General features: G+C 71.0%; 103 protein-coding genes and 1 riboswitch (1 of these 104 running past the window's edge). Of the genes, 32 read left to right on the forward strand and 71 right to left on the reverse strand.

Annotated elements, in window-relative coordinates; genetic code table 11:
* Positions 1–405: 405 nt before the first annotated feature.
* Positions 406–1,710, reverse strand: coding sequence for a tyrosine--tRNA ligase (gene tyrS / locus IH26_RS0132180; protein WP_051808901.1), 1,305 nt, complete (start codon positions 1,708–1,710; stop codon positions 406–408).
* A gap of 9 nt (positions 1,711–1,719) precedes the next feature.
* Here tyrS and IH26_RS0132185 point away from each other — a divergent pair, with 9 nt between their 5' ends.
* Positions 1,720–2,469: a polyphosphate kinase 2 family protein gene (locus tag IH26_RS0132185; RefSeq protein WP_030440017.1), complete on the forward strand. Its 750-nt coding sequence runs from the start codon at positions 1,720–1,722 to the stop codon at positions 2,467–2,469.
* A gap of 5 nt (positions 2,470–2,474) precedes the next feature.
* Here IH26_RS0132185 and IH26_RS63305 read toward each other — a convergent pair whose 3' ends face one another.
* From IH26_RS63305 to IH26_RS0132220, 7 genes are all read right to left on the reverse strand, one after another.
* Positions 2,475–2,726 carry a Uma2 family endonuclease gene (locus IH26_RS63305; protein WP_245665720.1) on the reverse strand — a complete coding sequence of 84 codons (252 nt, stop codon included), beginning with the start codon at positions 2,724–2,726 and terminating at the stop codon, positions 2,475–2,477.
* 447 nt (positions 2,727–3,173) lie between these two features.
* Positions 3,174–3,830: an adenylate kinase family protein gene (locus IH26_RS0132195; protein ID WP_030440018.1), complete on the reverse strand. Its 657-nt coding sequence runs from the start codon at positions 3,828–3,830 to the stop codon at positions 3,174–3,176.
* On the reverse strand, positions 3,830–4,399 hold the full coding sequence (locus IH26_RS0132200) for a hypothetical protein (RefSeq protein ID WP_030440019.1): 570 nt from the start codon (positions 4,397–4,399) through the stop codon (positions 3,830–3,832). The genes IH26_RS0132195 and IH26_RS0132200 overlap by 1 nt, the downstream gene beginning before the upstream one ends.
* A gap of 21 nt (positions 4,400–4,420) precedes the next feature.
* Positions 4,421–4,873, reverse strand: coding sequence for a type II toxin-antitoxin system PemK/MazF family toxin (locus IH26_RS0132205; protein WP_084599225.1), 453 nt, complete (start codon positions 4,871–4,873; stop codon positions 4,421–4,423).
* 18 nt (positions 4,874–4,891) lie between these two features.
* Positions 4,892–5,632 (reverse strand): CAP domain-containing protein, encoded by a 741-nt coding sequence (locus tag IH26_RS0132210; RefSeq protein WP_245665744.1) that lies wholly within the window; start codon positions 5,630–5,632, stop codon positions 4,892–4,894.
* Positions 5,633–5,748: 116 nt separating this feature from the next.
* Positions 5,749–5,958, reverse strand: coding sequence for a DUF397 domain-containing protein (locus tag IH26_RS0132215; RefSeq protein ID WP_030440022.1), 210 nt, complete (start codon positions 5,956–5,958; stop codon positions 5,749–5,751).
* Entirely contained in the window at positions 5,951–6,826 is an 876-nt protein-coding gene (locus IH26_RS0132220) for a helix-turn-helix domain-containing protein (RefSeq protein WP_030440023.1), read from the reverse strand. Before IH26_RS0132220 ends, IH26_RS0132215 begins: the two co-directional genes overlap by 8 nt.
* 113 nt (positions 6,827–6,939) lie before the next feature.
* Here IH26_RS0132220 and IH26_RS0132225 point away from each other — a divergent pair, with 113 nt between their 5' ends.
* Genes IH26_RS0132225 through IH26_RS0132235 form a run of 3 tightly spaced genes read left to right on the forward strand, consistent with a single transcriptional unit; the run spans position 6,940 to position 8,924 of the window.
* On the forward strand, positions 6,940–7,731 hold the full coding sequence (locus IH26_RS0132225) for an SAM-dependent methyltransferase (RefSeq protein ID WP_030440024.1): 792 nt from the start codon (positions 6,940–6,942) through the stop codon (positions 7,729–7,731).
* A 3-nt stretch (positions 7,732–7,734) separates the two neighbouring features.
* Positions 7,735–8,358, forward strand: a complete 624-nt coding sequence (locus tag IH26_RS0132230) for a DNA-3-methyladenine glycosylase (protein WP_030440025.1) — start codon at positions 7,735–7,737, stop codon at positions 8,356–8,358.
* Positions 8,359–8,369: 11 nt separating this feature from the next.
* Positions 8,370–8,924: a hypothetical protein gene (locus tag IH26_RS0132235; protein WP_051808903.1), complete on the forward strand. Its 555-nt coding sequence runs from the start codon at positions 8,370–8,372 to the stop codon at positions 8,922–8,924.
* On the opposite strand, the gene IH26_RS0132240 is transcribed toward IH26_RS0132235, so the two are convergent.
* Positions 8,863–9,477, reverse strand: coding sequence for a TetR/AcrR family transcriptional regulator (locus IH26_RS0132240; protein ID WP_051808905.1), 615 nt, complete (start codon positions 9,475–9,477; stop codon positions 8,863–8,865). The genes IH26_RS0132235 and IH26_RS0132240 overlap by 62 nt on opposite strands.
* 56 nt (positions 9,478–9,533) lie before the next feature.
* Here IH26_RS0132240 and IH26_RS58550 point away from each other — a divergent pair, with 56 nt between their 5' ends.
* Positions 9,534–10,472, forward strand: a complete 939-nt coding sequence (locus IH26_RS58550; RefSeq protein WP_034216435.1) for an SDR family oxidoreductase — start codon at positions 9,534–9,536, stop codon at positions 10,470–10,472.
* A 335-nt stretch (positions 10,473–10,807) separates the two neighbouring features.
* On the opposite strand, the gene IH26_RS0132250 is transcribed toward IH26_RS58550, so the two are convergent.
* From IH26_RS0132250 to IH26_RS0132270, 5 genes are read right to left on the reverse strand one after another with little or no spacing between them, the layout of a single operon-like run.
* On the reverse strand, positions 10,808–11,623 hold the full coding sequence (locus tag IH26_RS0132250) for an ABC transporter permease (protein ID WP_030440029.1): 816 nt from the start codon (positions 11,621–11,623) through the stop codon (positions 10,808–10,810).
* Positions 11,620–12,474 carry an ABC transporter permease gene (locus IH26_RS0132255; protein ID WP_030440030.1) on the reverse strand — a complete coding sequence of 285 codons (855 nt, stop codon included), beginning with the start codon at positions 12,472–12,474 and terminating at the stop codon, positions 11,620–11,622. Before IH26_RS0132255 ends, IH26_RS0132250 begins: the two co-directional genes overlap by 4 nt.
* Positions 12,471–13,673 (reverse strand): ABC transporter substrate-binding protein, encoded by a 1,203-nt coding sequence (locus tag IH26_RS0132260; RefSeq protein ID WP_030440031.1) that lies wholly within the window; start codon positions 13,671–13,673, stop codon positions 12,471–12,473. Before IH26_RS0132260 ends, IH26_RS0132255 begins: the two co-directional genes overlap by 4 nt.
* Complete coding sequence (locus IH26_RS0132265; RefSeq protein ID WP_030440032.1) at positions 13,663–14,688, reverse strand: ABC transporter ATP-binding protein; 1,026 nt, start codon at positions 14,686–14,688, stop codon at positions 13,663–13,665. The genes IH26_RS0132260 and IH26_RS0132265 overlap by 11 nt, the downstream gene beginning before the upstream one ends.
* A complete protein-coding gene (locus IH26_RS0132270) occupies positions 14,685–16,076 on the reverse strand; it encodes an aldehyde dehydrogenase family protein (RefSeq protein ID WP_030440033.1) in 1,392 nt (463 codons plus the stop codon). Before IH26_RS0132270 ends, IH26_RS0132265 begins: the two co-directional genes overlap by 4 nt.
* A 123-nt stretch (positions 16,077–16,199) precedes the next feature.
* Between IH26_RS0132270 and IH26_RS0132275 the strand changes: the two genes are divergently transcribed.
* Positions 16,200–17,660, forward strand: coding sequence for a PucR family transcriptional regulator (locus IH26_RS0132275; RefSeq protein WP_030440034.1), 1,461 nt, complete (start codon positions 16,200–16,202; stop codon positions 17,658–17,660).
* Here the strand turns inward: IH26_RS0132275 and IH26_RS0132280 are convergent.
* Positions 17,649–19,553 (reverse strand): ATP-binding protein, encoded by a 1,905-nt coding sequence (locus IH26_RS0132280; protein ID WP_169789856.1) that lies wholly within the window; start codon positions 19,551–19,553, stop codon positions 17,649–17,651. The two genes, IH26_RS0132275 and IH26_RS0132280, sit on opposite strands and share 12 nt — an antisense overlap.
* Before the next feature lie 68 nt (positions 19,554–19,621).
* Here IH26_RS0132280 and IH26_RS0132285 point away from each other — a divergent pair, with 68 nt between their 5' ends.
* Positions 19,622–21,049: an MFS transporter gene (locus IH26_RS0132285; RefSeq protein ID WP_211268791.1), complete on the forward strand. Its 1,428-nt coding sequence runs from the start codon at positions 19,622–19,624 to the stop codon at positions 21,047–21,049.
* 7 nt (positions 21,050–21,056) lie between these two features.
* On the opposite strand, the gene IH26_RS56330 is transcribed toward IH26_RS0132285, so the two are convergent.
* The 4 genes from IH26_RS56330 to IH26_RS0132310 form a co-directional block, all read right to left on the reverse strand.
* Complete coding sequence (locus IH26_RS56330; protein WP_051808910.1) at positions 21,057–21,992, reverse strand: hypothetical protein; 936 nt, start codon at positions 21,990–21,992, stop codon at positions 21,057–21,059.
* Positions 21,993–22,019: 27 nt separating this feature from the next.
* Positions 22,020–22,844: a hypothetical protein gene (locus IH26_RS0132300; protein ID WP_157437501.1), complete on the reverse strand. Its 825-nt coding sequence runs from the start codon at positions 22,842–22,844 to the stop codon at positions 22,020–22,022.
* Positions 22,845–22,945: 101 nt separating this feature from the next.
* On the reverse strand, positions 22,946–24,457 hold the full coding sequence (locus IH26_RS0132305) for an MFS transporter (protein ID WP_245665722.1): 1,512 nt from the start codon (positions 24,455–24,457) through the stop codon (positions 22,946–22,948).
* A gap of 63 nt (positions 24,458–24,520) precedes the next feature.
* Entirely contained in the window at positions 24,521–25,117 is a 597-nt protein-coding gene (locus IH26_RS0132310) for a TetR/AcrR family transcriptional regulator (RefSeq protein ID WP_030440040.1), read from the reverse strand.
* 195 nt (positions 25,118–25,312) lie between these two features.
* Here IH26_RS0132310 and IH26_RS0132315 point away from each other — a divergent pair, with 195 nt between their 5' ends.
* The 3 genes from IH26_RS0132315 to IH26_RS0132325 all read left to right on the forward strand — a co-directional run bounded on the left by IH26_RS0132315 (position 25,313) and on the right by IH26_RS0132325 (position 29,973).
* The gene (locus IH26_RS0132315) at positions 25,313–27,661 is read left to right on the forward strand and encodes a putative bifunctional diguanylate cyclase/phosphodiesterase (RefSeq protein ID WP_051808914.1); all 2,349 of its coding nucleotides are present in this window, start codon (positions 25,313–25,315) and stop codon (positions 27,659–27,661) included.
* 36 nt (positions 27,662–27,697) lie between these two features.
* Entirely contained in the window at positions 27,698–28,603 is a 906-nt protein-coding gene (locus IH26_RS0132320) for a sulfite exporter TauE/SafE family protein (protein ID WP_051808958.1), read from the forward strand.
* 437 nt (positions 28,604–29,040) lie between these two features.
* Positions 29,041–29,973: an extracellular catalytic domain type 1 short-chain-length polyhydroxyalkanoate depolymerase gene (locus IH26_RS0132325; RefSeq protein ID WP_030440043.1), complete on the forward strand. Its 933-nt coding sequence runs from the start codon at positions 29,041–29,043 to the stop codon at positions 29,971–29,973.
* A 728-nt stretch (positions 29,974–30,701) separates the two neighbouring features.
* Here the strand turns inward: IH26_RS0132325 and IH26_RS0132330 are convergent.
* Positions 30,702–31,523, reverse strand: a complete 822-nt coding sequence (locus tag IH26_RS0132330) for a LacI family DNA-binding transcriptional regulator (RefSeq protein ID WP_030440044.1) — start codon at positions 31,521–31,523, stop codon at positions 30,702–30,704.
* 100 nt (positions 31,524–31,623) lie between these two features.
* Here IH26_RS0132330 and IH26_RS0132335 point away from each other — a divergent pair, with 100 nt between their 5' ends.
* Complete coding sequence (locus IH26_RS0132335) at positions 31,624–32,790, forward strand: ROK family transcriptional regulator (RefSeq protein WP_030440045.1); 1,167 nt, start codon at positions 31,624–31,626, stop codon at positions 32,788–32,790.
* Positions 32,791–33,764: 974 nt separating this feature from the next.
* Here the strand turns inward: IH26_RS0132335 and IH26_RS0132340 are convergent.
* Both IH26_RS0132340 and IH26_RS0132345 read right to left on the reverse strand, forming a co-directional pair.
* Positions 33,765–35,096, reverse strand: a complete 1,332-nt coding sequence (locus IH26_RS0132340; protein ID WP_030440046.1) for an FAD-binding oxidoreductase — start codon at positions 35,094–35,096, stop codon at positions 33,765–33,767.
* A 55-nt stretch (positions 35,097–35,151) separates the two neighbouring features.
* Positions 35,152–35,811, reverse strand: coding sequence for a TMEM175 family protein (locus tag IH26_RS0132345; protein WP_063763776.1), 660 nt, complete (start codon positions 35,809–35,811; stop codon positions 35,152–35,154).
* Between IH26_RS0132345 and IH26_RS0132350 the strand changes: the two genes are divergently transcribed.
* On the forward strand, positions 35,810–36,787 hold the full coding sequence (locus tag IH26_RS0132350) for a hypothetical protein (RefSeq protein WP_030440048.1): 978 nt from the start codon (positions 35,810–35,812) through the stop codon (positions 36,785–36,787). The genes IH26_RS0132345 and IH26_RS0132350 overlap by 2 nt on opposite strands.
* 48 nt (positions 36,788–36,835) lie before the next feature.
* Entirely contained in the window at positions 36,836–39,253 is a 2,418-nt protein-coding gene (locus IH26_RS0132355) for an EAL domain-containing protein (protein ID WP_030440049.1), read from the forward strand.
* Here the strand turns inward: IH26_RS0132355 and pulA are convergent.
* From pulA to IH26_RS0132380, 5 genes are read right to left on the reverse strand one after another with little or no spacing between them, the layout of a single operon-like run.
* On the reverse strand, positions 39,187–44,544 hold the full coding sequence (pulA, locus tag IH26_RS0132360; RefSeq protein ID WP_030440050.1) for a pullulanase-type alpha-1,6-glucosidase: 5,358 nt from the start codon (positions 44,542–44,544) through the stop codon (positions 39,187–39,189). The genes IH26_RS0132355 and pulA overlap by 67 nt on opposite strands.
* Before the next feature lie 29 nt (positions 44,545–44,573).
* Positions 44,574–45,017, reverse strand: a complete 444-nt coding sequence (locus IH26_RS62320; RefSeq protein ID WP_030440051.1) for an early set domain-containing protein — start codon at positions 45,015–45,017, stop codon at positions 44,574–44,576.
* A complete protein-coding gene (locus IH26_RS0132370; protein ID WP_030440052.1) occupies positions 45,014–45,859 on the reverse strand; it encodes a sugar ABC transporter permease in 846 nt (281 codons plus the stop codon). The genes IH26_RS62320 and IH26_RS0132370 overlap by 4 nt, the downstream gene beginning before the upstream one ends.
* Entirely contained in the window at positions 45,856–47,469 is a 1,614-nt protein-coding gene (locus IH26_RS0132375) for an ABC transporter permease subunit (RefSeq protein WP_030440053.1), read from the reverse strand. The genes IH26_RS0132370 and IH26_RS0132375 overlap by 4 nt, the downstream gene beginning before the upstream one ends.
* Entirely contained in the window at positions 47,470–48,738 is a 1,269-nt protein-coding gene (locus IH26_RS0132380; protein ID WP_030440054.1) for a sugar ABC transporter substrate-binding protein, read from the reverse strand.
* Between the two features lie 159 nt (positions 48,739–48,897).
* Between IH26_RS0132380 and IH26_RS0132385 the strand changes: the two genes are divergently transcribed.
* On the forward strand, positions 48,898–49,923 hold the full coding sequence (locus IH26_RS0132385; protein ID WP_030440055.1) for a LacI family DNA-binding transcriptional regulator: 1,026 nt from the start codon (positions 48,898–48,900) through the stop codon (positions 49,921–49,923).
* A 69-nt stretch (positions 49,924–49,992) separates the two neighbouring features.
* Here IH26_RS0132385 and IH26_RS56335 read toward each other — a convergent pair whose 3' ends face one another.
* A complete protein-coding gene (locus IH26_RS56335; protein ID WP_051808916.1) occupies positions 49,993–50,547 on the reverse strand; it encodes a DUF5134 domain-containing protein in 555 nt (184 codons plus the stop codon).
* Between the two features lie 99 nt (positions 50,548–50,646).
* Positions 50,647–50,997 carry a YciI family protein gene (locus IH26_RS0132395; RefSeq protein WP_169789857.1) on the reverse strand — a complete coding sequence of 117 codons (351 nt, stop codon included), beginning with the start codon at positions 50,995–50,997 and terminating at the stop codon, positions 50,647–50,649.
* 214 nt (positions 50,998–51,211) lie between these two features.
* On the opposite strand from IH26_RS0132395, the gene IH26_RS0132400 reads away from it, so the two are divergent.
* Entirely contained in the window at positions 51,212–52,117 is a 906-nt protein-coding gene (locus tag IH26_RS0132400; RefSeq protein WP_030440058.1) for a helix-turn-helix transcriptional regulator, read from the forward strand.
* A 296-nt stretch (positions 52,118–52,413) separates the two neighbouring features.
* The gene (locus IH26_RS0132405; protein WP_030440059.1) at positions 52,414–54,687 is read left to right on the forward strand and encodes a hypothetical protein; all 2,274 of its coding nucleotides are present in this window, start codon (positions 52,414–52,416) and stop codon (positions 54,685–54,687) included.
* 238 nt (positions 54,688–54,925) lie between these two features.
* Here IH26_RS0132405 and IH26_RS0132410 read toward each other — a convergent pair whose 3' ends face one another.
* The 11 genes from IH26_RS0132410 to IH26_RS0132460 form a co-directional block, all read right to left on the reverse strand.
* Positions 54,926–55,561 (reverse strand): hypothetical protein, encoded by a 636-nt coding sequence (locus IH26_RS0132410; protein ID WP_030440060.1) that lies wholly within the window; start codon positions 55,559–55,561, stop codon positions 54,926–54,928.
* Between the two features lie 495 nt (positions 55,562–56,056).
* Entirely contained in the window at positions 56,057–56,869 is an 813-nt protein-coding gene (locus tag IH26_RS0132415; protein ID WP_169789858.1) for an alpha/beta fold hydrolase, read from the reverse strand.
* The gene (locus tag IH26_RS61540; protein WP_030440062.1) at positions 56,854–57,114 is read right to left on the reverse strand and encodes a hypothetical protein; all 261 of its coding nucleotides are present in this window, start codon (positions 57,112–57,114) and stop codon (positions 56,854–56,856) included. Before IH26_RS61540 ends, IH26_RS0132415 begins: the two co-directional genes overlap by 16 nt.
* A 161-nt stretch (positions 57,115–57,275) precedes the next feature.
* Positions 57,276–58,697 carry an argininosuccinate lyase gene (gene argH, locus IH26_RS0132425; RefSeq protein ID WP_030440063.1) on the reverse strand — a complete coding sequence of 474 codons (1,422 nt, stop codon included), beginning with the start codon at positions 58,695–58,697 and terminating at the stop codon, positions 57,276–57,278.
* 14 nt (positions 58,698–58,711) lie between these two features.
* Entirely contained in the window at positions 58,712–59,203 is a 492-nt protein-coding gene (locus IH26_RS0132430; protein ID WP_030440064.1) for an arginine repressor, read from the reverse strand.
* Entirely contained in the window at positions 59,200–60,138 is a 939-nt protein-coding gene (argF, locus tag IH26_RS0132435) for an ornithine carbamoyltransferase (protein ID WP_030440065.1), read from the reverse strand. The genes IH26_RS0132430 and argF overlap by 4 nt, the downstream gene beginning before the upstream one ends.
* On the reverse strand, positions 60,135–61,283 hold the full coding sequence (locus IH26_RS0132440; protein ID WP_030440066.1) for an acetylornithine transaminase: 1,149 nt from the start codon (positions 61,281–61,283) through the stop codon (positions 60,135–60,137). The genes argF and IH26_RS0132440 overlap by 4 nt, the downstream gene beginning before the upstream one ends.
* Positions 61,280–62,149 carry an acetylglutamate kinase gene (argB, locus tag IH26_RS0132445; RefSeq protein WP_034216440.1) on the reverse strand — a complete coding sequence of 290 codons (870 nt, stop codon included), beginning with the start codon at positions 62,147–62,149 and terminating at the stop codon, positions 61,280–61,282. The genes IH26_RS0132440 and argB overlap by 4 nt, the downstream gene beginning before the upstream one ends.
* Entirely contained in the window at positions 62,146–63,318 is a 1,173-nt protein-coding gene (gene argJ, locus IH26_RS0132450; protein ID WP_030440068.1) for a bifunctional glutamate N-acetyltransferase/amino-acid acetyltransferase ArgJ, read from the reverse strand. Before argJ ends, argB begins: the two co-directional genes overlap by 4 nt.
* Complete coding sequence (gene argC, locus IH26_RS0132455) at positions 63,315–64,316, reverse strand: N-acetyl-gamma-glutamyl-phosphate reductase (protein ID WP_030440069.1); 1,002 nt, start codon at positions 64,314–64,316, stop codon at positions 63,315–63,317. Before argC ends, argJ begins: the two co-directional genes overlap by 4 nt.
* A 113-nt stretch (positions 64,317–64,429) precedes the next feature.
* On the reverse strand, positions 64,430–65,689 hold the full coding sequence (locus IH26_RS0132460; RefSeq protein ID WP_030440070.1) for an MFS transporter: 1,260 nt from the start codon (positions 65,687–65,689) through the stop codon (positions 64,430–64,432).
* A gap of 207 nt (positions 65,690–65,896) precedes the next feature.
* On the opposite strand from IH26_RS0132460, the gene IH26_RS0132465 reads away from it, so the two are divergent.
* Complete coding sequence (locus tag IH26_RS0132465; protein ID WP_169789859.1) at positions 65,897–67,186, forward strand: M48 family metalloprotease; 1,290 nt, start codon at positions 65,897–65,899, stop codon at positions 67,184–67,186.
* Positions 67,187–67,276: 90 nt separating this feature from the next.
* Here the strand turns inward: IH26_RS0132465 and IH26_RS0132470 are convergent, their stop codons facing one another.
* Both IH26_RS0132470 and IH26_RS0132475 read right to left on the reverse strand, forming a co-directional pair.
* Positions 67,277–68,182: an LLM class flavin-dependent oxidoreductase gene (locus tag IH26_RS0132470; protein ID WP_030440072.1), complete on the reverse strand. Its 906-nt coding sequence runs from the start codon at positions 68,180–68,182 to the stop codon at positions 67,277–67,279.
* A gap of 168 nt (positions 68,183–68,350) precedes the next feature.
* Positions 68,351–68,854, reverse strand: a complete 504-nt coding sequence (locus tag IH26_RS0132475; RefSeq protein ID WP_051808920.1) for a GH12 family glycosyl hydrolase domain-containing protein — start codon at positions 68,852–68,854, stop codon at positions 68,351–68,353.
* Positions 68,855–69,229: 375 nt separating this feature from the next.
* Here IH26_RS0132475 and IH26_RS0132480 point away from each other — a divergent pair, with 375 nt between their 5' ends.
* From IH26_RS0132480 to IH26_RS0132495, 4 genes are all read left to right on the forward strand, one after another.
* On the forward strand, positions 69,230–71,032 hold the full coding sequence (locus tag IH26_RS0132480) for a cellulose-binding protein (protein WP_030440074.1): 1,803 nt from the start codon (positions 69,230–69,232) through the stop codon (positions 71,030–71,032).
* A 148-nt stretch (positions 71,033–71,180) separates the two neighbouring features.
* Positions 71,181–72,767: a methyl-accepting chemotaxis protein gene (locus tag IH26_RS0132485; protein ID WP_030440075.1), complete on the forward strand. Its 1,587-nt coding sequence runs from the start codon at positions 71,181–71,183 to the stop codon at positions 72,765–72,767.
* A 35-nt stretch (positions 72,768–72,802) separates the two neighbouring features.
* Positions 72,803–73,036 (forward strand): hypothetical protein, encoded by a 234-nt coding sequence (locus IH26_RS0132490; protein ID WP_034216444.1) that lies wholly within the window; start codon positions 72,803–72,805, stop codon positions 73,034–73,036.
* Between the two features lie 99 nt (positions 73,037–73,135).
* Positions 73,136–75,379, forward strand: coding sequence for an exo-beta-d-1,3/1,6-glucosidase (locus IH26_RS0132495; RefSeq protein WP_030440077.1), 2,244 nt, complete (start codon positions 73,136–73,138; stop codon positions 75,377–75,379).
* Here IH26_RS0132495 and IH26_RS0132500 read toward each other — a convergent pair.
* A complete protein-coding gene (locus tag IH26_RS0132500) occupies positions 75,372–76,028 on the reverse strand; it encodes a GNAT family N-acetyltransferase (RefSeq protein WP_245665724.1) in 657 nt (218 codons plus the stop codon). The genes IH26_RS0132495 and IH26_RS0132500 overlap by 8 nt on opposite strands.
* A 34-nt stretch (positions 76,029–76,062) precedes the next feature.
* Here IH26_RS0132500 and IH26_RS0132505 point away from each other — a divergent pair, with 34 nt between their 5' ends.
* The 3 genes from IH26_RS0132505 (at position 76,063) to IH26_RS0132515 (ending at position 78,834) form a co-directional block, all read left to right on the forward strand.
* Complete coding sequence (locus IH26_RS0132505; RefSeq protein WP_034216445.1) at positions 76,063–76,761, forward strand: SanA/YdcF family protein; 699 nt, start codon at positions 76,063–76,065, stop codon at positions 76,759–76,761.
* 104 nt (positions 76,762–76,865) lie between these two features.
* Positions 76,866–77,396 carry a hypothetical protein gene (locus tag IH26_RS0132510; RefSeq protein WP_030440080.1) on the forward strand — a complete coding sequence of 177 codons (531 nt, stop codon included), beginning with the start codon at positions 76,866–76,868 and terminating at the stop codon, positions 77,394–77,396.
* Between the two features lie 55 nt (positions 77,397–77,451).
* The gene (locus tag IH26_RS0132515) at positions 77,452–78,834 is read left to right on the forward strand and encodes a M20/M25/M40 family metallo-hydrolase (RefSeq protein ID WP_030440081.1); all 1,383 of its coding nucleotides are present in this window, start codon (positions 77,452–77,454) and stop codon (positions 78,832–78,834) included.
* Positions 78,835–78,978: 144 nt separating this feature from the next.
* Here the strand turns inward: IH26_RS0132515 and IH26_RS0132520 are convergent, their stop codons facing one another.
* On the reverse strand, positions 78,979–79,884 hold the full coding sequence (locus tag IH26_RS0132520; protein ID WP_030440082.1) for a helix-turn-helix domain-containing protein: 906 nt from the start codon (positions 79,882–79,884) through the stop codon (positions 78,979–78,981).
* Positions 79,885–79,980: 96 nt separating this feature from the next.
* A complete protein-coding gene (locus IH26_RS0132525; protein ID WP_157437506.1) occupies positions 79,981–80,451 on the reverse strand; it encodes a hypothetical protein in 471 nt (156 codons plus the stop codon).
* An 89-nt stretch (positions 80,452–80,540) separates the two neighbouring features.
* On the opposite strand from IH26_RS0132525, the gene IH26_RS0132530 reads away from it, so the two are divergent.
* From IH26_RS0132530 to IH26_RS54275, 3 genes are all read left to right on the forward strand, one after another.
* Complete coding sequence (locus IH26_RS0132530) at positions 80,541–81,293, forward strand: ABC transporter ATP-binding protein (protein WP_030440084.1); 753 nt, start codon at positions 80,541–80,543, stop codon at positions 81,291–81,293.
* A 5-nt stretch (positions 81,294–81,298) separates the two neighbouring features.
* The gene (locus IH26_RS0132535; protein ID WP_051808934.1) at positions 81,299–83,227 is read left to right on the forward strand and encodes an FtsX-like permease family protein; all 1,929 of its coding nucleotides are present in this window, start codon (positions 81,299–81,301) and stop codon (positions 83,225–83,227) included.
* Positions 83,228–84,044: 817 nt separating this feature from the next.
* Positions 84,045–84,716 carry a DUF559 domain-containing protein gene (locus IH26_RS54275; protein ID WP_245665726.1) on the forward strand — a complete coding sequence of 224 codons (672 nt, stop codon included), beginning with the start codon at positions 84,045–84,047 and terminating at the stop codon, positions 84,714–84,716.
* Between the two features lie 437 nt (positions 84,717–85,153).
* Here the strand turns inward: IH26_RS54275 and IH26_RS56340 are convergent, their stop codons facing one another.
* The 3 genes from IH26_RS56340 to IH26_RS0132555 are packed head-to-tail and all read right to left on the reverse strand — an operon-like array spanning position 85,154 to position 87,166.
* Positions 85,154–85,450 carry a putative quinol monooxygenase gene (locus tag IH26_RS56340; protein WP_051808935.1) on the reverse strand — a complete coding sequence of 99 codons (297 nt, stop codon included), beginning with the start codon at positions 85,448–85,450 and terminating at the stop codon, positions 85,154–85,156.
* A 10-nt stretch (positions 85,451–85,460) separates the two neighbouring features.
* Positions 85,461–86,465 carry an LLM class flavin-dependent oxidoreductase gene (locus IH26_RS0132550; RefSeq protein WP_030440087.1) on the reverse strand — a complete coding sequence of 335 codons (1,005 nt, stop codon included), beginning with the start codon at positions 86,463–86,465 and terminating at the stop codon, positions 85,461–85,463.
* Positions 86,466–86,476: 11 nt separating this feature from the next.
* The gene (locus IH26_RS0132555) at positions 86,477–87,166 is read right to left on the reverse strand and encodes a class I SAM-dependent methyltransferase (protein ID WP_030440088.1); all 690 of its coding nucleotides are present in this window, start codon (positions 87,164–87,166) and stop codon (positions 86,477–86,479) included.
* A 41-nt stretch (positions 87,167–87,207) separates the two neighbouring features.
* On the opposite strand from IH26_RS0132555, the gene IH26_RS0132560 reads away from it, so the two are divergent.
* Positions 87,208–87,573 carry a MerR family transcriptional regulator gene (locus IH26_RS0132560; RefSeq protein ID WP_030440089.1) on the forward strand — a complete coding sequence of 122 codons (366 nt, stop codon included), beginning with the start codon at positions 87,208–87,210 and terminating at the stop codon, positions 87,571–87,573.
* Between the two features lie 19 nt (positions 87,574–87,592).
* Here the strand turns inward: IH26_RS0132560 and pheT are convergent, their stop codons facing one another.
* The 10 genes from pheT to IH26_RS0132610 form a co-directional block, all read right to left on the reverse strand.
* A complete protein-coding gene (pheT, locus tag IH26_RS0132565; RefSeq protein ID WP_030440090.1) occupies positions 87,593–90,070 on the reverse strand; it encodes a phenylalanine--tRNA ligase subunit beta in 2,478 nt (825 codons plus the stop codon).
* Positions 90,071–90,075: 5 nt separating this feature from the next.
* Positions 90,076–91,137 carry a phenylalanine--tRNA ligase subunit alpha gene (locus IH26_RS0132570; RefSeq protein ID WP_030440091.1) on the reverse strand — a complete coding sequence of 354 codons (1,062 nt, stop codon included), beginning with the start codon at positions 91,135–91,137 and terminating at the stop codon, positions 90,076–90,078.
* A gap of 121 nt (positions 91,138–91,258) precedes the next feature.
* Positions 91,259–92,221, reverse strand: a complete 963-nt coding sequence (locus IH26_RS0132575; protein WP_245665727.1) for an alcohol dehydrogenase catalytic domain-containing protein — start codon at positions 92,219–92,221, stop codon at positions 91,259–91,261.
* A gap of 47 nt (positions 92,222–92,268) precedes the next feature.
* Entirely contained in the window at positions 92,269–93,045 is a 777-nt protein-coding gene (locus IH26_RS0132580; protein WP_084599230.1) for a TrmH family RNA methyltransferase, read from the reverse strand.
* Between the two features lie 91 nt (positions 93,046–93,136).
* Positions 93,137–93,529, reverse strand: coding sequence for a 50S ribosomal protein L20 (rplT, locus tag IH26_RS0132585; protein WP_030440094.1), 393 nt, complete (start codon positions 93,527–93,529; stop codon positions 93,137–93,139).
* A gap of 39 nt (positions 93,530–93,568) precedes the next feature.
* Positions 93,569–93,763: a 50S ribosomal protein L35 gene (gene rpmI, locus IH26_RS0132590; RefSeq protein WP_030440095.1), complete on the reverse strand. Its 195-nt coding sequence runs from the start codon at positions 93,761–93,763 to the stop codon at positions 93,569–93,571.
* Between the two features lie 55 nt (positions 93,764–93,818).
* Positions 93,819–94,436 carry a translation initiation factor IF-3 gene (infC, locus tag IH26_RS0132595; RefSeq protein WP_030440096.1) on the reverse strand — a complete coding sequence of 206 codons (618 nt, stop codon included), beginning with the start codon at positions 94,434–94,436 and terminating at the stop codon, positions 93,819–93,821.
* Positions 94,437–94,765: 329 nt separating this feature from the next.
* Positions 94,766–95,203, reverse strand: coding sequence for a PH domain-containing protein (locus IH26_RS0132600; RefSeq protein ID WP_030440097.1), 438 nt, complete (start codon positions 95,201–95,203; stop codon positions 94,766–94,768).
* A 14-nt stretch (positions 95,204–95,217) separates the two neighbouring features.
* On the reverse strand, positions 95,218–96,060 hold the full coding sequence (hisG, locus tag IH26_RS0132605; RefSeq protein WP_030440098.1) for an ATP phosphoribosyltransferase: 843 nt from the start codon (positions 96,058–96,060) through the stop codon (positions 95,218–95,220).
* A gap of 47 nt (positions 96,061–96,107) precedes the next feature.
* Positions 96,108–96,371, reverse strand: a complete 264-nt coding sequence (locus IH26_RS0132610) for a phosphoribosyl-ATP diphosphatase (RefSeq protein WP_030440099.1) — start codon at positions 96,369–96,371, stop codon at positions 96,108–96,110.
* Between the two features lie 77 nt (positions 96,372–96,448).
* On the opposite strand from IH26_RS0132610, the gene IH26_RS0132615 reads away from it, so the two are divergent.
* Genes IH26_RS0132615 through IH26_RS0132625 form a run of 3 tightly spaced genes read left to right on the forward strand, consistent with a single transcriptional unit; the run spans position 96,449 to position 98,955 of the window.
* Positions 96,449–97,321 carry an ABC transporter substrate-binding protein gene (locus IH26_RS0132615; RefSeq protein ID WP_030440100.1) on the forward strand — a complete coding sequence of 291 codons (873 nt, stop codon included), beginning with the start codon at positions 96,449–96,451 and terminating at the stop codon, positions 97,319–97,321.
* Positions 97,322–97,357: 36 nt separating this feature from the next.
* Positions 97,358–98,215: an amino acid ABC transporter permease gene (locus IH26_RS0132620; protein ID WP_030440101.1), complete on the forward strand. Its 858-nt coding sequence runs from the start codon at positions 97,358–97,360 to the stop codon at positions 98,213–98,215.
* Complete coding sequence (locus IH26_RS0132625; RefSeq protein ID WP_030440102.1) at positions 98,215–98,955, forward strand: amino acid ABC transporter ATP-binding protein; 741 nt, start codon at positions 98,215–98,217, stop codon at positions 98,953–98,955. Before IH26_RS0132620 ends, IH26_RS0132625 begins: the two co-directional genes overlap by 1 nt.
* Before the next feature lie 355 nt (positions 98,956–99,310).
* Here the strand turns inward: IH26_RS0132625 and ribH are convergent, their stop codons facing one another.
* The 6 genes from ribH to rpe form a co-directional block, all read right to left on the reverse strand.
* Entirely contained in the window at positions 99,311–99,787 is a 477-nt protein-coding gene (gene ribH / locus IH26_RS0132630; RefSeq protein WP_030440103.1) for a 6,7-dimethyl-8-ribityllumazine synthase, read from the reverse strand.
* 33 nt (positions 99,788–99,820) lie between these two features.
* On the reverse strand, positions 99,821–101,026 hold the full coding sequence (locus IH26_RS0132635) for a bifunctional 3,4-dihydroxy-2-butanone-4-phosphate synthase/GTP cyclohydrolase II (protein ID WP_030440104.1): 1,206 nt from the start codon (positions 101,024–101,026) through the stop codon (positions 99,821–99,823).
* The gene (locus tag IH26_RS0132640) at positions 101,026–101,619 is read right to left on the reverse strand and encodes a riboflavin synthase (protein WP_030440105.1); all 594 of its coding nucleotides are present in this window, start codon (positions 101,617–101,619) and stop codon (positions 101,026–101,028) included. Before IH26_RS0132640 ends, IH26_RS0132635 begins: the two co-directional genes overlap by 1 nt.
* Complete coding sequence (gene ribD, locus IH26_RS0132645; RefSeq protein ID WP_051808940.1) at positions 101,620–102,717, reverse strand: bifunctional diaminohydroxyphosphoribosylaminopyrimidine deaminase/5-amino-6-(5-phosphoribosylamino)uracil reductase RibD; 1,098 nt, start codon at positions 102,715–102,717, stop codon at positions 101,620–101,622.
* A 130-nt stretch (positions 102,718–102,847) separates the two neighbouring features.
* A riboswitch (FMN riboswitch) is annotated at positions 102,848–103,016 on the reverse strand.
* A gap of 75 nt (positions 103,017–103,091) precedes the next feature.
* On the reverse strand, positions 103,092–104,099 hold the full coding sequence (locus tag IH26_RS0132650; RefSeq protein WP_030440107.1) for a response regulator: 1,008 nt from the start codon (positions 104,097–104,099) through the stop codon (positions 103,092–103,094).
* 28 nt (positions 104,100–104,127) lie between these two features.
* On the reverse strand, positions 104,128–104,805 hold the full coding sequence (gene rpe, locus IH26_RS0132655) for a ribulose-phosphate 3-epimerase (protein ID WP_030440108.1): 678 nt from the start codon (positions 104,803–104,805) through the stop codon (positions 104,128–104,130).
* 73 nt (positions 104,806–104,878) lie between these two features.
* Between rpe and IH26_RS0132660 the strand changes: the two genes are divergently transcribed.
* Complete coding sequence (locus IH26_RS0132660; RefSeq protein WP_030440109.1) at positions 104,879–105,739, forward strand: septum formation family protein; 861 nt, start codon at positions 104,879–104,881, stop codon at positions 105,737–105,739.
* Here the strand turns inward: IH26_RS0132660 and IH26_RS0132665 are convergent.
* The 7 genes from IH26_RS0132665 to metK form a co-directional block, all read right to left on the reverse strand.
* Positions 105,724–106,365 carry a sulfotransferase family protein gene (locus tag IH26_RS0132665; RefSeq protein ID WP_030440110.1) on the reverse strand — a complete coding sequence of 214 codons (642 nt, stop codon included), beginning with the start codon at positions 106,363–106,365 and terminating at the stop codon, positions 105,724–105,726. The two genes, IH26_RS0132660 and IH26_RS0132665, sit on opposite strands and share 16 nt — an antisense overlap.
* Positions 106,366–106,425: 60 nt before the next feature.
* A complete protein-coding gene (locus IH26_RS0132670) occupies positions 106,426–107,901 on the reverse strand; it encodes an RsmB/NOP family class I SAM-dependent RNA methyltransferase (RefSeq protein WP_030440111.1) in 1,476 nt (491 codons plus the stop codon).
* Positions 107,898–108,824, reverse strand: coding sequence for a methionyl-tRNA formyltransferase (fmt, locus tag IH26_RS0132675; protein WP_030440112.1), 927 nt, complete (start codon positions 108,822–108,824; stop codon positions 107,898–107,900). Before fmt ends, IH26_RS0132670 begins: the two co-directional genes overlap by 4 nt.
* Before the next feature lie 5 nt (positions 108,825–108,829).
* Positions 108,830–109,387 (reverse strand): peptide deformylase, encoded by a 558-nt coding sequence (def, locus tag IH26_RS0132680; RefSeq protein ID WP_030440113.1) that lies wholly within the window; start codon positions 109,385–109,387, stop codon positions 108,830–108,832.
* A 29-nt stretch (positions 109,388–109,416) separates the two neighbouring features.
* Positions 109,417–110,601 (reverse strand): cytochrome P450, encoded by a 1,185-nt coding sequence (locus IH26_RS0132685; protein WP_425394416.1) that lies wholly within the window; start codon positions 110,599–110,601, stop codon positions 109,417–109,419.
* Positions 110,489–113,005, reverse strand: a complete 2,517-nt coding sequence (locus IH26_RS0132690; protein ID WP_425394417.1) for a primosomal protein N' — start codon at positions 113,003–113,005, stop codon at positions 110,489–110,491. The genes IH26_RS0132685 and IH26_RS0132690 overlap by 113 nt, the downstream gene beginning before the upstream one ends.
* 428 nt (positions 113,006–113,433) lie before the next feature.
* Positions 113,434–114,521, reverse strand: partial view of a methionine adenosyltransferase gene (gene metK, locus IH26_RS0132695; RefSeq protein ID WP_030440116.1) — the 3' portion only. The gene runs 103 nt beyond the window's last position; 1,088 of the gene's 1,191 nt are visible here — the last part of the coding sequence; its start codon lies off the right edge, out of view; the stop codon is at positions 113,434–113,436.

Below are 114,521 nucleotides of genomic sequence, written 5' to 3' on the forward strand. Positions count from 1 at the left end.
CCAAAGGAATCCAAGCCGGACCAAACCGGCCAGGGAAAAAACAAATTGGCACTGGCTTTACAAGCACCCTGTTGAGTTCTCAAAGAACAACCGCACCCGGGCCATCCCGCCCCGGAGCACTCGCTCAACTTTACTCTCGCTTTACCGCTCCGTCAAATCCCGGAAATTTCCCGGAAATGCGGAGCAAAAAGCTCAAGTCCCGCGAAACGACTCCGCGAACCATACACGATGATCCGCCGAGCGAATTCTTGGGGTTTCCGTCAGGACGGCCGCTGCGGCGACCCCGGAGGGCCCCTCGCGCTCGCCCGTCTCCCTGGCGGCTCGGAGAACGTTACAGGGTCCCCGGCTCCAGAACCAAATCGGCCCGCTGCGAGTCACCTCACAGCGGGCCGATCATGGAAAACCCTAAGAGACCTCGACGCCGGCGAACGACTTCTTGCCGCGGCGCAGCACCAGGAACCGGCCGTGGAGCAGGGCCGACGCGGGCGGCACCGCCTCCCCGTCGGTGATCCGCTCGTTGTTCAGGTACGCGCCGCCCTCGGCGATCGTCCGCCGGGCCTCGTTGGCGCTCGCCACGAGACCCGTCTCCTTCAGCAGGGCCGCCACGGGCGGGAGCTCACCCCGTACGGCAAGCAAGCCTGTCTCTGCCAACGCGGCGCGCAAGGTGGCCGCCGAGAGCGACTCCAGCGAACCTCGCCCGAAGAGCGCCTGGCTCGCCGTGATCGCCTGCTGCGCCTCCTCGGCGCCGTGCACCAGCGTGGTGACCTCCTCGGCCAGGGCGCGCTGGGCGAGCCGGGCCTGCGGGCGCTCCGCCGTCGCCTTCTCCAGCTCTTCCAACTCCTCGCGGGGCTTGAAGCTGAAGTAGCGCAGGTACTGGGCGACGTCGCGGTCGTCCGAGTTGATCCAGAACTGGTAGAACGCGTACGGGGAGGTCATCGTGGGGTCGAGCCAGACGGCGCCGCCCTCGCTCTTGCCGAACTTGGTGCCGTCCGCCTTGAGCACCAGCGGGGTGGTGAACGCGTGCACCGGGCCGGCCCCGCGGCGCCGCACGAAGTCGACGCCGGCGGTGATGTTGCCCCACTGGTCGGAGCCGCCGTACTGCAGGGCGCAGCCGTGGCGTACGTGCAGCTGGTAGAAGTCGTTCGCCTGCAGGAGCTGGTAGCTGAACTCGGTGAAGCTGATGCCGGTCTCGAGGCGGTTGCGCACCACGTCGCGGGCCAGCATCTTGTTGACCGGGAAGTGCTTGCCGACGTCCCGGAGGAACTCGATCACCGAGGTCGGGCCGGTCCAGTCCAGGTTGTTGACCAGCTCCGCGCCATTTGCCCCGTCGTAGGTGACAAATGGCGACAACTGCCCACGAATCCGGTCGACCCACCCTTCGATGACCTCCGGCGGATTCAGCGTCCGCTCGCTCGACTCCCGCGGATCGCCGATCTGGCCGGTGGCGCCGCCGACGAGCAGCAGCGGCTTGTGGCCGGCCTGCTGGAGCCGGCGAGCCGTCATCACCTGCATCAGGTGGCCGACGTGCAGCGAGGCGGCGGTGGGGTCGAAGCCCACATAGAAGGTGATCCCGGAGCCGTTGAGAGCTTCGGTGAGCGAAGCCAAATCGGTCGAATCCTGGATCAAGCCCCGCCACTGCAGGTCGTCTACGAGAGTCACACCCGCGATTCTCCCGCACCCGCCGGTGCGGCTCACACCGGGTTTCGCCATGCTGTAGGGATGAGTCGCCTGGGTAGCGCCACGTCGCCCGTCGAGATCTCGAAGAAGAAGGCCGAGGTCCGCCTCGAGGAGGCGCAGAAGCGCCTGCTCCGGCTGCGCCTGATTCTCGGCGGGCAGATCGGCGAGAAGCGCATCGGGCCGCCGCTCACCTGCGTCTTCGAGGGGTGGGACGCGTCCGGCAAGGGCGGGGCGATCAAGCGGCTGGTGACCCCGCTGGACCCGCGGCACGTGCGGGTGTCGCAGTTCGCGGCGCCCACCTACGACGAGAAGCGGCACCATTTCCTCTGGCGGTTCTGGCCGAAGCTGCCCGGCTGGGGTGGTATGTCGGTGTTCGACCGGTCCTGGTACGGCCGGGTGCTGGTCGAGCGGGTCGAGGGGTTCGCCACCGAGGAGCAGTGGAAGCGCGCGTACAACGAGATCGTCGAGTTCGAGCGGACCCTGGTCGCCGAGGGCATGATCATGGTCAAGTTCTGGATGCACGTGTCGCCGGAGGAGCAGTTGCGGCGCTTCGAGGACCGGGCGCACGACCCGCTGCGCACCTGGAAGCTGACCGACGAGGACTGGCGCAACCGGGACAAGCGCCCGCAATACGAGGCGGCCGTCGAGGAGATGCTGGAGCGCTGCGACCCGACCTGGGCCCCGTGGCACGTCATTCCCGGCGACGACAAGCATTACGCCCGCTTCGCCGTGGTCGAGGCGGTCTGCGACGCGGTCGAGGAGGAACTGACCAAGCGCGGCTTTCAGATCTGAGTCGCTCAGCCGAGGTCGTGCTCGGCCGGGTCGGTGTTGAGCACCCACGCCAGCGGCATGGTCGCCTGGACGGCGTATTTGTCGCCATCGAGGCGGTGCATGGTCACAGTCTGAGCCGAGTCTTGGTCGATCATCCAGTACTGCGGGATGCCTGCGGCGGCGTTTTCCTTGCGTTTGGTGACCGTGTCCACGCCCTCGGAGCCCGGGGAGACGATCTCGACCACGAGAAGGACATCGTCGACTGGAAGCCAGACCACGTCGGCCTGCGCCTTGCTCCAGACAACCAGGTCCGGAATGCGGCCACCGACACCGTTCGGTCGGGAATGCGTAGACCGACCGCCTGCGTGACCCGCTCAGCAGGGATCCCGGCTGCTAGCAGCCATGCCATCAGCCGCGTCGCGATGATGGCATGGACATACCCCGGGGGCGGCATGACCGAGAGCACTCCCTCGGGGCTTATCTCGTATCGGTGATGCTCGTCGGCGGCCATCATCGCCGTCAGGTCATCGAGCGTCACGACCGCAGGCATGTACCTGCCGACAGCCTCTGAGCTCATGAGCTCATCCTACCGATTCCGCCCCCCGCTTTCGTTGCAGGACAGCCCGGCGGCCCGGGACGGCCTGGAGTTGCTACGGTCCGGTCGGGTGCGGCGGGGGCGGTCGTTGTGCGGTTGGGGCGGCTCAGCCTCGTACGATATCGGCTTTTTATGGTCTTTGGGCTTGGTACGGCGGGAGGTTGAGGGCGGCTCGGATTTTGGACTGGACCTCTTCGGCCTCGGGGCGGGCGTCGATGTCGTGGACGAACTCCTTGCGGCGGAAGAGTTCGAGGACCGGGCGGGTCTTTTCGTTGTAGTCGCGGAGGCGGGCGTCCAGGGCGTCGGGGGTGTCGTCGGCGCGGGTGATCAGCTGGTGGCCGCAGATGTCGCAGCGGCCCTCCTCCTTGGGGCGGTCGGCGATCAGGTTGTAGTCCATGCCGCAGTTGGGGCACAGGCGGCGGCTGAGCACGCGGCGGCGGACCTCCTCCTCGGGCAGCTCCAGGTGGATGACGCCGTCGATGTCGTAGGACTCCATGAAGAACTCCGCCTGGCGGCCGTTGCGGGGGAAGCCGTCGATGACGAAGCCGTAGTTCCAGTCGTGCTGTTCGAGGCGATCGCGGACGACCGACTCGACCATGTCGTCGCCGACCAGCTCGCCGGCGTTCATCACGCGGCGGACCTGGGCGCCGAGCTTGGTGTGGTTCTGCACGTGCCAGCGGAAGATGTCGCCGACGGCGATGTGCACCAGGTCGAGGTCGTCGCAGAGCAGCTCGCTCTGGGTGCCCTTGCCGCTGCCCTGAACCCCCATGATCACGTACTTGCGCATCAGATCGCTCCGAGTCGTAGGGGGCCGGTCGCCGGCCGCCCGGTCAGCGTCGTCGGGTCAATGCTCCAGGCATCGGCCACCTTGAGCACGTCCATTTCGCCAACGAGAACTGTCGTTTCCTCGTCCAGTTCCGCGGGCAGGCCGGCGGCGCGCTCGGCCGGGCCGGGCTCGCCGTGCCAGGAGGTGATGTCGCCGGTCTGGCCGACGTAGCCGAACGCGCGGACCAGCTCGCCCTTGACCGCGCGCTGCCAGCGGTGCAGCTCGGTGACCCGATGGGTGGCGAAGAACTGCACCTCGGTGCCGAGCGCCTCGGACAGGGCGAGCACGTCATTGTTCTGCTGGAAGAAAATCCGCCCGGTGGCCAGGATCCAGTGGGTGTCGCGGGCGCCGGGCAGCGGCGGGGTCACCGCCACCCGGTCATCGGTCAGATAGGCCAGGTCGATGCCCTCGCGCCACGGGACCGGGCCCAGGTCGCGCAGGCCGAGGGCCTCGAGCACCGCGGCCGGGTCGTCGCCGGCGACCGCCAGCCACGCCTGCTTGCTGCCGAAACCCACCATGGCGTCGCTCATGGCATCAACGCTATCCGGCGGTCACGCCCAGCCGTACTCGGCGCGCAGTTTCGCGGCTACCTGGTCGAACCGGGGCCGGTCGAGGATCGCGCCCTCCCGGCGGATGCCGTTGCCGTCGATGTCGAGCACCCGGTCGAGGCGGATCCACGAGGGCCGCTGCTCGCGGTCCCAGGTGCCGGGGCCGAGCGCCATCCAGTTGTGCTGGCCGTCGCGCTGGTTCTGGCTGGAGAGCATGAGGCCGTAGACGTCGCGGCCGTGCCGGCCGACCACCAGCACCGGGCGGTCCTTGCCCTTGGAGGGGTCGTCCTCGTAGGGCACCCAGGTCCAGACGATCTCACCGGGGTCGGCGTCGCCGTCGAGCTTCGGGCAGTACTCCAGGTGGCGGCCGCTGCGGGGGCGGGGCAGGTGCCGGGGCGGGCGGGGTGAGCGCGGTTTCGCGGATCGGCGGAACAGCGAGCTGAGAATCTTGACCACGCAGGCACTCTAGGCGGATCAGTCGACGAAGTCCTGGGTCATCCAGGTGATGCCCCTGGCGTCGCGGACGATGCTCAGGCCGATCCGCTTGAAGCCGGTGTTCAGCAGGTTCTTGCGGTGGCCGTCGTTCGGCGGCTTCTCGGCGAGCATGCTGTCGGTCAGGCCGTTCGCGGCCGCGATGATGTCGGCGTCGCTGGAGCCGCTGGAGCCGTAGCCGATGTTCTCGCCGGCCGAGGTCCACTGGACGCCCTGGGCAGTGAAGCGCTCGCCGAGGCCGCTCTCGCCAGGGCACTGGTGCTCGAGGCCGCAGCCGTTGATCATCAGCTGGTTGTGCTTGGCGGAGGCCTTGGCGAGGCTGGTGTCCAGGGTCAGCGCGGAGAGGCCGGCGTCGGCGCGGGCGGCGTTGATGTGCTGGAGGACCGCGTCGAGGATCGCATCGCCGGTCTTCGGGACCGAGCTGGTGGCGGGCGGCTTGGTCGTCGGCTTGGTCGTCTTTCTCGGCGTGGTGGTCGTTTTGCGGGGAGCCGGGGCCTTTGTCGTGGACGGGGAAGGGGATGGGGAGGACGGGACGGGCGACTCGGCGACGGCCGGCGCCGACTCGCCCGGGGCGGGGGCGGTCGTCTGCAAGGCGGCTGCGGGCTTCGTCTCGGCCGTCGCGGAGGCGTGCCGGCTCAGGCCGATGACCGTGAACCCCGTCCCGATCACCACGGCGGTGGCGCCGGCCACCATCGTGTAGCGGAGACGGACGGCGGCGGACATCGACACGGGTGGACACCTTCGGCTCGCGGGCAGGGGACAGCGCCCGTCCACTATGGGTGCCGTCCCGGCCGCGTACCGGGCAGCTAAAGAGCCCTTAAGAGAACGATCAGGGAGATCTAACGAAGGCGGTCGAACTCCCCGTCGCGTACGCCCGCGAGGAAGGCCCGCCACGCGCCGGGAGCAAAGGTCAGCGTGGCGCCGTCGCGGTCCTTGCTGTCTCGTACGGCCACGACGCCCGGAAGGTTCACCGCGACCTCGACGCAGTCGCCACCGTTGCCGCCGCTGCGGGCGCTCTTGTGCCAGACCGCACCGGTCAGGTCACTCATCACTCTCCTTGATCACCGCGTGGATCAGGGCGTCCGACTCGTCCTCGCTCAGGGCGACGTCCGAAAGATCTACCCAGATGGACTCGTAGGTATTCACCTCGGTAACTTTGTCGAGGTAGAGGGCGCCGGTGAGGCTCTCGCAGTAGATCGTGGTGGGCTCCGGCGGCGCGGCACCGACGGCCGGGAAGTCGAGGATGGTGAATTGGCCGGAACTGGCCGCACGATGCGGACCGGCCGCGAACGGAATCACCCGGACCCGCACGTTCGGCCGGGTGGAGACGTTGACCAGGTGGGCCAACTGCTTGCGCATGCCGAGCCGGTCGGGAATGGCGCGGCGCAGCACGCCCTCGTCGAGCATGACCTCGAGCCGCGGCGGCTCCGGCAACTCGCGGGTGAGCAGGGACTGCCGTTCCAGCCGGACGGCGACCGCGTTGTGCACGCCGGTCGCGTCCTTGCCGAGCCACTTCGCGAAGACGAACTCGGCGTACTCCCGGCACTGCAACAGACCAGGGACCAGATTCGGGGCGTACGCGCGAAGCCGGCCGGCCGCCTGCTCCATGCCGACGTACAGCTCGAACCAGTCGGGCACCACGTCGCCGTACGCGTGCCACCAGCCCTTCGCCTTGGACTCCTGAGCCAGCGCGATCAGCACCTCGGTCATCTGCCGGTCGGCCTGATAGACGCCGCACATCGCGATCACGTCGTGCTTGCGGACCGGAACCTCGCCGTTCTCGATCCGGTACATCCGGGCCCGGGAGAACTCGAGCTCCTCGGCGGCGGCCATCAGCGAGATGCCGGCCTGTTCGCGCAACTGCCGCATGAGCCGGCCCACCTGACGGCGCGGAACGGTCGACCCGGTGTCGGGCATGCTCTGTCCCTTCCGAGAATCCCTGCGCGGGAATCCCAGTGGGACACAGAGTAGTTGCTTGATCGCTCCTCGTGAAATCCCATCGGGGCCATGATCCTCATAGGATGGTCCTCATGACGGACAGGTTCGACTCGGGAGTCGCGCACCCGGCCCGGCGCTACAACTACTGGCTGGGCGGCAAGGACAACTTCGCGGCCGACCGGGAGTCGGGTGACCTGCTCGCCAAGGCGTACCCGGCGGCCCGGATCGCGGCCCGCGCCAACCGGGCCTTCCTCCGGCGGGCCGTGCACCACCTGGCCGCCGACGCCGGCATCCGCCAGTTCCTCGACATCGGCACCGGCCTGCCGACCGCCGACAACACGCACGAGGTCGCGCAGCGGGTCGCCCCGGCGGCGCGGATCGTCTATGTCGACAACGACCCGATGGTGATGGCGCATGCCCGCGCGCTGCTGACCAGCACCCCCACCGGCGAGACCCGGTACGTCGAGCAGGACCTGCGCAACCCGGAGAAGATCCTGGCCGAGGCGTCGATCCTGGACCTCGCCCGGCCGGTCGGGCTGATCCTGGTGGCGGTCGTGCACTTCCTGCCGTCCCAGGAGCAGGCGCGGCAGATCGTGCACACCCTGCTCGACGCCCTGCCCTCGGGCAGTCGCCTGGTGATGTCCTGCGCCACCACCGAGTTCCTGACCCCGGAGCTCAGGGCGAACTGGGACGAGTCGCTGCGCACCGGCCGGTCGGACGTCCACCCGCGGACGCGGGCCGAGTTCGAGGAGTTCTTCGCCGGGCTGGAGATCGTCGACCCGGGCGTGGTGGCGGTCAGCGAGTGGCGCCCCTCCTCCGCGGAGAACGAGGAGCGCGCCACCCCGGTCGAGGCGTCGATCTTCGGTGCGGTCGGGGTAAAGTAGCCGGTGGATTACGCCTGGCTGGACCTGCCCGCGACCGAGGTCGACTCCGCCGCCCGGCTCCTGCTCGGCTGGCGGCTGACCGCCCACGGCGTCACCGTGCGGCTGACCGAGGTCGAGGCGTACAGCGGGCTCGGTGCGGATCCCGCGAGCCACGCCCATCGCGGGCTGACTGCTCGGAACGCGGTCATGTTCGGGCCGGCCGGCCGGTTGTACGTCTACCAGATCTACGGCATGCACTTCTGCGCGAACGTGGTCTGCGGCGAAGTGGGCCGGGCGGCCGCGGTCCTGCTGCGGGCCGGCGAGGTCGTCGACGGCCTCGAAACGGCCAGGCAACGCCGCCCGGCGGCTCGCAACGATCGCGATCTGGCGGCCGGCCCGGCGAAGTTGATGCAGGTCCTGGCCCTGGACCGATCGGCCAACGACACCTCGGTGATCGACGGGACGGGGCCGGCTTTGTTGACCGCGCCGCCGGCGCCCCCCTTGAAGATCAACAGCGGACCGAGGGTCGGCGTCACCTCGGCGCACGACGTGCCCTGGCGGTTCTGGATCGACGGCGACCCCACGGTCAGCGCATATCGGCGGCATGCGCCCCGGAAAGTGTCAACGCCGAGGCCCCCGGGCGGTTAGCGTCGGGGGTGATGATCCCGCAACGGCTGCTGGTGGTTTGCAGCGCGATGTGCTCCGCCGGGATGCTGTGGTCGGCGGCGCTGATCGCGGGCTTGCTCGCGGGCGTACGCCTGATGCCCAGCCCTGTGGCGGTCGGCATCGCTGCCGTGCTGACCGTGCCCGGCGCGATCGCCGGCGTGCTCGGCAACCGCTGGTACTACCGGACCACCCGCCCGCGCCGCGCCTGGAGCCTGACCTCGTGGGTGCCGCCGAACGTGCCGCACTGGGCGTCGATGCTGGCCGGCGCGGTGTTCTTCGGCTTCTGGCTGGCCGTGGTGGTGGCCTTCGCCGGCCTGGACGGCAACGCCGAGATGCGCGACGGCCAGTACGTCACCTCGCACAACGGCCGCCGCACGGTGATCGACCAGGCCGACTACGACCGCCAACTGGCCCAGGAACAGCAGATCTCCCTCGGCGTCCTGGGCGCGATCGCGGTCGGCGGGACGTTCCTGACGGGCGCGGTCCTCACCCACCACGCGGCGCCGGAGCCGACCCACACCCAGTCGGCGGGGCTGCCGCTCGCGTGAGGGCCCGGGCCGCCTCGATCACCGTGGCTCGGCGGCGAGCGAAGGCGGCCTCCTCGGTGGGTTCGTCCAGCACCAGCCGACAGGTGCGGGGCACCGCGAAGTTCCACGAGACCAGGCCCATGATCGTGAAGAGCAGGTCCTGGGCGGCGCGGACCCGGGTCTCGCCGCCGGCGAACCTGCGGGCCTTGGCGCGGAACGTGTCGCGGCGCTCGGCGTCGGTCTCGTCCGGCTCGTCGTAGGTCTCGAGGGCCTCCCAGAGCAGCAGGCGGATCAGCTCGGGGTGCTCGCGATGCCAGTCGAACAGCCGGCCGACCGACTCGCCGACCGCGTCCGGATCCACGTCGACGATGTCGCCGACCTCCGCCAGTTTCGCCCGCACGACCGCCGCGAACAGCTTTTCCTTGCTGCCGTAGTACAGGTAGATGGCCTGCTTGTTGGCCCGGGCGGCGGCCGCGATCCGGTCGACGCGGGCGCCGGCCAGGCCGCGCTCGGCGAACTCGTCGGCCGCGGCCAGGAAGATGCGGCGCCGGGTGTCTTCCGCGTCATAGGGCATGCGCCAATTAAACCAGCCGGTTGACATCGGTCGCAGGAGCGCGATAAAACAACTAGATGGTTTATTCTCCTGGCAAACCCGTCCCTTCCCGTACGCCGTTGCCGAGCGCCCTGGCCGGCTCCACCGCGTTGCTGATCGGCGGCAGCTCCGGCATCGGTCTGGCGGCCGGCGTGCTGTTGCGCTCGGTCGCGGCTCGCGTGGTGCTGGTCGGGCGCGATCCCGCCCGGCTGGCGGCCGCCGTTTCCCAGCTCCGCGCCGAGCGGCCCGCCATGGCGGCGGGCGACGGTTCCGCTCCGGGCCTTGCGGGCGACGGTCCCGCTTCGAACCTTCCGGGCGACGGTCCCGCGTCGGGCCTTGCGGGCGACGGTCCCGCGTCGGGCCTTGCGGGCGACGGCTCCGCGTCGGGCCTTGCGGGCGACGAGGCTGTCCTCGGCGTGGTGGGCGACGGTGGTGACGAGGCGACGATCGCCGCGGCCTTCGAGCGGGCCGGCCACGTGGATCACGTGTTGGTGACCGCCGGTGGATTCAGTGGCGCCGGGCCGCTCACCGAGCTGTCCGCCGACGACATCCGCGGCACCGTCGACTCTCGTCTCTGGCCGGCATTCGCCGTGGCCCGCGCCGCCGCGACCCGGCTGCCCGCCGGGGGATCGCTGACCTTCTCCTCCGGCATTCTCGTGCTGCGCCCGGGGCCCGGGATGACGGCGCCGCTCTCCCTCATCGGCGCGGTGGAGACCCTGACCCGGGCCCTGGCCGTCGAACTGGCCCCGGCACGTCTGCGGGTCAACGCCGTCCGCTACGGCCGGATCGACACCCCCCTGCTGCGCTCGCTGCCCGGTCACGGCTCCGACGACGAGATAGCCACGGCCGGCGCCACCACCCCGCTCGGCCGCTTCGGGAGCGCTTCGGAGGCCGCCGCGGGCGCGCTGTTCCTGATGGCCAACAACTACGTGACCGGCCAGATCATCACGGTCGACGGCGGCGAAACCCTCAACTAGGGCGGCAGTCGGCGCGTCCGCGGGCAGTCGGCGAATCGGCGGCCGGCGGACAGCCGGCGCGGCCACGGACGGCCGGCGGGCAGTGGACGGAAAGCGGGCAGTCCGCTGGGCACGGGCAGTCCGCTGGGCACGGGCAGTCCGCTGGGCACGGGCAGTCCGCTGGGCACGGGCAGTCCGCTGGGCACGGGCGGGCGCGGGGCAGTCCGCTGGGCGCGGGGCACTCCGCTGGGCACGGGCAATCGGCTGGGCGCGGGCGGCTGGCGGGCAGCGCGCAGCGCGCAGCGAAGCCCGGCGTGGTGGCACGGCGGGGCCGGGCTCGCCGCGTACCGGAAAGGTCAGGTTCGGCTGGCGCCTGCTTCGGGGCCGGCCAGGCGTTGGGCGAACCAGACGGGGAGGACCGACAGGACGATCAGGATGGCGGCTACCACGTTGACGACCGGGGCCTGGTTGGGGCGGAACAGGTTGTTGAAGATCCAGATGGGGAGGGTGGTGATGCCGGGGCCGGCGGTGAAGGTGGTGACGATGATTTCGTCGAAGGACAGGGCGAAGGCGAGCAGGCCGCCCGCCAGCAGGGCCGAGCGGATCAGCGGGAACGTCACGTAGCGGAACGTCTGGCCGGGGACGGCGCCCAGGTCGGCCGACGCCTCCTCGAGGTTGGTGCCGGTGCGGCGGAGGCGGGCCAGCACGTTGTTGTAGACCGTGACCACGCAGAAGGTGGCGTGGCCGACGATCACCGAGAACAGGCCCTTTCCCACTCCCAGCGGCTCGACCACCGAGCGCCACGCCGAGTCCAGGGCGATGCCGGTGACGATGCCGGGCAGGGCGATCGGGAGCACGATCAGCAGGGACAGGGTGTCGCGGCCGAAGAACTTGAAGCGCTGGACGGCGAACGCGACCATCGTGCCGAGCACCAGGGCGATCGCGGTGGCGCCGAGGCCGGCCTCGACCGAGGTCCACAGGGCGTCGCGGGCGCCGGAGTTGTCCCAGGCCGAGGACCACCAGCGCAGGGTGAAGTCGTGCGGGGGCCAGCCGAACGTACGGTCGCCGTTGAAGCTGTTGATCAGAACCAGCATCAGCGGGGCGTAGATGAACCCAAGGCCGGCGCCCATGAAGACGCGCATCGCCCAGCGGGCCCATGGCGACAGCGTCACAGCTCCTCCAGGGCGCCCGAGCGGCGGACCGCGATCAGATAGATGACCATGATGACGACCGGGACGGTGGCCAGCGCGGCGGCGAAGGGCAAGTTGTTCGCGGCGCCGATGTTGGCGTAGACCACGTTGCCGATCATCTGGGTCTTGCCGCCGACGATCTGGACGGTGATGTAGTCGCCCAGCGAGAGCGAGAACGTGAAGATCGAGCCGGCGAAGATCGACGGGATCAGGATGGGCAGCACGATCGCCCGGAATGTGCGCCAGGCGCGGGCGCCCAGGTCGGCCGACGCCTCCAGCATCGAGTCGGGGAGCCGTTCCAGGCCCGCGTAGATCGGCAGGATCATGTACGGCAACCACAGGTAGGACAGCACCAGGATCACCGCGAACAGCCCGTAGCCGGGGCCGTGCCCCGGGCCGCCCAGCACCCAGTCGATCGGGCCGCCGTTGGCCAGCAGGACCCGCCACGCGTACGCCTTGACCAGGTAGCTCGCCCACAGCGGGGTGAGGATCGCGATCACCAGCCAGTGCCGCGACCGCGGCGAGGCGACCTTGGCCATGAAGAACGCCATCGGCACGGCCAGCACCACGCAGATCGCCGTCACCGCGGCGGCCACCCCGACGCTGCGCAGCGTGACGTTGCGGTAGACCGCCTCGGCGAACAGCGTCCGGAAGTTGTCGAGGCTGACCACCTTGACCAGGTCGCCGGTGAAGCCGTTGACGCTCCAGAACGCGGAGACCAGCAGGACGGCGAGCGCCCCCAGGTAGGCGACCACGAGCCACAGCACGGGGGCCGAGAGCAGCGCGGTCAACCGTACCCGGGGGTGCCGGTGGAGAAAGGACCCGAGGCTCATCCCTTGATCGTCGTCCAGGCCTGGGTCCAGGCCGAGTAGTCCTTGCAGGTCACGTCCTTGCGACCGTCGAGGCACTGGGCGATCGGGGTGGTCCAGTACCAGACCTTCGAGAAGTAGTCCTCGTCCTGGGCGTGGAACGTGGTGCAGAAGTTCTTGTCCGAGGTCTGGTCGCAGGCCAGCTTGTTGGCCGGCGCCTCGCCGAACCACTCGGCGACCGCGGCGTTGGCCTTCGGCGAGATGATGTGGTTCATCCACAGGTAGCCGCAGTTCGGGTGCTTGGCCTTCGACGAGATCATCCAGGTGTCCGACCAGCCGGTCGCGCCCTCGCTCGGCAGGATCGCCTGGACCGGCGCCTTGTCGGCCTGGGCTAGGTTGGTGATGATCTGCCAGGTGGTGCCGAGGACCGAGTTGCCGGCCTTGAACGCCTGGACCTCCTTGGTGTAGTCCGACCAGTACTCGCCGATGTTCTTGTTCTGCGCGGTGAGCAGGTCGGTGGCCGCCTTGAACTGGGTGTCGTCCAGCGCGTACGGGTTCTTGATGCCCAGTTCCGGCTTGGTCTTCATCAGGTAGAGCGCCGCGTCGGCGAGGTAGATCGGCGAGTCGTACGCGGTGATCTTTCCCTTGTACGGGGACGCCGGGTCGAACACCGAGCCCCACGAGGTCGGCGCCGGCTTGACCACGTCGGTCCGGTACATCAGCAGGTTGGCGCCGCGGCCGTGCGGGATGCCGTAGGGCACGCCGTCGACCGAGTTCCACTGCTTCATCTTCAGCCCGTCGAAGACGTCCTGGTAATTCGGGACCAAAGAAGTGTTCACCGGAGCCACGTCACCGCCGTAGATCAGCCGCAACGAGGCGTCGCCGGAGGCCGAGACCACGTCGTAGTCGCCGGTCTTCATCAGCGTGACCATCTCGTCCGAGGTGGCCGCGACCTTGTTGTTGACCTTGCAGCCGGTCTCCTTCTCGAAGTCGTGCACCCAGTCGACCTTGGGGTCGTTGGAGCCGTCCTCGACGTACCCGGCCCAGGAGATGATGTTGACCTGGCCCTCGCCGGCGCCGAGCGACGCCAGCTTGTCGATCTTCGGGACCGAGATGCCGCCCGGGCCGCTGCCCTTGCTGCTGCTACTGCCGCCCCCGCAGCCGGCGAGCACCAGCATGCCCGCCGCCAGCGCCGCCGTAAGGATTCTTCCGCTATGGCGCATCCGTATTCTCCTTTGCACCGGGGATCTCGATGACGTGCTCCTCGAGCCAGGTCAAATGGACCGGCTTCCCCCGCAGTTCGGCCAGCGCCGCGGTCCCGGTGCGCTGGTTCTGCTCGACGACCGTCATCCGGGCGCCGGCATCAAGATCGACGACGTAGCGCGTGACCGGCCCGGCGTAGATCACCTCGGCGACGATGCCCGGAATACCGGTTTCGCTGAGCGAGATCTTTTCCGGCCGTACGGAATATGTCCCTCTTTTTCCGACAAGCGCGACTGCCACCTCGCCGGTTAAAAGGTTGGAAGTCCCGACAAATCCGGCAACGAAGGGTGTGGCCGGCTGCTCGTACACCTGCTCCGGGGTGCCGACCTGAGCGATCCGACCGGCGTCGAACACCGCGACCCGATCGCTCATCGTCAGCGCCTCGTCCTGATCGTGCGTCACGAAGACGAAGGTGATCCCCACATCGCGCTGGATCTGCTTGAGCTCCACCTGCATCTGCTCCCGCAGCTTGAGGTCGAGCGCCCCGAGCGGCTCGTCGAGCAACAGCACCTTGGGCCGGTTCACCAGCGCCCGCGCGAGCGCCACCCGCTGACGCTGACCCCCCGACATCTCGCTGGGCTTGCGGGATTCAAAACCTTCCAGCCGTACGGACGCCAGCGCATCGACCGCACGCGCGCGCCGGTCCTTGCGCCCGACCTTGCGCACCTTGAGCCCGTACTCGACGTTCTCCAGCACGGTCATGTGCGGGAACAGCGCATAGTCCTGGAAGACCGTGTTCACGTCGCGCTCGAACGGCGCCAACCGGGTCACGTCCCGGCCGGAGAGCGCCACCGTCCCCGCGGTCGGCAACTCGAAGCCGGCGATCATCCGCAGCACCGTGGTCTTGCCGGAACCGGACGGCCCGAGCATCGAGAAGAACTCGCCGTCGGCGATCTCCAGGTCGATCCCGGCGACGGCCTCGACCGCCCCGAACGACTTCCGCAACCCGGTCAGCTCGATAGCGGGGGTGGTCATGCGCTCACCATCACGAATCGCAGCTCGGTCATCTCCTGTACGGCGTACGCCGGACCCTCCCGGGTGTTCCCGGCGTCGCGCAGGCCGCCGTACGGCTGCTGGTCGGCCCGGAACGTCGGCACCTGGTTGATCAGCACCCCGCCGAACTCCAGCTCGCGCGCGGCCCGCAGCGCGGCGCCGATGTCGGTGGTGAAGATCCCGGCCTGCAGCCCGAAGTCGCTGTCGTTGGCGAGCGCGATTGCCTCGTCCAGATCGGCGTACGGCGTCACGGTGATCACCGGGCCGAACACCTCCTGACGGTAGGCGTCCAGGTGGCGGGGCGGATCGGCGACCACGGCCGGGGTCACCATGGTTCCGCACCGCTCGCCGCCGGTCACCTCGGCGCCCGCCTTTCGCGCGTCGTCCAGCCACCGCTCGACCCGCGCGGCCGCCTCCTCGTTGATGAGCGGCCCGACCTCGGTCTCCTCGGCGAGCGGGTCTCCGACGTGGAGGGTCGCCACCGCGGCGCGCAGCCCATCCAACACTTTGTCGTAAATTTCGTGACTTGCCAGGACGCGCTGCGTGGAGATGCAGCTCTGCCCGGCGTACGAGAATCCTCCGGTTTTGATCGCCTTGATCACCCGGCCGAGGTCGGCGGACGGCTCGATGATCACGGGGGCGTTGGAGCCCAGTTCCAGCAGCACCCGCTTGTGCGGCGCGGCCTCCTGGATCCGGCGCCCGACCGGGACGCTGCCGGTGAAGGTGACCAGCGCCGGGCCCGGATGGGAGACCAGCGGCCCGCCGGCCGCCGCGCCGGTCCCGGTCACCACCGAGATCCAGTCGGCCGGCAGCCCCGCCTCGACCAGCAGATCGACCAGCCGGATCGCGGACAGCGGGGTCAGCTCGGCCGGCTTGAGCACCACCGGGCAGCCGGCCGCGATCGCCGGGCCGAGCTTGTGCGCCACCAGGTTGAGCGGGAAGTTGAACGGCGAGATCGCGGCGACCACCCCGATCGGGTACCGCAGCGCGAAGGCGAGCCCGTCCATCGGGATCACCTCGCCGCCGAGCTTGCGGGCCTCCACCGCGGAGTACCGGAAGGTGGCGACGCAGCGGGCCGCCTCGCCGCGGGCGTCCCGGATCGGCTTGCCGGCCTCCCGGGCGATCGTCACCGCGAACTCCTCGGTGCGCTCGGCCAGCAGCTCCGCCGCCCGCTCGAGCACCTCGGCCCGCCGCATCTGCGGGAAATCCCCGCGAGCCAGCGCCGCCTCGGCGGCCGCCACCGCCTCGGCGACGTGGTCGGCGCCCAGGGCCGGTACCCGGGCCACGGGCGCCCCGTCGAAGGGGCTGAGCACCTCGATCCACTCGTCGGCGCTCACCGCACGCCCACCGATCCGGGCCGGAATCTGCATCACGGAGACCTCCCGATCAGTCACGGCGTGTTGCAGCACACCGTAGGGGCACCGGCCGACGGTCGTAAATGGATGCCCGTCCAGTCCTTACCGGCTTTGGTTGTGCGGAAGTACAGTCCGCGGGTGACCCTGCGCCTCGCCGACGTGCTCGCCGACGCCGAGCTGAGCCTGCGCCTGGCCGACGGCGACCCGGCCGCGCTCAACCAGCCGGTGCGCTGGTGCGCGGTCACCGAGCTGGCCGACCCGCGCCCGTTCCTCACCGGCGGCGAGCTGATCCTGACCACCGGGCTGAGTCAGCTGGACGAGGCGGCCCAGCGACAGTTCGTGTCCCGGGTCGCCGACGGTCGGGCGGTGGGGCTCGGCTTCGGCATCGGGCTCACCCACGAGCGGATCCCGCCCGCCACCCTCGCCGAGGCCCGCGAGCACCGGCTGCCGGTGCTGGAGATCCCGTACTCGACGCCGTTCATCGCGGTTGACCGGTTCGTCGCCGACCGGGTGCTCGAGGAGCAGTACGGCCGGTTCGCCGACCTGCTCGACGAGCACGACACGCTGGCCCGGGCGCTGCTGTCCGGGCGCGGGCTGGGCGCGCTGATCGGCTCGCTGCACCAGATCCTCGGCGCCCCGGCCATGGTCGTCGACGTGTACGGGCGGGTGCTCGCCACCGCCCCGGCGAGCGCGGCCTGGCCGGTCGAGCAGATCCTGTTCGCCGCCCGGAACGGCCACTCCGGCGACACCCCGCTGGCGATCCCGGTGAGCGTGGAGGACACCGTCGTGGCGTACCTCTGCTGCCGGCGGCCCCGGCGGTCGGCGGACGTCCTCCCGTACGCCGTCTCGCTGGTGGGTCTTGAACTTGCCCGCCGTCAGGCGGAACTCGCCGGCAAGCGCCGGCTGGCCGGGCAGGTCCTGGAGGATCTGGTACGCGGGACGATCGGCGGCGCGGAGGCCGAGCGGCGCCTCGCCCCGTTCGGGATCCGCCCGGACGACGAGCACGCGCTGCTGGTCGCCACCGCCGAGAGCGCCCTGCGCAAACGCCTGGTCGCGAGCCCGCCGATGAGCGGCGCCACCACCGCGGTGCTGGAGGACTGCCTGATCGCGGTGCTCGAGCCCGGCCAGTCCACCCGGGAGGCCGCCCTGCTGCTGCAGGATTACCTGAACCGGCACGGCTCGGCGGTAAGGGTCGGCATCGGCGGCTGGTACGCGGGCATGACCGGGCTGCGGTGGAGCTACTACGAGGCGCACGAGGCGATGAACCGCGGGCCGGGCATCAACGAGCGCGCGCAGATGAGCCTCTCCGGGCTGCTGGTGGCCAGCGAGGACGTGCCGCTGCGCGATCTCGCCCACGAAGTGCTGCGGCCGCTGCGCGACTTCGACGCGGCGCACTCGGGGGCGCTGGTCGCGACGCTGCGCGCCTACCTGGACGCGGACGGCTCGGTGGCCGCGGTGGCGACCCGGCTGATCGTGCACCGCAACACGGTCCGCTACCGGCTGGAGCAGATCGAGCGGCTGACCGGCCGCTCGCTGGGCCGCACGGCCGACCGGGTGCAGCTGTGGCTCGCGCTCTCCGCCTCGGATCTACTGCGGTAGCCGTACGGTGACGGTCGTGCCGGTCGCCTCGTGCGAGCTGAGCGCGATGCTGCCGCGGTGCCGCTCGACCACCACCCGGCACAGCGCCAGCCCGAGACCCGAGCCGGGGATGCCGGTGTGCCGGGCGTTGCCGCCCCGGTACAGCCGGTGGAACAGCTTCGCCTGCTCGGCCGCCGGGACGCCGACGCCGGTGTCGGCGATGGTGAGCACCGCGGTCTCGCCGGCGTCGGCCAGCGAGACGGTCACCGCCGCGTCCGACGGCGAGAACTTGATCGCATTGCTGAGCAGCGCGTCCACCACCTGGCGCAGCCGGTCCCGGTCGCCGGGCACGGTCAGCTCGTCCAGCCGGTCGGCCGCCAGCGTGACGCCGCGCTCGGCCCGCGCCTCCCGGACCGCCGCGCCGACGAGCGCGGTCAGGTCCACCGGCGCCGAAGCCATCGGCAGGTGCCCGGACTCCAGCGCGGCGACGTCCAGCAGCTTGTCGACCAGGTCGCGCAGCCGGGAGCTGTTCCGGTGCACCACCTCGAACAGGTCGCGCACCTGGCCGAACGGGGTGTCGTCCGGGGTCTCCGCGATCAGGTCGACGTACGAGCCGATCGAGGTTAGCGGGGTGCGCAGCTCGTGCCCGGCCAGGGCCATGTATTCGTCGGTCACCACGGCCAGGTGCCGGGACAGCCCCTCGGCCCGCCGGTGCGCGAGGACCACGCCCATCATCGCGGCCAGCGCGGTCAGCAGCACGCCCAGCGCCGAGTCGGCCTCCTGGCGCGCCCGGGAGAGGAAGGTGATCGACCCGATCACGCGGTCGCCGCTGCGTACCGGGACCGCGCCGGCCGACCGGTAACCTTCGGCGGCCGAGATCGGCGGCAGGATCGGCACGTCCGAATTGCCCAGGTCGGGCACCCAGATCAGCTCGCCGTTCTGCCAGCAGCGGCCGACCAGGCCCTCGCCGGGGCCGAAGCTGGCCGGCAGCGACAACGGCGGATACCCGGCCTCGGCGTGCGTGGCGACCGGGTGCAGCCGCCCGGTGAGCTCGTCGACGAGCCAGAGCCACAGGTAGGACCAGCCGAGCGCGGTGCCGATCGCGGACAGGACGCGGTCGGTGACGTCGGCCGCGTCGGGGTCGGTGGCCAGTTCCCGCAGCACCGCGTTCTTGCAGTCCTCGTACTGCCGGGTGCGGCGGTGGGCGGAGATGTCCCGCGCGGCGCTGACCGCGGCGACGATCGCGCCGGTCTCGTCGCGTACCGGCCGGGCGGTGACGGTGTAGCAGCACTCCCGGCCGTCCGGGTCGGTCGCGAGCAGCGGCACGCCGTCGACGCTCTCGCCGCGCAGCGCCAGGCTCACCGGCGCGCTCACCGGCGCGCGCAGCGGCGCGCCCGGCTCGGCCACGCCCAGCGCGTCGCGCATCGCCCGGTTCGACAGGATCGTCCGGTTCGACAGGATCGTCCGGCCGGCCGGGTCGACCGCGATCACGCCGGTGTCCAGGCAGTCCAGCACGGCCTCGAGCAGCGCGCCGCTGGGCGGCGGCGGGGCGAGCGCGGCCAGGTGACCGCGCAGCGACTCGGTGAGCGCGGGCACGCTGAACGGCTTGGCCACCACGCCGACCGCGCCGGTCGAGGCCAGCCGCGGATCGCCGGGCAGCAGGTACGCCGTGATCAGCACCACCGGCGTGCCGGCCAGCTCGGGGTCGTCCCGGATCTTCGCGCACAGCTCGACGCCGTTGCGGTGCGGCATGTCGACGTCGGCGATGAGCAGGTCCGGACGGTATTTCCGGACCGCTTCCAGGCCCTGCACGCCGTCGCCGGCCACGATCACGTCGTGCCCGAGCCGGCGGACGACCTCCGCGATGACCTTCTGGTGATCGAGGTTGTCCTCGGCCAGTACTACTTGTGCCACGGCAACCATGGTAATCCGGACTAAACGGTCATTGGGAAAGTTGATAGATCATGGGTAGGTTGGCCGGAGTGACAGCCAACTCCCTCGGGCTGCGGTCCGAACGAGGTCCCGTCCTGGCCGCCGTCATGCTCTCCACCGCGCTGGTCGCCATCGACGCGACGATCATCGCGACCGCGGTCCCCTCGATCGTCAAGGACATCGGCGGCTTCGCCGAGTTCCCCTGGCTGTTCTCGATCTATCTGCTCGCCCAGGCCGTGTCGGTGCCGATCTACGGCAAGCTCAACGACCTGTTCGGCCGCAAGCCGGTGATCCTCTGGGGCATCGGGCTCTTCCTGCTCGGCTCGATCATGTGCGGGGTGGCCTGGGCGATCTGGCCGCTGATCGCCTTCCGCGCGGTGCAGGGGCTGGGCGCGGGCGCGATCATGCCGACCACCATCACGATCGTCGGAGATCTTTATTCCGTACGGGAACGGGCCAAGGTCCAGGGCTACGTCGCGAGCGTCTGGGGCATCGCGTCGGTGGTCGGGCCGACCCTCGGTGGCGTCTTCAGCGAGTACGTCTCGTGGCGGTGGATCTTCTTCGTCAACATCCCGCTCTGCCTGCTCGCCGCCGCGATGATCGGCCGGCGCTTCCACGAGAAGGTCGAGCGCGGCCACCCGGTGATCGACTACGCCGGGGCGGGGCTGCTCGCGGCCGGGCTGGCGCTGGTCATCCTCGGCGCGCTCGAGGGCGGGCAGGCGTGGGCGTGGACCTCCCCGGCCGGGATCGCGATCCTCGCCCTCGGTTTCGCCCTCCTGGCCGGGTTCGTGCTGGTGGAGCGCCGGGCCACCGCGCCGGTGCTGCCGCTGTGGGTGTTCCGGCGCCGGCTGCTGGTCACCAGCGGGCTGATCGCGGTCGGCGTCGGCGCGATCCTCTACGGCCTCAGTTCGTACGTGCCGACCTACGCGCAGGACGTGCTCGGCGCCGGGCCGCTGCTGGCCGGTTTCGCCCTCGCCACGCTGACCCTGGGCTGGCCGGTCGCCGCCAGTCAGGCCGGGAAGATCTACCTGCGCCTGGGCTTCCGCCGGTGCTCGCTGATCGGCACCGCGCTGGTCCTCGGCGGCTGCGCCCTGCTCCTGCTGCTCGGCCGCACCTCCGGGGTGGCGGTGGTGGCCACCGACTGCCTGATCGTCGGGCTGGGCATGGGCCTGACCGCGTCGCCGACGCTGATCGCCGCGCAGTCCAGCGTCGGCTGGGGCGTGGTCACCGCGAGCAACATCTTCCTGCGGTCGCTGGGCAGCGCGGTCGGCGTGGCGGTCTTCGGCGCGATCGCCAACGCCACGATCGGCGGCGGCCCGGTCGACCCGGCCACCCTGACCACGGCCGTGCACCGGATCTTCGTCGGGATCGCGCTGACCGCGGCCGTGCTGATCGCGCTGGCGCTGCTGATTCCGCGCTCGGCCGACAACGCGATCGCCGAGGGCACGCCGGCCGTGCGGGAGGTCGCCGCGGACTGACGGCGGCTCAGCAGTCGTCGGTGATCTCGAGGGAGTGATCCGCCTTGAGCAGCGCCATCGGATCCTCCGAGTCGCTCGGCTGCGGGGCCGCCTCCGGGCGGGTCGGAGCCAGCAGGCCCCGCTTGGCGGCGGCGCAGTCGACCCACGCCGAATAGTGCGTCGAGTTCCCGACCCACATGCCCCGGTCGCCGGCCCGCAGGTTCGCCGTCGCCGGGAACTCCCACGCGATCTGGTCGTGCACGGCGGCGAGCGGCCGGTCGGCGGCGGTGCCGGTGAACGCGTACACCCAGATGAAGTTGGTCGTCACCCGCAGCGTGCGCAGGCCGCCCGCGACGATCGACGAATAGGTCACCCGGCCGCTGACCCGCGGCTGCTGGTGCGGGTCCAGCTTGACCGACGGATCGATCCAGGTGGCGAACCGCGTGAACGACACCTCGTGGAACCACCGGGTCGCCTCGGCCCGCTGATCGGGCGCGAGCATCGCGATCAGCCGCGCGGGGTCGTGCCCGGTCAGCATCCGGTCGTCGAGCCGTCCCGCGATCATCGCGGCGCGCACCTGCATGAGGTCGGCGCCGACCTGCGCCGCGGTGAAGCCGGTGACCGCCGAGGCCACCGGCAGCGTGATACCGGCGGCGCCCCTCGGGTAGGTGGCGGCCGGCGTCCCGGCGAACGGATCCGTGGGGGCGGCGCTCTGCGTGCTGGTCGCGCCGATGCCGCCGGGCACGGTCGCGGTCGGATACGCCCCGACGTCCGTGCCGCGCCGCTTCGCGAGCATCGGCGGCACCGCCAGCGCGAGCAGCCCCGCCACCAGCACTCCGGTCAGGATCCACGGCAGTTTCCGGGCCACACCGCGCCAGCCCTGCGTGCGACGGACCCGCCGCTCGGTCTGCTCGGCCCAGTCGGCCAGCTGCGCAAACGGATCCGGTGTTTCCTGCTCTGCCATGACCCCCCTATGTCGACGGAGATCATTTCAGCACCGCTTCGCAACGTCCATACCGTGATCGGGACGCAGCAATTCGGCCGGGCCGGTCGGCCGGTCGAGGCCCTCGACGCGGACCGGGGCCAGCAGACCCCGCTCCGCCGCCGCGCAGTCCGTCCAGGCCAGATAGGACCGGGTGGTGCCGACCCACATGCCGGTGGGTGGGAAGTCCCAGGACACCTCGTCGTGGACGGCCGCCACCGGATGGTCGGGGCCCGCGAACGCGTACACCCACACGAAGTTCGTCGTCACGCGGAGGGTGAGCCGGCCGCCGGCCCGGACCGACGCGTAGGTCACCCGGCCGCTGACCCGGGGCTGCTCGCGCGGGTCGAGCTTGACCGCCGGATCGATCCAGGTGGCGATGCCGGTGAACGCGGCGTCCTTGAACCACGCCGTCGCGGTGGCGCGCTGGCCGGGCGCGAGCAGCGCGATCAGCCGGGCCGGGTCGTGGCCGGTCAGCATCATGTCGTCGAGGCGGCCGGCGATCAGGGCCTTGCGCACCCGCTGGAGATCGGCGGCGACCTCGGTGGGGCGAAAACCGTCGACGGCCAGCGGCTTGGGCAGGGCGATCCCGGCGGCGCCCGCCGGGAAGGCATCCGCCGGGGTGCCGGCGAAGGGGTCCGCCGGGGTTGCGCTGAGCGTCGCGGTCACGGTGATCCCGCTGGTGACAACCGCTTGCCCGTACGCGTGGGAAGTCACCGACGATCTCCCGGCGAGCAGCCGGGGCACGGCCAGCGCCAGGACGACCGCCCCGGCCAGCCCGGCCACCATCCAGGCGGTCACGCGCTTCTGGCGTCTCGTCTCGCCCCAGGCCATGCCCTACAGTCTGATGTGGACCCATGGTTCCGGCGAAGCGTTTTGTCGGCGAAAGGGCGACGCGACCGGGGAGAGTCGCGCCGCCCCTCGGGGGTGGCGGATCAGGCCGCCACGTGGACGCCCTCGCTGGACGTCGACGCGACCTGCGCCCGGCTGGCCTTGATCAAGGCCAGCGCGATGAACGCCGCCACCCCGATCACCGCGGCGCTCACCCAGAACGCCACCGTGTAGCCGTGCACCACCGCGACCCCCTGCAGCGCCGGGATCTGCGCCTGCGACGTGGCGTGGTCCGTGAGGTAGCCCGCCACCGCCGACGTGAAGATCGTGTTCAGCAGGGCCGTGCCGAGCGAGCCGCCGATCTGCTGGGTCGTGTTGATCAGGGCGCTCGCCACGCCCGCGTCGTGGTCGGCCACCCCGACCAGTGCCGTGTTCGACATCGGGCCGAAGACCACGCCCATGCCGAAGCTGATGATGAGCTCGGCCGGGAACACGTGGCTCCAGAAGCCGGTGTCCAGCCCGATCCGGGTCAGCATGACCATGCCCGCGGCGGCCATCAGCATGCCGGCGAACATCAGGACGCGGGGGCCGACCCGGGTGAGCATCTGGGCCGAGAAGCCGGCGCCGAGGATGATGCCGACGGTGAACGGCAGGAACGCGACGCCGGTCTCCATCGCCGAGTAGCCCAGCGTGAGCTGCAGGTAGTAGGTGAGGAACAGGAACACGCCGAACATGCCGGCGCCGACCAGCAGGGCCGACAGGTACGAGCCGCCGCGGTTCCGGTCGAGGACGACGCGCATCGGCAGCAGCGGGTGCGACGAGCGCAGTTCGATGACGACGAACGAGACGAGCAGAACGCCGGCGGCGATCAGGAAGCCGATCGTGGTGGCCGAGCCCCAGCCGTCGCTGGCCGCCTTGGTGAAGCCGTAGACCAGCGCGACCAGGCCGGCCGACGAGGTCAGCGCGCCGGGCAGGTCGTAGCGGGTGTTGCCCTCGGCGCGGCTCTCGCCGACGAAGCGGACGGCGGCCAGCGCCGCGATGATCGCGATGGGGGTGCTGACCAGCAGCGTCCAGCGCCAGGAGGCGTACTCGGTGAGGACGCCGCCCATCAGCAGGCCGATCGCCCCGCCGCCGCCGGCGATGGCGCCGTAGACGCCGAACGCGCGGGCCCGCTCCTTGGCCTCGGTGAAGGTGACCGTGAGCAGCGACAACGCGGCCGGCGCCATGAGCGCGCCGAACGCCCCCTGCAGCGCTCGCGCGGCGAACAGGGTGCCGGCGTTCTGGGCGAGACCGCCGAGCGCGGAGGCCGCGGCGAAGCCGAGCAGGCCGATGATGAAGGCCCGCTTGCGGCCGGTGAAGTCGGCGATCCGGCCGCCGAGCAACAACAAACCCCCAAAGGCCAGGGTGTACGCGGTGACCATCCACTGCCGGTTCGCGTCGCTGATGTGCAGCGCCGTCTGGGCCGTGGGCAGCGCGATGTTGACGATGGTGGCGTCCAGCACGATGAGCAGCTGAGAGACGCCGATGACCGCGAGCGCCAGCCACCGCGAACCCGATTTTTCCGGTATATCGGGCGTAACGTGGGCGTCGCGGGACGACGAGGTGGAAATAGACACAGAGATCTCCCTAAAAGGGCACGAGGGCATCGCCGGTTGGCGCCGGCAAAGGGTGCGTACGGACTAGCGGGTCAGCAGCGGAAGGATGATGTCGTCGACGAGATGCGTGATGAAGGGCTCGTCGAGCGGTTTGCCGAGGGCGAAGCAGTGCATGAACAGCAGCGCGGGCACGATCTCGTCGATCAGCCGGGGGTCGTACCCCGGCCGGAGCTCGCCCCGCTCGGCGGCCCGCGCGCAGATGGCTTCCGCGAACGGCACCTTGGAATCCCGCATGCCGCGCAGCTCGGCGGCCAGCTCCGGATCGGTCTGCATGGCCATGAACAGACCGGCCAGGATCGGGCCCTCGCGACCGGTGATGGTCTCGCCGATCTGCCAGAACCACTGCGTCAGGTCGCCGCGCAGAGTGCCGGTGTCGCCGGGCGGCGGCTCGACCTCCTTGCAACAGTTGACCGCGTCGACGACCAGGCCGGCCTTGGTGGGCCAGTGCCGGTACAGGGTCGCCTTGCTGGCCTGGGCCCGCGCGGCGACGGCGTCGACGCGGAGCCCCTGGTAGCCCATCTCGCCGAGCAGCTCGTAGGTGGCCCGCAGGATCGCCTGCGCACGCTCCTCGTCGAGCTTGCGGGCACGCACGGCCGCGGCGACGGTGGTCTGCTCAGTCATGACATCCCCCCAACCGTGCGGCCATGCGAAACGAAACTGTTTCGTACACTAGCGCTCCTGCCTCCCCATGGCGATCTCCCGAGGCGATTGTGACCCAGCCGACGATGCGCCATACGTCTGACCTATCCGGTTCGGCACCCGAACCGCACCCCGCACACTCCTCATTCCGGCGACCGCGGCACCGAACTGACCGTCATGCCCGCCGCCGTCGCCGTACGAAGGCCGGCCGGCGTGATCGCGCTCGCGGTCGCGCTGGTCGCCTTCGAGGCCGTCTGGCTGCTGGCCGGATGGCGGCACCGGCCGCACCACCCGGTGATCGGGTGGCTGCCGGTGATGGCGGCGGCGACGCTTTCCACGTACGCCAGCCTGCGTGCCGCCCGCCGCCCGGACATGGCCGCCACCACCCGGCGTTTCTGGCGCACCGTCGCGCTGGCCAACGGCGTGCTGGCGATCGCCGAGCTCGCCAACACGCACGACGCGCTCACCGGCCCCTCGGCGCCCGGCCCATCCATCGGCCCGGTCACCATGACCCTGCTGCTGGCGGTCGTGCTGCTGATGGTCTGGGCGCTGCTGCGGCTGCCGGCCTGGCGGCATACCCGCGGCGACTGGGCCCGGTTCGCGCTGGACGCGGGCGTCCTGGTGATCACCTGCGGCGGTTTCCTCTGGCGGTACTGGCTCGGTACCGGCGCCGAGTGGACCGCCCAGAACGGCGCGATGCTGGCGATCTGCGCCCTCGCTCTGATCGTCATGATCGCCATCGTCAAGATCGCCTTCGCCGGCACCGGCGAGATCGACCGGCGCGCGCTGCACATCCTGTCGGCCGGCATCGCGCTCTCCGCGGGCAGCGGCGCGCTGGCCCCCGCGTTCGTCGAGCGGCCCTGGCTCACCACCTCGTTCCTGGCCGGCCCGATCGCCTCGATGTTCACCGTGTTCGCCGCCGAGCGGCAGCGGCACACCACCTGTCCCCCGCCCACCGACCGGCGGACAGCGCGAATCAGCGTTCTGCCGTACGTGGCGGTCGCCGCGATGACCGCCCTGCTGCTGGCCGGCGAGGCCCGGGACAGCAGCGCCCACCTGGGCACCGCGATCTGCGTCGCGGCGCTCACCGCGCTGGTGGTGACCCGGCAGGTCAGCGCCTTGCGCGACAACCGGCGCCTGCTCGAGACGGTCGACGCCAACCTCGGCCGGCTGCGGGAGTACCAGGCCGAGCTCGACCACCAGATCGGCCACGACGCGCTCACCGGCATCGCGAACCGATCGCTCTTCGCCGAGCAGGTCACGTCGCGGCTGGGCGCTCCGCTGCACGTGGCGCTGCTCGACCTGGACGACTTCAAGGTGATCAACGACCGGATGGGGCACGGCATGGGCGACGCCCTGCTCCGGGCGGTCAGCGAGCGGCTGCACGAGCGGCTGCGGCCCTCGGATTTCATCGCGCGGCAGGGCGGCGACGAGTTCACGCTGCTGCTGTCCGGCCCCTCCTCGGCAGGCGAGATCACCGAGCTGCTGCGGGACGTGCTCGACCGGGTGCAGCAGCCGCTCTCGCTCGGCGGCCAGGATCTCGCGCCCCGGGTCAGCATCGGCGTCACCGCGGCCCGCCCCGGCGACACGCCCGAGGAGCTGATCCGCCGGGCCGACGTGGCGATGTACGCCGCCAAGAACAATGGCGGCGGCCGCTGCATGTGGTTCGACCCGGTCATGGACCAGATCGCCGACGCCGACGCCCGGCTCGCGGCCGACCTGCGCCAGGCGATCGCCCGCGACGAGCTGTTCGTGCTCTACCAGCCGATCGTCGAGCTGCCGCACGGGCGGCTCGCCGGGGTGGAGGCGCTGATCCGCTGGCGGCACCCCGTACACGGTCTGGTTTCGCCCGCGGTTTTCATCCCGCTGGCCGAGCGCAACGGCTACATCGTCGAGCTGGGTCGCTGGGTGCTGCGCGAGGTGGTGCGGCAGGCCCGCGAGTGGGAGCTGACCTACGGCGACGCCGCCCCGGAGAAGGTGAGCGTCAACATCTCGGCCCGCCAGCTGCGCGAGCCGGACTTCCCGGCCGAGGTCGACGAGCTGCTGCGCAGCTCGGGACTGACGCCCCACCGCCTGGTCGCGGAGGTCACCGAGACCGCGGTGCTGGGCACGGGAGAGGCCTTGGACGCCGTACGCGCGTTGCACGCCCTCGGCCTTCGCGTCGCGCTGGACGACTTCGGCACCGGCCAGTCCTCGCTGAGCCTGCTGGTGGACTGCCCGGTCAAGATCCTGAAGGTGGACAAGTCGTTCGTCGACGGGGTGACCGGCGCGTCCGCCCAGGCGGTGATCGTCGACGGCCTGATCGGCATCACCGAGGGCCTGCGGATCGAGGCGGTGGCCGAGGGCGTCGAGACGGCCGACCAGGCGTACCGGCTGCACAAGATGGGCTACCGGTTCGCCCAGGGCTTCCACTTCGCCCGCCCGATGCCCGGCGCCGACATCGCCCTGCTCCTGGAGGTCGTCCCGGCGTCCGTTCCCAGCTTCCGTTCCAGCCTTCGGGAAAGTCGACAATCTCCACTGATTTAGTGGACAAGGTGGGTGTTCCTCGGCGAGGATCGCCGCATGGATCTCACCTTGGCGCTCGCCGGCCTGGGCGTCGGCGTCATCGTCGGCCTCACCGGCATGGGCGGCGGCGCCCTGATGACCCCCATCCTGGTGCTGGTGTTCGGCGTGCCCCCGATCGCTGCCGTCTCCAGCGACCTGGCCGCGAGCGCCGTGATGAAGCCCTTCGGCGGTTTCGTCCACGCCCGCCGCGGCACGGTCAACTGGCCGATGGTCCGCTGGCTGTGCGTCGGCAGCGTCCCCAGCGCCTTCCTCGGCGTGCTGCTGCTCCGCCTGATCGGCGACGACGACAGCGTCCAGCAGACCATCCGCATCGCCCTGGGCGTGGCCCTGGTCCTGGCGGCCGGCGGCCTGCTGGTCAAGGCCTGGACGGCACGCCGCCGCCCGCCGCTGGACGGCCCCGCCCCGAAGGTCGAGGTCAAGCCCCTCCCGACCGCCCTGCTGGGCGCCGTCGGCGGCCTGATCGTCGGCCTGACCTCGGTCGGCTCCGGCTCCCTGATCATCGTGGTCCTGCTGGCGATGTACCCGAAACTGCGCGCGAACGACCTGGTCGGCACCGACCTGATCCAGGCCATCCCGCTGGTCACGTCGGCCGCGCTGGGCCACGCCCTGTTCGGCGACCTGAAGCTCGACCTGGCGGCGGCCGTCCTGATCGGCTCGGTCCCCGGCGTGCTGATCGGCTCGCGCATCTCCTCCCGCGCGCCCGGCGGCCTGGTCCGCGCGGCCCTGGTCATCGTCCTGCTGGCCAGCGCCCTGAAGCTCTTCAACGTACCGACGGCCGCGGTCGGCATCATCACCGGCGCGGCAGTCCTGATCGCCGTCGCGCTGGGCGTCACCAACAAGCTGCGCCCCGCCCGCCGCCTCACCGACTCCCCCACCCGAACCGAACTATCCGCCGCGGCCTGACCACTCACCGCCACAGCCCGCCTGCCCCAGCGCCACCGCAGGCCGCCCACCCCGAGCACCGCGCGCAGGCCGCCCACCCCGAGCACCGCGCGCAGGCCGCCCGCCCCGAGCACCGCATGCAGGCCGCCCACCCCGAGCACCGCGCGCAGGCCGCCCACCCCAGCACCGCGCGCAGGCCGCCCACCCCGAGCACCGCGTGCAGCCGCCCGCAGCCGGCCCACACCGCCGCACCGCAGCCGGCCCACACCGCCGCACCGCAGCCGGCCCACACCGCCGCACCGCAGCCGGCCCACACCGCCGCACCCGCAGCCGGCCCGCACCACCGCACCGCATCGCCGACCGCACGCTGCGCCTCATCGCGGACCGGCCCACACTCCGTGATCCGATCCGCACGGCGGGCTTACCGAATGCTTACCCGCCCGCCCGACACTTCCGGCATGACCGCCGCCCGACGCCTGATCGCCATCGCGCTGACCCTCGCCGCGGTGGTCGCGGCCTGCGCCGCCTGCCGCACCCGCACCGAAACCGGCCCCACATCAGTCCCCGCGGCCACCGGCTCCTCAACCCGGACCATATCGATCGGCGGCCGGGACCGCACCTACATCCTCTATCGACCGGCTGGACTGCCCGCGTCGCGAGTGCCGCTCGTGGTCATGCTGCACGGCGGCTTCGGCAGCGCCGGCCAGGCCCAGTCCTACTACGGCTGGAACGCCGAGGCCGACGCCAACCACTTCGTGGTCGCCTACCCCGACGGCGTCCGCGCGGCCTGGAACGCGGGCGGCGGCTGCTGCGGCGTGCCCGCCGATTCGAACATCGACGACGTAGCCTTCATCACCCAGGTGGTCCACGAGGTGTCCGCCACGCTGCCGATCGACCCGAACCGGATCTACGCCACCGGCATCTCCAACGGCGGCCTCATGGCCTACCGCCTGGCCTGCGACACCACCCTCTTCGCGGCGATCGGCCCCGACTCGGCCACCCTGCTCGGCGACTGCGCGTCCCCACATCCCGTCTCAGTGCTGCACATCCACGGCACGGCCGACACCCGAATCCCCTACCAGGGCGGCCAGGGCGACGGCTTCGCCAAAATCAACGGCCCCGCGGTCCCCGACCTAGTGGCCCGCTGGCGCACCGTAGACGGCTGCAAGCCACCCGCAACGACCACCTCGGGCCCGGTGACGACCTCCCTCGCCAACTGCCCAACCGGCAGATCCGTCGAACTCATCACCATCACCGGCGCCGGTCACCAGTGGCCCGGCAGCGCCGACAAACCGCTCCTGGAACGCGTCGCCCGTATCGACACACCCTCCGCCGCCCTGAACGCCACCGACGCCTTCTGGCACTTCTTCGCCTCCCACCCCCGTCGCTAGTCCCCCGTGCGGCCGGCGACCACCAAGCCGCGCCACGCTGGAAGCCGCGAAGCCCAGCCATCGGTAGCCACCATGCGCACCACCCGGCGACTGCCAAGCCGCACAGCCGGGTGACGCTTGATCGAGTCGAGCCGCACCGCCGGGTGACGCTTCATCGAGTCAAGCCGCACCGCCGGGTGACGCTTCATCGAGTCAAGCCGCACCGCCCACGCGGCCGAATCCTCGGCTGCCCGGCAATCGCTTTCTCGTTCTTGCCAAGGAACGGGCCGATCGGCCGGGCAGCCGCCTTGATGCGATCGGCGGACCCACCGCCATGAGGTCAGTGTGGACACGCCCAGGCACGGTCGCCGGGGCGGCGTCAGCGGCCGGCCCGTCGAAGACGCCGGACCTGGGCGGCCCAGCGATTGCGCCGGATGCGCTCGACGCGCCGTCGCTGACGGGTCCGCTCGATGCGCCGGGCGCGCGTGGCCCTCTCGCGGGACTGATCCCGTTGGGGTTGGCCGGAACGCCGAGGCTCGTTGCCGTTGGCAGCGTCCATCGACCAGCGAGGTCTTCCGCCGTGATCATCGAGGATTCCTTTCACTCTCTGTCCGTCTCTGCCTCGGCTCCGCTTGAGGCGCCCAGCATGCGTCTGCCGCCGCCTCGCTGTCAAGGTTAGATTAATAAATTAATTGGTTGTAGGATGCGGAGCCATGGGCGTTGACCTGGTAATTGTCGATCTCGCGCGGTTAGTTCGTGCTCTCGCGCACCACGATGTGCGCGTCCGGCGCCTCGTAGACGACGGCCTCCGGGCCGGTCATCGCGTCGAGGATGGCAGCGGCGGCCAGCTCGCCGATGCGCTCTGCGTCGTGGCTCAGCGCCGAGAGGGCCGGGACGGCAAGCTGGCACTGTGCCGAGTCGTCCCAGGCGATGACCGAGACGTCGGCCGGCACGGTCCGGCCGGCCTCACGGGCCGCCTCGAGACCGGCGATGGCCATCACGTCGTTGTCGAAGACGATCGCCGTCGCCGCGGTCCGCAGCAGCGTCTCCGCCGCGGCCTTGCCCGACTCGTACGAAAAATCGCCCTCGGCCTTCAGCACCGTCATGCCGCGCACCGCTGCCTCCGCCTCGAAGCCGTCGCGGCGCAGCTGCGTCTGGGCGAAACCCATCGGCCCGCTGACGTGCCCGATCGTGCGGTGCCCCCGCTCGGCCAGGAATCGCGTGGCCTCCCGGGCACCGCCGGCGTCATCGGTCCGCACGGCCGGCAGCCCCGGCGCGGTCGACGGGTCACCGATCACCGCAGCCGCCAGCTCCAGGCGTTCGACCAGCTGGGCCCGCTCGTCGCCGGGCGCCAGGTCGACGAGGAGCACGCCGCTGACCTGCCGGTCGGCCGCCCACCGCTGGTAGGTCGCCGTCTCGGCCGCCCGATCGGTGACCACCTTCAGCAGCACCGAAACGCCCATCGGGGTCAGCATGCGCTCGAGGCCCTCGATGAATTCGTGGTAGTAGGGCTCTTCACCGAGCACCCGGGCGGGGCGGGTCAGCACGAGGCCGACTCGTCGCGGCTGCATCACGTCGCTCCTCCCGATCACCAACGGTCCCGGCCGGTACCGTATCGCCTAGTACAGGCCCCGCACCGTAAGAGATCGCCGTTCGGACCGGAGAGGACAGATGGCACGTCGGGAAGCGCCCGCGGCCGGCCCGGGCAGCCGGGCCCTCGTCGTGGACGTGATCCGCTCGGCCGTGGCGATCAGTCGGGTCGAGCTGGCCGACCTGACCGGCCTCACAGCGCCGTCGATCTCGAATATCGTCCGCGACCTGATCGCCGACGGCATCATCCACGAGGTGGGGTCGGCCGACTCGCTGCGCGGCAAGCCGCGGAAGCTCATCGCGATCAACCCGCAGAACCGTTTCGGTGTCGGCTTCCACCTGGGTCCGGAAACGGTGACGTGCGTGGCGATCGACCTCACCGGCGGCCTGATCGGCCGGGAGATGGTGCCGCGCGTCGCGGGCGCGTTGCCGGAACAGCTGACCGAGCGGTTCGACGACTTCACGGCCGCGCTCGACCTGCCCCGCGACCGCATCGAGGGCTTGGCGGTGGTGGCCCCCGCGTCCTGTCCTGGCGATGCCGGGCCGTCCTTCGATCGTGCGGCGCTGTCCTCGCGGCTGGGCCTGCCGGTGATCGCGGAGAACGATGCGGCCGCGGCGGCGCTGGGCGAGTTCTGGAGCCGCCGGGTCTCCCGGGAGCAGTCCTTCGGCAGCATCTACGTCTCGACCGGAATCGGCGCCGGGTTCGTCTTCGGTGGCGCGCTCTTCCGGGGCGCCAGCTTCGACGCCGGCGAGCTCGGGCATGTCTCGATCGACTACGCCGGGCGGCTCTGCCCTTGTGGCAACCGCGGCTGTGTCGAGCGGTACGCGTCGATGGCGGCCACCGCCGCGGCGGCCCGGGAGATCCCCGCCCTGCGTCCGGTGATCGGGGCCGCGACAACCGACTCGATCGCGTACGACCAGGTGGCCCGCGCCGCGGTGAACGGCAACCGGACCGCCTTCGAGGTGATCGACCGCGCGGCCGCGCTGTTGGCGGTCGCCGTGACCTCGATGGTCAACCTGCTAGACCTCAGCCGCCTGGTGCTCACCGGCCCGGGCGTTGCGTTAGCCGGCTCGATCTACGCCCGCCGTCTGCGCGAGCACCTCGAGCGGACCGCGCACGCCCGCCTCCGGCACCCGGTCGCGGTCGAGTTGTCCGCTCAGCCACGGGACGCAGCCGGCATCGGCGCCGCCGCGCTGGTAGTGCAGGCCTCGATAGCGCCCGGCCACACCCCGGGCCCGGCCACCTGAGGCGGGCGACCCGCACGGCCCGAGTCCGGCAGACCCCCGCCACGCGAGACGGGCGGGCCAGCCACCCGCGACCCGGCGGCCACCTGAACAGGCAGGCCCGCCACATGAGACGGCAGTCCCGCCGCCTGAAGCGGGGGCGGGCCCGGCCACCCGAGACTGGAAGGCCTCCGCCCCCGGAGAGCGGCGGGCGCGGCCATCCAGGACGGGACACGGGCAGAGACGCCGTGTGTCCCTTCGGGGTGACCCATCCGCCCGGCCCCTGACAGGCGGGTCGACCGGTGAGCCGGCCACCTGCCGAGCAAGCGCGGGCCAGCGGGCGAGCCGCCGAGTGCCCTCGGGCGTCAGCTGACGTGCGCGGTCACGGGGCCGCGCGGGCCGGTCACACGGGCCGGTCACACGGGCCGGTCACACGGGCCGGTCACACGGGCGGGTCACACGGGCGCCCGAGCTGGTCGCAAGCACGCGCCAGCCGGGAGCACGCACGCGCGAGCCGGCCACACCGCGCGGCCACACGCGCCGGCGAGCGGTCGCGCGGGGCACGCAGGCCGGGCGAGCGGGCGCGCGAGCCGGTCGCACATGCCCGAGCCGGTCGCACATGCCCGAGCCGGTCGCACATGCCCGAGCCGGTCGCACGGGCACCGGTCGCACGCACCGCGGGGGCTCACACGGGCACGCAGGTCGGTCGCGCGCACCGCGAGCGGTTGCACGGGCACGCGAGCCGGGCGCCAGTGCACAGCACGCGAGCCGGGCCAACGCGCCCGCGAGCGGTCGCGCGGGCACGCGAGTCAGCCGCAGCACACAGCACGCGCGCGCCGGACGCCCGCACCCGCGAACGGTCGCACGGGCCGTGGGCCGGCCATACCCACGCGTGAGCGACCGCACTGCCGCACTGCCGCACGAGCGCACTGCCGCACGAGCGCACTGCCGCACGAGCGCACGGCCGCACGAGCGCACGAGCGCACGAGCGCACCGGTCTACTGTGGGCGGACGTTGTGGTTGGCGGCGAACAGGTTTGACGGGTCGTATTGGCGCTTGGCCGTTGCCAACCGGCGGTAGGTGTTGGGTGGGTAGACGGCGGCGACGTCCACTTCGGTCGATGAGCTGAGGAAGTTTGCGTAGGCGCCCATCGTGTGCGGGGCCAGGCGGTGCCAGAAGGCGTTCAGCGCGGGAGTGGCCGCCGCGATGACCGGGTCGGGGCCCAGCGTTGTGGCGACTACCAGCAGTTCGGCCTTGCGGTGAGGGTAGGCCGTGGCGTCGTCGGCTACCCGGGAGACCGCGCCGCCGACGGTGCGGATGGCCAGGAACGGGGATTTGCCGGAGGCCGCCGCCTCGACCAGGTGCGCCAGGGCGGCCGATACCGACGCTGGGGCGATGAAGGCGCTGCGGGTGACCAGGCGGATGCCGGGCGGTGGGGTCATTCCGGCTTCCAGTACCGAGCCGTACGGCTTCAGGGTCACGTCGTCGGTCAGCAGCGGGGCCAGCCGGCGGATCGGGTCGATGGCGGTGGCGGCTGCGGAGGGGTCGTCTCCGTCGAACATGAGATGGATCTCGACGGGGGCGTCGGGGCCGCCGGCGAAGGGGTTGGCCAGGGTGGCGATCGCGGTCAGCTCCTCGGGGGCGCCGCGCATGTAGGTCGCCCACCCCTGCAGGACCGCCGCGGCCGACGTCGCCGGGAAGCTGAGCTTTCCGTGGTGGACTGCCGTGGTGGGCTGGGCCTCGAACTCGAATGCCGTCACCACCCCGAAGTTGCCGCCGCCGCCGCGCAGGGCCCAGAACAGTGATGGGTTCTCGGTCGCGTCGGCGCGCAGCACCGAGCCGTCGGCGGTGACCACCTCGGCTCCGACCAGGCTGTCCAGGGCCAGGCCGTGCTTGCGGACCTTCCAGCCGATGCCCCCGCTCAAGGTGAGTCCGCCGACGCCCACGCTCCGGGTGTCGCCGGACGAGATGGCCAGGCCGTGCGGGTCCAGCGCGTCGGCCACGGCACCCCACGTGGCGCCACCCCCGACCCGCACGAGAGACCCGCCGCCAAGGGAAACGGCCGACAGGCGGGACAGATCGATCACCAAGCCGCCGTCGTTGGTGGCGAAGCCCGGAAAGCTGTGCCCGCCGCCGCGAACCGCCAGCGGCAAGCCGGACGACGCCGCGAAGCGGACGGCCGCCCGCACGTCGCCCACGCCGGCCGGTCGCAGCACGTACGCCGGACTGCCGACGGTCAGAACCGCGCGCCGGGCCGACTCGTAGTCCGCCGCGCCCGGCTCGACGATGTCGCCTTCGAAGTTGTCGAGGGTGTCCAGAACAGAAGTCATGTTCACCCGACGCCGCCGCCCTGCACGATGTGACGCCATGTGACCGGCGACACGGTCACCCGCTCCCCGGGCGACGGAGGGACGGCCGAATCTGCTGGAAGCAGTAGTACAGCGCGATCACGAAGTGCGCGACCAGACACAACGGCGCACTGAACAACGCCACCACCATCGTCGTCAGATACAGCACCGTCCCGATCGCGCTGAACCGGACGATCGAGCCGCGCACCCCGGCCGGGTCCACCCCGTCCGCCAGCAGCGCCGGATGCCGCGCCACATGGGTGTACAACGCCGCGAAGGACATCGACATCGCCAGCATGACAAACGAATAAACCAAGGCTGCCGTACGCGCGTCAGCTCCTCCGTCGCGCAGGTACTCGGACATCAGCGCGGTCGTGAACGGGATCGCCACCACCGTCATCAACAGCAGAAGGTTGAGGAACAAGGTCACCCGGTCGACCCGCCCGACCAGCTGGAACACCCCGTGATGGTTGACCCAGATGATCCCGATGATCAGAAAGCTGGTCAAATAGGCGGCATACGCCGGCCACTCGTGCGCCAGGTCCCGCGCAAGCGTCCCGTGGCTCACCGGCACCCGCAGATCCAGAACCAGCAACGTGATGGCGATGGCGAGCACGCCATCGCTGAAGGCCTCGGTCCGTCCCGTGTCGCTCACCGGATCATTATCCGGGCATCGATCTGCCACGATAGCGGGCATGCGCCGCCGATTCCGGCTCTCCTACCTGTACGTGCTGATCGGCGTGTTGCTGCTGCTCGCCTGCTTCCTGCTGCTCTACCCGGCGCGGGACACCCCGGCCTTCGGCACCCAGCTGCGCATCAACGTCGGCTCCAACCTGCTCGACCTGGTGCTCGCGGTGCTGGTGTTGCAGCCGTTGGTGCTGTCGCTCAACCGCAACGCGGTGCGCTGGCGCGGCCGCCTCGACTACCGCGGCGTGATCCGCCGGATCGAGCGGGCCACCGACCACGTCGACGTCTGGAAGTACTGGACCGGCCTGCTTGAGCCGCGCTTCGAGCCGGCCTTCACCGCCGCGGTCCGGGCCGCGCTGGACCGCGGCGTACGGTTCCGGCTCCTGCTCACCGACCCGTCGTCGCCGGATGCCGCCGAGCGTGCCCGGCAGGTCGCCCCGACCGACGCGCTCGCGCTGATCCGGCAGAACATCGAGCGGCTCGACGACCTGGTCCGGCAGCTGCCCGAGCGGCACGCCCAGCTCTTCCAGGTACGGATCAGCCCGGTCGGCCCGGCGCACGCCTGCTACCGGGTCGACGACTGGCTCTCCTACGGCCTGTTCCGCAACCGGCGGGTCAGCGAGAGCGACCAGCGCGAGGTCCGGGTCCGCGGCGACCTCGGCGCGCTGGCCCTGGAGGCGTTCGAGAACCGGTGGAACGCGCCCGGCCTGCTGCGCATCGGCGACCACTACCGGGTCCGGCTGCGGCTGACCGTCGGCGACACGGTCGTCGAGCAGGACCTGCGGTACGTGATCCACGACGGCGAGCACTGGGTCAACGTGCACCCGGTCGCCAAATACGCCTTCCACCCCGACCACGAGGCGGCCGTCGACGGCTCCCGGTACGTGCTGGCCGACGGCCCGGCCGGCGCCGCCGGGGACCGGTACGCCGCCAAGTACGGCCCGGACCCGGGCGTGGTCCTCCTGAGGCTGACCAGCCCCTCATGATCTGCCGCCCGCCGCCGAAAGGAACGGTGGAAGACGGGACGGATGGGGATGAACGTACGGCGGAAGCTGCTGGGTGCGTTTCTGGCAGCGGCGGCCCTGGTCGCCGTGACCGGTGGCGTCGTGCTGCGCGCCGACCGGGTCGCGGCCCGCCAGGCGGCGGTCACCGAGGCCGAGCAGGTCGCCCGCGGCATCGCCAAGGACGTCGCGTTCGGCCTGGCCGCCGACAGCGACGGCGAGCAGCCCACGTCGCTGATGTACAACGCGCGCGGCCTCGCCGCATACCTCAAGCGCCTGCACGACCTGCAGGACCGCGACATCGTCGTGGTCGACCAGAACGAACGGATCCTGGCCGACGCGAAACTGAGCAGCGCGGGCCTGCCCTTCACCGAGGACGACGACCACCAGGTACACGACACCATCGCCGACGGGAAGTCGCGCGTGTTCGTCGAGGTCAGCGTCGACTACCCGGAGGGCATCCAGCAGGTCGTCGTGCCGCTGATCGGGCCGGGGAAGGCGATCAAGGGCGCCGTCGTGCTCGAGTACACCCCGATCTACCGGCAGATGCTGGCGGACACCGCGAAGACCCGGCGCAGCATCGTCGTCGCCATGGTGGTCTGCATCCTGCTGATCCTGCTGCTCGGCCTGGTGATCTCCGGGTCGATCACCAAGCGGATCAACTCGCTGACCCGGGCCGTGCAGGTCATCCGGGACGGCGACTACTCGGGCCGGGTGGCGCTCAAGGGGCGGGACGAGATCAGCCGGCTCGGGCGGACCTTCGACGACATGGCCGAGCGGCTCGAACGCTCGGCCCGGGAGATCCTGGCCAAGGAGTACACCGACAGCATCCTCGCGAACGCCGGCGAGGGCATCTGCGGGGTGGACGCCGGCGGCCGGATCACCTTCGCCAACCGGGCGGCCGGCCGGATCACCGGGCTCGGCGTGGACGGGCTGCTCGGCTCGGAGGCGCGACTCATCCTGCCGGACGACGAGCTCGCCGGGGGCGACGGCGACCGGGAGGGGACGCTGCCCCGGCCGGACGGATCGACGGTGCGGGTCGCGTACACCATCAACACCATCGCCAAGGACGGCGCGCGACTCGGCGCGGTGGTCGTGCTGCGCGACGTCAGTCGCCAGCGCGCGCTCGAGCACGACCTGCGCCACCAGGCCCTGCACGACGGCCTGACCGGGCTGCCCAACCGCAAGCTGTTCCTCGACCGGCTCGAGCACGCGATGACCCGCACCCGGGAGACCGCCGTACTGTACCTGGACCTGGACGGCTTCAAGAAGGTCAACGACTCGCTCGGGCACAACGCCGGCGACCTGCTGCTGCGCACCGCCGCGGACCGGCTGGTCGCGGCGCTGCGCCCGCGAGACACGGTGGCCCGGCTCGGCGGCGACGAGTTCGCGGTGCTGATCGAGGACGCCGGCGGACCGGCGGTGGAGGCGCTGGCCCAGGCCTGCCTGGAAACGCTGAACCAGCCGTTCCTGCTGCACGGCCGCAAGGCGGTGATCTCGGTGAGCATCGGCGTGGTGCTGAGCAGCACCGGCGACGCCGACGAGGTGATCCGCAACGCGGACGTGGCGATGTACGCGGCGAAGGCCCGCGGCAAGGGCTGCTACCAGATCTTCGAGAACCGCATGCACGAGCAGTTGCTGGACCGGCTGGACAGCGAGTCGCGGCTGCGCGACGCGGTGCACCAGGGCGAGCTGCGCCTGCACCTGCAGCCGGTGGTCGACCTGGGCAGCCGCAAGCTCTCCGGGGTGGAGGCCCTGGTCCGCTGGCAGGACCCCGTGCGAGGGCTGCAGCAGCCGGGGGCGTTCATCCCGCTGGCCGAGGAGACCGGGCTGATCACCGAGATCGACCGGTGGGTGCTGTTCGAGGCCTGCCAGGCGGTCAAGCAGTGGCAGGACCGGGACCCGGACGGTGCGCCGGGCTGGGTGAGCGTGAACCTGTCGGCGGCCAACCTGGACGTGCCCGACCTGACCGACCGGGTGGCGTACGCGCTGGCCACGACCGGGCTCTCGCCGCACTCGCTGGTGCTGGAGCTGACCGAGACGGTGCTGATGCGCGACGTCGCGGTCACCTCGGCCCGGCTCGACGAGCTGCGCGAGCTGGGCGTGCGGGTGGCGATCGACGACTTCGGGACCGGGTACTCGTCGCTGGGCTACCTGCGGGACATCCCGGTGGACGTGCTCAAGGTGGACCGGTCGTTCATCGACGGGATGGAGGGCAACCGGCCGCAGCAGGAGCTGGTCAGCGCCGTGATCCAGCTCGGGCACACGCTCGGCCTGAAGGTGGTGGCCGAGGGGGTGGAGACCGAGGACCAGCTCGAGCTGCTGGGCCGGATGGGGGCCCGGTACGCCCAGGGGTATTACCTGGGACGCCCGGGCCCCGCCGATCAACTTTCCACGAACACCGCGACCGTACGGGCGGGGACCGTGAACGTCCCGGAGGACCGCTCGTAGGACGCCGTCCGGACCGCCGGGTCGGCCGAGGCCCGCTGGACGGGATGCAGACTGATCCGCTTCCCGGCCAGCGCGGCCACGGTCTGGGAGGTGGCCGCCGGGGTACCGTTGAACACCACGGTCACCGACTTCCAGGTCGGGTCGAGGCCCCGTCCGTCCAGAGTCATCGTGATGACCCCCGGGGTCTCGGCCGTGCCGGAGAGCGGGAACGTGAGGCGCTTCTGCACCTCGGCGGCGGTCGGCAGGCCGAAGACCGGCGAGGAGCGGCGGATCCGCAGCAGCTCCTGGTAGGTCTGGTCGGCCTGGTTGATCTCAGAACAGCCCGGCACCAGCGACGGGTCGGCCAGCAACGGCCGAGCATATTGCCATTTGTCCGAGTTGTCGGAAGCGGGCGGCAGGCCGCGGCCGAACCCGTTGCCGTCGGCACAATCCCAAATGATCTGGTTGAACCAATCGCCCGAGTTGAACGAGTTGCGATCCAAGGACTTGGACCGAAGACGCTCACTCCCCGAGGCGACAAATCCGACACCCTGCCCGAGGGCCGTGGCGGCGAGCGCCAGCGTCTGCATCCGCGCCCGATTTGCCCCAGACGTCCCTTGCGGCAGCTTGTAGGCGAGCGCGTCGTACAGAATCTCGTTGTCGTGCGCGTCCACATAGGTGATCGCATCCGACGGTTGTGCCGTGTATCCCGCCGGCGACCCGTTGTAGTCCACCTGCGAACCGGTCACGGCATTCCCGGCAGAGTCGACAAAACGGTAAGAAGCGAGATTTCCGGAAAGGCCCACTTTGATGAGGTCCTGGTCGTGCAGCAGGCGGGCCTTCTGCTCGGCCGGCGACCCGTTGACCGTGTCCCCGTTCGGGTCGGTATAGAGACCGGACGCAAAGCCCTGAGCCCGCGGATCCGAGTCGAACGGCCCACCACCCCGCACGGCATCGCGCAGCCGGTCGTTGAACGTCCCGATCCCGGTCCCCGCCATGTTCGCCTGGGTCGCCTGCACGAACCGGGCGTTCCCGGCGACCTCCCCGAAGTCCCAGCCCTCGCCGTACAGGTAAATGCTCTTGCCGTCGACGCCGTCCTTCGCGAGCGTGAGCCGGTCGAGGGCGGCCCGCACCGCCAGGATGTTGGCCTTCGGGTGATGACCCATCAAGTCGAAGCGGAAACCATCGATTTTGTACGCCTTGGCCCAGGTCACGATCGAGTCCACGACGAGCTTGCCCATCATCGCGTTCTCCGGCGCGGTGTTGGCGCAGCAGGTCGAGTTGGCGACCGTCCCGTCGGCGAGCAGCCGCTGGTAGTAGCCCGGCACGATCTGGTCGAGCACCGAGTTGGGGTCGGTGCCCGCCGCCGATGTGTGGTTGTAGACGACGTCCATCACCACGCGCAGCCCGGCCTTGTTGATCCCCTGGACCATCTGCCGGAACTCGAGCGTCCGATCGTCGGGGTCGACCGCGTACCCGCCCTCGGGCGTCGTGTAGTGCAGCGGGTCGTACCCCCAGTTGTAGCCGTCCTGGGCGGCCACCGCGGCGACGCACGCCTGCTGTTTGTCCGAGTCGGGCGGCAGCGACGCCAGGTCACACGCCGGCACCTGCTGGTCGGCCCGGTTCTCCGGGATCGTCGCGAAGTCGAAGACCGGCAGCAGATGAAGATGGGTCACGCCGGATTTCGCCAGCGCCGCGAGATGCCGCATGCCGGCCGTGTTCGGATCGGTGAACGCCTCGTACGTGCCCCGCGACGCGGCCGGGACGCTCGCATCCGCCATCGAGAAATCGCGTACCGAAAGCTCGGAGATCTGGATCTTGGCAGGCGCGGTGGCGGCCGGCTTGCGCAGACCCGACCAGCCCGCCGGCGCGAGCGCCGGATCGGCCAGGTCGACGATCCGGCTCAGCTTCGAGTCGGTCGACAGACCTAGGGAGTACGGGTCGGTGACCGTCGCCGTGACGATCTTCTGGGCAGCCGGTTGCCAGGCCGCGACCCGGTAGGCGTAATACTTCCCCTTCCAACTCGCCGGGCCGTGCACCGACCAGACACCGGTCCGGTCGTCCCGCTTCATCGCCACGGTCTGCGCGGCCGCGGTCGGGGTGTCGTACAGCTGCAGGTCGACGGTGTGCGCGGTCGGCGCCCAGACCGACAGCGTCGTCCCCACCGGCCCGAGGCTCGCCCCGGTCGCCGCCGGGTAGAGGTCGTCGAGCACTCCCGCGGTCTGCACCCCGGTCGCGGAGAGCAGGTTGCCCGCCGCGTCCCGCTCGGTCACCACGACCTGTCCCCGCAGCATGCCCGAAATATCGCCATTTCCCACGTTAAAGGCGTCGTACTGCCAAAGGTGCGGGAACTTCGTACGCTCGGCCTCGGTCAGGCCGTCCCGGCGCGCGCTGAGCGGAACCGTCTTGTACGAACCGGTGAGTTCCCCGTTCGCGACGCCGATCCCGCCATCGGATGCGGATACCAGCGCATACTGCTTGCCGTCGGTGGAATCGCCGGGCTTCCAGGCGATCGTCCCCCGGTCGATCCACACCGCCGACGACTTGGACGGGTCGATCACGCCGCCGGTGCCGGCCTTCTTCACCACCGGCAGCAGGCGGTCGGTGACCCCGGACAGCAGCCACACCTCCCGCCCCGCGGTGGCGAAGTCGAGCCGTTGGTCGTCCGGCAGATCCTTGGTGTCGCCCTTGTGCACGATGTAGCTGAGCCCGGTCGCCCCGGCCGCCAGCGGCACCTTGAAGGTCACACCGTACGAGTCGGTCGCGGCCGGCGGCAGCGGCGAGCCCCAGTCGGTGCCGGTGGCCGCGCCGTCCCAGACGTGCAGCCCCCAGCCGCTGTAATCGCCGTCCGCCCGGTGGTAGTGGATGATCGCCGTGTTCTGGTCCTGCGCCGGGTAGTCGTGACTGGTGTAGACCGCCGGATCGCCCTGCTTGAGCCACGCCTCCGGGTTCTTGGACGGGTCCAGGGAGCGGTCGCTCTCCACGTCCTTGACCCCGTCCTTGCCGACCACGATGAAGCCCATGTTCTTGGCGCCGGGCTTCAACTTCACAAAGGCGAATTTCCCGTACGCGTCCTCGCCCACGAACGGCTGCCCGTTGGGCCAGGTGGTGGACATCGAGTCGTCGACGTCGCCCCAGACGTACAGGCCGTAGTTGTCGTAGTCGCCGGCCGGCCGCTGGTAGTGCACGACCGCGTAGCCGGGGCTGGTCGGGACGACCGGCGTGCCGACGGTGATCGCGCTGGTGGTCGAGCCGAGGCGGCCCCTGCTGTCCCGCACCACCGCCTTGTACCGCACCGTGGTGCCGCCCGACAGCCCAGCGAGGTCGTGGTAGATCGTGTACGGCGCCCTGGTCGCGGTCCCGACCAACTTCCACGGCCTGTCGCCCACCTGCGCGGCGAGCGTGACGGTGGCCAGCGGGTCGCCGGTGACCTGGGCGGTCACGGCGGCCCGGGTGGGCACGAGCGCGCCGGTCGCCGGCGAGGTGATGGTCACGCTCGGCGCCCCGCTCGGCACCGCCAAGGGGGTGCCGGCCCGCAACACCAGAGTGGACAGCGGCGGCACCGCGACAGTGACCTTCCCGTTTTGAACGGAAATATCGCTACTTCCACCGTAGATGCCGTGGAAAGCGCCCGTCGAGGAGACGTCGAAGCTGGCAGTCTGGGCGGTGGTGGCGTTGTTGGCCGCGACGACGTATTCCGTGCGGCTCGCGGGGTCGATCCGGGACACCGCGAAGATGCCGGGGCCCGACGCGGCGTACCGGGTGATCTGCTCGCCGTCGGCCAGGCCCGGGTTGGCCTTGCGCAGCGCGGCCAGCGACGCGATCGTCCGGTAGAGCGGGTGCTGCGTGTCGTAGTTGTCGACCGCGTGCGTGCGGTCGGTGCCGATCAGGTCGTCCTTGAGGTAGTCGGCGGTCTTCGAGGCGAACATGTCCTGCCGGGCGTCCTTGTCGCCGCCCGGGCCGGTGAAGCCCTGCTCGTCGCCGGAGTAGACGACCGGCTGCCCGCGGGTCAGGAACATCAGCTCGTGGGCGAGCTCGTCCCGCTTGAGGTAGGAGTCGGCCGGGTCGCCGCTGGACTCGATGAACGAGCCGATCCGGCCCATGTCGTGGTTGCCGAGGAAGGTCGGCAGGCGGTCGGCGTCGGTGTCGCGGGCCGTGTAGAGCGGGTCCTTGGCGTACACGTCGGCCAGCGCCTGCCCGGAGCCGGAGCCGGTGATGAAGTTCTTCGCCGCGTCCTGGAAGGAGAAGTCGAGGGTGGCCGGCAGGCCGCCGTCGCGCACGTAGGTCGACTCGATCTCCTGGTCGGCGCTGTAGACCTCGCCGAACACGAAGAAGCCGGGCTTGCCGGCCTTCCTGGCGGCGGCGTTGATGCCGGCCGTGAACTGCGGCCAGAAGTCGAGGTCGGCGTGCTTGACGGTGTCCAGGCGGTAGCCGTCGATGCCGGTCGCGCCGATCCAGTCCGAGTAGATCTTCGTCATGCCCCGGACCACCTCGGGACGCTCCGTCCACAGGTCGTCGAGGCCGTAGAAGTCGCCGTACTCCGCGTTCTCCCCGACAAAGGTCGAGTTACCGCGGTTGTGGTACATCGTCGGGTCGTTCAGCCATTTTGGCACTTTGACCGTTTTATCGGCCTGCGTCGCGAAAATCGGCGTATAGGGGAACGAGCCGGCGTTCACGGAGGGGAAGCCGTTCTTGCCGTCCGCGTAGTTCCGGTCCTCGAACGAGTTGCCGTTCGCATCCCGGTAGGGCGCGGTTGCCTTGTCGATGTAGTCGTACTTGTTCTGCGCGTACTGGATCACGTCGGCGGTGTGGTTGACGATGATGTCCAGGTAGATCTTCATGCCGCGCTGGTGTGCGAGCCTGACCAGCCGCTTCAGGTCGGCGTTCGTGCCGAAATGCGGGTCGACCTGGGTGAAGTCGGTGATCCAGTAGCCGTGGTAGCCGGCCGAGATGTCGCTGCCGCTGCCCTGCACCGGCCGGTTCTTGAAGACCGGCGCCAGCCAGATCGCGGTCGTGCCGAGCCCCTGGATGTAGTCCAGCTTGTCGATCACGCCCTGCAGGTCCCCGCCGTGGTAGAAGCCCTTGTCGGTCGGGTCGTAGCCGGTCTTCAGCCGATCCCCGGTGAGCCCGCCCCTGTCGTTGGCCTTGTTCCCGTTGGCGAACCGGTCCGGCAGGACGAAATAGTACTGCTCGGACGTGCCGAGCCGATCGCTCCCCCATTGAGCGATCGTCCGGTCACTCGGCGGCTGCGCGGCCGCCTGAGCAGGCGTGGCTATCAGGAACGGTAAGAACAGGCACAGGACGGCCAACATCCGTTTTGCGACCACAGTGTCCCCTCGGTTTATTCAGCCGCCCAGACCTGGAAGGCCGGGCCGTAGCCATCGATGACGGTGGAACCATCTGCTTCGGTGTACAGCGACTGAGCGCCGCCGTAAAGGTTCGTCCAGGTTGTCTTGCCGGGCAGCCCGGTGAGCGCCACCGGCTCCCCCGGCCGCCGCCGGGCCAGCACCAGCAGCGTCTGCCCGGTCGATTCCCGCACCAGGAAGCGGTACGGCGGGACCGGGTTGCGCGCCGGGATCTCCGCCCGCCACCAGACGTCCCCGTGCCGGTCGGTGCGGTCCACGACGGCCGAGGTGAAGACCGGTTCGCCGGCGGAGAGCCGGCGCAGGTGGATCCGGCTCGCCCGGACCTCGGCCGGCACCCGGACGAACACGCCGACCGTCTGGCCGAGCGCCGGGCCCGGCGACGAGACGTACAGCTCGGAACCGTCGTGGTGGACCCTCATCCCTTGACCGCTCCCGCCGTCAGCCCCTCCACGATGTACCGCTGGAGCAGCTGGAACACGAGCACGGTCGGGATCGCGGTGAGCAGCGTGCCGGCGCAGAACATGCCGAAGTTGGTGTTGCGCTGCTCGGCGGCGACCAGGCCCCACAGTCCGACCGAGAGGGTCTTGGCGCTGGAGTCGGTGAGGAAGATGTTCGCGAAGATGAACTCGTTGATCGTGCTGATGAACGCGAGCAGCCCGGTCACCGCGAGCACCGGCGCGACCAGCGGCAGCAGGATCCGGAAGAACACCTGCGCGTGCCCGGCGCCGTCCACGGTGGCCGATTCGTCCAGCTCGCGCGGCACGGTGTCGAAGAAGCCCTTCATCAGCCAGGTGCCCACGCCGAGCGCCCCGCCGAGATACAGCAGCACCAGGCCCCACCAGGTGTTGAAGCCGATCGCCGGCCAGTAGTCGGTGATCGCCCCGAACATCAGGAAGATCGCGACGACGGCCAGGAACTGCGGGAACATCTGGATCAGCAGCAGCGACAGCAGGCCGGTGCGCCGGCCGCGGAAGCGCCGGCGGCTGAAGACGTACGCGGCGAGCGCCGACACGAACACGGCGACCCCGGACGCGGTGCCCGCGATGATCACCGAGTTGAGGAACCACTGCCCGAAGTTGGTGTCCCGCAGCAGCTTGGTGAAGTTGTCCAGGGAGACGCCGGTCGGCATCAGCCGGCTCGAGGAGAGCGTGCCGAGCGGGTTGAGCGCCGCCGAGATCACGAACAGGATCGGCCCGAGCGAGAACACGATCGCCAACAGCCCGACGGCGTGCCGCCAACCGACCTTCTTGAGCCACCTCACGCGTACACCTCCTCTTGTGCTCTTGTTCTGCGGAAGGCGATCGCCGAGATCGTGCCGACGATCAGGAAGATGAAGATCGAGATCGCGGCGGCGTAGCCGTACTGCGCGCCGGAGCCGCCGAACGCCAGCCGGTAGGTGTAGGTGATCAGCAGGTCGGTGGCGCCGTTCGCCGGGTTGTCCGGCTGGAACGGCCCGCCCTCGGTGGTCAGGTAGATCGCGTTGAAGTTGTTGAAGTTGAACGCGAACGACGAGATCAACAGCGGGGTCAGCGCCACCATCAGCAGCGGCAGTACGATCCGGCGGAAGCTCTGCCAGGGGCCGGCGCCGTCGATGCGGGACGCCTCGGAGAGCTCGCCCGGGATCGCCTGCAGCGCGCCGGTGGTCACCAGGAACATGTACGGATAGCCCAGCCACAGCTGCACGAGCAGCACCGCGATCCGGGCCGTCATCGGCTGGCCCAGCCAGTCGACCCCGATCCCGAAGAAGTTGTTGATCAGGCCGAAGTCCTTGTTGAACATGTCCCGCCAGACCAGCAACATCGCAAAGGCAGGCATGGCGTACGGGAGGACCAGCAGCACCCGGTAGAGGTTGCGACCGCGCACCCGCTGCGAGTGCAGCGCCACCGCGACGAACATGCCGAGCAGGAAGGTCCCGCCGGTCGAGCCGATCGCGAAGACGAAATTCCAGACGAGCGTACGCAGGAAGGGTCCGGAGATATCGGGATCGGTGACGACCCGGGTGAAGTTGGCGAAGCCGACACCGACCTTCCAGCCCTGGGCCAGGCGCTCGCCGTCGGCCGCCACGAACGAGCCGGTCCTGCGGTCGGCCTTCCAGACCTTGCCGGTCGTCGTGTCCCGGATGCAGTCGCAGCCCTTGTCATAGAGGCGACCGGCCTTTCCCTCGTACGCGCGGGACAGCCCCGACGAGCGGATGGCGCCGCCGTCGACCGGCACGGCCAGGGCGGTGATCTCCTTGCTGCGCAGCGAGGCCTGGCCCGCGGTCAGCACGGTGTAGCCGTCGGCGGCGGTGACCTTGCCGGTCACGCCGACGGTCACGTCCGCCGGGTCGAGCTTCTTCAGGCCCTTGGCGTCGCCGGCCTTCGTGGTCTTCGTGGCCGGATCGGTGATCAGGAAGACCAGCGGGCCGGTGGCCGGGTCGCCGGTGGTGGCGATGCTCAACGCGTACTGGACGGAGCCCGGCACCTGGGTGACGGACGCGGTCTGAATGGCCACGACGGCCTCTTCTTCGGAACCGCGATGGCCGTCGCCGTAGTTGGTGAAGGCGGTGCTCGCCGTGTAGAGGACCGGGAACACCTGGAAGGCGACCAGCAGGAGGGTGCCCGGCGCGAGGTACTTGGCCGGGATGTGCCGCCGGGTCAGGTACAGGTAGAGCAGGCCGGCCGTGGTCGCGACCAGGATTCCGAGCCCGATCCAGGCGTGGTTCTCGGCGAGCGGGAAGGCGGCCCAGATCGCGATCGCCACGACCAGTCCCAGCAGAGTGATCTTGACGAGCCGGGCGGCCACACTCGCGTCCGATTTTTCCGGACTTGTCAGCTTATCTTGGGCGGGGAGGGCCCGCGTTGCCGCAGGCCCTCCAAGCTGCGTCGTCATCTATTTGTTGATCGAGCCGGAGATCGTCTTGCCGGCGGCCTCGATGGTCTTGGCCGGGTCGGCGCCCCCGACGATCGCGGCCTCCGCCTTGCCGAACGGGTCCCAGATCGCGGCCATCTCCGGGATGGACGGCAACGGGATCGCGTCCTTGGCGGCCGCCTGCCACTTGGCCAGGTCCGGGTCGGTGCCCTTGACCTGGTCGAACGCGGCGGTCAGCGCCGGCGGCCGGGGCTCGGCCTGGTACAGCGCCACGGCGAGGTCCGGGGTGGTCACGTAGTTGGTGACGAATTCCTGGGCCAGGGCCTTGTTCTTGCCCTTCGCGGCCACGTAGAAGGTCTGCACGCCGAGGAACGGCTGGGCCGGCTTGCCGCCCGCGAAGCCGGGGACCGGGGTGATGTCGTACTTGATCCCGGCCTTCTTCACGTCGGTGATCGCCCACGGGCCGGAGACCAGGAACGCGCACTTCTTGCCGGTGAAGGTGGAGATCGAGTTGTCCGAGGTGATCGAGCGCTTGAGCGCGCCGCTGCCCTTCTCGCCGAGCGCCGCGATCTTCTTGAACGCCGCGACCGAGGCCGGGGTGCCGACGCCCAGGTCCTTCGGGTTGTAGTCGCCGCTCGCGGTGGTGCCGAACAGGTAGCCGCCGGCCGAGGAGTACAGCGGGTAGAGGTGGTACGCGTCGCCGGTCTGGCCGACCTGCAGGCAGAGGATCTCCGCTGCCTTCTTGTCCTTGACCAGCTTCTGGCCGGTGCCGATCAGGTCCTCGATGGTGGCCGGGGCCTGCGGGGCGAGGTCGGTGTTGCGGATCAGGGCGAGGTTCTCGGTCGCGTACGGGACGCCGTAGGTCTGCCCGTTGAAGGTGACGGCCTTGAGGGCGTTGGCGGCGATGCCGGACTTCTGCGTGTCGGAGAGCTGCACCGGGTCGATCGCGCCGTTCTGCACGAGGTTGCCGATCCAGTCGTGCGCGCCGACCGTCACGTCCGGGCCGCTGCCCTGCTGGGACGCGGTGACGAAGGTGGTCTGCTGATCCTTCGAGATGGCCTGGATCTTCACGGTCACGCCGTTCTCGGTGCCGAACTTGTCGGCGAACGGTTTGAGGGCGGCGGCGCGCTTGTCGTCGGCCCAGATCACGAGTTCGCCGGTGGCTTTCGCGCCTGCGCTGGCGCCGGCGGCATTGCCTGACTTATCTGATTTGTTGGCTTTGTCGCCGCAGCCGGCGGCGATCAGGGCGAGGGTGAGGGCGGCGGCCACACCCACGGCACGGATGCGCATATACGTCTCCCGTCGGGTTCTTGGAAAGAAGTTGCAGCAACCGACCGTCGCTTGATCGACGCGGGTCGGCCGTGTTGCGGGGACGTTAGCAAGCACTTGCAGATTTTGGAAGTCCTTGCACTCTCGTCGCCGCAAGACGTCATCGGTACAGTGCCGTGCATGCGAGCACGGATGTCCGACATCGCCCGGCAGGCGCAGGTCAGCGAGGCGACGGTGTCGCGCGTCATCAATGACCGGCCCGGCGTGTCCCAGGAAACCCGGCAAGCGGTGCTGACCGCACTCGACGTGCTGGGCTACGAACGGCCGGAACGCTTGCGCAAGCGCTCCGCCGGCCTCGTCGGGCTGATCGTGCCCGAGCTGGACAACCCGATCTTCCCGGCGTTCGCCCAGGTCATCGAGTCCACCCTGGCCCAGCACGGGTACACGCCGGTGCTGTGCACGCAGTCGCCGGGCGGGGTCACCGAGGACGAGTACGTGGAGATGATGCTCGACCGGCAGGTGAGCGGGATCGTCTTCGTGTCCAGCCTGTCCGCGGACACCGCCGCCGACCCGTCCCGCTACCGCCGGCTGATCGAGCGACCGCTTCCGATCGTGCTGGTCAACGGGTACGCGGAGACGATCGAGGCGCCCTTCGTGTCCTGCGACGACCGGCTCGCCGGCGACCTGGCGGTCAGCCATCTGGTGGCGCTCGGCCATCGACGGATCGGCATGATCTCCGGGCCGAACCGGTTCATCAACACCCAGCGGAAACTGGCGGGCTATCGGGCCGCTCTCGCCCGCGAAGGCCTGCCGTCCGACGACTTCGTGGCGTTGACGTTGTTCGGGGTCGAGGGCGGCGAGGTGGCCGCGGACCGGCTGCTCGAGCAGGGCGTCACCGGGATCGTGTGCGCCTCGGACCTGATGGCGCTGGGCGCGATCCGGGCCGCCCGGCGGCGTGGGGGGTCGGTGCCCCGCGACGTGTCGGTGATCGGCTTCGACGACTCGCCGCTGATCGCCTTCACCGACCCGCCGCTGACCACCCTGCGCCAGCCGGTGTCATCGATGGCGGTGGCCGCCGTCCGCTGCCTGGTCGACGAGATCGACGGCCACGGCGCCCCACATTCGGAGTATTTGTTCCGCCCCGAGTTGGTGGTCCGCGAGTCGACGGCGGTCGCCCCGGCCCGCCGCGAGATCGCCGTCGGCTGACCGAGGAGGGGGATGCAAGTCCTTTCAGATTTTGCACGAAGGGTCGTCGAGAAATCTTGCTGAACCGGGTCAGGTCATCGCCAGGAGGGCGAGTCCCATCGCGGCGCTCATCGTGGCGTGGCAGACCTCCGGCCAGCGCGGTGCCTGCGGCACCACCCCGGCCGGCCGCAGGTGCATGCCCCGGGCCGTCCACCACAGCGCCGCCGCCACGAGATAGGCGCCGAGGGCCGCGCTGATCCACGCCGGATGGCCGGTCGTCGCCGTCTGCCCCATCCCGCTCATGCCCGCCATCCCGCCTTTCCCGGCAGAGGTCGTGGCCGCCATCCACAGCATCGCCGCCGTGGCGCTCGCGAAGTAGATCGGAGCGTGCCGGCGGCCCGGCGCGAGGATCGCCCGGCTCACGAACCACGCGGTCGCCAGCGTGAACCCGGTGACCCACACGCCGGCCGGCACCCCCGATCCCCACGGCCAGATCATCGCGATCATCGATCCGCCCATGAACAGGTGCAACACCTCGTCGACGAATCCGGCCCCGGCCGGGCGCAGCACCCGTACCAGGTGAAACATGGTCGCCACGGCCAACGCGCACGTCAGCGCCCATCGCAGGCTCGCCAGACCGATCATCGTGGGAACTGCCTCCCGCGCCGTGGTTCCGATCTTCCGGTCACCGTAGACCGCCCGGGACCCACGGGTCAGTACCGCGAGCGGGCGATCTCCGGCGGTTCAGTCGGCCCGGCCGAAGACCTGCCTGATCTCGGACGCGCCCTGCCAACCGGGCCACAACCGCCGGTGCAGGTCGAGGAACTCGGTGGCGCGGGCGATCGCCTCCTGCTCCGAGTCGACCTTGATCAGGGCGTACGCGTTGATGCTCTCCTTGTCGTCGGTGAACGGCCCCCGCTCGGTCGTGATCTCACCGGCGGCGAGACGCACCCGGCTACTCGTCGCGGTCGGTTGGAGCCCGGCGGTGTCCTGCAGGACGCCTTCCTGAGTCCACCGCGCCGCGCTCTCCCCGATGGCCGCGAAGAGCTCCTGCGGCGGCACACCCGGCGAGGCGTTCTCGTCGCTTCTCAGCATGAGCATGAACCTGGGCATTGTCGGTCCTCTCCTCATCGTTGCCGGCGATTTGCTCGTGCACCCATCCTGACCTGCGCGAACGTCCGCCCACCACGGCAAACTGCTCGCTGGCCGGCGTGCTGCTCGCAACGGTCCCACCGGCAATGGCGTCACCGGCGACGGCGTTGCCGGTTTCGTTCCGGCGGACCTAGACTCAGGCCGTCCTGAGTGGGGAGTGACGCTGAGCGAGGCGCGGTCACCAAATGGCGCCGGCCGGTCCGACCGGCTGGGCGCGTTCCTGCGTGACCGCCGCGGCAAGGTCTCCCTGAAGCAGGCCGGGCTTCCGGGCCGTCGCGGCGGCCGCGCCGCCACCCTCACCCAGGAGGACCTCGCCCGCCTGACCGGCTACTCGATTCGCACCATCAGCGGGCTCGAGCAGGGCACCGACCATCGCCCCACGCCCGACCTGCTGGAGGCGATCGCCGCGGCGCTGAGGTTGTCCACCGCCGAGCGCCACACGCTGTGGTATCTCGCGACCAAGGCGCCGCCCCCGGAGGAGAGCTACCTCTCCGGGCTCGACCCCGGCATGGCGCGCCTGGTCCGGCTCGTCGACCCGCAGCCGGCCATGGCGTACGACCTCTTCTGGGACATCCAGACGTACAACGGTGCCATGGCCGCCTGGGCGTGCGACTGGTCCAGGCGCAGCCCGGAGCAGCGCAATTTCGCCCGCTGGCTGTTGCTCGACCCGCACGCCCGGCACGTCCACGTCGACTGGGAACAACACCTGGCGCCGGCCTTCGTCGGCCGCATGCGCATGCTGGCCGCCCAGATGCCGCAACACCCGACACTGACCGGACTCATCGACGAGATCTGCGACCGGAGCCCGGAGGTGAAGCGGATGTGGGATTCCAGCACCGAGGTCTACTCGCACCCGCCCTCGATCGTGCGCCCCTTCCGCCCACCCGGCCACACCGACCCCCGCCAGGCCGACGACGAGACCCACCACGTGCCGGTCACGATGTGCGTCCTGAGCCCGACCAAGCCCGACGACGAGCGCCGCCTGATCGCGTACCTGCTCCCGGAGGACTACCCGTACGACCCAGCGGTGATCTCGAGCGAGGCCTGCACCGCCTGCGCCTGACGCGTCCGCGCTTGTCGAGCAGGCCGAAGCGCAGTGGTCCGCCGACGCCCGGCGCCGCGCCGCGCCGCGCCGACGATTGCTACCGGCTCACGGTAGGCGATGTCGCCCGCGCCGACGGGACCGTTCGCCCACCGCTGGCTGCTCGTGCCCGCGTCCGGAGACCTCTCGGCGGGCGTCCTCGTCTTCGCCAGCCATCAGGGACCCGCTGGCCGTTTGGCGCTGGTACGTCATCGCGGCATGCCCCTATGATCATCGGCGCTGATCACTCGTCGAGTGGTCCGGGCCATGGGGGCATTGTGAAGTTCGGTGCGGCCGCGCGGGCGTTGGGTGTTGTCCTCCTTACCGGGGTGCTGCTGGAAGGCGCGGCGGCGGCGGCCCGGGCGGATGTCGTTCCCGCGAACTGCACGGTCCTGGCGGCCGGTGATCTCGGACGGCCAGTGCACGGCACTTTCACCGACGCGGCTGATGCCGGCTGCTTCGAACTTCCGCTTCCGGCGCAGACGGTAGTTGCAGCGATACAGCCTTCCACCGGCGCGGGGACGCAGGCCGACCTGACGCTGGAGGACGCCACCGGTGCGGTCGTGTGCGGCAGTGCCGTGTTCAACAACAACACCTGCGCTCTGCGGGGCACCGCACCGTTCCGGGTGGTGACGAGCCCGTTTGGCGGGCTCGGTGACTATCAGTTCGAGGTGCTGCCGGTCGCCGCGAACGCCGACTGCGCCGCGCAGGTGCCTGACGGGGCGGTGGGATCCGATACCGGGGTGAACGCCACGTTGTCGGCGGACACGGTCACCGCCTGCTACACCATCCCGGCCCGCGGGCACTCCACCCGTGAACTGTTCACCATGGCCAGGACCGCAGGGTCGGGCAACGCCCAGGTCATGGTCTTCCGCCAGACCGGCGGAATAGCCTGCGCGGCCCTCAGCGCCTCCCACCCCACGGCGGCCGTGGTCTTCACGTGCGTCTTCCAGCCGGACCAGGCGTACACGGTCGCGGTCTGGGCTGACGCCGCGCCGGCCACCTTCCGGCTGGCTCTGCGCGACATCACGGCCGGGTCGCTGACCTGCCAGCCGCTGACCGTCACGGACATCGGCGGTCCGGCTACCGCCGGCACCATCACTACGGCGTCCGACGTCCGCTGCTACGACCTCGACGTTCCCGCGGGCGTCGGCGACCTGGTCAACATCCGTAGCGCTGGTAGCAAGGCGCGGATGACCTGGCTGACACCCGGGAGCGGCTACTACTGTCAGGCGAGCTGGTACGCGTGCACCACCGACAGTGGACCGACCGATCGCCGTTACCGTGTCGTCGTCTGGGCTGCTGCGGCCGACCCGCTGCCCTACCGGCTCGACGTCTGGAAGATCACCACCGGCGGGGTTGTCTCCCCGTCCTGCGAACGGCTGCCGTCGGTGGCGTACGGAAGCGACACCTTCAACGTCGCGCTGAGCGACCAGCAAACCGCCCGGTGTGTGGTCGCGCCGGTCGGCTCGGACGATCGCTATCAGCTCTCCGCCACCGGCGTCGACCCGGCCGCCGCGCAACCGAACGGGTACGTGTTCGCCGCGCTCGGCGCCAACACCATGTCGTTCGCCTTGCCGTGCCCGACCAACTGCTCCCCGAACGCGCTCATCGGCTACGGGCAGAGCACCGACGGGCTGTTCCTCTTCACGCCCGGCGACCAGTTCGGCGACGTCTCCTACCGGGCCCGGATCAACTGCCTCACCGAGCCGTGCGGCGGCCAGCCGTACGCCATCACCCAGATCAGCCCCGACACCGTCTCGACCGGCGCCGCGTACACCTTCACCGTGACCGGGGCCGGCTTCGACGCGGCGGACACCGCACAGCTGACCCAGGCCGGATCAGCACCGATCAACGCGACCGTCCGTTCCGTCACACCGGACCGGCACACCCTCGTCGTCGACGCGGACCTGACCACGGCGGCGACCGGCCCCTGGAAGGTCACCGTCACCTCCGCCAAGACCGGGCAGACGACCGGATACTACGTGTCCGTAAACGGTCCGGCGCTGCAAGTGACCACCATGCCCTCGATCAGCGGCACCGCCCGGGTCGGAGCCACCGTGACCGCGATACCCGGCCGCTGGACACCCGCCGCCACCAGCTACACCTACCAGTGGCTGGCCAACGGCACACCGATCAGCGGCGCCACCGCGCCGACCTACACGATCCCGGCGTCCCTGCTGGCCCGCACACTCACCATCGCCGTCGCCGTCACCGCGCACCGGGACTACCGAGCCGACGGCACAGCGACCTCGGCCGCCATCGCCGTCGCCGCCGGCTCCGCAGGGCCAAAGGCGACCAAGCCGCCGCGCATCACCGGCACCGCCGCCGCAGGCAAGACCGTCTCCGTCTCGGCCGGCACCTGGTGGCCCGCGGCCACCTCGTACAGCTACCAGTGGTACCTCAACGGCAAAGCGATCAACGGCGCGACCCGCACGAGCCTGCACCTCACCTCATCGATGCGCGGCAGGAAACTGACGGTCATCATCACCGCCTACCAGACCAGCTACCCCGACGAGCACGCCACCACCGCGAGCATCAACGTCAGATAGGCGATCCCTCGTGGAGTGGTTCGAACATCGGCTCGCCACGCCGGACGTGTAACGGCCGACCCTCCCGCGCAACGTCGGACATGTCTGTCCCGGCCTTGGGCGTCGTGCGCTCTCGGCGGCAGACCCGGATGGTCACGACGTTCCGCCGAAGAAAGACGTCGACGCACCTGCGTCTTCATCGCCGATGACGCTTCCTGAGACGGCCGTCCGCTCCTTCGAGCGGACGGCCGTCGGCCGGTCATCTGGCGTGCGCCGTGCCGACCGCGCCGACCGGCTTGATCGGCTGGCCCGGGACCACGGTCACCGGGATTCCCGTCGGGATGACGATCTTCCTGTTCAGCCGGTTCTGGACCGCGGCGACCTTGTCCTTGGCGGCGGTCACCGTGATGCCGGAGCCGTCGGTCTTCGGCGAGACACTGTAGATCGCGGGATCGACGCCGGTGGGCGGCATGATCATCTCGATCGCGGCGTCGAGCGTCCGGCGGGAGAACTTCGCGACGACGAACCTGATCCGGCCAGTGTCGATCTTCGGGTGGGCCTTCTTCGCCGCGTCGACAAGCCTCTGGCCGCGCGCGATGTCGGTGACGTAGAGCGTGACCGCGCCGGGCGGCATGTCCACGTAGAGGTCGCTGTAGGTGTCGGCGAAGGCCCCGCGCCCCTGGTCGCCCAACGCCTGGGCGATGTCGTCCAGGGCGGGATCCGTGGCAGGCGTCCCGTCGATCATGTACGGCGTCGCCGAGGGCGACGGCGCGGCTGACACCGACGCGGCCGTCGACGGGATCACCGCCGGCCCCTCCGCGCGATCCTGCCTCGCGCAACCGCTCACCACCAGGGTGGCGATCAGGACCGCGCCGATCGTACGTCCGGTATTCATGGGTCACTCCCCCGTAGACCTGGCAAGTCTCCCCTTCGACGGTGACGGCGTGCACCACGGTTCCATCGGTGATGTCGCCGAGCAATTTCGCCTGTTTCGCGGCCGGCATGCGCACGCAGCCGCCGTTGGTCACGCCGCGGCCGGACGCCGACGCCCGGCACCGGCCTCGGATCACCGTGCGGCCGTTCTCGAGCGAGTCCGCGTCGTCGGGAACCGCGCCCAGCACCAGCGCGTCAACGACCCGCCCGACGACACGTTTCGTGGTCGTGACCCAGCGGGAGTTCGCGGCGGCCACGTCCCTCCTGCCTGACCGGCAAGCGTCGTGGTCACGGCGACGATCATGCACGCCCAGGTCTTCCGCCCACGTCGGGACGGCGAGCGCCTCTTCGAACGCGCGCTGACCTTCCGGCCTGTTCCGGACTAGATGCCCGCGGCGGAGAGAAGCCGCTCCATCTCGGCGCGCGGGCCGGCCGGTGGGTGCGGAATCCGAGGGCGCTAGCGCGGTCTGCTCGCCAGGAAGCGGCGCGCCGCGGCGAACGCTCGCTCCGGGTCCTGGCGGAAGACGCCGTGACCGATGTCGGGTGCGATCTCCAAGGTGACCGGCGCATTGGTGAGCGCGGCCGCCAGCCGCCGGGCCGCATCGGCCGGGGTGACCGGGTCGTGTTCGCCGGCCAGGAGCAGGGTGGGGCAGGTGATCTGGGGGAGCAGGGTGGTGGCGTCGGCGGGGCCGCAGCCGCCGGTGCGGAAGCGGGTGAGTACGTCGTCATTGACTCGGCGGGGCTTGGCGGAGGGAGTTCCGTACAGCGGCTGGCAGTGTTCTGCCCAGGCCGTCTGTGCCTCGTCGGTGGTGTCGCCGGTCAGGTAGCGGCGGGCCGCTTCGCGGGCGGGCGGGCCGCCTCGCCGCTCGAAGACCTCCAGGGTCTCGTCGAGGGAGGTCGGGGCGCCGAGCGGGCTGTCGAGGATCAGGCCGCCGATCCGGTCCGGGTGGCGGGCCGCGCAGGTCAGGGCCACCAGGCCGCCGCTGGAGACGCCGACGAGGATCGGGTTCTCGAACTCGAGCGCGGCGCGGAAGGCCAGCACGTCGTCGGCCCATTGCGACCAGGTCCAGGTCTCCGGCGAGCCGGTGTCCGACTCGCCCGAGCCGCGCTGGTCGAGGTAGACCACGCGGGCCACGTCGGCGAGCATCGAGAACTCCGGCTTGAACAGGGTGTGGTCGGCGCCGGGGCCGCCGTGCAGGAGGATCAGCGCCGGGCCGGAGTCGCCGGCCACCTCGTAGTGGAGGGCGACATCCCCTATGGACACTCGCACGCGGCGACCAGCTCGTCGATCTCGGCGAGCAGGCGATCCTCCTCCGTGGCGCGGGCGGCGGGCAGGCCGGTCGTGGGCTCGTCGTCGTCGCGGTCGGGGCGGCCGGGCGTGGGATGCGGCGGTGGCGGCTGGGTCTGGATGAACCGGTCGCGGGCACGGCGTCGGGGCGGCTCGGCGGGGCGTGGGGCGTCGGGCCCCTCCTGCTCCGCCTCGGGCCACGCCGGTGTCCATCGCGCCTGAGTCACGCCGCCCAGTCTGCTCCTCCACATAGATCCAGTGCCACCCGGACGATGCCGCGGAGAACAAGAACCGCCCGGAGGCGCATGTCGAAATATCTATATCTCTACCGAGGTCGAAGCAGGATGGCGGAACCACCTTGGGGAGGTGGGCGGTTCCGCCACTTGACTCAGCGGGGGACGACCTTCTCGACGGCCCACTGGCGCCAGCTGTCCAGCTTGTGCTGTACCAGGGCGAGCTGCTCGGCCACCGGGCCGGGCCCGGTCGAGCCGGGGGTGGTGCGGCCGGCCAGCGCCGACTCGACCGACATCACCTCGCGGACCGACGGGTCGAGGTGCTCGCTGACCTTGGCCAGGTCGTCGTCGGTGAGGTCCTCGAGCTCGCAGCCGCGCACCGAGCAGAGCGCCACCAGCTGGCCGGTGATCTCGTGCGCGTCGCGGAACGGCACGCCGCGGCGGACCAGCCAGTCGGCGACCTCGGTGGCCAGCGAGAAGCCGACCGGGGCGGCCGCGGCCAGGCGGTCGACCCGGACGGTCATCGTGGAGATCATGCCGGCCAGGGCCGGCAGCAGCAGCTGCAGCGTCTCGATCGCGTCGAACGCCGGCTCCTTGTCCTCCTGCATGTCCCGGTCGTACGTCAGGGGCAGTCCCTTGAGCATGGTGAGCACCGCCACCAGCCCGCCGACCAGCCGCCCGCTCTTGCCCCGGGCCAGCTCGGCGATGTCCGCGTTCTTCTTCTGCGGCATGATCGACGACCCGGTGGCGAAGGCGTCGTCCAGCTCCACCCAGCCGAACTCGGTGGAGGTCCAGAGCACCACCTCCTCGCCGAGGCGGGACAGGTGCACGCCGACCAGCGCGGTCACGAACAGGAACTCGGCCACGAAGTCGCGGTCGGCCACGGCGTCCATCGAGTTCGGCGCGGGCGCGGTGAAGCCCAGCTCCTTGGCGACCGCGGCCGGGTCGAGCGGTAGGGAAGATCCAGCAAGCGCGCCGGAGCCGAGCGGCGAGATGGCCGCCCGGGCGTCCCAGTCGCGCAGCCGGTCGAGGTCGCGCAGCAGCGGGTGCACGTGGGCGAGCAGCCAGTGGCCGAAGGTGACCGGCTGGGCGTGCTGCACATGCGTCATGCCCGGCGCCGCCGTGTCGACGTTGCGCGCGGCCTGCTCGGTGAGCGCATCGGCCAGCTCGACCAGCGCCTGCGCCACCCCGCGGGCGTGGTCGCGCAGGTAGAGCCGCAGGTCGGTGGCGACCTGGTCGTTGCGGGAGCGGCCGGCCCGCAGCTTGCCGCCGAGCGCGCCGAGCCGCTCGAGCAGGCCGCGTTCCAGCGCGGTGTGCACGTCCTCGTCGTCGATGGTCGGCCGGAACTCGCCGGACGCGCAGGCCGCCTCGAGGTCGTCGAGGGCGGCCAGCATCCGGCCCAGTTCGTCGGGGTCGAGCAGCCCGGCGGCGGCGAGCACCCGGGCGTGGGCCCGGGAGCCGGCGATGTCGTAAGGGGCGAGCCGCCAGTCGAACTGGACGCTCACCGACAGGCGGGCCAGGGCGTCCGCGGGCCCGCCGGAGAACCGGCCACCCCACAGCGAAGTCTTCTCGGTCACGGTTCCTCAGTCTGTCAAACGTCGTGGTTCTCGCCGGCGTGGCCGGCCCAGTCGGCGAGCTTGTCGGCCAGCGCCTTGCCGCCGGTGACGTCGCGGGCCACGACGAGAATGGTGTCGTCGCCGGCGATGGTGCCGACGACGTCGGAGAGCCCGGAGCGGTCCAGCGCGCTGGCCAGGAACTGCGCCGCCCCCGGCGGGGTGCGCAGCACGGCGATGTTGCCGCTGGCGTCGACGCCGGTGAGCAGCTCGCGCAGCAGTCGCTGGAGGCGGGCCGGGGCGTCCTCGGTCTCGCGCAGCGGGCGGGTGCCGTCCTCCGGGATGAGGTACGCGCCGCCGACCTTCACGGCGCGCAGCTCCTCCAGGTCGCGGGAGAGGGTGGCCTGGGTGACCTGCACACCCTCGCCCGCCAGCAGCTCGGCCAGCTCGGTCTGCGACCGGATCGGCTTCTGCCGGATGAGATCGACGATCCGGGCGTGCCGCCCGGCCCGGGTCACCGGCCCGGTCACGCTGGGCCTGTCTCTGGAGCCGCCAGCAGCCAGGCCAGCAGGGCCTTCTGCGCGTGCAGACGATTCTCGGCCTGGTCGAAGACGGCGCTCTGCGGGCCGTCCAGGACGTCGTCGGTGATCTCCTCGCCGCGGTGCGCGGGCAGGCAGTGCAGGACGATCGCGCCGGGACCGGCGGCGGCCAGGAGCTTGTCGTTGATCTGGTACGGCCGGAACGGGGTGAGGCGGTCCTTGCCGTCGTTCTCCTGGCCCATCGACGTCCAGGTGTCGGTGGTGAGCACGTCCACCCCGTCGGCCGCCTCGAACGGGTCGCGCAGCACGTCGACCGAGCCGCCGGTGCGGGCGGCGATCTCGGCCGCCTGGGCCACCACGACCGGGGACGGGTCGAATCCCGAGGGACCCGCGACCCGCACGTGCATGCCCGCGGTCGCACCGGCGAGCAGGTAGGAGTGGGCCATGTTGTTGGCGGCGTCCCCGACGTACGCAAGCTTCAGGTTCTTGGTTTTCCCGAAGCGTTCCCGGATGGTCTGCAGGTCGGCGAGCAGCTGGCAGGGGTGGAAGCCGTCGGTGAGTGCGTTGACCACCGGGACGGTGACGCCGGAGGCGAGCTGGGTGAGGCGGTCGTCGGCGGTGGTGCGGAAGACCACGGCGGCGACGTAGCGGGAGACGACCCGGCCGGCGTCGGGCAGCGACTCGCCGCGGCCGAAGTGGGTGACCTGGGTGTCCACGATGATCGGCTGGCCGCCGAGCTCGGCGATGCCGGCCTCGAAGGAGAGGCGGGTGCGCAGGCTGGGCTTGTCGAAGAAGACGGCCACCGAGCGGGGGCCGGCGAGGGGGCGGAACTGGAAGCGGTCGGCCTTCATCTCGGCGGCGAGATCGAGGACGGCGGACTGCTCGGCCGGGGTGAGGTCGTCGTCACGCAGGAAGTGCCGGGTCATTTCAGGCCGTCCAGGGCGTTGAGGAGAGCGTCGGCCTGCTCGGCGCTGATGATCAGCGGTGGGGCGAGTCGGATGACGTCCGGTTGAGGGTTGTTGACGAGGAAGCCAGCGGCGGTGAGCTGGTCCTTGATGTCCGCAGAAATCGGATTTTTCAGGACGACGCCGAGCAGGAGGCCGGCGCCGCGGACGTGCGACACCAGCGGGTTGTTCTCGAGGCCGCGCCGAAGCTGCTCGCCGACCCGCTTGACATGGTCGAGCAGGCCATCCCCGGCGATCGTACGGATCACGGCCAGGCCGGCGGCGCAGGCCACCGGGTTGCCGCCGAAGGTGGTGCCGTGCGAGCCGGGGGTGAACAGGTCGGCGGCCGGGCCGAAGGCGATGCAGGCGCCCAGCGGGAGTCCGCCGCCGAGGCCCTTGGCGAGGGTGATCACGTCGGGCTCGACGCCCTCGCTCTGGTGGTGGAACCAGTGGCCGGTGCGGCCGATGCCGGTCTGCACCTCGTCGAGCACGAGCAGGGCGCCGTTCTTCGTGCAGATCTCGCGGGCGCCGGCGAGGTAGCCGGGCGGGGGGACGACCACGCCGTTCTCGCCCTGGATCGGTTCGAGGATGACCATGGCAGTCTCCCCCGTCACCGCGGCATCCAACTCGGACAAATCACCGAATGTCACGTGATTTACGTCGCCGGGCAGGGGGCGGAAGGGGTCGGCCTTCGACGGCTGGCCGGTGAGGGCGAGCGCCCCCATCGTGCGCCCGTGGAAGGCGCCGTGAGTGGCGACCACCTGGGTGCGGCCGGTCAGGCGGGACAGCTTGAAGGCGGCCTCGTTCGCCTCGGCGCCCGAGTTGCCGAAGATGACGCGACCCGAGCGGCCGGCCAGCGCGAGCAGCAGTTCGGCGAGGGCGACGCAGGGCTCGGCGATGTACAGGTTGGAGACGTGACCCAGGGAGGAGATCTGCTGGGTGACGGCCTCGACGATCGCCGGGTGGGCGTGGCCGAGCGCGTTGACCGCGATGCCGCCGAGGAAGTCGACGTACTCCTTGCCGTTCTCGTCGGTCAGGACGGCGCCCTCGCCTCGCACGAAAGCGATGTCGGGGGTCCCGTAGTTGTTCATCATCGACTGCGACCAGCGGTCGGCCAGCGAGCTCATTGCGGCACCACCATGGTTCCGATCCCTTCGGACGTGAAGACTTCGAGCAGCGTGGAGTGGGCGACGCGGCCGTCGACGACGTGCGCGGCGGGGACTCCGCCGCGGACGGCGCGCAGGCACGCCTCCATCTTGGGGACCATGCCGGACTCGAGGCGGGGCAGCAGCTTCTCGAGGTCGTCGGCGTCGATGCGGGTGGTGAGCGAGGTGGTGTCGGGCCAGTCGGTGTAGAGGCCGGGCACGTCGGTGAGGATCACCAGCTTGCGGGCGCCGAGGGCCTCGGCGAGCGCCGCTGCGGCGGTGTCCGCATTGACATTGTGCAAAATTCCGGAAATGTCGGGCGCGACGGTGGCGATTACGGGGATGCGCCCGGCGGCGATCAGGTCATCGACGGCCGAGGTGTCCACTTTGTCCACGTCGCCGACTTGACCGATGTCGACGTTGACGCCGTCCACGAGCGCGGTCCGGCGTACGGCCGTGAAGAGCTTGGCGTCCTCGCCCGAAAGGCCCACCGCGTACGGTCCATGCTTGTTGATCAAACCGACCAGCTCGCGCCCGACCTGTCCGGTCAGGACCATCCGGACCACGTCCATGGCCTCGGGGGTCGTGACCCGCAGGCCGCCGCGGAACTCGCTCTCGATCCCGAGCCGGTCGAGCATCCTGCTGATCTGTGGCCCGCCGCCGTGCACCACCACCGGCTTGATGCCGACATATCGCATAAATACGATATCTTCCGCGAAGGCCTGCTGCAGCTCCGGGTTGATCATGGCATTGCCGCCGTACTTGATCACGACGGTGGCGCCGTGGAAGCGCTCCAGCCAGGGCAGCGCCTCGATCAGCACCCCGGCCTTCTCGTGCGGCGTGGTCACGACGAGTACGCCGAATTCTCGTGCACGTAGGCGTGCGACAGGTCGGTGGTCCAGATCGTCGCCGTCGCCTCCCCCTCGCGCAGGTTGATCGTGATCGTCACGTCCCGCTTGGAGAGATCCACCTTCGACCGGTCCTCGGCCGCCGCCCCGTCCTTGCAGATCCACACCCCGTTGATCGCCACGTCCACGCGGTCCGGCTCGAACTTCGCCTGCGTCGTGCCGACCGCCGCGAGAATCCGCCCCCAGTTCGGGTCGTTGCCGAACAGCGCCGTCTTCACCAGGTTGTTCCCGGCCACTACCCGCCCGGCCTCGACCGCGTCCTCCTCGCTCGCCGCGCCCTCCACGGTGATCGCGACATGCTTGGTGGCGCCCTCGGCGTCCCTGATCAACTGCTGGGCCAGGTCGTGACACACGGCCGTCACCGCCTCGGTCAGCTCCTCGGGCGAGGGCTGCACGTTGGACGCGCCGCTGGCCAGCAGCAGCACCGTGTCGTTGGTGGACATGCAGCCGTCGGAGTCGATCCGGTCGAAGGTGACCCGGGTGGCCGCCCGCAGCGCCGCGTCCAGCACCTCGTTGTCGGCCGACGCGTCGGTGGTGATCACGACGAGCATGGTGGCCAGGGCCGGCGCCAGCATCCCGGCGCCCTTCGCGATCCCGCCGACCGACCACCGTTCCCTCTGCACCACGGCGTTCTTGGCGACGGTGTCGGTCGTCATGATCGCTTCGGCCGCCCGCGCACCGCCGTCGGCCGCCAGGGCCTTGGCCGCCGCGCTGACGCCGGGCAGCAGCTTGTCCATCGGCAGCAGCTCGCCGATCAGCCCGGTCGAGCAGACCGCCACGTCGCCGGCGCCGATCAGCTGCGGTTTCGCCCCGCCGCGCAGCACCGTCGCGGTGTGCTCGGCGGTCGCGTGCGTGTCCCGGAAGCCCTGCGACCCGGTGCACGCGTTCGCCCCGCCCGAATTGAGCACGACGGCGCGCACGATGCCGCCCTTGAGCACCTGCTGGCTCCAGAGCACCGGCGCGGCTTTCACCCGGTTGCCGGTGAAGACGCCGGCCGCGGTGAAATCGGGCCCGTCGTTGACGACCAGCGCGACGTCCGGGTTGCCGGAGGCCTTGAGCCCGGCGGCGACGCCGCTGGCCCGGAACCCCTTGGGGTGAGTGACGGTCATGGTGCGACTCCGTAGACGGACAGGCCCATCGTCTCGGGCAGGCCGGACATGAGGTTGGCGCACTGCACGGCCTGGCCGGCCGCGCCCTTGCCGAGGTTGTCGAGCGCGCTGACCACGACGATCCGGCCGGAGTCGACGTCGACGGTGGCCTGCAGATGGCACGCGTTCGAGCCGAAGGTCGCCGCCGTGTGCGGCCACTGCCCTTCGGGCAGCACATGCACAAAAACCTCGCTTGCGTACGCCTGGGCCAGCACCTCGCGGGGATTTCCCGCCCCCAGGAAACGGGCCGTGACCGTCGCCAGGATGCCGCGCGGCATCGGCGCCAGCACCGGCGTCATCGAGAGTGACGTCGCACCGGTGGCCTGCTTGATCTCCGGCACATGCTGGTGCGCCCCCACCTTGTAGGGGGACAGGTCACCCATCACCTCGCTGCCCAGCAGGTTGAGCTTGGCGTTACGCCCGGCCCCCGAGGTACCCGAGCCGGCCACCACGACCACGTCGGCCGGGTCGGCGAGCCCCGCCTGGATCAACGGCGCCAGCGCGAGCGTGACGGTGGCCGCATAACAACCCGTATTCGCCACCCGGTCGGCGGTCGCGATCAGCTCCCGCTGGCCCGGCAGCTCCGGCAGCCCGTACGTCCACGTGCCGGCGTGCTCACCGCCGTAATACCGCCGCCAGAGCTCGCCGTCCTTCAACCGGAAGTCGGCACCCAGGTCCACGATCTTGGTACCGGCCGGCAGCTGCGCCGCGAGCGCCGCCGACTGCCCGTGCGGCAGAGCGAGAAAGACCAGGTCGGCGTCGGCCAGGCCGGCCGCCTCGGTCGCGCCGAGCGTCAGATCAAGACCGGCCAACTGCGGGTGTACGGCGCTGACGCGCGCACCGGCCTGCGCATGCGCCGTCGCCGCGACCAGGTCGAACCCGGGATGCCCGGCGAGCAGGCGAAGCAATTCACCGCCCGCGTACCCACTGGCCCCCGCGACCGCAACCCGGATTCCCATACCAACCTCCGCATGACTATGCAGAGGACGGTATCAAGCGGCCCGACCCGGCGGCAAACCAATCATCGGCCAGGGCCCACCAGATGGGAGGGCCGAACCGGCGTCCTGGCGGGTCAAGCCGGCGTCGTCGCTCGCCCGGCCAGCGCGCTGGACCGCTCGGTGCCGAACTCGACGTCCCGCGCCTCGGACCCGATCAGGGTCAGCACGATGACCGCGACGAAGACCGGGATCATCGTGGCGACCAGCGCGAACGGGTACCCGTGCCGGGCCGCGAGGCTCTGCTGGATCGGCAGGTTGAAAGCCGCGAGGCAGTTGCCGAGCTGGTAGGTCACGCCCGGGTAGAACCCGCGGATCTCGTCCGGCGACAGCTCGGTCAGGTGGGCCGGGATCACTCCCCAGGCGCCCTGCACCATGACCTGCATCAGGAACGCGCCGAGCGACAGCCACCCGGCGGTCGTCGAGTACGCGAAGATCGGCAGCAGCGGCAGCCCGAGCACCGCGCAGAGGACGATCATCCGCCGCCGGCCGTACCGCTGCGACAGCGAGCCCACCACGGTCCCGCCGATGATCGCGCCGATGTTGTAGATGACCGCGATCCAGGTGGCCACGGTCGCGGACAGCCCGATGCCGGTCTTCAGGAACGTCGGGTAGATGTCCTGGGTGCCGTGGCTCATCCAGTTGAACGCCGTCATCAGCAGCACCAGGAAGACGAACCGCTTCAGGATGACCCGGTTGAACAGCACCTGGCGCAGCCCGGTGCCGGCCTTCCGCTGCCGCTCGCGGGCGGTCTGCCAGACATCCGACTCGCGGACCTTGCTCCGGACGTACAGGCTGATCAGACACGGAATGAGGCTCAGCGCGAACAACCACCGCCAGGACAGCCCGAGCACCGAATGCACCAGCAGGTAGGCGAGGGCCGCGAACAGGTAGCCGACCGCATACCCCTCCTGCAGGATCCCGGAGAACAGCCCGCGCCGCCCGGCCGGCACCTTCTCCATCGCCAGGGCCGCACCGAGCCCCCACTCGCCGCCCATCCCGATCCCGTACAGCAAGCGAAGGATCAGCAAAACGGTGAAGTTGGGCGCGAACGCGCACGCGAACCCGACGACCGAATAGAAGGCGACGTCCACCATGAGCGGCCGCCGCCGCCCGGCCCGGTCCGCCCACAGCCCGAAGAGGAACGCCCCGACCGGCCGCATCAGCAGCGTGACGGTGGTCAGGAACGCCATCCGCTCCAGCGAGACCCCGAAGTCCTTGGCGATCTCCGCATAGACCAGCACCACGATGAAGTAGTCGAACGCATCCATCGACCACCCGAGCAGAGCGGCCACAAACGCATTGCGTTGTTCCGGAGCGAGCGTACGTTCGGCCATGTCGATGGATTACCGCCACTCTCCCGACCCAAACCCTCCTGAGTGCCGGCCGACGAGAACGCGGGGGTCACCCGACCGGCGGCCGCGTCGCCGACCTTGCCGGAGGCCGAGATGGAGCGGCTCCATTCCGCCGCGCGCCTTTGGTCCGGAACAGGGTCGCGCTACCGGGGTCGCGGTGATGATGCCGCATACCGCATGATCGTCGCCGTGACTACGACACCTGCTGCCGGGAGCTGTCCGCAGTGTGCGGAGCCGACCGTTGCGATCGGGGTGCCCCATCGGTGGTGTCCGGCGTGCGAATGGAACCTGGACCGGGACACGCCGGCCGTGGTGGGCTGGAAATGGGTGGACCAGTGGCTGCATGGGGTGGCCCGGCGGCTGACCGAGGGGCAGTTCGCGGCTCTGGTCGACGGGCCGCTGACCCGGCGGTCGATGAGCTGGGCCCGGGCGGTCACGCTCGGGGCCGCGGTGCTGCTGCTGGCCGGCGTGCTCGCGATCGCGGTGTTCGGCGTCTGGCTGATCCTCTCCGGACAGGGCCTGATCGTCGCCGGCCTGGGACTGCTCGTCCTCGGGGTGGCGTTCGTCCTGCGGCCGCGGCTCGGGCGGCTCGCCACGCACCTCAAGGACGCCCGTGAGGTGGACCGGGCGTCCGCCCCGGAGCTGTTCGGGCTGGTGGATCGGGTGGCCGCCGAGGTCGGCGCGCCGCTGCCGCACGTGCTGCTGATCGGGTACGAGTTCAACGCGTACACCAGTGTGGTCGGTCTTCGCCGCCGACGGATCCTCTACCTCGGGGTGCCCCTGTGGGCGACGCTGGCGCCGCCGGAGCGGGTCGCGCTGATCGGGCACGAGCTCGGGCACTTCGTCAACGGCGACGTGCGCCGCGGGCTGTTGACGGCGGTGGCCGAGAACACGCTCGGCCGGCTCGCCGTGCTGTTCGCGCCGTCGCCCAACGGCCTGCGCGGGCTCACCGGGTTCGTCTCGTACGCGGTGAGCTCGGTCATCTTCCGTGCGGTGCAGGCGGTGCAGGTGGTGCTGTACTGGACGAGCCAGCGCGACTCGCAGCGCGCCGAGTACCTGGCCGACGAGATGGGTGCCCGGGCCGGCGGTTCGGCGGCGGCGGTCCGGCTCGCCGACCACCTGCTGCTGCGCACGCCGCTGGACCTGGTGCTCCAGCGGGAGTCCCGGGCCGGGAACGGCATGCCGGCCTGGCGGGCCGCGTCGGCCGCGACCCGCGATAGCCATGCCGCCTACCTGCCGCCGCTCCGTAGGCTGAGCCGGCACGCCGGCGTGTCGCTGTTCGCCTCGCACCCGCCCGGCGGCCTGCGTGCCGAGATGATCGAGCGCCGCCCGCAGTACGCCGCGACGGTGACGCTCGACGAGGAGGCCGCGACCCGGATCGACGCGGAGTTCGGCGCCTTCCCGGAGCGGGTCCGCCAGGCGCTGGCCGGCGGCGGGCCGGCGTCGGAGCGCCGCCGCCCCCGGACCCCCACCCACTGACCGCCCGCGGCCGGGACGCCGCCCGCGGCCGGGACGCCGCCCGCCGCCGGGACGCCGAGTTCCGCTCGTCGTCCCGGGCGCGCTGAACGGCTACCCGGGCCGCCCCGCCCAGTTCACCGGCGCCGAGCGGGACGCCGGGAACTGAGCGAGCGCCTCGACCTGGGCCGGGTCGGCGGCGTAGCAGTAGAACACCACCTCGTCGGCGCCCAACTCGGCGTAGTCCGCCACCGCCTCGGCGATCTGGGCGGGCTCGGTCAGCGGTGCGCCCCAGCCCTCACGGCCGGTGAAGGCGTAATACCCAGCGATGGCCCGGCGGGCGTCGGCGACCGTCTCCGGGGCGCCGACCGCCACGTTGACCTGGCAGACGATCCGCGGCGCGCCCGGGCGGCCCGCCTCGGCCCACTGCTCGCGGACCGTCCGGATCAGGCCGCCGGCCCAAGACGCCGGGGCCGCGCAGATGAATCCGTCGGCGTGCCGGGCGACCCGGCGCAGCGCGGCCGGCGCGAACCCGCCGATGAGGATGGCCGGGGCACGCCGGGTGGAGCGAGACGCGCTCGCCGACGCCGTGTCCTGGGCGGCGAAAAGCCGGGGTCGTGGCCCGATGACGTCGCCGTCCCAGATCTGTTTCAACGCGGCCAGTTGGTCGTCGAGCGCCCGCCCGCGGCCGGTCATCGGGGTGCCGGCCGCGGCGTGGTCGTCCTCCCGGCCGCCGATGCCGATGCCGAGCACGAAGCGGCCGCCGGACATCCGGTCCAGGGTGGCGACCTGCTTGGCGAGCAGCGCGGTCTGCCGCAGCGGGCCGAGCAGGACCTCGGTCTGCAGCCGGATGCGGCTGGTCGCGCCGGCCAGCACGGCCAGGGCGGTCAGCGGTTCGGGGTTGTCGAAGGCGAGCCGGTCCAGCAGCGCCAGCGTGTCGAAGCCGCACGCCTCGGCGGCGCGGGCCCAGTCGAGGAGTCGTTCGGGCGCGCCGATGGGCAGGCCCAGGCCGAATTCCATGAGTTTCTCCGTAGGTAGGCAGCGACAACTGAGTCGCCCCTCCTCCCCCGCCACGGGGGTCCCGGGCTCGTCTGCGACGTGGTTCTGGAGCCGGGGATACGGATCGCGAGCAAGACTAGCCGACCGTGGCGGGGCCCGCTGCGAATAACGCGGGCCCCGGACCTTTCGTCAGGCGTACGCAATAGTGAAGGTGAAGTTGGACTGGCCGGCCGTGCCGCTCAGCTCGAAGCCGAACTGGATGTCGCCGACCGTCACATCGCCGTACCAACCCTGGGTCTTCAGCCAGTTCAGGACGGCGAGGACGTCGATCGTGCCGGAGTTCGTCGTGCTGGTGCGGACGAACGAGTAGACCTGGTTGCTGCCGTTCGAGCCGCGGTAGACGTTCCAGATGTGACCGCCGACGGCGACGTTGCCGGCCGACGGGACGGCGCCGTTCTGGTCGTAGGACGAGGCGATCGGGCCGACCGCGCCGTGCTGGTTGGTCCAGATCATGATTTCGTACGCGTTGTTGTTCGCCCAGATGTCGTACGCCGTCTCGCAGTCGCCGTCCGGCGGCACCGCCACGTTGAACGAGCTGGAGATCGAGCCCAGCGAGCTCAGCGTGCGGTTGAGCGTCCTGCCGGTGTGCGGATAGGACTTCACCCCGCTGGTCCGCGGATGGTTGGCCACCACGCCCCAGTTCGTGCCGGTCCGCGCCCAGATCGAATGTCGCGGACCACACGGGCGCCACCTGCGACTTTGTCTGTCGAAGCGCTTCAACAGCCGGGCTCAAAGTTTCACGAACGTCAATGCGGTATTGCGCCGATGCTAGGAGCCGCGGGCCGCGGCACGCAAGAACTGGACCGAAATGTCCGAGTTCCCTCGGACCCCATCCTGTGCAACAAACCTGCAAATGGAATGCATTGACTCGAATATTTGGCGGGATGAGGATTTCCGGTACCGGAACAACCGTCCTGGGAACCGCCGGCACCTCTGGCAATTCCGCGCGCCCCTTTCGGCAAATCCACTCCCCGGCGGGCTCCGAAATTGCGACAAGGAGAATTACGCATGGCATCCGCACTACGCCTGCGGCGGCTGGCTGCCGCCGGCGGCCTGGCCACCGTGGTCGCCGCCGGCCTGTTCGTCACGGTCACCAACGCCGAAGCCGCCACCGTCTTCAGCGCCGACTTCGAGAACGGCAGCACCAGCGGCTGGTCCCGCTCCGGCGGCACCTGGTCGATCGTCAGCGACGGCAGCCAGGTCCTCCAGCAGTCCGACGCGAGCAGCGAACGCGCCCGCGAGTTCGCCGGCGACGCCGGCTGGACCGACTACTCGGTGCAGGCCCGGGTCAAGGCCACGTCGTTCGCCTCCACCGCGGGCGTCGTCGCGCTCACCGCCCGCGCCTCCGGCTCGACCAAGATGTACCGGCTGTCGCTCACCGGCGGCAACAAGGTGCAGCTCGAGACCATGAACGGCTCCTCGATCACCGTGCTCGGCTCGCTCGCCCAGACGATCTCGCCCAGCACCTTCTACACCCTCAGACTGACGCTCAACGGCACCACGATCAGCGGCACGATCAACGGCACGAGCGTCGGCAGCGCCACCGACAGCACGATCAGCTCCGGCCGGATCGGCCTGCTGACCGAGCACGCGGCCGGCCGCTTCGACGACGTCGTGGTGGACAATTCGGGCGGCGGCGGAAGCACCTCCGCGCCCACCACGTCGCCCACCACCTCACCGACCACACCGCCGACGACCAGCCCCACCACGGCCCCGCCGACCAGCGGCGCGCTCTACGTCGCCGCCAACGGCGTGGCCGGCGCGGCGGGCACCCAGTCGGCCCCCACCACGCTGCCCGACGCGATCACCCGGATCGCCGCGGGCGGCACCATCTACCTGCGCGGCGGCACCTACAACCTGGCCTCGACGGTCACGATCGCGGCCGGTGACAACGGGGCGGCCGGTGCGCTCAAGACGCTCTCGGCCTACCCCGGCGAGACGCCGGTGCTCGACTTCTCCGCGCAGAGCGAGAACTCGGCCAACCGCGGCCTGCAACTGATGGGCAACTACTGGCACGTGTACGGCATCACCGTCCAGCACGCCGGCGACAACGGCATCTTCATCGGCGGCAGCAGCAACATCGTCGAGCGGGTGGTCACCGCCTTCAACCGCGACTCGGGCTTGCAGATCTCCCGGGCCGCCTCGGACACCCCGGCCAGCCAGTGGCCGTCGAACAACCTGATCGTCAGCTCCGAGTCACACGACAACATGGACTCAGGCGGCGAGAACGCCGACGGGTTCGCCTCGAAGCTGACCTCGGGCACCGGCAACATCTTCCGGTACGACGTGTCGCACAACAACATCGACGACGGCTGGGACCTCTACACCAAGACCGACACCGGCCCGATCGGCCCGGTCACGATCGAGTACTCGCTGTCCTACAACAACGGCACCCTCACCGACGGCACGGTCAACGCCAACGGCGACCGCAACGGCTTCAAGCTCGGCGGCGAGGACATCGCGGTCAACCACCTCATCCAGCACGACATCGCCTACCACAACGGCCACCACGGCTTCACCTACAACAGCAACCCCGGCTCGATGACCATCGCCAACGACGTGAGCATCGACAACGCCGAGCGGAACTTCTCGTTCGACGAGGGCACCTCGACCTTCACCAACGACACGTCCTGCCGGTTCAGCGTCTCCGGCTCGAACGACAAGACCGTCGGCACGACGGACAGCTCGGACCAGTTCTGGTCGGGCACGAACGGCTCCCGGTGCTCCGCCTACAGCGGCGCGCTGGGCTGGTCGTTCGCCTCCGACGGCAAGCTGCGGGTCACCTTCGGCGGCACGGTCGTCAACCCGTGATCCCGGGCCGGGCCGGCCCCACCGAGCCGGCCCGGCCCTTTCGTCCGGTCACGTTGGCGAAAAGGTCTTCACGGCCCGCGGCTCGGTGCCATTCTCCTGGTAGCGCCGTGATTCAGCGGCCTTTCTCGCCCGGCCGGAGGCACCCGCGATGGGGATATTGGCGAACCTGAGCACCCGCACCAAGCTGCTGATCGCGGTCGCGCTGGTCGCCTCCGCCGGCGTGCTGATCGGGATCGTGGCGATCGTCGGGATGGGCTCGATGCGGGCCAGCTCGGCGGCCATCTACCAGCAGAACGTGAAATCGTTGAACGAGCTGTCCGCGGCACGGATCAGCTCGCTGGTCATGCGCAGCCGGGTCTACGACGCCGCGGTCTCCCAGGACCCGAAGAAGGCGGACAGCTTCATCGCGAAGATCCCGGCGGAGGACGCCACGTTCGATCAGGCTTTCGGCTCCTACGCGAAGACCGCGGCAGCCGCCCGCGCCGCCGACGTCGCCGACGTCCAGGCCGCCATCGTCAAGTACCGTCAGATTCGCGACCAGCAGCTCGTGCCGGCGGCGCGAGACCACGACTTCGTGACGTTCGCCGCCGTCCGCGACAGCCAGACCCTGCCGGTGTTCACCGCGCTGACCACCGGGCTGACCAATCTCATCAACGCCGAGACCGCGGCCGCCGGCGCGGCCAACGCGGCGTCTACCCGGACCGCGACCTCCGCGCGCCGCAACGTGATCATCCTGCTTGTCTTGGGCCTGCTTCTCGGGATCGCGTTCGCCCTGTACGTCTCGCGGTCGATCGTCAACCAGGTGGCGCGGGTGGCCCAGGTGCTCGACGCGCTCGCGGCCGGCGATCTGACCCGCTCGGCGGGGATCACCAGCCGCGACGAGATCGGCGTCATGGCCCTGGCCCTCGACAACGCCACCGCCCGGCTGCGGGCGACGATGGGCGCGGTCGGCCAGAGCAGCCTGGGCCTGGCCGACGCGGCCACCGGGCTGGCGGAATCGAGCAACCGGATCGCCGAGAGCGCAGACCGCACCAACGAGCAGGCCAACTCCGCCTCCGCGGCAGCGGAGCAGGTGTCGCACAACGTCCAGACGGTCGCCGCCGCCTCGGAGGAGATGGGCTCCTCGATCCGGGAGATCGCCACGAGTTCCGGCGACGCGGCCCGGGTCGCCCACGACGCGGTCGGGGTGGCGAAGGGGGCGAACGACGTCATCGGCCAGCTGGGCCAATCCAGCTCGGAGATCGGCGCCGTGGTCAACACGATCACGTCGATCGCCGAGCAGACCAATCTGCTCGCGCTCAACGCCACCATCGAGGCGGCCCGCGCGGGCGACGCCGGCAAGGGCTTCGCGGTGGTGGCCGGCGAGGTCAAGGACCTGGCCCTGGAGACGGCCAAGGCCACCGGCGACATCTCCCAGCGGGTGCAGGCGATCCAGGCGAACACCGACTCCGCGGTGGAGGCGATCCTCCGGATCGCCGAAGTGATCGAGCAGATCAGCGAGTACGCCACGACGATCGCCTCCGCCGTCGAGGAGCAGACGTCGGTGACCAGCGAGATCAGTCGCAACATCACCGAGGCCGCGGCCGGTTCGACCGCGATCGCCGGCAACATCACCGGCGTCGCCACGGCCGTGGAGGCATCCCGCGGGGACGTGGCCGCGACGCACCGGGCGGCACAAGAGCTGGCGGCCATGTCGACTCAGCTCCGCCAGGAAGTCGGCCAGTTCAGGTACTGAATTCGGCGCGCTGCCGTGGTGATATGACTGTCCCTATGGCTGACAAGACGATTGTTGCGATCCGGGAGGCGGCGGCCGCGTACGCCGAGGCCGTCCGGGCCACCCAGCGCTTCTTCGACCGGGTCGAGGACACCGACGACCCCTCGGTCCTGGTGGAGTACGCCACGCTCGCCGAGCGGGAGAAGGAGGCGGCCGAGGCCCGGCTGGACGCGATCGAGGCGGCCGGCATCGAGGCGCCGTCCATCGATGAGAGCGACCCCGACGACTAGGCGCCGGGTGACGGAACCGGTTCCGGGCTGGAAGACTCCCGGTTGTTAACGTTCCACAGACCGTGCCGAGGTGGCGGTCGTGACGACCGGAGGCACGAGTTGCCCGCAGTTCCGCCGTACCAGGATCCGGCGCTGCCCGTCGAGCAACGGGTCGATGACCTGCTGGCTCGCATGACCTTGCCGGAGAAGGTCGGGCAGATGCTGCAGCTGGACGCCCGCAACGACATCAAGGAGATCGTCAGCGAGAAACTGGCCGGCTCGATCCTGCACACCTCCCCGGCGAAGATGCTGGAGGCGATCGATCTGGCCGCCCGGACCCGGCTGCGGATTCCCCTTCTCACCGCCGACGACTGTATTCACGGGCACTCCTTCTGGCCGGGCGCGACGATCTTCCCGACCCAGCTGGCGATGGCGGCGACCTGGGATCCGGCCCTGGTCGAGCGGGTCGCCCGGGTCACCGCCGTCGAGGTGGCCGCGACCGGCATCCACCAGACCTTCTCGCCGGTCCTGTGCATCGCCCGGGACCTGCGCTGGGGCCGCGTCGACGAGACGTTCGGCGAGGACCCGTTCCTGATCGGCGAGCTGGGCTCGGCGATGATCCGCGGCTACCAGGGCGGGGGCCTGTCCGACCCGACCGCGATCCTGGCCACCGCCAAGCACTTCGCCGGGTACTCGGAGACGCAGGGCGGCCGGGACGCGAGCGAGGCCGACATCAGTCCCCGCAAGCTGCGCTCCTGGTTCCTGCCGCCGTTCGAGCGGGTCGCCCGGGAGGGCTGCCGGGTCTTCATGCTCGGGTACCAGTCGATGGACGGCGTGCCGATCACCGCCAACCGCTGGCTGCTCAACGACGTGCTCAAGGAGGAATGGGGTTTTTCCGGCACGCTGGTCACCGACTGGGACAACGTCGGCCGGATGGTCTGGGAGCAGCGGGTCTGCGCCGACTACGCCGAGGCGGCCGCGGTGGCGGTGCGGGCCGGCAACGACCTGATCATGGTCACGCCCGGCTTCTTCGAGGGCGCCCAGGAGGCGGTCGCCCGCGGGCTGCTCGCCGAGGCGGAGATCGACGCCGCGGTGCGCCGGATCCTGCGGCTCAAGTTCGAGATGGGCCTGTTCGAGAACCCGCGCGCGCCGGACCCCGAGCGGCAGCGCGAGGTGATCAGCATCCCCGCGCACGCCGACCTCAACCTCGAGGTGGCCCGGCGCTCGCTCGTCCTGCTGCGCAACGACGGCCTTCTCCCGATAGATACGGACAAATTCCGGCGGATCGCGATCATCGGCCCCAACGCCGACGACCCCCAGTCCCAGTTGGGCGACTGGGCGGGAAACTCCGGACAAGTAGCCTGGATGCCCGACGGCCACCCCCGCGAATTGATCGAGACAATCCTCGACGGCTTTAACACGATAAGTCCGAAAAACTGGGACATCACGTACGCGCGCGGGGCCGACATCGAGCGGCTGGTCCCCGACCCCTCGGGTGCGACCTACCCCGACGGCCAGCCCCGCCCGCCAATCTCGCAGCCCGCACCCGTCGACGGCCACCTGATCTCGGTAGCTCGCGACGCGGCGATCCGCGCCGACTACGCCGTCGTGGTCGTCGGCGACACGGTCAACCTGACCGGCGAGCACAAGGCGACCGCCACGCTGGAGCTGCAGGGCGGCCAGATCGCCCTGCTCGACGCGGTGGCGGCCACCAAGACCCCGATGATCGTCGTGCTGCTCAATTCGAAGCCCTGCGTGCTCCCGCCCTCGGCGCTGACCGCGGCGGCGATCATCCAGGCCTTCAACCCCGGCATGCGCGGCGGCCGGGCCGTCGCCGAGCTGATCCTCGGCCTGATCGAGCCGAGCGGGCGGATGCCGCTGTCGGTGCCCCGGCACGTCGGCCAGCAGCCGGTCTACTACAACCAGATCCGCGGCCAGCACGGCAGCCGCTATGCCGACCTCACGCAGGAGCCGCTGTTTGTTTTCGGCGAGGGCCTCTCGTACACAAGCGTGGTTTTCAGCAGTTTGTCTGTTTCTTCCCGAGAAATCGGGCAGGACGGAAAAATCCAGGCGAGTGTCACCCTCACCAACACCGGCGCGCGGCCGTCGCTGGAGACCATTCAGGTGTACGTGAGTGACCTCGTCACCAGCGTGACCTGGGCCGTCCGGGAGCTGAAGGCGTATCGCCAGGTCACCGTGCCGCCCGGCGAGCCGGTCACCGTCGAGATCGAACTGCCGGCCAGCGACTGCACGCTGGTCACCGCCGACGGCCGCCGGGTCGTCGAGCCGGGCGACTTCGAGCTGCTGGTCGGCCCGTCCTCCCGCGAATCCGACCTGCTGCGCGCGCCCTTCCGCATCACCTGACCGCGGCGGCCGCGAGCGGCCTCAGGACAAAACCGAGCTTGCCGTACGCCTTCAGCGCGGGCTCGTTCCAGTAGTCGACGATCAACGCCACCCGCTCCCGCCCGGCCAGGAGCTCGTTCGTGACGAACGCGCACACCTGCCGGGCCAGCCCCCGCCCCCGCGCCTCGGCCCGGGTCGCCACCCCGGCGATCAACCCGGTCTCGGCGGTCGACCACGCGTCGGCGGCGACGGCCAGCAGCCTCCCGTCGTCGTCGCGCACCCCCGCCCAGCGGCGCACGCCGGGCCGGTCCGGCCGCGCCCACGAGCCCGGGAAGTGCCCCTCGATCAGGGCCAGGACCTGCGGCGACTCGTCCTCGGCCAGCCAGCGCGGGCCGGCCGTGGCCGGGACCGGCGCGGTCACCTCCATCCAGCCGAACCGCGCCTCGGCCGTGAGCGACGGCAGCCGCCGCGCCACCTCGGTGACCAACTCCTCGTCGCCGACCGGCCGGAACGTCGGCCCGACCGCCGCCAGCACCTCCTCGCCGAGCAGCCGGGCGACCGCGCCGGGCTCGCCGCTGATCGCTATCCGATCGCGCCGATACAGATCGGCGCGGGCCACCGCGACCGCGCCGGGCCGCTCCCAGATCCGGGCGCCGGGCTGCGCCGCCACTCACCGCACCACCGGGTCGTCGAGCATGCGGCCCATGTTGACACGGCCTGGCATCGTCGGCCGCGTGCTACTCCGGGTCCTGCGCCGCACCGTTTTCTGGGGTGCGCTCGCCACCGCGATCGCGATCATCGCCGGGTCGTTCTGCTCACTCTGGGTGCGGGCTTCGGCCTTCGGGCACGTGTACGACGAAAGCTCCGTCCCGCCCGCACCCGTCGCGATCGTGCTGGGAGCCGAGGTCTACCCCGACAGCGAGCCGTCGCCGTTCCTCGCGGCCCGCCTCGACATCGCCAAGCGCCTGCTCGACGAGGGCAAGGTCAAGGCGATCCTGGTCTCCGGCGACCACAGCCGCTGGGACTACGACGAGCCCGGCTCGATGCAGGTCTACCTGGTCGCCCGCGGGGTGCCGGCCGGCGAGGTGGTGCTCGACTACGCCGGCTTCGACACGTACGACTCGTGCGCGCGGGCCAGGCGCATCTTCGGCGTCCGTAAGGCCATCGTGGTGACCCAGAGCTACCACATCGACCGGGCCGTCACGCTCTGCCGCGGCCAGGGCATCGACGCGTCCGGCGTGGGCGACGACTCGGTCCGCATCTACACGGAGCCGTGGGCCCACTCGTACGTCCGGGAACAGGGCGCGATCGTGAAGGCGGCCTACGACTCGCTCTCGCATCGCGACCCGGTCTTCCTGGGCCGCCACGAGCCCGGCATCGACGACGCGTTGCGGGACTCATAGGTGCCGCCAGCGGGGTTCTTAGCCGTTTCTTAGCCGGAGGTGGGCTCACCTTTCAGGAAGCGTGCCAATTCTTGGTGGAAGAACGCCACCTACGGAGTTGTGCGATGACCGATAGAAACCCCCCATCCCCCGACGAGCCCACCGAGGCGCGGCCCGCGGTTCCCGTCTCCTCTTCGGAGCCCGCCGCCGCGGAGCCGGCCGCCGCTCCGACGGCCGAGCAGCCCGCCACCGCCCAGCCCGCGCAGGCCACCCAGCCGGCGCAGGCCACCCAGCCGCCCCCGGGCGCCTGGCAGCCGGCCGGCCCGGCGACCTGGCAGCAAGGACCGCCGCGCGGCCCCCGCTGGTACGGCCGGCGGGTGCCGCTGCTGCTCGCCATCGGGCTGCTGCTGATCGGCTGCCTCGGCGGCGCCGGCGTGGTCGCGGTCGGCGCGGCACTGACCCACTTCGGCCACGGCGACCGCTACAGCTCCCGCTTCGAACGCGGCCCCGGCGGCTTCCGCAACGGCCCACACATGGGCCCGGGCAACCAGGACGGCCGCCGCTTCCGCCAGTTCCCGAACGGCAACGGCAACAACAACCCCGCCCCCGGGCCGGCCCAGAGTGCCCCGGCCCCAGCCCCGTCCGCCTCGTCCTGACCGAACACATCGACACACGTAGACATGCTGCCGCCGTAGGACGAGAGTGGTCGGCATGGCCAAGTCGACTCGGCGAACGTTTCTGACGGTGTCCGCGGCGACCATCGCCGCCGGCGTCTCCGGTCCCGGGGAGGCGCTGGCGGCGGATCGCCGCAAGCCCTCCCCTACGCCCGAGCTGCGCGCGATCTTCCGGGAGATCGACCCGAAGCGGATCGAGGCGACGATCCGCAAGCTGGTCTCGTTCGGCACCCGGCACACCCTGTCGGTGCAGGACGACCCGAACCGCGGCATCGGCGCCGCCCGCGACTGGATCTTCGCGGAGCTGCAGCGCTACGCCGCGGCGTCCGGCGGCCGGATGACCGTCGAGCTGCAGTCGTTCATCCAGCCGGTCGCCTCCCGCATCCCGGTGCCCACCCGGATCACCAACGTCGTGGCCACCCTGCGCGGCAGCGTCACGCCGGCCCGCACGTACGTCGTGACCGGTCACTACGACTCCCGGGTCACCGACGTCATGAACGCGACCAGCGACGCCCCCGGCGCCGACGACGACGGCTCCGGCGTGGCCGTGGTGCTGGAGCTGGCCCGGGTGCTGGCCACCCGCTCGCCCGAGGCCACGATCGTCTTCGCCGCGGTGGCCGGCGAGGAGCAGGGCCTCTACGGCTCCGACCACCTGGCCCAGTCGTTCAAGGACGCCGGGACCGACATCCAGGGCATGTTCAGCAACGACATCGTCGGCACCGGCGACGCGCACGACGGCACCCCGAACGACCCGCACACCGTCCGGCTCTTCGTCGAGGGCGTGCCGACCTCGGAGACCCCGGCCCAGGCCACGATCCGGCAGAGCGTCGGCGGCGAGAACGACGGCCCGTCCCGCCAGCTCGGCCGCTTCGTCGACGACGTGGCGAGCAACCCGCAGACCGGCATGCACGTGCGGCAGATCTGGCGCCGCGACCGCTACCTGCGCGGCAGCGACCACATCTCGTTCCTGCTGCGCGGTTACCCGGCGGGCCGTTTCACCGAGCCTCGGGAAAACTTCAACCACGAACATCAGGACGTACGGGTGGAGAACGGCGTCCAGTTCGGCGACCTGATCGCGTTCTGCGACTTCGCGTACATCGCCCGGGTGGCCCGGGTGAACGCCGCCGCCCTCTGGGGTCTCGCCCAGGCACCCGGCACCCCGAAGGGCGTCGTGATCGACACGACCCAGCTGACCAACCAGACCACCCTGCGCTGGACGGCGAACCCGGAACCGGACCTGGCCGGTTACGAGGTGCTCTGGCGCGAGACGACCGCCCCGGACTGGACGAACTCCCGTTTCGTGGGCGACGTGACGACGTACACCATCGATCTTTCGAAGGACAACGTGCTCTTCGGCGTGCGCTCGGTCGACCAGGCCGGCAACCGCAGCCCCGCGGCGGCGCCCCAGCCGTCGAGCTGAGGGAGGAGGCGGCCCACGACAGCCCGGCGCGGGCCCGCCTCACCCACGCCGGCGCGGTCATCGCCGACGTGGTCCTCCTACCCCGCTGACCCTCTCATCTATGCGGCTAGTTGCCAGTCTTCTATGCGGCTAGTTGCCAGTCTTCTATGCGGCTAGTTGCCAGTCGAAGTGGTACTGGTTGGTCAGCGGGGGCACGTTCGTGCTCCAGCTGAAGTCGGTCACGCCGTCGCGGATCGCGGCGGTCGGCGGGGAGGGCAGCTTACGGTCGCCGCTCCAGGTGACCTCGCGTCCGGTCAGGCTCACCTCGACGCCGGCCGGGAAGCGCAGGTGCACCGACAGCTGCTCGGTGGGCCAGCGGATCTCCCGCTCGAACCAGTTGCCCCACTTCGTGGCGTGCACCCGGTAGGAGCAGACGATCGTCGCGGAGCGTCCGGGGTAGATCGGCGCGGGCAGGCCGCCCGGCTCGAACCAGACATAGATCTTCTTGTACGCGTCGCGGTCCTCGACCAGCTCCCACCGGGACGGCTCGCCGTCGAAGGTGGCCCGGAAGCCGAGCTCGGTCAGCGTGACCGGGTTGTCCCGGTAGAACCGGCGGGACAGGTGCGGATCGGCCGGGTGCGCATCCACGTCGATGCGTACCGGGAAGCGGGTCACCGGCTGGTCGCCGGCGTTGTGCACGTCGCGCAGGATGCGGATGTGGTAGTAGCCGTCCTCGGTCAGGGTCAGCTGCGAATCCTCGCGGCGGACCACCAGGCCGGCCCGCATCCGCGCGGCGGCGCGGGTGGTTCGCGGGGACGGCCCCTCCTGCGTCTGGGTCTCGGCGAGGAAGGCGTCGAACGCCGCCGCCAGCTCACCATTCGTCTGCAGCACGGCGTCGGCGCGAGCGGCGAACTCGCACGTCGGCCGGTGCCGCCCGTTCTCCACGTGGCTGACGTAGGACGGGTCGAAGCCCATCATCCTCGCCAGCGTCTTCTTGTTCAGTCCTCGGCTCGTCCGGAGCCTGGCCAGAGCGTCGGCAAACGCTGTCCGGCCGGAGAGATCGTCCGTCATGGGAGTCACCTCGTAGCGGGACCCCAAGTATCGCCGCCGCCCCGCGACCGCGCAATGTGACGTGCCGTGCACGGTGAGTGCGGCAACTGTCACGTATCAGCCGAGGGCGGGCACACTGACCCCGGCGTCGTCGGCCAGGCCCGCGACCGGGATCAGGGCCGCCGGGCCGCCGGACATCAGCACCAGGGTGGTGGTCGCCCCCGGGGCGCCGGTGTCCTGATCGGCCATGCTCTTGAGCTTCGGCACCTGGTCGGCGTCCACCGTGACCTGCCCGTCCTCCCGGATCGCCCGCACCTTGCCGAGCGGCCCGTTCAGGACCAGGCACAGCTTCTTGTCGCCGTCCTGGGCGTAGTACGTGTCGGCGTCGCACATGCCGAGGGCCCGGGCGAAGAAGCCGGGCGGCTTGGTCACCTGCTTCGAGATGGCGTCGTTCACGGCGTACACGTCGACGTCGTGTCTTCCGGGGAGCAGGAGCGGATCCCGTACGACCAGGAACGCCGCACCCACACCCAGCGCGACCACCAAGATCAGCCCGGCCACCCACGGCCATTTGCGCCTTTTCGCCATGGTGAGAACCCTAGGTAGTGCTGGCACTACCGCCAAGACGGTGGCCTCCCGCAGGGATTTCCATCGATCCGGCCCCTAGCGTCTTGGGCATGACGACAACCACCATGACCAGGGCAGACGCGGCCGTCACGCTGCGCGGGGTGAGCCGGGTCTACGGCCGCGGCGCCGCCGCGGTGCGAGCCGTCGACGACGTCACGATCGAATTCCCCCGCGGCGGTTGGACTGCCGTGATGGGCCCCTCCGGCTCCGGCAAATCCACCCTGCTGCATTGCGCCGCCGGCCTCGAGCGGGTCGACGCCGGCCAGGTGCTGCTGGGCGGCACCGACCTGACCGCCGCGCGCGACCGCGAGCTGACCGCGCTGCGCCGCACCCGCATCGGCTTCGTCTTCCAGAGCTTCAACCTGATCGGCTCGCTGACCGCCGCGCAAAACGTCGCGCTCCCCCTCCGGCTGGCCGGGCGCCGCCCGCGCGGCTCCGAGGTACGCGACACCCTCGCGGCCGTCGGCCTCGCCGACCGCGTCCGGCACCGCCCGCGCGAGCTCTCCGGCGGCCAGCAGCAGCGGGTCGCGATCGCCCGCGCCATGGTGACCCGCCCCGACGTGCTCTTCGCCGACGAGCCGACCGGCGCGCTCGACTCCTCGGCCGCCCACGTGGTGCTCGACCTGATGCGCCAGATGGCCGACGCCGGCCAGGCCATCGTCATGGTCACCCACGACCCGGTGGCGGCCGCCCGCGCCGACGCGGTGATCTTCCTGCGCGACGGCCGGGTGGTCGACCGCTTGGCCGGCGCCGGGCCGCGCGAGGTCGCCGACCGGCTCGCCGGCTGGGAGGCAAGGCGATGATGGGCATGAGCCCGAGCTTTGCCTCTACCCAAGCCTGGACTATCAGTCGGCGGAGCCTGGCCGAGCGCTGGCAGCTTTTCGCCGGCGCGTTCCTCTCGGTGACGCTCGGCGTCGCGCTGGTGCAGTCCTCGCTCCTGCTGCTGATCTCCGCGGCCTTGTATGAGCCGCCGGCCGGCCTGAGCGCCGCCGACCGGATGGAATTCACCGACAGCACCGCGGCCGTCGTCTCCATGCTGGGCATCATCCTCGGCATCGCGACGTTCCTGGCCGGCTTCATCATCAGCTCGACATTCGCGTTCACGGTCGCCCAGCGCCGCCGCGACCTCGCCCTGCTCCGGCTGGTCGGGGCCGGCCGCGGCCAGGTGCGCCGCCTGCTGCTGGGCGAGGCGGTGCTGCTGGGCACCCTCGGCGCGGCGGTCGGCGTACCGCTGGGATTGGTCGTGATGGCCGCGCAGACCTGGCTGCTGCGCCGGATGGGGTTCGTGCCCGACGGCTTCCGCGGCGAGTGGCGCGAGTGGATCCTGGCCGGCTCCTTCGGCACCGGCATCGTCCTGGCGGTGGCCGGGGCGATGGTCGCCGCGCGGCGGGCCGCCCGGGTACGCCCGCTCGAGGCCCTGCGCGAGACCGGCGACGCCGCCCGGGTGATGACCGTGACCCGCTGGCTGGCCGGCCTGCTGTTCTTCGGCGGCGCCCTGGCCCTGATCATCGTCGCCCCGCACGGCGGCCCCGACGGCGGCGCCGCGATGGCGATGAACGTGCCGCTGCCCGCCGCGATCGCCGCTGCCGCGCTGAGCCCGCTGGTGGTGCCGCTGCTCGGCTGCCTGCTGCCGACCGGCTCCGGTGTGGCCGGCGTGCTGGCCCGGGCCAACCTGTGGGACGCCCGCCGCCGCAGCGCCTCGGTCGCCGCCCCGCTGATCGTCCTGGTCGCCCTGGTGGTCGGCACGGCCGGCGCCGGCCAGACGTTCACCACCTCCGGCATCGACGAGCTGCGCCGCCAGACCCACGCCGACCTGGTCGTCGGGACCACCGGCCCGCCGGCCACGGCCATCGCGGCCGTCCCCGGCGTGGCCACCGCCTCCACCGAGTCCTCACTGCCGGTCACCTACACCACCGGCCACGGCGAGGACGCCGAAACCGAGACCGGCTCGGCCCTGGTGATCGACCCGGCCGCCTACGCTTTGGCCCACTCGGCTGGATCGAGCTTGACTTCGTTGAGCGGCCACGCCGTCGCGGCCGGCCCCAGCGGCGACGTCCCGGCCCACGGCACCGTCAAGATCGAGCTCCCCGGCCTCAAGCTCGGCTCGCTGCCGATCGTCGCCGCCGCGCCCACCACCATGTCCGGCGGCGCCGACCTGCTGCTCCCGCCCGGCGTGGCCCCCGCGTCGCTGCTCGAGTCGGCCCCGACCCGCTCCTTCGTCACCCTGCGCCCCGGCGCCGACCTGCCCACCACCCGCGCGGCCCTGGCAAAGATCGGCACGGTCTCCACCACCGACGCGTGGCTGACCGCCGACGCCAAGGCCCGCACCAAGACCAGCGACAAAATCATGCTGGTCATCATGGGTCTGGGCGGCCTCTACGCCCTGATCGGCGTGGTCAACTCGATCGTGATCGGGGCGGCTGCCCGGCGGCGCGAGTTCGCCGAGGCCCGCATCACCGGACTGACCCGCACCCAGGTGGTCCGCTCCGCCCTCCTCGAGTCCGCGGCGGTTACCGTGGCCGGCCTGGTGCTGGGCGCGGTGGCGGCCGCCGGGGCGTACTGGGCCGCGGTGGCCTCGACGGCGGCGGTCACCGGGCACGGCACGCTGTCGGTTCCGTGGCCCCTGGTCGGCGCCGTCTGCCTGGTGGCCCTCCTGGTAACCGGCGCCACCAGCCTGATCACCTCTTGGTCGGCGACCCGCCGGCCGCCGATCACCTTGCTGGCCGCCCGCGAGTAACCACGCCGTCCACCCGTGAATAGCCGCACCGGTCATCCGTGAATGGCCGCACCGGCCACCCGCGAATGACCGCACCCAGTCTGCCCCGCGATCCGTCAGCCTCGGACGGATCGCGAGGCGCTGCCTTGCCACGACCGTTCACGCCTGCGCGGCTATAGCACACGTTCTGCCGCCGCTCGGCGTTTTCCACAACGGCCGGTTATCCACAAGACAGCCCGCACAACCAAGCAACATCACGATTTCCCCGCCACAATGGCCATCGGGGGCTTCCCCCGGGAGGGTGGGCTCTCTTCGGGTCAGCTCTCTTCGGGTCAGCAAATTCCGTGATCAGCTCTGCACGGGCGCCCGCGGCGACGACCTTGAAGCGGTGGAGTCAGGTGCGAGCGGAAAAGCTCCAGCCTTGATCGCCCCCCTCGAGATAGTGAAGAGTTCGCGTCAGGGCTGCGGGCCTGTCCACAGGTAAAGGCTGTCCACAGGGGTCGAGCGGCTCGACGGCGAATGCGGAAGGCTCGCCGGATGATGCACGACATCCCCTCGGCGGACGCCGGCGAGTTCGAGTGGCTGATCGCCGAGCAGGCAGCGGTGCTGACCGTCGCCCAGGCGGAGGCTTTCTTCCCTGGTGGGGTGGTTCGCGGTCGCCTGAAGCAGGGGCGGTGGCGCCGACTCTGCCGAGGGCTCCTGGCTGAGAACGGCCGGCTCATTCGCGATCAACAGATATGGGCAGCGGTGCTGGTGGCCGGGGAGTGCGCGCGTCTGGCCGGGGCAGGCGGCCGCGATCGAGGGCGGGGTCCGTGGTCTCCGTGCTGACCCGATCGACGTGCTGATCCCGGCCGGCCGCCTCCGCAGCGACCGGCTGCCACGGCTGCCGCCCGACATGCCGGCTGTCCGGATTCACCGCACCACAATTCTGCCCGCCCGGCATCAGCAGGCCGGGCGGCCGCCGCGCACCACCGTCGCGCGGGCCGTCATCGACGCGGCCGCCTGGGCGGAGAACGACAACGAAGCGCGGGAAGTCATCACGCGTGCCTGCCAGCAGGGGCGCGCGACACCTCAGGCCCTGACCAGGGTCCTCGAGCTCTTTCCGACGATCCGCCGCCATCGGCTGATCAACACCACGATCGCGGACGTCAGCGGCGGCGCCACGGCGTTGTCGGAAATCGATCTGGTCCTGCTGTGCCGGAGGTTCCGTTTGCCCACACCGGATCTGCAGCGCCGCCGCATCGACGAATCCGGACGCAACCGCTATGTCGATGCGGAATGGAAAAGTGCTCGCCTTCTGGTCGAAGTCGACGGCGGTCACCACATGGACGTCCGGCAATGGGCCGCCGATATGCTCCGGCAGAACCAGGTCTGGATCTCCGGCGACCGTATCCTGCGATTTCCCGCCTGGCTGGTCCGTGCCGAGCCGGCCACGGTCGCCCGTCAGATCCGCGCCGCTCTGATCGCCGCCGGGCCGGCGTTCGCCGGCAGGCTCGACCGGACCGGGTGACATGGTGCCGCGACCGTGCCGGCCGACGCCTGCACTCGGCTCAGTGCCAAAGCTTCAAGATCGCCGCGCGGGCAAACGGTGAGGCGATTCCGTGCGCTGCTAGCGGGAAACCTTCACCGATGCGCGGCGCTCGGGCGAGGGCGATGAGTTCCCGTTCGCCTCGAACGAGACGTCATCAAGATCTGGGGCAGGCGCACATCAGGCGCGTGCACCCGAGGACGGCTCATACTCGAGGCGGAAACGGGGCGGCTCACACCCAAGGCGCGACCGGGGCGGCACACACCCAAGGGCGCACGCCGGTGCCGGCTCACACCCGAGACGCGACCGGGGCGGCACACACCCAAGGGCGCACGCCGGTGCCGGCTCACACCCGAGACGCGACCGGGGCGGCTTACCCCGAGGCGGGACCGGGGCGTCGCCGAGGCGGGAGCGGGCTGTCAGGTCTCGTAGCTCTCGACGGTCGGGGTGGTGCCGGGGGCCCAGAGCGCGACGATCGCGTCCACCAAGGCCGCGTTGCCGGTCCGCTCGGCGGCCATGTGCTTCTCCAGGAGTTCGCGGCTCGACCACCGCTCGAGCATCACCATCTTGTCCGGGTCGTCGACGGAGCGAAACAGCTCGTACTGCTCGCAGCCGGGCTCCCGCACCGCCGATTCCCGGAGGGCGCGGAAGGCGGCCAGGAAGTCCTCCGCCCGCCCGCCGGCGACGCGAACGGTGACAACGTGACGGATGGCCATGAGGCTCTCCCTACGCGAAGCGGCCGAGGGCGGGGCCCAGCTTGGTGGCGATGTCGGTGAGGATCTGGACGTAGTCGGGGTGGTCGAAGCTGAACGGGAGAGCGAACGCCACCTCGTCGATCTCCTGGAAGGCGGCGTGGGCGTGCAGGCGCTCGGCGATCTCGGCGGCGGTGCCCACGTAGTCGATCGAGAAGAGCATGCGGGCCGGGCCCTGCGGGGACGTCGTGCGGGGCGTGCGCTTTGCGGCGTACGCCAGGTATTTGGCCTTTTGTTCGGACGTTGCGGAGTCGGTGGGGATCACGACCAGGCCCTGGGAGACGCGGGCCTTGTCGCCGTCGGGGTGGTGGGCGCGGAACGTGCGGATGTGGGAGAGCTGGATGTCGGCGAAGTCTTCCGATTCTTCCGCCTTGACCACGCTGCTGGTCAGGAAGTTCATGCCGTGCTCGCCGGCCCACTGGGCGGAGCGGAGGCTGGCGCCGCCGTACCACATCCGGCTGCCCAGGCCGGGCGAGTGCGGCTCGACGCGGTGGGAGAAGACCTCGAAACCTTCCGTGCCGCTGAAATCGGTGGCGGGTTCGCCGCGTACGAAATCGAGCAGTCTTTCGACCCGGCGGTAGGTGAAGTCCTCGGAGGAGGCGGTGTCGGGGTAGAGCGCGCCCTGGACCTTGTCGTAGTGCATCGGCGGCCCGACGCTGACGCCAGGGTTGAGCCGGCCGCCGCTGAGGAGGTCGACCGTGGCCAGGTCCTCGGCGAGGCGCAGCGGGTTCTCCCAGCCGAGCGGGATCACCGCGGTGCCCAGTTCGATCGTCGCGGTGCGCTGGGAGGCGGCGGCGAGCACGGCGACCGGGGACGAGATGCCGTACTGGAGGTGGCGGTGGCGTACCCAGGCGCTGTCGAAGCCGAGGTCCTCACCCAGCTTGATGATCTCCAGGGTCGACTCGTGCCCGGGGCGCGGGTCGGCGCCGTCGAACAGGCCGATGGTCAGGAAGCCCAGCTTGCGCAGGGGTCGCGACATGAACACGCCCTTCAGTTGATCGGGGACGCGGCCACCCACGTCCCGTCGGGGGTCAGGTAACGCTCGACGAACAGGCCGGCCTCGTGCAGCGCGGTCTCGAATTGCGGGACGGTCAGCGGGCGGGTGCGGAACGTCTGCGTCCAGTGGGCGTCCGGGAAGTCGTACTCGACGTGCACCTCGCGCACGCCGTCGCCGACGTCGGTGGAGGCGGTGACCCGGCTGTAGCCGTCGGCGATCGGGTTCTGCCGGGGGATCCTGGTGTGCCAGCCGGCGCCCTCGCGCTGGATGATGACGGTGCCGGCGGGCTCGACGTGCCGGCGGCAGGCCTGCAGCATGCGTCGGCGGACCGTGATGTCGGGGGCGTGGACCAGGAACGAGCTGAGGAAGACGACGTCGAAGACCCGGTCGAGGGAGAGGTCCTCGATCGGGCTCTGCACGGTGTACGCGCCGGTGACGAAGCCGAGCATGGCCGCGCTCTCGTCGACGGCGGTCACCTCGTACCCGATCTCGGCCAGGCCCTTGGTCACCCGGCCGGTGCCGCAGCCCAGTTCGAGGAGGGTGGCCGGCGGCGGCGCCGCGGCGGCGATGATCTGCGGCTCGTCCCGGACGGGGAGCCGCCGGTAGAGGTCGACGGCGCAACCGTCGGGGGTGAACTCGCCGGGGCCCGTTCCGGCGTAGCCGGGCCGCTGTCGTTGCTCCACAAGATCTAGCCTGGCACGCCGAGCGGATTACCGTGAACGGCATGTCCACCATCTATACCCCGGGAGAGGTCGTCGAGAAGACCGGCTTCAGCCTCGACACGCTGCGCTACTACGAGAAGATCGGCCTGCTGGAGAGCGTCGGCCGCACCTCCGGCGGCCGGCGGCAGTACCGCGACGACGACGTCGGCTGGCTGGAGATGCTGCGCTGCCTGCGCGATACCGGCATGCCGATCGCCCGGATGCTGGAGTTCGCCGAGCTCACCCGGGACGACGCGACGATCGCCGACCGGATAGCGCTGCTCGAGCAGCACGACCGGGACGTGCAGGAACGGATCGACACGCTGCTGCGGCAGCGGGAGCACATCCGCGGGAAGATCGCGTACTACCGCGGCGAGCTGGATCGGTAGCACGCGATCTTGCCAAGAATCAAGCTCCGCGGAGGGTCGCCCCGAACTTGGCAGACACCGATGCCACCGCGGCGTCCCGGGCGGCAAGGGCCTCCTCGGAGGTCAGGGTGCGGTCCGGGGCGCGGAACGTCAGCTTGTATGCCAGCGACCGCTTCCCCTCCCCGAGCTGGTCCGACTCGTACACGTCGAAGAGCGCCACCGACTCGAGCAACTCCCCCGCCCCCTCGGCCAGCGCCGCCTCGACCCCCGCGGCCGGCACCGCCCGATCGAGCACCAGCGCCACGTCGATCAGCGCCGTCGGGAACGAGGAGATCCGCCCGCCCTGCACCACCGGCGCCGCCGGGATCGCGGTGAGGTCGAGCTCCATCGCCACGGTCCGCTTCGGCAGCTCCAGCGCCGAGATCACCGCCGGGTGCAGCTCGCCCGCGTGCCCGAGCACGACCCCGTCCACCGCGATCGCCGCGCACCGGCCCGGGTGCCACGGCGCCGGCTCGGCCGCCGCCACCGACACCCGGTCGGCGGTGATGCCCGACGCGGCCAGCGTTATCCGGGCCGCCTCGACCGCGTCCGCCCAGATCGCCGCCCGGCCCGGACCCCACCAGCCGGAGGGCTCGATCTCGCCGGTCGCCACCGTGGCCACGTGCCACGGCTGGTGCGGCACGAACGCGTTGGCCGTCTCCCAGTCCTCGTCGCTGGGCCGCCGGTCGACGCCCATCGCCGGCGGCGGCGTGGACGAGCCACCAGGCAGGAACACCGCGCCGATCTCGTACAAGGCCAGGTCGCGCTGGCCCCGGCCGAGGTTGCGCTTGAGCGTGCCGAGCAGCGGAGCCAGCAGCGACGTTCGCAGCAGCGGCTCCTCCTCGGACAGCGGGTTGGTCAGCCGGACCGCGCTGCGCCGCGGGTCGTCCGGCGGGTAGCCGAGCGCGTCGGCCAGGCCCGGCGCCACGAACGGGTAGGACAGGACCTCGGCGTACCCGTTCTCGGCCATCGCCCGGCCGACCGTGCGCCGCCGCTGCTGGGCGGGGGTGACCCCGGTGCCGCCGCGGGCGGGCGGCAGCAGGCTGGGGATGTCGTTGTAGCCGCCGAGCCGCGCCACCTCCTCGACCAGGTCGATCGGGGCGACCAGGTCGGGGCGCCAGGCCGGCGGGGTGACCTCGAGCGGCTCGACCCCGGCGACCGTGCAGCCGACCCGGGTGAGCAGCTCGACGACCCGCTCGGCCGGGTAGGGCACGCCGATCCGCTGGGCCGGCAGCGCCGGGTCGAGCAGGATCACGTCGGGCTTGCGTACGTGATCCAGATCCAGCACCCGCTCGTCGACGGTGCCGCCGGCGTGCGCGGTCAGGATCTGCACCGCCCGCTCCAGCGCCGGCAGGGTCAGGGTCGGGTCGACGCCGCGCTCCCAGCGCTTGGCCGCCTCGCTGAACAGCTTGTGCCGCCGCGCGGTGCGCCCCACCATGATCGGGTCCCAGTGCGCGGCCTCGAGCAGCACGTCGACCGTCTCCGGCTGCCACTCGCTGGTCTCGCCGCCCATCACCGCGGCGAGCGAGATCGGCCCGCTGTCGTCGCAAATCACCATGTCCTCGGCGTCGAGCACCCGGGCCACGCCGTCCAGCGTGGTCAGCTTCTCGCCCGGGCGGGCGCGGCGGACCACCAGCGGCCCGTTGAGCCGGCCGAGGTCGAAGACGTGCATCGGCTGGCCGAGCTCGAGCATCAGGTAGTTGGTGATGTCGACCGGCAGCGAGATGGCCCGGATGCCGGCCTGCAGCAGGCGCCGCTGCATCCACTCCGGCGAGGGCGCGTGCGGGTCGATCCCGCGGACCACCCGCGCCGAGAAGCGGTCACAACCGACAACATCCTCAACCTTTGTTTCGTACGGGGTGGAAGCCGTCGCGCCGGAGGCAGGGATGCGGCCGGGATCGGTGTATGCCGCCTCGAACGCGTACGACAGCTCGCGGGCCAGGCCGCGCAGGCTCATCTCGTACCCGCGATCCGGGGTGATCTCCACCTCGACCAGCACGTCGTCGAGGCCGACCACCGGCCGCGCGTCCTGCCCCGGCGTCCCGGCGTGCGCGGGCAGCACGATGATGCCCGAGTGGTCGGTGCCCAGGCCCAGCTCGGCGGCCGAGCAGATCATGCCGTTCGAGTTGCGCCCGTACGTCTTGCGCGCCCCGATCTTGAACCCGCCCGGCAGCTCGCCGCCCGGCAGGATGACCACGACGAGGTCGCCCTCGGCGAAGTTCCGCGCGCCGCAGACGATCTCCTGCGGCACGCCCCTGCCGACGTCCACGGTGCAGAACCGGATCGGCTTCTTGAAGCCGGTCAGCTCCTCGATGGTCAGCACCCGGCCGACCACCAGGTCGCCCTTGACCGTGGCGGCCTGGTCGACGATCGACTCGACCTCCATGCCCAGGTTGGTGAGCGCGTCGTCGAGCTGCTCGGCGGTCAGGTCGGCGGGCAGCTCCACGTAGTCCCGCAGCCACGAGAGTGATGTCTTCATCGGGCTCAGACCTCCATGCCGAAGTTCGCGGTGAAGCGCACGTCGCCCTCGACGAGGTCGCGCATGTCGCCGACGCCGTTGCGGAACATCAGGGTGCGGTCGACCCCCATGCCGAACGCGAAGCCCGAGTACCGGTCGGGGTCGATGCCGCAGGCGACCAGCACCCGCGGGTTGACCATGCCGCAGCCGCCCCACTCGACCCAGCGCGGGCCGTCGCGGTGCTGCGCGAACCAGACGTCGAACTCGGCGCTCGGCTCGGTGAACGGGAAGTAGTGCGGGCGCCAGCGGGTCCGCGCGTCCGGCCCGAACATCGCCTTCGCGAAGTGGTCGAGGGTGCCGCGCAGGTGGGCCATCGTGATGCCCTCGTCGACGACCAGCCCCTCGATCTGGTGGAAGACCGGGCTGTGCGTGGCGTCCAGCTCGTCGGACCGGTAGACCCGGCCCGGGCAGACCACGTAGATCGGGGGCTGCCGGGTGAGCATCGAGCGCACCTGGCCGGGCGAGGTGTGCGTCCGCATGACCAGGCCGGGCAGGTCGACGTAGAAGGTGTCCATCGAGCCGCGGACCGGATTGTCCGGCCCGATGTTGAGCGCGTCGAAGTTGGCCCACTCCAGCTCGAGCTCGGGGCCCTCGACCACGTCGTAGCCCATGCCGGCGAACAGGTCGCCCATGTGCTCCATCAGCGTGGTGATCGGGTGCCGGGCGCCGCGCGGCCGCCGGTCCCACGGGAGGGTGACGTCGACCCGCTCCTCGACGAGCACGCGCGCCGCCCGCTCGACCTCAAGCTCGGCGAAGCGCGCGTCGAAGGCGGCCTGCACGGCCTGGCGGGCCTCGTTGACCCGCTTGCCGGCGTCGGACTTGGCGGCCGGCGGCAGCGAGCCGATCTCCCGGCGGGCGAGCGAGATCGGCGAGCGGTCACCGAGGTGGGCCGGCTTCAGCGCGCCCAGAGCATCCAGGTCGGACGCGACGGCGAACGCGGCCGTCGCCGCCCCAACGGCCTCGGAAAGGGCCTCGGGCGACAGCAAGGACGCCTGCTTGGGATCGTAAGGATCGTTGCGGTAGGACATGGTCTCCCTCACACCGGAAATGCCATCGGGCAGTCTACGGAGAGGCGGCTGAGCCGCAGCCCGCCGGTCAGGGAGTAGGAACGCGCAGAGTCAGACCTGGCGCCCGCGACCAGCGGGCCGGCTAAACAGCATCATCAGATCCGACACGCCCACCAGGATACTCGTTGATCGCGACCACGATGCCCCCGGCCCGCGCGATCGGGTCGTCCATCGCCATCAGCGCGGCGCCGGCCTCCTCGAGCGCGACCACCGAGCGGACCAGCCGGCGCGGGTCGAGCCGTTTCGAGGCGACCAGGTCGATCATCGGCGGATAGTCCACGGCCGCCATCCCGTGCGAGCCGACGACGTGCAGTTCGCGGGCCACGACCAGGTCCCACGGCAGCGGCGCGTGCGCGTCGTCGCCGAGCATGAGCCCGACCTGGACGTGCCGGCCGCCGCGGCGCAGGCTGCGTACCGATGCCGTCGCCGTCTCCACCGAGCCGTAGGCGTCCACGGCGAGGTCGGCATCGACCGGTTCCGCCACGACGGCTCCGAGATCGACGGCGGCGGCCAGCGCGGCCGGCGAGGGGTCGACGGCGATCACCCGGGCGCCCATGGCCACCGCGATCATCACGACCGAGAGCCCGACGCCGCCGCAGCCGAACACGGCGACCGTCCCCCATGGGCCGCCGCGCAGCGCCCGGAAGGCGGTGGCGAACCGGCAGCCCAGCGACGCCGCCGTGACGAAGTCGATCTCGTCGGGCAGCCGGACCAGGTTGGTGGCGGCGGCCCGCACGACCACCCGCTCGGCGAACGAGCCGTGGTGGGTGAAGCCGGGCTGCGTCTGATCGGGGCAGACCTGCGCGTTGCCCGACCGGCAGTAGTCGCACTCGCCGCACCCGTTGACGAACGGCGCCGTGACCCGGTCACCGACGGCGAAACCGTCCGCGTCAGAGGCCACGACGACCCCGGCGAACTCATGCCCCGGCACATGCGGCAGGGCGACCGGGTCATGGCCGCGCCACGCATGCCAGTCCGACCGGCACACCCCCGTGGCCCGCACCTCGATCACCGCACCGCCCGCCGGACAAGTCGGATTTTCCACCTGTTGGAGCGAAATCGGGCCGCCGACGGCCTCATACACGAGCGCCCTCATCGCTGCGCCCGCGCCGATGCGTAGAGGCAGACCGCCGCGGCCGCGGCCAGGTTGAGGCTCTCCGCCCCGCCGTAGATCGGCACCCGCACCTGCCGGTCGGCCGCGTCGAGCAGGTCCCGGGGCAGCCCGTGCGCCTCCGACCCGAAGATCCACGCGGTGGGCCCGGCCAACACGCCGTCGTCCAGCAGCGAGTCCAGGTCGTCCGCGCCGTATCCGCTGGTGGCGAGCGTCTGCAGGCCGGCCTCGCGGAGATCGTCGACCACGGCGAGCCCGGTCCGACACACGTCGACGTGGAAGAGTGAGCCGGCCGAGGCCCGCACGCACTTGCCGTTGTACGGGTCCACCGCGTCACCCGCGAAGATCACCGCACTCGCCCCGGCCGCGTCGGCGGTCCGCAGTACCGTGCCCGCGTTCCCGGGATCCCTGATCTCGGCGACCACCGCCACCAGGCGTGGCCGCTTGGCAAGGGCGTCCCGCAGCGTGACGTCCAGCTGCTCACAGACCGCCACCAGGCCCTGCGGCTGCACCGTCTCGGTGAGCGCGGACAGCGCCTCCTCGTCGACCGCCGACACCTGCGGCGCCTGCAGCGCGAGGTCGCCGTGCCGGGTCAGCGCCGCGTCGGTGCCGAACAGCTCCAGCACCACCCCCGCGGCCAGCGCCTCGCGCACGGCCTGCGGGCCTTCGGCCAGGAATCGGCCGGTCTGATCGCGATCCTTGCGGCGCTGCAGGCGCCGGGCCGCGACAATTCGGGGCGTACGCGTGGTGAAAGTCAATGCCGGCCTCTCCGCAACAGTCAGGCCTCTCCGCAACAAAGTCAGGCGCCCCCCGAACAACTCGGGAGGCGCCTGTCAGGTGACGCGTAGGTCAGGCAGCCTGCGCGGCCGCGCCGCCGGTGCCCTCGGCCGCGACGGCAGCCTTCGCGACCTCGACGATCGCCGCGAACGCCGCGGGGTCGTTGACGGCCAGGTCGGCCAGGATCTTGCGGTCCACCTCGATCTCGGCCAGCTTGAGGCCCTGGATGAGGCGGTTGTAGGTCAGGCCGTTGGCCCGGGCGCCCGCGTTGATGCGCGTGATCCACAGCTGGCGGAAGTCGCCCTTGCGGTCACGGCGGTCCCGGTACGCGTACTGCATCGAGTGCAGCACCTGCTCCTTGGCCTTGCGGTACAGCCGGGAACGCTGCCCACGGTAGCCGCTCGCGGTCTCGAGCAGGGTGCGGCGCTTCTTCTGGGCGTTGACAGAACGCTTGACGCGTGCCATTTCGGTACTCCTAACAGGGGAACGTGTGTGGCGCGCGCGTCAGCGGCCCAGCAGCTTCTTGACTCGCTTGGTGTCGGCCTTCGACACGACGACCGTGCCGGTCATCCGGCGGGTGACGTGCGACGACTTGCTCTCGAGCCGGTGGCGCTTGCCCACCTGCTCGGTGAGCAGCTTGCCCTTGCCGGTGACCTTGACCCGCTTGCCGGTCCCGGTGTGGGGCTTGAACTTCGGCACTGGAAGCCTCTTTCTGATCTTTCCGGACGGCCGGCGGGCCGGGCGGAAAAGCTGTCTACTCTGCGGTGGTGTCGTTGGTGTCGGTGGCTTCGGCCGCCGGCGCCGCGGCACCATCGCCCTCGCGCGCCTCCCGCGGCGGCCGGGCGTTGGCCGCGACCGTCGCAGCAGCTGCTGCCTTCGTCGCCCGGTGGGGGGCGAGCACCATGATCATGTTTCGGCCGTCCTGCTTCGGACTGGCCTCCACGAAGCCCAGCTCCGAGATCTCCTCGCTGAGCCGGCGCAGGAGCCGGAAACCCAGCTCGGGTCGGCTCTGCTCGCGACCGCGGAACATGATCGTCACCTTGACCTTGTCGCCCGCCTTGAGGAACCGCACCACGTGACCCTTCTTGGTCTCGTAGTCGTGCGGGTCGATCTTCGGACGGAGCTTCATCTCCTTGATGACGGTCTGCTGCTGGTTGCGCCGCGCCTCACGAGCCTTCAGTGCGCTCTCGTACTTGAACTTGCCGAAGTCCATGAGCTTGCACACCGGCGGCCGGGCCATCGGAGCAACCTCGACCAGGTCCAGATCGACATCCGCGGCCAGCTGGAGAGCGCGCTCGAGCGGCACGATGCCGACCTGCTCACCCTCGGGACCGACCAGACGGACCTCACGTGCCCGGATCTGCTCGTTAATGCGTGGTTCGACGCTGATGGGGCCTCCTCAGAACGGTTTCTGTTCACGCCCCGCGGTTCCCCAACCGCGCGGCGTTGCCAATGTCGGTCGGCCCCGAGCATCCGTGGTGCGGACGCCGAGAAAGCAGAAGGCCCCGGCGCATGCCAGGGCCCGCTCGACCGGTCATCGGCGTCCATGAGGACGCTCCCCGCGCCCGGGATATTCCCAGGCCGGGTGACCGGACCCGCGCACCTCAGGGGCGGCGGGTGGGAACCAGCGGGCTCCTCTTTCGCGCCGGCGGCTCTGCCTTCTCAAGCAGGACGCAGGCGTGGTCGACTGCTCGAAGTCTATCAGGCGTTGACGGCCGCCGAGTGGAGGGCCCGCAATGCGCGTACGCCGTCGACCGCGTAGTCCTTGTCGGCGGCCTGCAGCGCGTGCACCGACACCTGCTCGTCGTTGGTCAGCTCCAGCGTCGCCCACGGCGAATTCCGGTCGAACCGCACCGCCCGGACCACCGACCAGGGCAGGTCGTAGCCCCCGACCACATTCCGGATCTTGATATGCGCCGCGTCGGCGATCACCCGGGGCCGGCAGAACGCGAGGATGCCCAGCGCGATCAGGATGCCGAGGCCGATCATCGCGGTCTGGTCACCCCGCTCGAACTGGCCCGAGTTGTCGAAGCCCTGCGAGCCGTGCAGGCCGAAGCTGATCGCCGTGAACAGCACCACGACCCCGCCCGCCGCGATCCCCGCGACCAAGCGGATCTTCTTCGGCCGGAATTCCACCATGGTGAGAAGAGTACTCACAGCCGACAGTTCGAGATGTCGGTGACCAGGATGGCCCGGGCGCCCAGCTCGTACAGCTCGTCCATGATCCGGTGCACCTCGGCGCGCTGGACCATCGCCTGCACGGCGACCCAGCCCTCCCGGTGCAGCGGCGAGACGGTCGGCGACTCGATGCCCGGGGTCAGCGCCGTCGCGTTCTCCAGCAGATCGGCGCGTACGTCGTAGGCCAGCATCACGTAGCTGCGGGCCACCAGCACGCCCTGCAGCCGGCGGATCAGCTGGGCGGTACCGCTCGCGTTGTGGCCCGGCCGGCCGATCAGGATCGCCGACGAGCGCAGCAGCGGCTCACCGATCGTGACCAGGCCGGCCTGCCGCAGCGTGGCGCCGGTCTCCACCACGTCGGCGATGAGGTCGGCCACCCCGAGGCGGACCGCATTTTCCACCGCGCCGTCCAGCCGCACCACGTCGGCCTTCAGCTCGTGGTCGGCCAGGTAGCGCTCGACCAGCCCGGGGAAGGCGGTGGCGATGCGCCGCCCGCCGATCTCGTCGGCCGAGGTCAGCGTCCCGGCCGGGGCGGCCCAGCGGAACGTCGCCCCGGCGAACGCGAGGTCGACCAGTTCCTCGGCGGCGGCGCCCGAGTCGACCAGCAGGTCCCGGCCGGTGATGCCGAGGTCGAGGTCGCCCGAGCCGACGTAGGTGGCGATGTCCCGCGGGCGCAGGTAGAAGAACTCGACCTTGTTGGGCTCGTCCCGGCAGATCAGGTCCTTCGGGTCGGTGCGCTGGCGGTACCCGGCGTCGCGCAGCATCTGCGAGGCCGGCTGGGAGAGGGTGCCCTTGTTCGGAATGGCGATGCGCAACATTGACGTGCTCCTATGAAAGATCCCGGAAATGGACAAGGAAGGGCACGTCACAGATGTCGATACACGTCCTCGAGGTCGAGTCCTGTCGCGATCATCAGGACCTGGGCCTGGTAGAGCAGCTGGGAGATCTCCTCGGCGGCCCGCTCGGGGCCCTCGTGCTCGGCGGCCATCCAGGACTCGGCCGCCTCCTCGACGACCTTCTTCCCGATGAAGTGGACCCCGCGCTCCAGGGCCACGACGGTGGACGAACCCTCCGGGCGCGTCTCCGCCTTCTCCCGGAGCTCGGCGAACAGCTCTTCGAACGTCTTCACGGCCGCCATTGTGACAACTCATCACGGGATCGATACGAACGACCCCAGCAGGTGAGACGTGCCCTAGGCTGCCGGTCATGGTCAGCCGAAACACCCTCACCACCGCCGGCGGCGCGGTGCTGATGCTCGCCGCGCTCGCGGCCTGCGCCCCCGCCGACGAGAACACCTCCGCCGCACCGTCCGCCTCGGCGTCCGGGAACAGCTGCCCGGCCGGAGCGCTGCAGACGAAGACCGCCGGCAAGCTCACGATCGGCACCGACAACCCGGTGTACGAGCCGTGGTTCAGCGACAACAAACCCAGCAACGGCAAGGGCTTCGAATCGGCCGTCGCGTACCAGGTCGCCCAGCGCCTCGGCTACCCCGCCGAGAGCGTGACCTGGGTCGCTGTGACGTTCAACAACGCGATCGCGCCCGGTCCGAAGGCGTTCGACTTCGATATCAACGAGTTCTCGATCACCGACGACCGCAAGAAGGCGGTCGATTTCTCCTCGCCGTACTACCTGGTCCGGCAGACGGTGATCACCACCAAGGGCTCGAAGATCGCGAACGCCAAGTCGATCGCCGACCTGCAGAGCGCCAAGCTGGGCGCCCAGGTCGGCACGACGAGCTACCAGGCGATCACCGACGTGATCAAGCCGAGCACCAGGCCGTCGGTCTTCAACAACAACGACGACGCCAAGGCCGCCCTGGTCAACGGCACAGTCGACGGGATCGTGGTCGATCTGCCGACCGCGTTCTACATGACCGGCGCCGAGCTCAAGAACGGCCTGATCGTCGGCCAGTTGCCGCAGGTCGGCGTCCCCGAGCAGTTCGGCCTGGTGCTGGACAAGGGCTCGCCGCTGACCGGCTGCGTCAGCACGGCGGTCGACCAGCTGCGCAACGACGGCACCCTGCAGGTGCTGGAGAAGACCTGGCTGGCCCAGAGCGGCGGGGCCCCCGAGCTCCAGTGACCGCCCATCCAACCACCCCGGCCACCACCCCAAAACATGACTGAAGACAGCCTGAAGGTCCACCAACCGAGTGACATACAGCTAGGACGGATCGCCTACCGCCGCGGCAAGGCGATCCGCTCCGTGCTGGTCGCCGCCGTCTCGACCGCGGTGGTCGGGGTGCTGCTGGTCGTGGCGATCACCGGCGCGCCCGGCTGGCAGCGGGTCAAGTCGTCGTTCTTCGACGCGAGCATCGCGCGCAAGTACCTGCCGGACATCCTCGAGGGGCTCTGGCTCAACATCCGGCTGTTCGCCGTCTGCGCCGCCTGCGCGCTGCTGCTCGGCCTGATCGCCTCGGTGCTGCGCACGCTGCGCGGGCCGGTGTTCTTCCCGGTCCGGGCCCTCGCCACGATCTACACGTACTCGTTCCGCGGCCTGCCGCTGATCATCACGATCTACCTGTTCGCCTTCGGCATCCCGGGATTGCGCCTGCAGGGGACGCCGAACGTCACGGTCCTGGGCGGTGCGGCGATCACCATCACGTACGGGTCGTACATCGCCGAGGTACTGCGGGCCGGCATCGAGTCGGTGCACCCGAGCCAGATGGCGGCGGCGCGCTCGCTCGGGCTCAGCTACCGCCAGTCGATGCGCCACGTGGTGCTGCCGCAGGCGGTGCGCCGGGCCTCTCCGGCGCTGCTCAACGACGTGGTGTCGATGCAGAAGGACGTGGGCCTGATCTCGCTGGCCGGTCCGATCGACGCGATCCGGGCCGCTCAGATCGGGTCGGCGGAGAGCGCGAACTTCACCCCGTACGTGGTCGCGGGTGTGCTTTTTGTTCTTTTCGCCCTGCCGCTGATCGGCGTGACCGACTTCGTGACGTTGCGCGCCGCCCGGCGGCAGAACGCGGGGACCTGATGTTGCTGACCTGCACGGACGTCCGGAAGACGTTCGGCTCCGCGGTGGTGCTCGACGGCCTGGACCTGGCGGTGGACGAGCACGAGGTGGTCGCCCTGATCGGGGCGTCGGGCTCGGGCAAGTCGACGCTGCTGCGCTGCGTGAACCTGCTGACCGAGGTCGACGACGGCACGATCACCCTGGACGGCGAGGACATCACCAACCCCAAGATCAATCCCGATTTCGTACGCCGGAAGATCGGTCTCGTTTTTCAGTCGTACAACCTGTTCCCGCACATGACCGTCCTGGACAACATCACGTTGTCGCCGGTGAAGGTGCACGGCCGCCCGTCGTCCTCAGCCAAGGAGCAGGCCATGGAGTGGCTGTCGCGGGTCGGGCTGGCGGACAAGGCCGACAGCTACCCGGACCGGCTCTCCGGCGGCCAGCAGCAGCGCGCGGCGATCATCCGGGCCCTGGTGAACTCGCCCCGGCTGCTGCTGTTGGACGAGGTTACGTCGGCCCTGGATCCGGAACTGGTGGGCGAGGTGCTCACGATGATCCGGGATCTGAAGGGGGACGGGGTGACGATGATCCTGGCCACGCACGAGATGGGGTTCGCGCGGCAGGTGGCGGATCGGGTCGCCTTCCTGGACAAGGGGAAGGTGCTGGAGCAGGGGCCGCCGGCGCAGGTGCTGGGGGATCCCGTCGAGGCTCGCACCCGGCAGTTCCTGGCCCGGATCATCGAGGCTGGGCGTCTCTAGTTCTGCCGCTTCCGGTGAGCGGGGGGCTGGGCCTTGCTTGCCATGGCCCGATGCGTGCCTGGTCACGGTTCCTGCCGCCCGTTGCGGCTTCCGGTGGGTCGGGCTGCTTGCCATGGCCCGGCACCCCCGCCTGGTCGCCGTCCGTGCCGCCCGCTGCGGCTTGCCGGTGGGTCGGCTGTAACGCGAACTCTTCAAGGTCGGCGGGGATCCGGACCTTGAAGCGCAGCTGTTCGGCGCGGACGGGAAAGCATCACCCTTGCGATGGTTCGCGGGCCGGGCGTCTGAAATGGGGGAAATATCAGGACGACGGTCGGGCGAGGCGTGCCGGGCGGGTGGGGCACCCGGCACGGGCCGGTTACGGCTTGCTGAGGTCGCGGAGGACCAGGGCGGCGTCGAGGGCGGCGACCGTGCTCTGCCAGCCCTTGTCCTCGATCGAGTCCTCCAGGCCGGCACGGTCGCGGGCCTGCCCGAGGCTGTGCACCGTCAGGACGCCGTGGGCGACGGGGATGCTCTCGTCGAGGGCTATGCGGGTCAGGCCGGTGGTGACCGAGTCGCAGACGTACTCGAAGTGCTCGGTCTCGCCCTTGATGACTACGCCGAGGGCGACGACCGCGTCGCACTGGCGGGCCAGGGCCTGGGCGACGACCGGTAGTTCGACCGCGCCGGCCACGCGGTGGACCACGACGTCGGTGACGCCGCAGGCCTCGGCTGCGGACTTGGCTCGCTCGATCATGTGATCGATCAGGTCGGCGTGCCAGCGGGCGCCGACGATGCCGAGCCGCAGCCCGGACGCGTCGACGGTCTGCATGCGCGGGTCACCGAAGCCGGCCATCACTGCCCCCTTTGTCGGAGAATTTCATCCTAATCAGCCGAGGGCCTCGAAGAGGTGGCCCATGCGATCCCGCTTCGTCCGCAGGTAGCGCACGTTCTCGGGGTGCAGCCGCGCGGGCAGCGCCTCCCGGCCGGTGATGGTCAGGCCGTAGCCTTCCAGGCCTGCCCGCTTCGCCGGGTTGTTGGTGAGCAGGCGCATCGAGCGGACGCCCAGGTCGTACAGGATCTGCGCGCCCGTCCCGTAGTCGCGGGCGTCGGCCGGCAGGCCCAGCTCCAGGTTCGCGTCGACCGTGTCGAAGCCATTGTCCTGCAGCTGGTACGCCTGCAGCTTGTGCAGCAAGCCGATCCCCCGGCCCTCGTGCCCGCGCATGTAGAGCACCACCCCCCGGCCCGCCGAGGCGACCCGCTCGAGCGCCGCGTCCAGCTGCGGGCCGCAGTCGCAGCGCTTGGAGCCGAACACGTCCCCGGTCAGGCACTCGGAGTGCACCCGGACCAGCACGTCCTCGCCGTCGCCGAGCTCGCCGAAGACCAGCGCCACGTGCTCGCCGCCGTCGACCAGCGCCCGGTAGCCGACCGCCGTGAAGTCGCCCTGCTCGGTCGGCAGCCGGGTCTCGACCACCCGCTCGACCTGCTTCTCGTGCAAGCGCCGGTACGCGACCAGGTCGGCGATCGTGATCAGCGTCAGGTCGTGCTCCTTGGCGAACCGCTCCAGGTCGGGGCGGCGCTGCATGGTGCCGTCATCGTTGACCATCTCGCAGAGCACCCCGGCCGGGCGCAGACCGGCCAGCACCGACAGGTCGATCGCCGCCTCGGTGTGGCCCGCGCGGCGCAGCACCCCGCCCGCCTTGGCCCGCAGCGGGACCACATGGCCGGGGCGGGAGAGGTCGGTGGGGCGGGTGTCGGGCGAGGAGAGCAGCCGCAGCGTGCGGGCCCGGTCGGCGGCCGAGATGCCGGTCGAGACGCCCGAGCTGGCGTCGACCGTCACGGCGTACGCGGTGCCTCGCCGGTCTTGATTGGTGTGGTACATCGGCGGCAGCTCGAGGCGGTCCGCCTCCTCCTCGGTGATCGGCGCGCAGATGTAGCCCGAGGTGTACCGGACCATGAACGCGACCAGCTCCGGCGTGGCCTTCTCGGCCGCGAAGATGAGGTCGCCCTCGTTCTCCCGGTCCTCGTCGTCGACCACGATCACCGGACGGCCCGCGGCAATGTCGGCGATCGCCCGCTCAATGTCTTCGAACATCATCGGCTCCCCAGCATCTTTTCCACGTATTTGGCGATCACGTCGACCTCGAGGTTCACCGGGTCGCCCGCACTCTTGGATCCCAGAACGGTCAGCTTCAGCGTGGTCGGGATCAGCCCGACGCTGAACGATGCGTCGTCCACCGCCATGACGGTCAGCGAGACCCCGTCGACGGTGATCGACCCCTTCTCCACCACGTACTTCGCGAGATGTGACGGGAGGGAGAAGCGCAGGACCTCCCACTCGGATTCCGGCGTACGGTCGAGGATCTCGGCGACCCCGTCCACGTGGCCCTGCACGAGATGCCCGCCGAGCCGGCTGCCGACCGTGGCCGCCCGCTCCAGGTTGACCTGGCTGCCCACGCGCAGCGCGCCGAGCGAGGAGCGCCGCAGCGTCTCGCCCATCACGTCGGCCGTGAACACGCCGTCGACGTTCTCGATCACGGTGAGACAGACCCCGTTGACCGAGATCGAGTCGCCGTGCCGCGCGTCGGCGGTGACGACGGGCCCGCGGACCGCGATGACCGCGGAGTCGCCGCCCGCGTCAACCAGGCGGAGCACCTCGCCCAGTTCTTCGACGATGCCGGTGAACATTTAAGAGTCCTTCCATTCCGAATAAGGGTGGTGGGCGGGGTGGTCGGATGGCTTCTGGCGCAGGGACGCTGTGAAGCGCAGGTCGGGGCCGATCTGCGCGATGTCGGTGAGATCCAGTTCGATGGCGTCGGCGATCGTGCCCACGCCGGCGTCGACCAGGGCGGGCTTGCCGGCGCCGAGCAGCTTCGGCGCGACGTAGCCGATCACCTGGTCGACCAGCCCGGCGGCCAGGAACGAGCCGGCCAGCGTCGGGCCCCCCTCCAGCAGCACCGAGCGGATGCCGCGGCCGAACAGCGCGGTGAGCAGCGAATGCAGGTCGACCCGGCCGTCCGGCCCGGCGCCGACCTCGTCGGTGGTGACGATCCAGGTGGGTGCGGCGACGTCCCGCACACGCGCTTTTTTGGGCGTACGGCCGGAGGAGTCGACGACCACCCGCAGCGGCTGCTTGATCGCGAGCGTGCCGTCCCGCAGGTCACGCACCGTGAGCTGGGGGTCGTCGGCGACCACCGTGCCGGCGCCCACCATGATCGCGTCCATCGTGCCGCGCAGCACGTGCACGTCGCTGCGGGCCGGCGCCGAGGTGATCCACTGGCTGGTGTTGTCGGCGGCGGCCGAGCGACCGTCCAGGGTGGCGGCGAACTTCCAGGTCACGTACGGCCGGCCGCGCCGCACCGCGGTGAGCCACGCGATGTTGCCCTGCTCCGCCTCCTTGCGGCGCACCCCGGTCTCGACCTGCACGCCGGCCGCCCGCAGCGTGGTCGCCCCGCCCGCCGCGACCGGCGTCGGGTCGTCCACGGCGATCACCACCCGGCGGACGCCCGCGTTGATCAGCGCGTGACTGCACGGTCCCGTACGCCCGGTGTGGTTGCAGGGCTCCAGGGTGACCACGGCGGTGCCGCCCCGGGCCCGCTCGCCGGCCTGGGCCAGCGCCACGATCTCGGCGTGCGGCCCGCCCGCGTACGCGTGGAAGCCCTCACCCACCACCTCGCCCTCGGCGTCCAGCAGGAGGCAGCCGACCACGGGGTTGGGGCTGGTCGTCCCGAGGCCACGGCCGGCCAGCGCGATCGCGCGGCGCATCGCCTCGTCCTCGGTGACCATGGCATTCCCTCCATGCGCGGTACGGTCACGCGCCGAGGGGAAGCGGGAGATAACGCCAGGAATCGGACAGACGGGTACGCTTCGCGCGCCCCGGTCGACGGCACGCCAAGCGAACCCTCGGTCCGATCCCGCGCGCTGTCTCCCATCCGGACTGTCTGACCGCTTACGCGATCAACCGTCGGCCCTGGAGTCTCACCAGGTCCACCGGCCGTCGTGAAGACGTCCGGGTCGCGGGCTTACCGATGCTCTCGCTTCGGATCACCGCCGGTTCGGAATTTCACCGAGTCCCGCCAGCGCGTGGTGGGTCAATCCCGAGTCTTGCACGATCGGCGGAATTTGCCATCAGGACCGTCGGCCATCTCACATCGGCGGCGCTACTCGTCGCCCTCGCCGCCGGCCCGGCGGCGGTCGATCGCCACGTAGGAGCCCGGCTGCGACTTGGCGACCTTCTTCATCTCGGAGGCCACCGCGATCACCACCCGCGGGTCGGTGAACTTGCGGCCCTCGACCGTGGCCTGGGCGACGCCGATCGACAGGGTGACCAGGGCCGCCTTGTTCTTGTTGCCGCGCCGGTCGGGGACCTCGATGTAGCCGCGCTCCGCGTCCGCCGGGTCGTACAGCCGGTCGGCGGCCTGCTCGAAGTCGGTGACCGTGCGCTTGGTCAGCGGCAGCACCTGGTCGGGGGCGCAGATGAAGACGAAGTCGTCGCCGCCGATGTGGCCCAGGAAGATCGACGGCGGCCCGATCGTGGTGACCGCCTTGTGCAGGCTGCGGGCGAGCGCGGTGATGAACTCGTCGCCGCGGTCGAACCCGTACACGTCGTTGACGCTCTTGAACCGGTCGATGTCGATGTAGCCAACGGAGTATTCGCCGCCGGTCCGCATCCGGTCGTGGATCTCGCGCCGCACCCGCGAGTTGCCGGGCAGCCCGGTCAGCGGGGAGACCTCGCGGAACTCCTTGTTGCGCTTGAGCGTGGTGGTGACCCGGGCCAGCAGCTCGGCCGTGTCGAACGGCTTGACCAGGTAGTCGTCGACGCCGGCGGTCAGGCCGACCACCTTGTCCACGGTCATGCTCTTGGCGGTCAGCATGATCACCGGGAGGGCCGAGGTGAGCGGCTCGGCGCGCAGCCGGCGGGTCAGCTCGACGCCGTCCATGCCCGGCATCATCCAGTCGACCACCGCCAGGTCGGGGCGGTTGTCCTGCATCACGCGCAGCGCGTCCTCGCCGTCGCTGGCGCGGATCACGTCGTACCCGTGCACCTTCAGGTTGAACTCGACGAAGCCCGCGATGTCCTGGTCGTCGTCGACCACCAGGATCAGGTCGGGCCGCTGCTCCGGCTCCGGCCCGAGATCGTCGGTGTCGCGCACCACATCGGTGCTCATGTTGTCTCCCCGCTGCCGACCGTCACCATCATCCGCTGGACCGGGCGCCCGCGGCCAGTCCACGGAGGTGTCGAACCGCCTCCGCCGGGTCGGCCGCGCCGTACACCGCGGTGCCGGCCACGAACGCGTCGGCGCCCGCCTCGGCGGCCTGGGCGATGGTGTCGGCCGCGATGCCGCCGTCCACCTCGAGGCGCACCTCCAGATCCTTCGCGGAGATCCGGCGGCGCACGTCGCGCACCTTCTCCAGCATCTCGGGCAGGAACTTCTGCCCGCCGAAGCCGGCCTTGATCGTCATGATCAGCAAAGTGTCGAGATACGGCAGCAGCTCGAGATACGGCTCCACCGGGGTGTCCCGGTCGATCGCGAGCCCGGCCTTGGAGCCGGCCGCGCGCAGCGTCTTGGCCAGTGCCACCGGGTTCTCGCAGGCCTCGGCGTGGAAGGTCACGTTGTACGCCCCGGCCTCCGCGTACCCGGGCGCCCAGCGCTCCGGGTCGGTGATCATCAGGTGCACGTCGAACGGGATGCTCGTCGACTTGCGCAGGCTCTGCACCACGGGCAGCCCGATGGTCAGGTTCGGCACGAAGTGGTTGTCCATGACATCGACGTGCACCCAGTCGGCCGCGCCCTCGATCGCGCCCACCTCGTCGGCGAGGCGGGCGAAGTCGGCGGCGAGGATGCTGGGCGCGATGATCGGCTTTGCTTCCACGGGGGCAGTCTAAAGCGGGCCGCGCCGGGCCACCCGATAGAGTGGCGCGTCCGATTTGCCTGGGGAGGCACGCATGCGGCGGTGGGCGGTTGGCGCGCTGTGTTTCCTGGTTTTGGGCGTCCTGGCGCTCGGCGGGTGCGGCGAGCGGTCCGGCGGGCTCGACGGCGACCTGACCGACGACTGGCGGCCGATGGCGGCGGCCACCCCGTTCCGCCCGCAGGCCGGGGTCTGCCACGCCGACCTGGTGCCGAGCGTGACGGTGGACGGCTACGCGCCGGTGCCGTGCGCCGAGTCGCACCTGGCCGAGACCGTGGCGGTGGCGACGGTGAGCAGGCAGAGCGCGGCGCAGGCCTTCGCCACCTGCTCGGCGGCGGCCAGCGCGTTTCTGGGCGGCGACTGGCGTACCGGATGGGTGGTCCTGCAGCCGGTATCGCCCAGCAAGGCGGCCTGGGCCGGCGGCGCCCGCTGGGTCCGCTGCGACGTCGCCGAGACGTCCCCGGTGGACGGCGCGCTGGTGCACCGCACGGGCAGCCTCAAGGGCAGCGTGCGGGCCGGCGGCCGGTTGCGGATGGGCTGCGCCAACCCGACCGTCCGGGGCGACACGGTCACCCAGATGCACCCGGTGGCCTGCCCGAGCGGTCACACCGCCGAGTTCGCCGGCCTGTTCACCACCACCCGGGCCAGGTCGGACGACCTGAGCAGCGCCGAGGTGGCGAAGGGCTGCGACCGGGCGATCGCGAGGTTCGCCGGGATAGCCGACGACGCCTCGCTACCGAGCCGGGTCGGCTGGCTGGGCTTCCCGCCGGACGACGCCGCCTGGCAGATGGGCGACCGGTCGATCCGCTGCTTCCTGTGGCTCAACGGCGAGAAGATGACCGGCTCCTACCGCGGAGCCGGCCCGGGCAAGCTCAAGATCCACTATGTGAGCGGCTGAGAGAGCGCCATCCGCTCCTGCATCGCCTGGTGGAAGGTGGCGCCGTCGTTGAGTCTGGGGAACGGCGTGTCCGGGGTGGGCACGCCGAGGAAGTCGCAGAGCGGTCCCCAGCCCTGGCTCACCGTGAAGTCCAGCAGGCGGTCGGGGGCGATCTCCGCCCGTACGGCCGCGTTGTGCTCTTGGAAAAGCTCGAGCATCGCCTCGCGGTCGGCGAACCGCCCGCCGAAAGTCCCCGACCAGACCGTCTTCTCCGCCATTTCCCGGCCGGCCATCATGGCCGGCGGCAACGGCCCGTCGCTGGTCGCCGCCGCATAGATGGTCTTGTACGCGCTGTCGTACCACTTGCCGGGCTCGCGCGTGGTCAGGATGACCCGGGCGGCCGGATGCGCGGCGGTGAGCTCGCGCCAGAAAAAGGTGCCGGGCCAATCCACGGTAGAGCGATAGCCGTCGAAGGCCGCATCGAGGCACGCCAGATCCCCATCCGCGGCCCGGGAGAGCAACGAGGCCCGCCACGGGTCCACGAGCAGCGGCATCATGTGCATGCACGGACCGAATCCGAGCTGCTCGAGCGCCACCTTCAGGCTGAGTGTTCCGGTCCGGCCGAAGCCCACGCCGATAACATCCATGGCCCCGTTATACCCGAGCACATCGATCCATTGGACCCAAAAGGTCAAGAAGACCCACCATCAGGAAGTGCGGCGTAACACCGCCAAGAACATCGCGTCGGTGCCGTGCCGATGCGGCCACAACTGCACGGTCGGGCCGGAGCCGAGCCCCGGCATGCCCGGCGGCAGCAGCGGCCGCGCGTCGACGAAATCGACCCCGACCCCGCTGCGCCGCGCGCCCTCGGTCACCGTCACCTGCGTCTCCACCATGTGCGGCGAGCAGGTCACGTACGCCACCAGACCGCCCGGCCGCACCGCCCGCAGCGCCGCCACCAGAAGCTCCCGCTGCAGCTTGGTCAGCGCCGGCAGGTCCGACGGCTGCCGCCGCCAGCGCGACTCCGGCCGGCGCCGCAGCGAGCCCAGCCCGGTGCACGGCGCGTCGACCAGCACCCGGTCGAACGACTCCTCCGGCAGATCGGGATCGCGGCCCACCGAGCGACCGTCCATCGGCAGCACCGTCACCGGCATGCCCTCGGTGGCCTGCTCGACCAGGCGCGCCCGGTGCTCGGCGACCTCGACCGCGGTGACCTCGGCGTTGCGCGACGCGGCGATCGAGCCCAGCAGGCCCGCCTTGCCGCCCGGGCCCGCGCACAGGTCGAGCCACCGGGTGTCCCGGCCCTCGATCGGTGCGGCCAGCAGCGCCGCCGCCACCAGCTGGGAGCCCTCGTCCTGAACGTGCGCGCGGCCCTCGCGGATCGCGGCCAGCTCGCGCGGCGAACCGCCGGAGTTCAGATAGACCGCGTACGGCGAGAACGCCCCCGGCACCCCGTCGACCTCGTCGGCCAGCTCGATCGCGTCGGCCCGCCCCGGGCGCGCGCACAGGTGCACGATCGGGGCCTGGTTGTCCTCGATCAGCAGCCGCGCGGTGTCCTCGAGGTCGCCGCCGAGCGCCTCGGCGAACGCCCGCACGATCCACTGCGGGTGGTTGTGCAGCACCGCGAGGTTGCCGACCGGATCGACGTCGTACGCCGGGGCCAGCCGCTCGAGCCACCCCTCCAGCGGGGTCTCGGTGATCGTCCGCAGGACCGCGTTGGCGAAGCCGGCCGCCCCCGGCGCGACCGAACGCACCAGGTCGACGGTCTGGTTGACCGCGGCGTGCGCCGGCACCCGGGTGTGCAGCAGCTGGTACGCCCCGAGCCGCAGCGCGTCCCGGGCCGGCGGGTCGATCCGGGCCACGTCCCGCCCGGCGGCCGCCCCGATGATCAGGTCGAGGGTGCCGGACGAGCGCAGCGTGCCGTAGGTCAGCTCGGTGGCGAACGCGGCGTCCCGGCCGGTCAGCGCCATCCCGCGGAGGATGTCGGCAAGGGCCAGGTTGGCGTACGCGTCGTCCCGGTTCACGGCGGCGATCGCCTCGTAGGCGGCCTGGCGGGCCGGGTCGGACGGCGGCCGCCCGCCGCGCGGCGCCCGCCCGGTGCGCGAGTCACGGGAGAAGCCGGGACCGGCCGTTCCCCGGGGCCGGCCGGAACCGTGCGGCCGCCCGGCGCGATGGTCGCTCACTCGAACCGCTCCCCCGGCTGGATCCGCAGGCCGCGAGCCCAATCGGTGGCCGGCATCGCCTTCTTCCCGGCCGCGCGCACCTCGCCCAGCGCGACCGGCGTGGTCGCCGTGCCCACCAGCACCTGGGCCCGCTCGACGGCGAGATCACCGGGGGGCAGAGACGGGCCGTTGGCGATCGGGTGCACTGGGCCCAATTTGACCCTCTCATTCCGAAATGTGGTAAATGCCCCGGGGGCCGGGGTGCACGCCCGGATGCGTCGATCAACGGCAAAGGCCGGATCGTTCCAGCGAACACGCGCATCGTCCACGGTGACCTTGGGCGCGAGCGACACGCCGTCCGCGGGTTGCGGATGCGCCCTGGCCGTCCCCGCCTCGATCGCGTCGAGCACCGCCACCAGCAACCCGGCGCCCGCATCGGCGAGCCGGCCGAGCAGGTCACCGGACGTGTCCGCCGGGCGGATCTCCTCGGTCAGCGTCCCGTAGACCGGCCCGGTGTCCAGCCCCGCCTCCAGCTCGAACACGCTCGCCCCGGTCACCTCGTCGCCGTGCAGCACCGCGTGCTGCACCGGCGCGGCGCCCCGCCAGGCGGGCAGCAGCGAGAAGTGCAGGTTCACCCAGCCGTGCTTCGGGATCTCCAGCGCGCTCGGCGGCACCAGCGCGCCATAGGCGACCACCGGCACGCAATCGGGCGCGAGCTGCCGCAGCCGCTCCTGGAACTCCGGCTCCCGGGGCCTGGCCGGGGTCAGCACCTCGACGCCGTGCTCGTCGGCCCACGCCCCGGCGGGCGAGCGCACCAGGTGGCGCCCCCGACCGGCCGGCGCGTCCGGCCGGGTCAGCACGGCGACCAGCTCGTGGCGGGAGGCGGCGATGGCGTCGAGGCTGGGCACGGCGACGGCCGGCGTACCGGCGAAGACGAGACGCATGCCGGTCACCGCCCCAGCCCGAAGATGCCCCGGCCGTGCGGGCTCTCCTTGATCGTCGGGGGCCGGCCGGCGTCGTACCACTCGGCCGCGCGGATCTGCTTCATCGCGTCCTTGCGCGAGGCGGCGTCCAGCCGGTCGAGGAACAGCACCCCGTCGAGATGATCGGTCTCGTGCTGCACGCAGCGCGACATCAGGCCGGTGCCGACCACCTGGATCGGATCGCCGTACTCGTTGAAGCCCGCCGCAATGACGTTTTGCCGGCGCTTGGTGTCGATGTAGATGCCCGGGATCGAGAGGCAGCCCTCCGGCCCGTCCTGCTCCTCCTCGTCGGGGAAGGACAGCACCGGGTTCACGAGGTGGCCCACCACGTCGTCCACGTCGAAGCTGAACACGCGCAACCCGACGCCGAGCTGCGGGGCGGCCAGGCCGGCGCCGCCCTCGTCCTGCATGGTCTCGACCAGGTCGCGCACGAGGGCGCGCAGCTCCTTGTCGAAATCCACGACGGGGTCGGCCGGCGTCCGCAGCACGGGATCGCCGAAGAGTCGGATGGGCTGAACGGTCACCCGGTCAGTCTACGGAGTGCCATCTGGCGTCATCCCGCCAGCGTGACCGGTACCTCGCGCCAGCCGCGCAGGTTCATCCGGGGACGCCGGCGCGGCCGGGCGATCAGCTCCATCTCGGGGAAGCGGCGCAGCAGCGCGGGCAGCGCGACCTGCGCCTCCAGCCGGGCCAGCGGGGCGCCGAGGCAGTAGTGGACGCCCGCGCCGAACGACAGCGGCGGCGGCCCGATGCGCTCGGGTTCGAACAGGTCCGGTTTCGGGAACCGCACCGGGTCGCGGTTGGCCGCGCCGAGCAGCAGGAGCAGCTCGCTGCCGGGCGGGACCCCGAGGCCGGCGACCTCGCTCGCGCCCTCCGCCCGGCGCGAGGTGATCTGCACGGGCGAATCAAGGCGCAGGACCTCTTCGACGTACGCCGGAGCCAGCGCCGGATCGTCGCGCAGCTGTTGCGCGTACGCCGGATGGTCGAGGGCCAGGACGATCCCGTTGGCGATCAGGTTCGTGGTCGTCTCGAAGCCGGCGACCAGCAGCAGCGCGAGGTTGGCCAGCAGCTCGTCGCCGGTGAGCCGCTCGCCTTCCGCCTCCTGCGCGGCGGCGAGCGCGGTGACCAGGTCGTCCCGCGGATCGGCCCGCCGCACGGCGACCAGCCGCCCGAAGTAGTCGGTCAGCTCGTCGGCGGCCGCGTCGGCCTGCTTGCGGTCGTCGTCGCTCCAATTCAGCTCGAGCACGCCGGTGAGCGCGGCGGCCAGCTCACGGAACCGCCCCCGATCCGCGGCCGGCACCCCCAGCAGAGCGGTGATCACCCGGATCGGCAGCGGATAAGCCAGCCGGGCAACAAGATCAAGGCCTCTTGCGTACGGGGTGAGCTCGTCGAGCAGTTCGCCCACCTGCTGGGTGATGACCCCCCGCAGCGCACCGACCCGCCGGGCGGTGAAGACGCCCGCGGCGAGCCGCCGCATGCGCGTATGCCGGGGCGGGTTCGCCCGCAACATCGAGTCGGCGAACAGGGCGACGGCCCGGTACTCCCGCCACCCCGGCCAGAGCGCATCCAGCCGATTGGCGTCGATGGTCTGCATGGCACTGTCCCGAAGCGCCTTGTCGACGGCGTCATACCCGTTGACGAGGAACGCCCGATCCCCGAACTGCAGCACCTGCCCGTGCGCGTGCAGCGCCGCGTAGGCCTCGTTCGGATCGACGTCGCCCGCGGACGTGAGCAGCAGCTCGGCGGCCTCCAGCGCATCCATCCTGAGATTTTCCACGGTGCCCGCGCCGCCCGCCACATATGTGATCGCCAGCCGCCCGGCGGGCCGCTCCCAGACAGAGGACCGCCCCAAGACAGCGGGCCGCACCCAGCCGAGCCGCCCCAACGGGCCGCACCCAGCCGAGCCGCCCCCAACGGGCCGCACCCAGCCGAGCCGCCCCCGGCCGGCCGCACCCAGCCGGGCCGCCCCCGGCCGGCCCGCTCCCAGCCGGGCCGCCCCCGGCCGGCCCGCTCCCAGCCGGGCCGCCCCCGGCCGGGCGGCCCCCGGCCGGCCCGCTCCCAGCCGGGCGGCCCGCTCCCAGCCGGGCGGCCCGCTCCCAGCCGGGCGGCCCGCTCCCAGCCGGGCGGCCCGCTCCCAGCCTCCGGACGGTGAGCGTGGCCTTCTTGGCGCTGCGCACGGCCGCGGCCTCGTGCAGGGCGCGCGCCATCGCGGCGGCCTGCGAGCGCGACGTGCGAACCAGCATCCGCTCCTGGTCGTCATCGGCCGGGACGGGCCCGAGCACCTCCGTCCCGGCCGGCAGCCGGGCCACGGCGAGCAGCTCGGCGACCGCCGCCGGCTTCCCGGTGAGGCTGGCCATCCGCGCGGCCGGCGGAAAGCCCAGCTCCCGCCGCTCGGCCAGCTCCCGTTCCGCGAACCAGCCCGGCTCCCACCGGATCAGCGCCTGCACCGTGGCGAGCGACCCGTCGGCCACCACGACGACCCGGCCGCCGTCGGGCGCCGAGCGGGCCAGCGCCGAAGCGTTCAGCCAGCGCCGCATCGTCTCCTCGGCGGCCCGCAGGTCGGAGCGGGTCAGCAGGGCCCACGTGTCGAGCAGCAGCACCGCGCCATATCCGCCCTCGGCATGCGGCTCGGCCCCCGGCGTGGCCACCACGACGGCCGCCTCGGCGGGCACGGTCTCGAGGATCTCGTCCCGCCCCGAGGTGCGCACCGGCACCCCCGGGAAGGCCCTCCCCAGCTCCTCGGCCGTGCGCCGCGCCCCGGTCACCGAGGCCCGCAGCCGCCGCCCGCCACAGGCCGGGCAGGCGTAACCGGCCGACACCCGCCCGCACCACCGGCAGGCCGGCACGTCCCGGGCCCCGGCCAGCGCGAGCGGCCCCGAGCAGTGCGGGCACCGGGCCGGCGTCCGGCACTCCGCGCAGGCCACCGACGGCAGATATCCCCGGCGCGGCACCTGCACGAGCACCGGCGCCCCGGCCTGCAACGCCTTACGGGCCGTCTCCCAGGCGAGGCTGGGCAGCCGGGCCGTGGCGGCCCCCGGGTCGCGCGCCAGCTGCGGATCGTCCCCGGTCGGCGCGACCGCCGGCGCCCGCCCCCGCAGCACGTCCCGAGTCGCCGTGATCTCCTTGGCCCAGCCCGTCTCCAGCAGCAGCTGCGCCTCCCCCGTGCGGGTGTGCCCCGCCACCAGCGCCGCGCAGTCGGCCAGGCTGGCCCGGGTCAGCAGCACCTCCCGCGCGTGCGGATAGGGCGCCCGCGGCTCGGCGTGCAGGTCGTCCCCGTCATCCCAGATCACCACCAGCCCGAGCTTCGCGACCGGCGCCCACATGGCCGCCCGGGTCCCCACCACCACCGGAATCCGATGTCGGCTTGCCGCCAGAAATCGCCGATACCGCTCGGCCGGCCCCAACGCCGCATTCAGCGCAACGTGCCGCCCCTCCCCGAGCACATCCCCGAGCGCTCGATCAACCCGCTCCAGGTCTCTCGCATCCGCAACAACGATGACGACTCCACGCCCGGCCCGCACGGTGGCCGCAGCCGCCTCGGCGATCCGAGCCGCCCAGTCCTCCCCCGGCAACGCCCCCCAGACGGCCCGCGCCGAACGCCCGTCCTCCAGCGTCCGCAGGAACGCCGGCCCGGCCGCATACGAACCCCACCCGCCCTCGGCGGGCGCCCGCATCTCCGCCGGATTTGAACCTGCGACCCGTTGACCCCCAGTCAATGGCGCGTCGCCCAAATCGGTGTCCGCCGGGGGACGTGAACCCCCACGTGCGTCATCCACATCGGACGGCTCGGCGCCCTTGGCCGCCTGCGCCTCGACCCGGGCATGCCGGGGCGGCACCGCCAGTCGCAGCACATCACACAGATTCCCGGCATATCGGTCGGCGACCGCCCGGGCGAGCCGCGCCACCTCCGGATCCAGCACCCGCTCAGGCGAGACCACTTTGTCCAAATAGGCCAGCTTGCCCTCGTGCGGCGACGACTCGACCCGCTCCAGCAGGAACCCGGCCACCAGCTGCCCGGCAAACCGCACCTTGACCCGCACCCCGGGCTGGGCGGCCTCGTCATCGGCCGCCGGCACGAGATAGTCGAAGGGCCGATCAAGATGCGGCAACGGCACATCGACGCACACCCGAGCCACCGGCAACGTCTCGGCCGGCACCCGCTCGCTGCGTGCGCTCCTGCTACTCACGCCCACCATTTTGCCGAGAGCCTCTGACAATTCCCGCGCGCTCCCTGCCAGACAATTCGGAAATGTCGGAGATACCGGTACGGCCGTCGGTAACTTTCCTCGAACGAGCATGACGACGACGGCCGCGCCAGCCGTCGGTCTTGGGCCGGGCCCGCCCGGCAGCCGGACGCGGAGCCGGTGTTGCACTCAGCCGGTCCGCCACACCGGGGACTCATCCCACCCGTACGGTAAAGGCGCGAAAGCTGATCACTCAGATCTCCCGCCGAAGAACGTGCGGAAGCTGATCACTCAGGTCTCCGCGGCGAACGCGCGGAACTCGCGGAAAGTCCGGAACGCGCGGAAAACGCCCCGGGGAATCCCCGGGGCGTTTCGGAGCGGAACCGTCAGGCGGCCGCGTTCTTCAGGTCCTGCGCGCGCTCCGTGCTCTCCCACAGCAGCTCCGGCAACTCGCGGCCGAAGTGGCCGTAGGCCGCCGTCTGCTGGTATATCGGGCGGAGCAGGTCGAGGTCGCGGATGATCGCGGCCGGCCGCAGGTCGAAGACCTCGCCGATCGCCTTCTCGATCCGCTCGACCGGCACGTTCTCGGTGCCGAACGTCTCGACGAACAGCGAGACCGGGTGCGCCTTGCCGATCGCGTAGGCGACCTGCGCCTCGCACCGCTCGGCCAGGCCGGCGGCGACGACGTTCTTGGCGACCCAGCGCATCGCGTACGCCGCGGAACGGTCCACCTTGGACGGGTCCTTGCCGCTGAACGCGCCGCCGCCGTGCCGGGCGTAGCCGCCGTACGTGTCGACGATGATCTTGCGGCCGGTGAGGCCGGCGTCGCCCATCGGGCCGCCGATCTCGAAGCGGCCGGTCGGGTTGACCAGCAGCCGGTAGCCCTCGGTGTCGAGGCCGAGGCCCTCCAGCTCGGGCGCGATCACGTGCTCGCGGATGTCCGGCGTGAGCAGCGACTCGAGCGAGATGTCGGCGGCGTGCTGCGACGAGACGACCACGGTGTCGAGGCGGACCGGCTTGAGCCCGTCGTACTCGATGGTGACCTGGGTCTTGCCGTCCGGCCGCAGGTAGGGGATCGTGCCGTCCTTGCGGGCGGCGGCCAGGCGACGGGCCAGGCGGTGGGCGAGCGCGATCGGCAGCGGCATCAGCTCGGGGGTCTCCGAGCAGGCGAAGCCGAACATCATGCCCTGGTCGCCGGCGCCCTGCGAGTCGAGGATGTGCTCGGAGTCGCCCTCGCGCAGCTCGATGGCGCTGTCCACGCCCTGCGCGATGTCGGGCGACTGCGCGCCGATGGAGACGCTCACGCCGCAGGAGGCGCCGTCGAAGCCCTTCTTCGACGAGTCGTACCCGATGCGCAGGATGGTCTCGCGCACGATGCTCGGGATGTCGGCGTACGCCTGGGTGGTTACCTCGCCGGCCACGTGGACCTGACCGGTGGTGATGAGCGTCTCCACCGCCACCCGGCTGCGCGGGT

This window comes from Actinoplanes subtropicus (assembly GCF_000721705.1).
Taxonomy (GTDB): Bacteria; Actinomycetota; Actinomycetes; order Mycobacteriales; family Micromonosporaceae; genus Actinoplanes; species Actinoplanes subtropicus.

Bases quoted from the DNA above. Each gene is read 5' to 3' on its own strand.
- tyrS (WP_051808901.1), bottom strand. From the start codon at position 1,710: ATGGCGAAACCCGGTGTGAGCCGCACCGGCGGGTGCGGGAGAATCGCG.
- IH26_RS0132185 (WP_030440017.1), top strand. From the start codon at position 1,720: ATGAGTCGCCTGGGTAGCGCCACGTCGCCCGTCGAGATCTCGAAGAAG.
- IH26_RS0132195 (WP_030440018.1), bottom strand. From the start codon at position 3,830: ATGCGCAAGTACGTGATCATGGGGGTTCAGGGCAGCGGCAAGGGCACC.
- IH26_RS0132200 (WP_030440019.1), bottom strand. From the start codon at position 4,399: ATGAGCGACGCCATGGTGGGTTTCGGCAGCAAGCAGGCGTGGCTGGCG.
- IH26_RS0132210 (WP_245665744.1), bottom strand. From the start codon at position 5,632: ATGTCCGCCGCCGTCCGTCTCCGCTACACGATGGTGGCCGGCGCCACC.
- IH26_RS0132215 (WP_030440022.1), bottom strand. From the start codon at position 5,958: ATGAGTGACCTGACCGGTGCGGTCTGGCACAAGAGCGCCCGCAGCGGC.
- IH26_RS0132220 (WP_030440023.1), bottom strand. From the start codon at position 6,826: ATGCCCGACACCGGGTCGACCGTTCCGCGCCGTCAGGTGGGCCGGCTC.
- IH26_RS0132225 (WP_030440024.1), top strand. From the start codon at position 6,940: ATGACGGACAGGTTCGACTCGGGAGTCGCGCACCCGGCCCGGCGCTAC.
- IH26_RS0132235 (WP_051808903.1), top strand. From the start codon at position 8,370: ATGATCCCGCAACGGCTGCTGGTGGTTTGCAGCGCGATGTGCTCCGCC.
- IH26_RS0132240 (WP_051808905.1), bottom strand. From the start codon at position 9,477: ATGCCCTATGACGCGGAAGACACCCGGCGCCGCATCTTCCTGGCCGCG.
- IH26_RS58550 (WP_034216435.1), top strand. From the start codon at position 9,534: ATGGTTTATTCTCCTGGCAAACCCGTCCCTTCCCGTACGCCGTTGCCG.
- IH26_RS0132255 (WP_030440030.1), bottom strand. From the start codon at position 12,474: ATGAGCCTCGGGTCCTTTCTCCACCGGCACCCCCGGGTACGGTTGACC.
- IH26_RS0132260 (WP_030440031.1), bottom strand. From the start codon at position 13,673: ATGCGCCATAGCGGAAGAATCCTTACGGCGGCGCTGGCGGCGGGCATG.
- IH26_RS0132265 (WP_030440032.1), bottom strand. From the start codon at position 14,688: ATGACCACCCCCGCTATCGAGCTGACCGGGTTGCGGAAGTCGTTCGGG.
- IH26_RS0132270 (WP_030440033.1), bottom strand. From the start codon at position 16,076: ATGCAGATTCCGGCCCGGATCGGTGGGCGTGCGGTGAGCGCCGACGAG.
- IH26_RS56330 (WP_051808910.1), bottom strand. From the start codon at position 21,992: ATGGCAGAGCAGGAAACACCGGATCCGTTTGCGCAGCTGGCCGACTGG.
- IH26_RS0132300 (WP_157437501.1), bottom strand. From the start codon at position 22,844: ATGGCCTGGGGCGAGACGAGACGCCAGAAGCGCGTGACCGCCTGGATG.
- IH26_RS0132310 (WP_030440040.1), bottom strand. From the start codon at position 25,117: ATGACTGAGCAGACCACCGTCGCCGCGGCCGTGCGTGCCCGCAAGCTC.
- IH26_RS0132315 (WP_051808914.1), top strand. From the start codon at position 25,313: ATGCCCGCCGCCGTCGCCGTACGAAGGCCGGCCGGCGTGATCGCGCTC.
- IH26_RS0132320 (WP_051808958.1), top strand. From the start codon at position 27,698: ATGGATCTCACCTTGGCGCTCGCCGGCCTGGGCGTCGGCGTCATCGTC.
- IH26_RS0132325 (WP_030440043.1), top strand. From the start codon at position 29,041: ATGACCGCCGCCCGACGCCTGATCGCCATCGCGCTGACCCTCGCCGCG.
- IH26_RS0132330 (WP_030440044.1), bottom strand. From the start codon at position 31,523: ATGCAGCCGCGACGAGTCGGCCTCGTGCTGACCCGCCCCGCCCGGGTG.
- IH26_RS0132335 (WP_030440045.1), top strand. From the start codon at position 31,624: ATGGCACGTCGGGAAGCGCCCGCGGCCGGCCCGGGCAGCCGGGCCCTC.
- IH26_RS0132340 (WP_030440046.1), bottom strand. From the start codon at position 35,096: ATGACTTCTGTTCTGGACACCCTCGACAACTTCGAAGGCGACATCGTC.
- IH26_RS0132350 (WP_030440048.1), top strand. From the start codon at position 35,810: ATGCGCCGCCGATTCCGGCTCTCCTACCTGTACGTGCTGATCGGCGTG.
- IH26_RS0132345 (WP_063763776.1), bottom strand. From the start codon at position 35,811: ATGCCCGCTATCGTGGCAGATCGATGCCCGGATAATGATCCGGTGAGC.
- IH26_RS0132355 (WP_030440049.1), top strand. From the start codon at position 36,836: ATGAACGTACGGCGGAAGCTGCTGGGTGCGTTTCTGGCAGCGGCGGCC.
- pulA (WP_030440050.1), bottom strand. From the start codon at position 44,544: ATGTTGGCCGTCCTGTGCCTGTTCTTACCGTTCCTGATAGCCACGCCT.
- IH26_RS62320 (WP_030440051.1), bottom strand. From the start codon at position 45,017: ATGAGGGTCCACCACGACGGTTCCGAGCTGTACGTCTCGTCGCCGGGC.
- IH26_RS0132375 (WP_030440053.1), bottom strand. From the start codon at position 47,469: ATGACGACGCAGCTTGGAGGGCCTGCGGCAACGCGGGCCCTCCCCGCC.
- IH26_RS0132380 (WP_030440054.1), bottom strand. From the start codon at position 48,738: ATGCGCATCCGTGCCGTGGGTGTGGCCGCCGCCCTCACCCTCGCCCTG.
- IH26_RS0132385 (WP_030440055.1), top strand. From the start codon at position 48,898: ATGCGAGCACGGATGTCCGACATCGCCCGGCAGGCGCAGGTCAGCGAG.
- IH26_RS56335 (WP_051808916.1), bottom strand. From the start codon at position 50,547: ATGATCGGTCTGGCGAGCCTGCGATGGGCGCTGACGTGCGCGTTGGCC.
- IH26_RS0132395 (WP_169789857.1), bottom strand. From the start codon at position 50,997: ATGCTGAGAAGCGACGAGAACGCCTCGCCGGGTGTGCCGCCGCAGGAG.
- IH26_RS0132410 (WP_030440060.1), bottom strand. From the start codon at position 55,561: ATGAATACCGGACGTACGATCGGCGCGGTCCTGATCGCCACCCTGGTG.
- argF (WP_030440065.1), bottom strand. From the start codon at position 60,138: ATGACCCGGCACTTCCTGCGTGACGACGACCTCACCCCGGCCGAGCAG.
- IH26_RS0132440 (WP_030440066.1), bottom strand. From the start codon at position 61,283: ATGAGCTCGCTGGCCGACCGCTGGTCGCAGTCGATGATGAACAACTAC.
- argJ (WP_030440068.1), bottom strand. From the start codon at position 63,318: ATGACCGTCACTCACCCCAAGGGGTTCCGGGCCAGCGGCGTCGCCGCC.
- argC (WP_030440069.1), bottom strand. From the start codon at position 64,316: ATGGGAATCCGGGTTGCGGTCGCGGGGGCCAGTGGGTACGCGGGCGGT.
- IH26_RS0132460 (WP_030440070.1), bottom strand. From the start codon at position 65,689: ATGGCCGAACGTACGCTCGCTCCGGAACAACGCAATGCGTTTGTGGCC.
- IH26_RS0132470 (WP_030440072.1), bottom strand. From the start codon at position 68,182: ATGGAATTCGGCCTGGGCCTGCCCATCGGCGCGCCCGAACGACTCCTC.
- IH26_RS0132480 (WP_030440074.1), top strand. From the start codon at position 69,230: ATGGCATCCGCACTACGCCTGCGGCGGCTGGCTGCCGCCGGCGGCCTG.
- IH26_RS0132485 (WP_030440075.1), top strand. From the start codon at position 71,181: ATGGGGATATTGGCGAACCTGAGCACCCGCACCAAGCTGCTGATCGCG.
- IH26_RS0132490 (WP_034216444.1), top strand. From the start codon at position 72,803: ATGGCTGACAAGACGATTGTTGCGATCCGGGAGGCGGCGGCCGCGTAC.
- IH26_RS0132505 (WP_034216445.1), top strand. From the start codon at position 76,063: ATGTTGACACGGCCTGGCATCGTCGGCCGCGTGCTACTCCGGGTCCTG.
- IH26_RS0132510 (WP_030440080.1), top strand. From the start codon at position 76,866: ATGACCGATAGAAACCCCCCATCCCCCGACGAGCCCACCGAGGCGCGG.
- IH26_RS0132515 (WP_030440081.1), top strand. From the start codon at position 77,452: ATGGCCAAGTCGACTCGGCGAACGTTTCTGACGGTGTCCGCGGCGACC.
- IH26_RS0132520 (WP_030440082.1), bottom strand. From the start codon at position 79,884: ATGACGGACGATCTCTCCGGCCGGACAGCGTTTGCCGACGCTCTGGCC.
- IH26_RS0132525 (WP_157437506.1), bottom strand. From the start codon at position 80,451: ATGGCGAAAAGGCGCAAATGGCCGTGGGTGGCCGGGCTGATCTTGGTG.
- IH26_RS0132530 (WP_030440084.1), top strand. From the start codon at position 80,541: ATGACGACAACCACCATGACCAGGGCAGACGCGGCCGTCACGCTGCGC.
- IH26_RS0132535 (WP_051808934.1), top strand. From the start codon at position 81,299: ATGAGCCCGAGCTTTGCCTCTACCCAAGCCTGGACTATCAGTCGGCGG.
- IH26_RS56340 (WP_051808935.1), bottom strand. From the start codon at position 85,450: ATGGCCATCCGTCACGTTGTCACCGTTCGCGTCGCCGGCGGGCGGGCG.
- IH26_RS0132550 (WP_030440087.1), bottom strand. From the start codon at position 86,465: ATGTCGCGACCCCTGCGCAAGCTGGGCTTCCTGACCATCGGCCTGTTC.
- IH26_RS0132560 (WP_030440089.1), top strand. From the start codon at position 87,208: ATGTCCACCATCTATACCCCGGGAGAGGTCGTCGAGAAGACCGGCTTC.
- pheT (WP_030440090.1), bottom strand. From the start codon at position 90,070: ATGAAGACATCACTCTCGTGGCTGCGGGACTACGTGGAGCTGCCCGCC.
- IH26_RS0132570 (WP_030440091.1), bottom strand. From the start codon at position 91,137: ATGTCCTACCGCAACGATCCTTACGATCCCAAGCAGGCGTCCTTGCTG.
- rplT (WP_030440094.1), bottom strand. From the start codon at position 93,529: ATGGCACGCGTCAAGCGTTCTGTCAACGCCCAGAAGAAGCGCCGCACC.
- IH26_RS0132600 (WP_030440097.1), bottom strand. From the start codon at position 95,203: ATGGTGGAATTCCGGCCGAAGAAGATCCGCTTGGTCGCGGGGATCGCG.
- hisG (WP_030440098.1), bottom strand. From the start codon at position 96,060: ATGTTGCGCATCGCCATTCCGAACAAGGGCACCCTCTCCCAGCCGGCC.
- IH26_RS0132615 (WP_030440100.1), top strand. From the start codon at position 96,449: ATGGTCAGCCGAAACACCCTCACCACCGCCGGCGGCGCGGTGCTGATG.
- IH26_RS0132620 (WP_030440101.1), top strand. From the start codon at position 97,358: ATGACTGAAGACAGCCTGAAGGTCCACCAACCGAGTGACATACAGCTA.
- IH26_RS0132625 (WP_030440102.1), top strand. From the start codon at position 98,215: ATGTTGCTGACCTGCACGGACGTCCGGAAGACGTTCGGCTCCGCGGTG.
- ribH (WP_030440103.1), bottom strand. From the start codon at position 99,787: ATGGCCGGCTTCGGTGACCCGCGCATGCAGACCGTCGACGCGTCCGGG.
- IH26_RS0132635 (WP_030440104.1), bottom strand. From the start codon at position 101,026: ATGTTCGAAGACATTGAGCGGGCGATCGCCGACATTGCCGCGGGCCGT.
- IH26_RS0132640 (WP_030440105.1), bottom strand. From the start codon at position 101,619: ATGTTCACCGGCATCGTCGAAGAACTGGGCGAGGTGCTCCGCCTGGTT.
- ribD (WP_051808940.1), bottom strand. From the start codon at position 102,717: ATGGTCACCGAGGACGAGGCGATGCGCCGCGCGATCGCGCTGGCCGGC.
- IH26_RS0132650 (WP_030440107.1), bottom strand. From the start codon at position 104,099: ATGAGCACCGATGTGGTGCGCGACACCGACGATCTCGGGCCGGAGCCG.
- IH26_RS0132660 (WP_030440109.1), top strand. From the start codon at position 104,879: ATGCGGCGGTGGGCGGTTGGCGCGCTGTGTTTCCTGGTTTTGGGCGTC.
- IH26_RS0132665 (WP_030440110.1), bottom strand. From the start codon at position 106,365: ATGGATGTTATCGGCGTGGGCTTCGGCCGGACCGGAACACTCAGCCTG.
- fmt (WP_030440112.1), bottom strand. From the start codon at position 108,824: ATGCGTCTCGTCTTCGCCGGTACGCCGGCCGTCGCCGTGCCCAGCCTC.